This is a genomic window from Plantactinospora sp. B24E8, from assembly GCF_039871735.1.
Classification (GTDB): domain Bacteria; phylum Actinomycetota; class Actinomycetes; order Mycobacteriales; family Micromonosporaceae; genus Plantactinospora.
In genome coordinates this window covers 1-115,343 of the sequence record NZ_JBDPMH010000020.1, presented here as the reverse complement: position 1 = coordinate 115,343, position 115,343 = coordinate 1, and the positions used below count along the sequence as shown (strand labels likewise).

Sequence of the window (115,343 nt, the reverse complement as noted above, 5' to 3'; positions counted from 1 at the left end):
TCAACCAGCTGGAGAACCAGATCACCAAGGGCGCCAAGCTGCTGATCATCGCGTCCATCGACGGCACCGCGCTGACCAGCCAGCTGGAGCAGGCCAAGGCGGCCAACATCCCGGTCATCGCCTACGACCGGCTGATCCGCAACAGCCCCAACGTCGACTACTACGCCACCTTCGACAACTTCAAGGTCGGGGTGCAGCAGGCGACCTCGCTGCTGGTCGGCCTGAAGCTGCTGAAGGAGGACGGCACCCCGGGCGAGGCGAAGGGGCCGTTCAACGTCGAGCTGTTCGCCGGCTCGCCGGACGACAACAACGCCACGTTCTTCTTCAACGGGGCGATGAGCGTGCTGCAGCCGTACATCGACAAGGGCACCCTCAAGGTGGCCAGCGGCCAGACCGACTTCAAGACCGTGGCGATCCTGCGCTGGGACCCGGGTACCGCGCAGAAGCGGATGGAGGACGTGCTCACCTCCACGTACCGCAGTGGGGCGAAGGTCGACGGCGTGCTGTCGCCGTACGACGGCCTGTCGATCGGCATCCTGTCCGCGCTGAAGAGCGCCGGCTACGGGGTGGCCGGGCAGCCGTACCCGGTGGTGACCGGTCAGGACGCGGAGAAGGCGTCGGTGAAGTCGATCATCGCCAACGAGCAGTTCTCCACCATCTACAAGGACACCCGTAAGCTCGCCGAGGTGACCGTGAAGATGGCCGACGCGCTGCTCAAGGGCGGCACGCCCGAGGTCAACAACACCAAGGACTACGACAACGGCAACAAGGTGGTGCCGTCGTACCTGCTCGACCCGGTGATCGTCGACAAGAGCAACTACAAGCAGGCGCTGATCGACAGCGGCTACTACACCCAGGCCGACCTGAGCTGACCCGGCGGTCCCGCCCCGTGGCCGTCGGCCACGGGGCGGGTCCCGTCATGGGCACCCGCGGAAAGCAGTGAGGACCATGAGCGACCACATCCTGCAGATGCGCGGCATCACCAAGTCGTTTCCCGGAGTCAAGGCGTTGCAGGACGTCAACCTGTCGGTGCGCCGGGGACAGATCCACGCCATCTGCGGCGAGAACGGCGCGGGCAAGTCCACGCTGATGAAGGTGCTGTCCGGGGTCTACCGGCACGGGACGTACGAGGGTGAGATCGTCTTCGACGGCGAGCCGTGCCGGTTCTCCGGGATCCGGGACAGCGAGCAGCGCGGCATCGTCATCATCCACCAGGAACTGGCGCTCGCCCCGCAGCTGTCGATCGCGGAGAACATCTTTCTCGGCAACGAGCGGGCCCGGCGGGGCCTGATCGACTGGAACCGGACCAACCACGAGGCCGCGCTGCTGCTCAAGCGAGTCGGCCTGGTCGAGAACCCGACCACCGTCGTCTCCGACGTCGGGGTGGGCAAGCAGCAGCTCGTGGAGATCGCCAAGGCGCTCTCCAAGGAGGTACGGCTGCTGATCCTCGACGAGCCGACGGCCGCGCTCAACGACGAGGACTCGGCGCACCTGCTCGACCTGCTCCGGGGGCTGCGCGACGAGGGCATCACCTGCGTGATCATCTCGCACAAGCTGAACGAGGTGATCTCGATCGCCGACGCGATCACCATCCTCCGGGACGGTCGGACCATCGAAACCCTCGACATGGCCACCGACCAGGTGACCGAGGACCGGATCATCTCCGGCATGGTCGGGCGCGACCTCGACCACCGGTTCCCGCCGCGCGAGCCGAAGATCGGCACGGAGGTGCTGCGGATCGAGGACTGGACCGTCTACTCCCCCGTCCAGCACGACCGGCGGGTGGTCAGCGGCGCCAACCTAACCCTGCGCCGGGGTGAGATCGTCGGGCTGGCCGGGCTGATGGGCGCCGGCCGCACCGAGCTGGCGATGAGTGTCTTCGGGCGGTCGTACGGGCACCGGATCTCCGGGCGGATCGTCAAGGACGGTCAGCCGATCGAGCTGCGCAGCGTCCAGGACGCGATCCGGCACGGCATCGCGTACGCCACCGAGGACCGGAAGCGGTACGGACTGAACCTGATCGAGGACATCAAGCGGAACGTCTCCGCCTCGGGGTTGGGCAAGCTGGCCCGGCGGGGCTGGGTGGACGACAACCGGGAGTACCAGGTCGCCGACGGCTTCCGCCGGGACCTGAACATCAAGGCGCCGAACGTGCTCAGCGTGACCGGCAACCTCTCCGGCGGAAACCAGCAGAAGGTCGTACTGTCCAAGTGGATCTTCACGGATCCGGACGTGCTGATCCTCGACGAGCCGACCCGGGGCATCGACGTCGGTGCCAAGTACGAGATTTACGCGATCATCAACCGGTTGGCCGACGAGGGGAAGGCGATCCTGCTGATCTCCTCCGAGCTGCCCGAACTGCTCGGTCTGTCGGACCGGATCTACACGCTCTCGGCCGGCCGGATCACCGGCGAGGTGCCCCGGGCGGAGGCCACCCAGGAGCGCCTCATGACATACATGACCAAGGGACAGGAGTAGACCGCGATGACCAGCGTCGCACCAACCAACGCCGACCTCGCGGTCGACAGCACCCCGGCCGCGCCGGGCAGCCCCGACGGCGCTCCCCGCCGGTTCACGATCAACCTGCGGCAGAGCGGCATCTACATCGCCTTCGCCTTCATCGTCGTGCTGTTCTCGGTGCTGACCGGTGGCGACATGCTGCAGCCGCAGAACATCAGCAACATCGTGGTGCAGAACTCCTACATCCTGATCCTGGCGATCGGGATGATCATGATCATCATCGCCGGGCACATCGACCTGTCGGTCGGCTCGGTGGTCGCGGTCTGTGGCGCGGTCACCGCCGTACTGACCGTCAACCACGGCGTACCGTGGCCGCTGGCGCTGCTGATCACCCTGGTCGTCGGTGGTCTGATCGGCGCCTGGCAGGGTTTCTGGATCGCCTACTTCGGCATCCCGGCGTTCATCGTCACCCTCGCCGGCATGCTGCTGTTCCGCGCGCTGACCCTGACCACGCTCGGCAACCAGGGCATCGGCCCGTTCCCGGACGAACTGCGGACCCTCTCCAACGGGTTCACCGAGGGCTACCTCGGCAACGTCGGCCTCGGGCCGCTCGGCGGCGCGGACCTGTTCAGCCTGCTGATCGGCCTGGTCGCGGTCGCCGGCATCGCGACCACCCAGTGGCGGTCCCGGGCCGCGCGGATCCGCTACCAGCAGACCGTCGACCCGATGCCGGTCTTCCTGCTCCGGATCATCATGCCGTCGATCGTGCTGCTCTTCGTGGTGGTGCAGTTGGCCCGGTTCCGCAACCTGCCGTGGGTGCTGGTGCTGTTGACCGGACTGGTGATCGGCTACTCGGTGCTGACCAACCGGTCCGTCTTCGGCCGGCAGATCTACGCGGTGGGCGGCAACCTGCACGCCGCCACGCTCTCCGGCGTGAAGGTCAAGTCGGTGATCTTCTGGATCTTCGTCAACATGGGCGTGCTCGCCGCCCTCGCCGGGGTCATCTTCGCCGGCCGGCTCAACCAGGCCAACCCGGTCGCCGGCAACCAGTTCGAACTGGACGCGATCGCGGCGGCGTTCATCGGCGGCGCCGCGGTCCAGGGCGGGGTCGGCCGGATCGTCGGGGCGATCACCGGCGGCCTGATCATGGGTGTGATCAACAATGGGATGTCCCTGCTGAACGCACCCTCGGAGCGGGTCATGCTGGTCAAGGGCCTGGTCCTGCTGGCCGCCGTCGCGTTCGACGTCTGGACCAAGCGCCGCGCCGGCGCCGCCCGCTGACCCCGGTCCACCACCGGGTACGACCACACGGGTCCGGCCGCCCCTCGCCGGTGGCCGGACCCGTCGTCGCGGCAGCGCGTGAGAGCGGCAGCCACTCGCGCACCGGCCCGGCGGGTCGCAGCTCAGGTCAGAAAGTGGCGATCGGGTTGACCGGGCTGCCGGACGTACCGGCGAAGCGGACCGGCGCGACCGCGAGCTGGAAGTCCCACTGGCCGAGCTCGGCAGCCGTCGTCGCGCACCCCTCCAGGTCGCAGTTGTCGAGCAGCCACAGACCCATCGCGACGAGACCCACGGCGTGCACCGGCATCAACACGTCCTCGTACCCCGACGGCTGCACGTCCTGGGGGGTGTCGGCGCCGATCAGCGCGACCTCCCGTTCCTGGAGCCACGGCAGGCAGGACGCGTGCCAGCCGGCCTGCGTGACACCGCCGGCCGCACCGGCCTCGTGGCGGAAGCGGCCATAGCCGGTCCGCAGCAGCACCGCGTCGCCGGACCGGACCCGCACACCCTGGCGCCGCTCGGCCTCCTCGAGATCCTCGGGAAACACGGCCTGCCCCGGCTCCAACCACGGCACCTCGCGGACCCGCGCGATGTCCAGCAGGACCCCACGCGTGACGATCCCGTTCGCCGCCGCCGTGACGGCCGCCCACCCCGATCCCGTCCCGGCGTCGACCAACGAGTGCGACCGCCCGTTGTACATCGTGCCGTCCCAGAAGATGTGGCACGGCGAGTCGACGTGCGTGACCGTGTTGCCGTGGAAGGTGATGCCGAGCCGTTCGGACGAGAAGCCCCAACGCCGGTCGGCATGGAAGGCGGGCGGCATCTGCTCGGCACCCGGCATGTCGGCGGCGCACGGACACGTCGTCGTCGCCCGCTCCATCTCCTCCGGTACGGCAACCTCCCACGCGCACGACACGCTCCTGCCGTGGCGCACAGCCCGGGCCGCCGCCAGCCGGACGTCGTCGGTGATGTGGTTCAGCGTCCCGAGCTGGTCGTCGTCGCCCCACCGTCCCCAGTTCGACAGCGTGCGGAAATACCCGAGCACGTCGTCCTGTGTGGGCATCGGTCGCCCTGCCGTCATCTCCGCATCGACTCCTCCGGTCACGCGCCTCGAGGCACCGCAGGCAGGTTATCCCGGCTCTGCCCGACGTACCGGGACCCGCCGAGCCGGTATGACACCAGATCACGACCTACGGCGCCCGGATCACACGGATTGCGACCAGCCCGACCGGCCCGTTCCTCGACCGCAACGGGGTGCCGTTGACCTCCGGCGACGGCACCGAGATCCTGCCCGGACACGGCGGCGTGCACGGCCCCGGCCACCAGGCGGTCCTCGCCGACGTCGACGGCGACGTCCTCTTCCACCACTACTACGCCGACAACGGCACGGCCCTGCTCGGCATCAACCTGCTCAACTACGACGCCGCCGGCTGGCCGTACGTCCACTGACCGCCGTACGTCCACTGACCGCCGGCCGTGAACCGTCGCCGACGGTACGGGAGTCCGGGCGGCCGCCCGCCCGGACTCCCCCGGTCAACGGTGCGTCCGGTGGGTGACCAGCCGCTGCAGCAGGATGAACGCGAGCAGCAGCACCCCGATCACGATCCGGGTCCACCACGAACTGAGATCGCCCTGGAACGTGATGATCGTCTGGATCAGCCCGTAGACCAGCACCCCGAGCACCGTGCCGAAAAGGTAACCGGAGCCGCCGGTAAGCAGGGTTCCGCCGATCACCACGGCGGCGATCGCGTCGAGTTCCATGCCCTGGGCGTGCAGGCTGTAACCGGAGAGCATGTAGAAACTGAGCAGTACGCCACCGAGCGCCGAGCAGAACCCGCTGATCGTGTAGACCACGATCCGGGTACGACCCACCGGCAGTCCCATCAGCCCGGCCGACTGCGGATTGCCGCCGACGGCGTACACGGTCCGGCCGAACCGGGTGTACGCGAGGACGTACGCGGCGACCAGCACCACCAGCACGGCGACGACCGCGCTGATCGAGACGAAGAACCCGCCGAACGCGAGCCGCTGCTGCGCGACGCCGGTCCAGAACGGGTCGGCGATCGGCACCGACGCGTCGCTGATCAGGAAGCACAGGCCCCGGGCCAGGAACATCCCGGCCAGGGTGGCGATGAACGGCTGCACCTCGAAGAAGTGGATGATGCAGCCCATGCCGAGGCCGATGGTGGTACCGACGAGCAGGACCAGGGGCAGCACCACGGCGGCCGGCCAGCCGGCGTTGAGCAGTTCCGCCGCGATCAGGGTGGTGAGCGCGACGACCGCCCCCACCGACAGGTCGATGCCGCCGGTGAGGATCACGAAGGTCATGCCGACCGCGACCACGAGCAGGAACGCGTTGTCGACGAAGATGTTCAGCACGATCTGGGTGTCGGAGAAGCCCTCGTAGTTGACCACCCCGACGCCGTACATCAGGACCAGCAACCCCAGGGTGGCGAGCACCGGGACGTGCCGCTGGTTCGGTCGGTAGCCGCGGCCACGGACGCCGGTGGCGGTGGCCGCCGGCGGCGTCCGGGTCTCCAGGTCGGTCATCGCGCCTCCTCGCTCTGCACGTGCTCCCGCCGGCTCACACCGGCACCTCTGTCCGCGCCGTGGGCGGGGCCGGATCGGGTACGTCCGGTCCGCGCCGTCGCCGGCCGAGGACCCGGGCCCGGAAGGCGGGTGACTGGGCGAGACAGAGCACCACCACCACGATCGCCTTGAACAGCAGGGTGGTGTTGGTCGGTACGCCGATCGTGTAGATGGTGATGTCCAGCGTCTTGATCACCAGGGCGCCGATCACACTGCCGAGGACGGAGAACCGGCCGCCGGCCAGCGCGGTGCCGCCGATCACCACCGCGAGGATCGCGTCGAGTTCGATGAGGTTGCCGGCGTTGTTGCCGTCCGCGCTGGAGACGTTCGAGCTGACGATCAGGCCGGCCAGACCGGCGCAGAAACCGGCGAAGACGTACACCAGCACGGTGAGCCGGCGGGCGTTGACGCCGGCCAGTCGGCTCGCCGTGGGATTGCCGCCGACCGACTCGATCAGCAGGCCGAGCGCGGTACGCCGGGTGAGCACCAGGGTGCCGGCGACCATCACCGCGACGATGAGGACCGAGACCGGGAAGGTGAGCCAGTAGTCTTTTCCGATCACCTCGTAGGGGCCGGAGTTCACCGTGATGATCTGTCCGTCGGTGACGAGCTGGGCGACCCCGCGACCGGCGACCATGAGGATCAGCGTCGCGATGATCGGCTGGATGCCGACGGCGGCGACGAGCAGTCCGTTTCCGGCGCCGAGCAACAGGGACAGGCCGAGCGCGAGGGCGACCGCGCCGAGCACTCCGCCGAGGCTGTTCTGGTCGCCGAGTCCGACGATCCACCAGCAGGCGACCGCTCCGGAGATGGCGACGACCGAGCCGACCGACAGGTCGATGCCGCCGGTGGCGATGACCAGGGTCATGCCGAGGGCGACCAGGGCGAGCGGGGCGGCGGAGCGCAGGATGTCGATCAGCGAGCCGTAGAGGTGGCCTTCACGTACCTCGATCGACAGGAAGCTGGGCGTGAAGACGAGGTTGCCGACGATGAGCAGCACGAGTACGCCGACCGGCCAGACCAGCCGGTGGCGGAGCAGGGCAGACAGGGTGGCCGGGGATATCATGCCGCACCTCCACTGGCGATGGTCCGCATGATCCGGTCGGCGTCGACGTCCTCGGAGTTCTCCACCTGCTCGACCATCCGCCGGTCGCGAAGTACCGCGATCTTGTGGCTCAGCCGTAGCACCTCCTCGAGTTCGGCGCTGATGAACAGCACCGCCATCCCGCCGTCGGAGAGTTCGACGACAAGCCGCTGGATCTCCGCCTTGGCGCCGACGTCGATTCCCCGGGTCGGCTCGTCCACGATCAGCAACCGGGGCTCGGTGATCAGCCAGCGGGCGAGCAGCACCTTCTGCTGGTTTCCGCCGCTGAGGTGCCCGACCCGGGCCTCCGGGTCCGCCGGTCGGATGTCCAGTGCGCGGACGTACCGGTCGACAAGCTCGTCCTGGCGGCGTCGCGGAATCGGCCGTGACCAGCCGCGGGCCGCCTGGAGGGCGAGGATGATGTTCTCCCGGACGGTCAGCTCCTCGACCAGCCCCTCGGTACGCCGGTTCTCGGAGCAGAAGGCGATCCGGTGTCCCATCGCGTTCCGGGGGTTGCGGAGGCTGACCTCGGCACCGTCGATCCGGAGGCTGCCGTGGTCGGCCCGGTCCGCGCCGAAGAGCAGCCGGGCCACCTCGGTACGCCCCGAGCCGAGCAGGCCGGCGAGGCCCACCACCTCCCCGGCGTGGATGGTGAGGCTGAACGGGGCCACCGCCCCGTCGCGTCCCAGTTCCCGGGCGTCGACGACCGGTTCGCCCCGTTCGACGGTGGCGAGTGGACGTCGGGAGTGTTCGGCCAGTTCGTCCAGGGTGGCGAGCTCCTTGCCGATCATCCGACCGACGAGTTCCAGCGGGGAGAGTTCGGCGACCCGGTACTCGCCGATCAGTCGCCCGTTGCGCAGCACGGTCATCCGGTCGGCGATCTCGTAGACCTGGTCGAGGAAGTGCGAGACGAACAGGATCGCCACCCCCTCGCTCTTGAGTTGGCGCATGACCCGGAACAGCTGGGCGACCTCACCGGCGTCCAGGCTGGACGTCGGCTCGTCGAGGATGAGCACCTTGGCGGAGACGTCCACCGCCCGGGCGATCGCCACCATCTGCTGCACGGCCAGCGAGTACGTGCCGAGCGGCGCGGTGACGTCGATGTCGAGCCCGAGCCGACCGACCAGTTCACTGGAGTGGCGCCGCAGTTCGGCCCAGCGGATGGCGCCGAGGCGCCGGGGTTCGCGGCCGAGTTGGATGTTCTCCGCCACCGAGAGGTTGGGGCAGAGGTTGACCTCCTGGTACACGGTGCTGATGCCGGCCTGTTGGGCCTGCGGCGGGCCGGTGAACCGGACCGGTTCGCCGGCCAGTCGGATGTCGCCCTCGTCGATGTCGTAGACCCCGGTCAACACCTTGATCAGGGTCGACTTCCCGGCGCCGTTCTCGCCCATCAGGGCGTGCACCTCGCCGGGCAGCATCCGGAAGTCCACCCCGGCCAGGGCGACCACGCCGGGGAACCGCTTGCTGATGCCGGTCATCGTGAGGATCGGTGCTGCCTCGGCCATGTCCTCCCCGTCCCGAGCCCGCCGCCCCGGCCTGGTTCGGCCGGGGCGGTCGGTGTCCCGTCGTCGCTGATCGTGCTCAGTACTGGCGCTGCGGGAGCACGGCCTTCGCCTGCTCCTGGGTGAAGGTGGTCTCCTCGGTCACCACCCGGTCCGGGACGGTCTCCCCGGCCACGACCTTCTTGGCGAGGTCCATCAGCTGTGGCCCGAGCAACGGGCTGCACTCGACGATGAAGTTGATTTTGCCGTCGGCGAGGGCCTGCATGCCGTCGCGCACCGCGTCGACGGTGATGATTGTGATGTCGACGCCGGGCTTCTTGCCGGCCGCCTCGATGGCCTCGATCGCGCCCAGGCCCATGTCGTCGTTGTGCGCGTAGAGCACGTCGATGTCGGTGTGCGCCTTGAGGAACGCGTCCATCACCTCCTTGCCCTTCGCCCGGGTGAACTCACCGGTCTGCGAGGCGATGACCTTGAACTTCGGGTCAGCCTTGATCACCTCCGCGAAACCGTCGCGACGGTCGTTGGCCGGGGCGGAACCGGTGCTGCCCTGCAGCTCGACGATGTTCACCTGCTCCGACTTGCCCTGGTACGCCTCGACCAGCCACTGACCGGCCTTCTTGCCCTCCTCGACGAAGTCCGAGCCGAGGAAGGTCTTGTACAGCGACTTGTCCGGCGAGTCGATGGCCCGGTCGGTGAGGATCACCGGAATGCCGGCGTCCTTCGCCTCCTTGAGGACCGTGTCCCAACCGGACTCGACCACGGGCGAGAAGGCGATCACGTCGACCTTCTGCTGGACGAAGCTGCGGATCGCCTTGATCTGGTTCTCCTGCTTCTGCTGGGCGTCGGAGAACTTCAGTTCGATGCCCGCCTCCTCGGCGGCCTTCCGTACCGAGTCGGTGTTCGCGGTACGCCACCCGCTCTCCGCACCCACCTGCGAGAAACCCATGGTGATCCGGCCGTCGTCGGCGCCGCCGGACCCGTTACCGCCACCGCAGGCGGAGAGCGTCGCGGCGACCAGCACGCCGCCGAGCACCGCCACGGACCATCTCTTGAACACTGCGCCCTCCTGTCGTCTGCCGCCGGCAGGGCGGCGGATCGGTCCGCGCCCCCGGCGCGGCTCGCCGGCCTGCCGGCCGGTCGAGGTGAACGATCACATTTCTGATCTTGAGGTGCTGACTGACGATCGACGGTGATGGAGCTGCCACCGGGACAGTCCCGGCGCGGACGACAGATCAGAGCGGAGCCACGTCCACCACGGAGCGGTCGGTGTCCTTCATCACATGCCGCGTGCGAGAATGTTACCGTTCTCTATCTCGGCGTCAAGACCGACTGCGAGAACGTTTCCGGCGCGTTACCCACCGCACCGACGAGCGCTCGACCGAGGCGGTGTCGGCCGAACACCGCTCACGGCCGGTAGAGTGTGATCGGTAACATCAAGATCAGGAGGATCACGTGCGGTTGAATCCCCCGCCCGGAGACGGAGACACCGGACCGGCTGAGGCGGCGCGGATCCGCCAACGCGGCTCGGTCATGCGGGACGTCGCCCGGCTGGCCGGCGTGTCCCACCAGACCGTGTCGCGGGTGCTCAACGACCACCCGAACGTCCGCCAGGAGACCCGGCTACGGGTCCTGGAGGCGATGCGGGCGCTGAACTACCGGCGCAACCTCGCCGCTCGTACGCTGGTCACCCGCCGGTCGCGCACGCTGGGCATCATCGGTTTCGAGACCACGCTGTTCGGGCCCGCCTCGATGCTCTACGGCATCGAGGACGCCGCCCGGCGGGCCGGCTACTTCGTCAGTGTCGCGACGGTGCCGAACCTCGACCGTCAGTCGATACTCGACGCCATCGACCGGCTCTGCCAACAGTCGGTGGAGGGAATCGTCGCGATCGCACCGAAGCCCACGGTCACCAACGCGCTGCTGCAGGTCCCGGCCGGGCTGGCCAGCGTCGGAGTGGGCGGCGCGGTCGACGACGACGCCGTGCCCACCGTACGGATCGACAACGCCGACGGAGCCCGGCTGGCCACCCAGCACCTGCTCGACCTCGGCCACGCCACGGTCCACCACGTGGCCGGTCCGCCGGACTGGCCCGAGGCACACGAACGGATCGAGGGCTGGCGACGTACCCTTTACGCCGCCGGGGCGATCGTGCCCCCCGTCGAGCCGGGCGCGTGGACCGCCCGCTCCGGCTACGAACAGGGCAGGTTGTTGGCCGCCGACCCCTCGGTGACCGCGATCTTCTGTGGCAACGACCAGATCGCGCTCGGGGTGCTGCGTGCCCTGCACGAGGCCGGCCGCCGGGTGCCCGAGCAGGTCAGCGTGGTCGGCTTCGACGACACGCCCGACTCGGAGTACTTCATCCCGCCGCTGACCACGGTCCGGCAGGACTTCGCCGAACTCGGTCGGCGCAGTCTCACGGTGCTGCTCCACCAGATCGACCAGCAGCACGACGCGGCACCGCCCGACCACGTGGTGCTCGCGCCGGAACTGGTGGCCCGGGCCAGTACGGCCAGTCCGGGCCGAGCCCGCCGCCGCACCCGCGCACCGCTGTCGGATTGAGCCGCCCGGTCGACACGGTTCAGCCGGGCGGTGCCGCGACGCTGGCCCGGCGGACCAGGGTCGGCGCGACGGTCCGACGCAGAGTGCCGGGATCACCGGGTCCGAGCTGGGCCAGCAGCAGGTCGAGACTCGCCTCGGCCACCGCGGCGAAGTCGGGGCGCACCGTGGTCAACGGCGGCATAAAGTACGCCGCCTCCGGCACGTCGTCGAAGCCGACCAGGCTGACCTCGTCGGGCACCCGGCGGCCGGACTCACTCAGCGCCCGCAGCACACCGAGCGCGAGGTGGTCGTTCGCGGTGAAGACGGCGGTGACCTCCGGCATCCGGGCCAGCAGCTGACCGCACCGGTAGCCGGAGGCGGCGGACCAGTCCGCCGGCATCACCGGCGGTACCTCGGCACCCGCCGCCAGCAACTCGTCCCGCCAGCCCTCGATCCGGCCCGCGCTGTCGAACCAGTCCGCCGGCCCCGAGACGTGCCACACCGTACGGTGGCCCGCGTCCAGCAGATGCCGGGTCGCCGCCCTGGCACCGGCGATCTGGTCGACGGTGACCAGCGGCACCGGCCGGCACGGATCGCCGTCGACGGTGACCAGGGGCACGTCCTTGGGCAACCGCTCCAGCGCCTCTCCGGCCGACTCGACCGGCGCGATCACCACGATGCCGGCGACCCGGTGGGTCAGGTGCCGCTCGACGACCGCCGAGATGGAACGGTGGTCCAGGTTGCGGACGCTGCCGACACTGACCGCGAAGCCCGCCTCGGCGGCCGCCTGTTCGAAGGCGGCCAGCAGGGACGCCGGGCCGTAGAGGGTGGTGTTCTGCGCCACCACACCGATCACCTGCGAGCGGCCGGTGACCAGGGCACGGGCCGCGCGGTTGGGTCGGTAGCCGAGTTCGGCGATGGCGGCCTGGACCCGCAACCGGGTCTGCTCCCGGACGTTCGGGTGCCCGTTGAGCACTCGCGACACCGTCTGGTGGGATACCCCGGCGAGGCGGGCCACGTCGGTCATCGCGGGATCGCGCATCACCATCTCGCTCCCCCGCCTTCCCGCCGCCTACGTCCGTCTCCCGCCGGCCCTGCCGGGGTCGCGTCCTCTCGGGCGCGACGGCCACGGCGGCACCGCAACGGTGACGGGCGGGTGCGGGGATCTCCGCCAGTGTAGGTGAGTGACTCCCGAGCAACCGGCCCGAGGTGGCCCGGCCACCAACGGTGGCCGGGCCACGGGTGCCGCCGGCCTCGACGTCGGGGCCGACCGGCGTCAGTCCGCCCGACGGCGCAGCCGGACCGCGTTCCAGGAGACCCGGGGAAGCTCCACTGTGGCGGTGCCGGCCTCGACCGGGCCGGCGTCGGCCGGACGCAGGGTGACCCGGTCGGGAGCCTCGGCCGTGTTCGTCGCGGTCAGGTCGTCGTCGGTGAGCGTCCACGCCTCCGCGACGTCCCACTCGCCACCGAACCGGCTCAGGTCGACCGTCAGCCGGACCGGCTGGTGCTGGTCGCGGTTGACCGCGAAGAGGACCACGTCCCGGTTGGCCGGGTCGTGGGTGGCGACCGCGTCCACCACCGGCACCTCGCCGTACCGCTCGGTGACGTAGGTCGGCGAGTCGAGCCGGGTGGCGAGCACGTCGCCCCGGGCCAGCGCGGCGGTCCGGGCGAACGGGTGGAAGATCGTCTGTCGCCAGGCCGGACCACCCGGTTCGGTCCGGATCGGCGCGATCACGTTGACCAGCTGGGCCAGGCAGGCCGCGGTGACCCGGTCGCTGTGCCGGAGCAGGGAGATCAGCAGGTTGCCCACCACCACGGCGTCGGTGACGTTGTACTCGTCCTCGATCACCCGGGGCGCCACCCCCCACTCCGCCGACGTCGGCTGCCCCAGCTGGCCCTGCTGCTCCTGGAAGCGGGTCAGGTACCAGACGTTCCACTCGTCGAACGAGATCATGATCTTTTTCTTGCTGCGCAGCCGGGCGCCCACACTGTCGGCGGTGGCGACGACGCTGTCCACGAAGTGGTCCATGTCCACGGCGCTGGCCAGGAACGAACCCCGGTCGCCGTCACGCTCCTCGTAGTAGGCGTGGCAGGAGATGTAGTCGACAAGGTCGTAGGTGTGCTCCAGGACCGTGGCCTCCCAGGCGCCGAAGGTCGGCATCGACGACCCGGAACTGCCACAGACGACCAGTTCCAGGTCCGGCTCGGCGGCCCGGAGCGCCCGGGCGGTGTTGGCGGCGAGCAGCCCGTACTCCTGGGCCGTCTTGTGGCCGATCTGCCACGGCCCGTCCAGCTCGTTGCCGAGACACCACATCCGGATCCCGTACGGCTCCTTCGCGCCGTTGGCCCGACGCAGGTCGGACAGGTACGTCCCGCCGCCGTGGTTGACGTACTCGTGCACGTCGAGCGCCTCCTGCACGCCCCGGGTGCCGAGGTTGACCGCGTACATGATCTCGAGGTCGGCCCGGGACGCCCAGCGGGCGAACTCGTCGACGCCGACCTCGTTGGTTTCGACGCTGTGCCAGGCCAGGTCCCGGCGGCGCGGCCGGTCCGCGACCGGTCCGATGCCGTCCTCCCACCGGTAGCCGGAGACGAAGTTGCCACCCGGATACCGCACCACGCTCACCCCCAGTTCCCGGACCAGCGCCAGTACGTCGGTGCGGAAGCCGTCCCCGTCGGCCAGCGGGTGTCCCGGCTCGTAGATGCCGGTGTAGACGCACCGTCCCATGTGTTCCACGAACGATCCGAAGGTACGGCGGTTGACCGGGGCCACCACGGTGGCGGGGTCCAGGGCGACAGCGGCGTTGAGCATGAACGATCCTTCCGGGGGTGCTGGTGTCACAGGGGCGGCCACCGGGCGCCCGGGGCGGGGGGGTACGCCACGGCAACCCTCGGGCCGCACCGTGACGGTAACGCCGGCCGGGACCGGCACGTCCGGCGGGCGGTGTCTGTCGACGGATGGGGAAGGGTAGGCGATGCCGGGCACTCGGACAGCCGGGGGGCCGGCGGTACAGCGGGGACGCCGTCCGTTCCCCCGCCGAGCACCGGTCGAGCCGCGGCTGACCGTCGTACGTCCGCTCTTCCCGGCCGGTGCAGGTGTTCAGGCCGACTGCCGGACGACCAGGGTCGGGGCGAAGATGACCGAGCGCGCCGCCCGCTGCGGGTCACGCAGTTGGGCGAGCAGCAACTGCGCCATCTCCCCGGCCATCTCCTCGACCGGCTGGCGGACCGTGGTGAGCTGCGGATGCGACTCCCGGGCGGCGATGCTGTCGTCGAAGCCGACCACCGCGACGTCCTCCGGCACCCGGTGGCCGCGCTCCTGGAGGGCCCGCACCGCACCCTCGGCCATCAGGTCGTTGGCGACGAAGAGGCCGTCGATGTCCGGGTGCCGGTCCACCAGCCGGTGGGTCGCCGCCTCGCCACTGCCCCGGGTGAAGTCGCCCCGGACGAACGGCACCTCGACCCCGAGGCGGGCCGTGACCGCTGCTCGGAAGCCGGCAAGCCGGTCCTGCCCGGCCGGCATGTCCTGCGGACCGCAGACGGTGGCCAGCCGGCGCCGACCCCGGTCGACCAGATGCTCGGCGGCCAGCCGGGCACCGGCCTGCTGGTCGACGTCGACGTAGCTGACCGGCACCGGACGGCCGGGTCGGGCCGACAGGACGGCCGGGATGCCGAGGTCGACCAGGTGTTGGGGCAGTGGGTCGGCGCCGTGACTCGAGATGAGCAGCACCCCGTCGACGTGCCCCTGCCGCAGGTAGCGGGTGACCATGTGGTGGGCCGGCGGGTCCGCCGGAATGATGACGAGGTGGATGCCCCGGGGGCGGAGCACCTCCTGCGCCCCGGCGGTGACCCGACCGATGTACGGATCCGTGAAGATCCGTTGCAGGAACGGCGCCTCGTAGCCGTTGTGCCCGGGCGCCTCCGAGACGATCAGGGCCATCGAGTCGGTCCGTCGGGTGACGAGGGAACGGGCGGCGAGGTTCGGAACGTACCCGGTCTCGGCTATCGCCCGCTCGACCGCGGCCCGGATGCGCGGGTCCACGGTGGGCACCTCGTTGATGACCCGGGAGACGGTGGCCCTGGACACCCCGGCCGCCTCGGCGACCTGCTCGAGCGTGGGGCGTCCCGTCGCGTCCGCCTGGCGGGCCGTCATGGCACAGTTATAGCACCAGCGGTCACCGCGCCCGGCCCCGTCGCCGGGCCCCCTGGGCACCGGCCGGACGCCCCGCCGGCCCGGGTGACCGGGCCGGCGGGAGTGGTGTCGGTCACGGACGGCCGTCGGTCCCGCACTTGATGATCGGCCGGATGCAGTCCCGGACCCGACGGGCCAGTTCCTCCTCCGGCCAGGCGTTGAAGAAGTCGCCGTGCATGGTGAACCCTCCGCCGGAGGCCAGTCGGAAGCGTGACGCCGGGCCGTTGACCGGGTACCGCAGCACCTGGCGCAGCTTCGGCACCGGCACCGGGTGGGTGGCCGGGCAGTCGCCGCCGACCGGGTACGCCATGTGGCTCTTGTGGTCCGGCGAGTCGAGGTCGCGGCCGTTCCAGCACTGTGGGAAGTCGAGGTAGGACTCCAGCATGCTGTCGGCCGGGCAGGTGATGAAGTCCTTCGACGCCCCGACCTCGTTGTGGTGCAGGCACGACCACCGGGAGATGGTGGTCTCGTCCGGTCCGGTGGCACGGGCGTTGCCCGCGACGATCCGCAGGCCCAGCGGGAACGGCTGGATCCGGGCGATCACGTCGTCCCGGACCCCCTCGCCCAGGTAGTAGAAGATCCCGGTGACCGGCTCCACCGGCTGGTTGTCGGCGTAGAGGGTGGGAACCCAGTACGACGACGTGTCGACCACCGGGTTGCAGTTGGTGGCACCGGCGAGCAGGTCACCGACGTTGGTGTACGCGTTGGTCACCCGGCTGCCGAAGAAGCTGTGCATGTGCGAGGCGCCCGGCAGGTTCGGGTAGATGATCGGGTCGTCCGGCAGCCGGTGGCTGAACGGGCAGTCGGCGAGGAACTCGGAGACCCGCACGATCGGCCCGCCCGGCGGCGGGTTGGTCGGCGGCGGGGTGCCCCCGGTGCCGTGCACCTCGAACTCCCAGAGTGAAACGCCGAACTGGGTGGCCCGCTGGGTGGCGTACAGCCGGACGTACCGGCCGGTGCCGGAGACGGCGAGGTCCTGGACGCCGCCGGTCCCGTTCGTGGTGGTGTGGATGGTGGTCCAGGTGTTGCCGTCCGACGACGTCTGGACGGTGAACGTCCGGGCGTACGCGGCCTCCCAGCGCAGCACGACCCGGTTGACCGTGGCGGTGGCGCCGAGGTCGACCCGCAACCACTGCGGGTCGGCGAAGGCGCTGGACCAGCGGGTGCCGGGGTTGCCGTCGACCGCGTTCGCGGCGGGGCTGCCGCCGTTCTCGGCGGAGGAGGCGGTGGCCGGGCGGCCCCGGGAGAGCAGGACGTCGGCGGCGGCGGCCGGTGTGGCGCCGGCCACCAGGTAGCCGCCGAGCAGGGCGAGCAGGGCGACGGCGAGCGAGAGGGTACGCGGCCGTCTGCGGAGGGTGGTCCGGTACATGACGACTCCTACTGGTAGACCCGGACGTGGTCGGCGTGCATCCGGGCGGGGACGGCGTGCTGCCGCCGGGCGGTGGACGACCCGGTCCATCGGTAGTCCCGGGGTGGACGGTGGAGGGGAGAGAGCGACAGAGAGAGCGCTCTCTCATCTTTTTACTTTGACCGACACATGGCCATGTGTCAATGTAGATCCATCCCCCTGCTGATCAACCTGCCCCAGAGCGGTCCGCCGGCTCCCGATCGGCCCGGAACCTCGACGGACATCACCGGATGGCGGAGAACAGCCCAGGGAGCGCTCCCCTAACCCCTCGGGAGGATCCGTGCGATCGCGCCGTCACCGCACCCCGACCCTCATCCTTCTGCTGGCCGTCCTGGTCGCCCTGGCCGGCTGCGGTGGCGGCGGTGGCGGTCCGCCCGCCACGGAGGTCAGCCCGCCGACCGTCGGCACCGGCCCTCCGGGCGCCGGGTCCGGCGCACCCGTCACCGGATCCCGCTCTCCGGCCGCCGGGACCGTGCCGACCGACACCGTCACGGCCTCCGAGGCGCCGAGCGGGTTCGGCGCCACCGACCGGGCCTGGCTGCAGCTGACCATCGCGATGGACGAACGGATCATCCCGGTCTTCGACCACCTACCCGAACGGGTCGACGACCCGCGACTGCGCGCGCTGATTCGCCGGTTCGAGGCATCCCACCACGACACGCTGCCCCGGCTACGTGCCCTGTACGGACAATCCGGCGGCCCCGCGCGGAACCCGCACGAGGGCCATGACATGCCGGGGATGGCGACCCCGGCACAGCTCGCGGCGGCACGCCGGGCCACCGGCCGGGCCGCCGCCGAGCTCTTCGCCGAACTGGTGCGCGCCCACCTGGACCAGTCGGTCCGGCTCGCCCGGGCCGAGCGGGAGCACGGTGTCGAACCGGCCACCCGGGCCGTCGCCGCCGAGATCGAACGAACCCGCGCCGACCAGCGCGCACAACTGGACCGGCTGCTGCCGGCCGCTGGCACCACCACCGGTTGACCCGGCCGGCCGTTCACGTCGACGGCCGGCCGGGTGACTCCGGTCAGGGAACCGGATACTCCGTCAGATGGACCGGCGCACCGGTCCGGGTGGTGTCGGCCGGGTCACCCAGGCCGTTGACCACGTGGTCGATCGTGCCGGCGCTCAGGTTCACCGTCATCACGTGGTGCAACCGGACCCCCGGCGTCACCGGCACCTCGAAGCCGTTCTCGGTGTGGATCGACGGGTTGTTCTGGTTGAAGACGTACACGCCACCGCCGTACAGGGTGTGGTGGCGTACCCGGTCGCCGACCTTGTAGCCGGCGTACCGTTACCTTTCAGTGCACTTTAGTGAGCACACGATTGGTAGTCCGACCTTGCGGTGGGACGGTCCCGGTCTGACCGGCGGGTGCCGTGCCGGGTTCACGCTTCACAGCCGCCCGCCCGCGTACGCGGGGGTCTTCCGGTTGGCTCCACGTGCTGCGGTTGTAGACCTCGACCTTGCCGTTGATGACCACGTCGGTCGGCGAGGCGCCCAGCCCGGCGATCTCGGTGTAGTACCCGACCCTGATCTGCAGGGGCCGCTCGGCGCTCCCGTAGGTGCCGGGCCGGAACAGGAAGGCGTACCGGTTGGTTCCCATCTCGTTGTCGATCTGCGCGGCGTGCGTCGCGTCGAGGGCCGCCCGGATCCGCTCGACGGACGCCGCCGGGTTCGTCAGGGTCAGCGCGGCGACCGTCACCAGCACGAGGCCGAGCGGTGCGGCCCGGTTGACCAGCCGGTGACGGACGGGCCGCCGTCGGGGTGGTTCTCGGTGGGTCGGGCACATCCGGTCCGTCGTCGCGGGCGGGGCGACCGCGGCGGCGGTTCCGTGGAGAAGTGATTCACCAGGGCGTCTCCCTGCTCGTGGCGGTACGGCCCGGGCGGCGGCCGCGGCGGTGAGAGCGCTCTCCCAGTCGGCCGGCCACGGCACGTCGGGCACAGTGGTGGATGGGGATGTTTCTACCCGGTGACCCGACGGTGCGCCATGCCCGAACGGCTCCTGATTCCGGCCCGGCCCGCCCCCGACGGTCCGGACAGGACAGCCTCGGACCGGTCGGCCCGATCCGCTCCGACGTGCCCGTGGGTGCCCCACCGGCGGGGCACCCACGGCCGCGTCAGAGGTCGCCGGTGTAGAGGAGGCGGTTCGGCGAGCCGAGTCCGGGACCGCCGACCGCGCCCGTGGTGGCACTGTCGACGATCGCCGCGTGCACCTGGGCCGGCGACGCTCCCGGATGCGCGGAGAGGTAGAGAGCGGCGGCACCGGCGACGTGCGGCGCCGCCATCGAGGTACCGCTGATGGTGTTCGTCGCCCCGTCGGCGGTGTTCCACGCCGAGCTGATGTCGATCCCGGGGGCGAAGACGTCGACGCACCTGCCGTGGTTGGCCCAGAGCGGCTTGCGGTCGGTACGGTCGGTCGCGGACACCGTCATCGCCTCGGCCACCCGGGCCGGCGACTGCGTGCAGGCGTCGAGCGGGATGAGCCCGAGCAGTCCGTTGCCTGCCGCGATCGAGTAGCTGACCCCGGAGGCGATCGACCGGCGTACGGCGTCGTCGAGGGCGGGGTCGACGCCGCCGCCGAGGCTCATGTTCGCCACCGCCGGCTTGACCGCGTTCCTGGTGACCCAGTCGATCCCGGCGACGACCTGCTCGGTGGTGCCGCTTCCCGCGCAGTCGAGGACCCGTACCGCGATCAGGCGTACCGCCTTCGCCACCCCGTACGCGGATCCGCCGACCGTGCCGGCAACGTGGGTGCCGTGGCCGTTGCAGTCGTCGGCCGTACCACCGTCCACCGCGTCGAAGCCGCTGCTCGCCCGTCCGCCGAAGTCGGCATGACCGGTCCGGATGCCGGTGTCGATGACGTACGCGCGGACGTTCGACGCGGTCCGGTCGTAGGCGTACGTCGAACTGAGCGGCAGGTTCCGCTGGTCGATCCGGTCCAGCCCGTACGACGGCGGGTTGCTCTGGGTCGCGGAGATCCGGTGTACGACGTTGGGTTGCACGTAGGCAACGGACGGGTCGGCGGCGAGCCGGCGCGCCTGTCGGGCCGACATGGTGGCGGAGAAGCCCCGCAGAGCGTGCGAGAACGTGGTGCGCACCACGGCGTCGTGTCGGCCGGCGAGCGCCTTCGCCTTACCGTTCACCGCGGTGGCACCGGCCGTGGTGGTGGTCACCCTCAGCACCACGATGTAGCTGTCGGGCACCACCTCCGCGCCGGGCACAGCGACGATCCGGCCTTCGGGGACGGCCGCCGCGCCGACCGTCGGTGTTCCCACCGTACCGAGCAGCGTGACGACGCCGGCCGTGACGGCCAGTCGCAGGGTTCGAACCATCGGTTTCCTTCCCGGGCTGGTGGCCGAGTACGCCCTGGGACACCTGACGAGGTCAACCCGGCCGGATGATCGATGAGGGAGCACGCTAACAGCCATATACGCCCATGAAAAGCCCCTCATGCGACATTCCCTGGCGAAGTCGGCCGGTTTCCCGGTCGGGCTCCCGGTCGGGCTCCCGGTCGGGCTCCCGGTCGGGCGACGGAGGCCGCGCCGGTTGGCCTTGCCCGTTGGGCAACGGAGGCCGCGGCGGCCGGCCGGAGAAGCGCCGTTGCCTGATCCAGCACCCCCTCCCCTGTGCCGACAATCACCGGACATATTGGTTCGGACACGTCCCGCCGACAGTTCTCCAGTTTCACAGGGGCCTCCGGAAGGCAGGAACAACAATTACGCAGCCCACGACGGAGTGACGGTAGCGAGGTCAGAGATGTGACCGTAAACGCCCGCCCCACCATTTCTCAGCTCGTCGACGACGAACCGGGGTCAACCTTTTCGGGTGAATGAATGACCAGCCCACAGCCCCAGCGAACACTAAAGAAAATTGTGATCTTATTGCGATACATTCGCGTACCGGGGCGCGGTCCGTCCATATAGGATGATCGCGACCGCGCGTTCGGCCCACTCATTCGGCACCCTATCCGTCCGCATGTACATATTCTGCGGACCGGACGTACCCACGTGCTGACCGAGCCCGAAAGACGCATCCCGACAATCGGCATGGAGGAAAAACGTGGCCTGGTTCGTCAACCAGTCGCTCTTCATCATTCTGGCGGCGTTCCTTCTGGGGTTGCTCGTCGGCTGGCTGGTCTGGGGCACCAGAACCCAGTCACCGCCCCCGGCCGACACCGCCAGCCGGCCGGCGACCGGTGAACACGACCTTCCACCGGCTGCCGTCGAGTCGACCGCCCGACCGGCGACCAGGGAACACAGTGTTCCGCCGGTACCCGCCGGAGATCCGATCCGGATGACCACGGACCACGGCGTACCGCCGTCGGGCACGGACCACGGCGTCCCGCCCGCAACAGCCGACCAGGACGTCCCGACGTCATCCACGGACCAGGACGTCCGGACGGTCGCCACCGACCACGAGGCCCGACCGGTGGCCGCGGGGGTGGCCACGATGACCGAACCCGCCGCCGTACCCGACGACGACCTGGAACGGATCGAGGGCATCGGGCCGAAGATGGCCGCCGCGCTGCGGGCCGCCGGCATCCACACCTTCGGGCAGCTCGCCGAGACCGACGACAGCACCCGGCGGGCCGCCATCGAGGCCGCCGGGCTCAGTTTCGCCCCGAGTCTGGTGACCTGGGGCCGGCAGGCCCGCCTGCTCGCCGACGGTGACGAGGACGGCTTCGCCGAACTCACCCTGCGGCTGGTGGCCGGCCGCGACACGGAGGCAACCGGGCACGAGGCGGCCGGGCACGAGACCGAGGCGGGACAGCGTTGATGACCAGGGAGCTGAGGACCACCGCTTCGAGGACCACGCCGCTCACGCCCCCGCCGGCGACAACAGGGGGGACACGCCGGTTCCACCCGCTGGTCGGCCTGGTGGTCGCGCTCCTCGGCCTGGCCGTCCTGCTCACCGCCCAGCAGTTCCCGAACCGACACCGGATGGAGGCGGACCTCACCCAGCGCTCGACACAGGCGCTGCACACCGCCGGCCTCTCCGACGTCCGGGTCAGCTTCACCGGGCGCGACGGACGGCTGCGGGCCACCTCGCCGGGCGAGGCCCGACAGGCGCTCGACATCGTCCGGGCCCTGGAGGGCGTACGCGCGGCCAAGGCCGAGGTGCCACGCGAATCGGAGCCGGCCCCGGTGCCCGTACCGCCATCGGTGTTGCTGACCATGGCCGACGGCACGGTGTCGATCAGCGGCACCGTGCCCGGTGAAGGCTTTCGCACCGCGCTGGTCCGCGCCGCCGCCGACGTGGTCGGGACCGACGACGTCGACGAGCGGCTGACGGTCGACGACGGCGTGACCGACACGGGGCTGTCCAGCCTGCCCGGGGTGCTGGCCGCGCTCGGCCGCGACGCCGACGATGCGACGGTGGCCTTGGACGGCGGGACACTCACCCTGATCGGCACCGCCTCCTCGGAGGTACGGAAGGCCAGGGTGCTCGCGGCCGCCCGAGGCGGCGGCGTCGGGCTGGTCGACCGGCTCGGGGTCGCCGACGTACGCGAACAGATCGCCGGACTGCCGCCGCTCACCTTTGCCCTCGGTGGCGCCTCGCTCACCTCGGCGTCTCGGGCGAGCCTGGTCCGGCTGGGCCGGATCCTGCGGGACAACCCGAGTACCCGGATCCGCATCGAGGGCCACACCGACTCCAGCGGTTCGGCCGCGTCGAACCTGGTGCTCAGCCGGGTACGGGCCAAGGCGGTGCTCACCTTCCTGCTCGACCAGGGCGTCGCCGCCGACCGGTTGACCAGCCGGGGGTACGGCGAGGCCCGACTGAAGGTGCCCGACACCTCCCCCGCCAACCGGGCGGAGAACCGCCGGGTGGAGCTGGTGACCAGTACGTCCACCCCGGCGACGGGCAACAACGGGACATGACGCGGCGGGCCCGACGACCGGGCCCGCGCGGGCGTGCGGGGTGGAGTCCGGCGCTCTGCCCCGCCCCGGAACCGCAACCATCCGGGTCCGAGAGGGATTCATGTTCGGCCACGTACGATGTGCCGATCCCGTCGCCCTCTCGGTCCACACCCGACGATCCGCACAGAGGAGCACCACCATGGCCGAACCCGATCCCGACCTCGCCGCGCAACTGCAGTTCGACGTCCCGCACGCGGCGCGGATCTGGAACTACTGGATGGGCGGGAAGGACAATTTCCACGCCGACCGCACCGCCGGAGACGCCGTCGCCGAGGTGTATCCGGAGATCGTCGTCATGGCCCGCCAGTCCCGACAGTTCCTCATCCGCGCGGTACGGTCCCTGGCCGCCGAGGCGGGGATCCGGCAGTTCCTCGACATCGGAACCGGCCTGCCCACCATGCAGAACACCCACCAGGTCGCCCAGGAGGCCGCGCCGGAGTCCCGGATCGTCTACGTCGACCACGACCCGATGGTGCTGGTGCACGCCCGCGCCCTGCTCGCCGACTCCAGCACCGAGGGCGTGACCAGGTACGTACACGCCGACTACCACGACCCGGCCACGATCCTCGCCGAGGCCGGCGAAACCCTGGACCTCCAAAAACCGGTCGCGGTGATGTTCATGGGTGTGCTCGGCTACGAGCCGGACCTCGCGGTGGTGCGCTCGATCGTGGGCCGGGTGATGGACGCCGTCCCCAGCGGCAGCCACCTGGTGCTCTGGGACGGTACCGACACCAGCCCGTCGGTGGTCGCCGGCGCCGACCGGCTGGCGCAGAGCGGCGGCGTCCCGTACATCCTGCGCAGCCCCGACCAACTGGCCGAGTGCTTCGCGGGCCTGACCCTCCTGGAGCCGGGTCTGGTGCCGATCACCCTGTGGCGGCCGGACGACCCCGACGCCGAGGGAATCGACGCCTACGGCGCCGTGGCCCGCAAGCCCTGACGGCCCACACGGTGCCGGCGAGGAGTGCCGTTCGGCGCTGGCGTCGGCGACGTCCCACGTCAGCGCCCGTCCGGGCGGTCCGGTCCCGGCCCCTCGTCGGGGCGCTGCTGCCGCTCGTCGGAGCACTGCTGCCCGTCGGGGCGTCGCTGGCCGCGTGCGGGCAGGGCCGGCCCGCACCACCGCCCACGACCGGACCACCCGCCGTCGCGGCGGAAACGCTGCCGGCGGTCCGGACGTTCTGCCCCGAGGCGGGTCGGAGTCCCTGCGCCGAACTGGGTGAGCCGACCGGGGGTTCGGTCGGCCGTCCCCTCGACCCGTCGGGCGTGGCGGCAGTCGACAGTTACTACGCCTGCACCACCCACCTGACGTACTCCGCCACCTCGATGGCGTTGCGGCAGTGCCGGCAGCTGCTGGAGGTGGAGATACCCGCGATGCGGGCGGCGGTCGGCTCCCCGGCCCCGGCGCTCGTCGCGGGCGACCTGAATCTGCGCCTCGACGGCACGCAGGGCGTGCGGGACTGCGTCCCCGCCGACCACCGGCACCTCGGGGACGGCAACGTCCAGCATCTGATCACCAACGGCGACGTCGGCCTCGGGCCGGCCCGGCGCTATCCGATGCGGCACACCGACCACCACGGCTGGTACGTCACCGTCCGTCCCTGACCGTGCCGACACCCGGTCAGAACTTGGGGATGACGGCGGCGATCGTGGTGGCCAGCAGCGGGCCGAGGATGACCAGACCGGACTGCAGCTCGCTGACCGAGGTGCGGTTGACCCCGAGGATCTCCTCCAACTTGATCCGGTCCTCGGCGGCGGTGATCAGGTCGGCCTTCGCCACGTGCGCGAGGTCCGAAAACTCGTCCACGTACACCTGGCAGCGGCGACGCAGCAGGGTGGCGGTGGGTACGTGCATCAGCGCGATCAGGATCGTGCCGGCCGCCCCGATCGCGAACGCGGTCGACTGGGGAATCCGCTCCGAGCCGCCCCAGCCCACCGCGGTCGCCCCGACCAGCACCATCATCAGCAGCAGCGAGCCCATCATCTGCAACACGCGGACCAGGATCCGCCGCAGTCGCATCAACGCGGCCAACTGCTCACCCGGGGTGCCGGTAAGCCCTCGCATCGAGACGATCCGCAGTCCCGCGATGGTGGCCCCGGCCGGCAACCCCCCGAGTACGACGAGCGACACGAACGTCATCGAACGCCAGCCGAAGTCACTGCCCAGGATCGCCTGCGTGGTGACCACGGCACCGGCCACCAGCACGAGGAAGGCGGCCAGCGACGGGACGACCCGGGATACCGGCACCGGCTGGATCCGCTGCAGGTCGTGCCAACGCGCCACCCCGGAGCCGATCGTCGATCCGCTGAGCGCGCCGAGCACCCCGGCGGCGGTCGCCCACAACAGCCACTTCGAGTGGTACGGGGGCAGCTGACGGTCCGGGTTCGTGTAGGCGACGCCGAACGCGACCGCCGCGCCGGCCAGCATCATCAGCGTACGCACCACACGCGGCCAGCCGACGAGACCCAGCGGACGCGGTGAGGTCGCCGGCGGAGCGGAGGGCGGAACGGGCGGTGCAGCGGTGTGCGTGGAAGGGGTGGGCGTCGACGCGGCGAGCGGCGTCTCCACGGCGGTCATGGCAGGGAACTTTAGAGTATTTCCCGGATCGGCCACGCTCCCGTGCCGACCCGGCGACACGCCGGGATCGACCTACCGGTCGGCTCCGCGCAGCTCGCGAATCAACGGATCGGCGCCGTCACCGAGGTTGTCGACGAGGGTGGCCGGTGCGCGCATGTGCCACGCGTCGGTGACGAGTTCCCGCAGCCGCGCGACATCGACCCGCGTCAGCCGCAGCATCACCAGCGGCAGGCCGTCGTAGGCCGGTGTGGTGAAGAAGAGGTCCGGCTCACCGAGCAGCAGCGCCTGCTTCTCGGCCTCGTCGCCGACGTACAGCACCGCGATGTCGGTCCGGATCACCCGCGGCCCGTCGGGTCTGCGCTCCGGGTATGACCAGACGAAGCCCTTGTCCGCGACCCGGAAGTCGAAGCCGGCGCTGTCGATCTCGACCACGTGGGGCAGGGCGAGCGCCAGACGACGCACGTCCTCGGCGTCAGCCACCGCACCCACCCCCGGAACCCGACTCGCACATGGGCACAGGCTAGCCCGCCCCACCGACAGCAGAGTGTCCGCCAGGCCCGTCCGACGGCTCAGGGGCGCCGGCCGTCAGCCGGGTGGTGTGCCGGAACCCGACTCCGATCCGGCGAGGTTGGCGCTGTTCACGCGTGTCGAGTACTCCTGATCCGTCCGCCCTGCGGCCAGCCCACGCGGTTATCCGGCACGCGGCAGTAGCCGCGACGCCCCGGCCCGTCCACCGCCGATGCTCGCGTCCGGGAGCGCGCCGGTCCGGACGTACTGGCAGGATCTCCCGGATGGAGACCGTGCTGCCGCCCGGGGTCGCGGCCATCCTCGGCCGGGCCCGCCGGGTCGTCGTCTTCACCGGTGCCGGAATCTCGGCCGAGAGCGGTGTGCCGACATTCCGGGACGATCTGACCGGGTTGTGGGCCCGCTTCGACGCCGAACGGCTCGCCACGCCGGAGGCGTTCCACGCCGATCCGGATCTGGTCTGGGGCTGGTACGAGTGGCGGCGGGCCCGGGTCCGTCGAGCCGGGCCGAATGCCGGCCACCTGGCCGTGGCCACCATCGAAGCCCGTCTCCCCGGCAGCGTTGTGATCACCCAGAATGTCGACGACCTGCACGAACGGGCCGGCTCCCGGGCTCCGGTCCACCTGCACGGCAGTCTCTTCGCGCCGCGCTGTGTGGCGGAGGCCGGGCATCCGGCGGCCCTGCCGGAGGCCGGGGACGGCCAGGACACCGATCCGGGTGACGGTCGCCTGCTGCCGCCACCGCGGTGTGTCCACTGCGGAGCGCTCGTCCGTCCCGGCGTGGTGTGGTTCGGCGAGGCCCTGCCCGAGGCGGCGTTGACCGCGGCGGTCGAGGCGGCCGCCGCCTGCGACGTGCTGCTGACGGTGGGCACCTCCGGCGTCATCCATCCGGCGGCCGAGATCCCCCGGATCGCGGCGCGCCGCGGCGCCACGGTGATCCAGGTCAACCCGGAGCCGACTCCGCTCGATCCCGTCTGCGCCGTCAATCTGCGCGGGTCCGCCGCACAGGTGCTCCCCGCCCTGGTCGACGCCGCCTGGGGAGTCGACGAGCGGAGGTGAGGCGTGCCGGGCGGGGGCCCGTGGACGCTCCCGGTCGGCACGCGCGTCGGTCCACGCGGTGCCGGCGACCCGTACGGACGCGTCACCAAAGCACGTTCTCGACCGGTATGGCCGGTAGATCCGGGTTTTACGCGCTGGAGCCTGGGCAATCGGACGAAATCGACGAGGGGTGGGCGGTCCCTGACGGTGGTCGACCTTCGCGGAAGGAAGTGGCAGATGATCGGGCCGGTCCAATTGATGATCATTGGATTCGACGGGCGACAGATCCCCGCTCCCCTCCTGGAGAAGTTGCACACGTTGCGGGCCGAACCCGCCGTACACATCCTCGACGCCCTCGCCGCGCACAAGAACCGGGACGGCACCATCGAGACGGAGGGGGTCCCGGACCTGCTCCCCGACCCCGCGCACGAGCCCGGCGCCATCCTCGACCGGCTGATGGCCAGAGCGGGAGCCGCCGGGACCATGGGCCAGACCTCGAACACCGGGCCCAGCTACCTGTTCCGCAGCGACGCCCTACCCGATCCTCGGACGGCCGCCAGCGGCACCAGCTCCCTGGCCCTCCTCCTGGAGCACCGGTGGGCCGCCCCGCTGCGCGACGCCGCCACCGAGGTCGACGCCTATCCCATCGACACGGGGTGGCTCGGCCAGAACACGTTGACGGAGGTCGGGCTGTTGCCGGACCGTCAGGGATGGCGCCCCGGTAGCTCGGTCCGGTCTCCGGCGCCCGGCTGAGCGGCGGCGGCCAACCGGGCGAAACCCTCGCGCAGACTGACCCGGGGTGACCAGCCCAGCGCCTCCCGGGTCCGACGCTGGTCGAACCAGTGCGCGGTGGACAACTGCTCGGCAAGGAACCGGGTCATCGGCGGTTCGTCGGTGCGCCGCAACGCCGACCAGAGACGCTCGACGACCACACCGCCGGTCCGGGCCACCGCGACCGGCACCCGCAGCCGTGGTGACGGCGCCCCGGCGGCGGCGCAGATCCGGTCGACCAGTTCGGCCACCGTCCGCGGCTCCCCGTTCGACACCACGAAGGCCTGTCCGTGCACGCCGTCCTCGGCGGCCCGGTCGAGCGCGGCGACCAGGGCGTCGGCGGCGTTGTCGACGTACGTGGTGTCGATCAGGGCGGTGCCCTGGCCGACCAGGGCCAGCCGGCCGGACCGGGCGCGTTCGATGATCCGGGCGACCAGCTGGGTGTCGCCCGGTCCCCAGACGAGATGTGGGCGAACCGCCACGACGGCGAGATCGGGCGAGTCGGCAGCCAACGCGAGCAGTTCGGCCGAGGCCTTGCTGCGGGCGTAGTTGCCCCGGGCCCGGTCCGGGTCGGCCGGGTCGGCACCGACCCCGACCAGGCCGGCACCGTGGTGGGCGACCGACGGGGAGGAGACGTGCACGAACCGCGCCACGCCGGCCCCCCGGGCGGCCTCGAGCAGCACCGCGGTGCCGCCGATGTTGGCCCGCTCGAACAGCTCCCAGGCCCCGGTCATCGACACCTTCGCGGCCAGGTGGACCACCGCGTCGACCCCGCTGACGGCCGCCCGTACGACGGCCGGGTCGGTGATGTCGCCACGCCGTTCGTCAACACCGCCCAGCCCGGCGGACCGGCGTTGCAGGACCCGGACCTCGTCGCCCCGGCGCAGCAGGGCGGTCGCGACGGCGCGGCCGAGCATGCCGCTGGCACCGGTGACCAGGACCCTCACCATCCGCCGATCCTCCCACCGGCGAGTATCCGTTCCGCCCAGCGACTAAGCCGGGAGCGGTCGATCTTGGAGTTGTGCCGGATGTCGGTGGGCAGCGACGGCACGACGAGCACCGCCGCGACCGGTGGCGTGGTCACCGCGCGTACCGCGTCGGCGAGTTCGCGGCTCGCCAGTCCCGGCCGACGTACCGGGGGCCGGGTCTCGGCGACGACCACCACCTGCGCCACACCGCGTGGACCCACCCCGACCGCCGCCGCCCGGGCGATCTGCGGCAACGACTCCACCTGCTGCTCGATCCCCACCGGGGTGAGGACGCCGTCCGCGGTGACGATCACGTGCGCCAGCCGGCCCTGGACCCAGAGCCGGCCGTCCGGGTCGAGGTGTCCGACGTCGCCGGTGCGGTGCCAGCCCGGGTTCCGGGAGCTGGCCCGCTCGGTGAGCCAGAGATTGTCGTACCGGTCCTTGACGTGTGCGGCGCTGACCATGATCTCGCCGGTCCGTCCGGGTTCGGCGCCCGGCTCGGCGGCGGGCTCACCGGTGCCGTCGAGCGGGGCGACCGCCACCCGCACGCCGGGCAGCGGCCGCCCGACGCAGACCCCGTCACCCGGCCCGGCGTCGACGATCTCGTCAAGGGTGATGTCGGTGATCGGCAGTGCCTCGGTCATCCCGTACGGGGTGTGCGGCTGGGCGGCGGGCATCAGCGTCCGCGCCTGGGCGAGCAGCGGGGCGGGCACCGGCGCACCGGCGCTGAACAGCAGCCGGACCCCCGCCAGCGCGGCACGGTGCCGGGGTTCCAGCAGGTCGCCGGTGTCGACCACGTTGCGCAGCGCGGCCGGTGAGGCGAACACCGCGGAGGCGTCGACGGTGGCCGCGGCCTCGGCGAGCGCCGCGGCGGTCAACGTCCGGGGTGCGGTCACGGTCATGTCCGGGATCGCCGAAGGAACGCCGAGGGCCGGTCCGAAGAGCGCGAACGGCGCGAACGCCGCCACGATCCCGCCCTCGGCGGCCAGCCCGAGGCCGGCGAGCGCGTCCCGCATCGCGGCGAGCTGACGGTGGGTGTAGACGGCGCCCTTCGCCGGCCCGGTGGAGCCGGAGGTGAAAAGCACCGCCGCGTCGTCGTCCGGCTTCGGCGCGGATACGGGCACGAGCGACACTGCCCGCTCGTTCGCGCCGAGTCGGGCGAGTCTGCCCAGGGTCAACGCGCCGAGGGCGGCGGCGCCGGGCCCGGCCCCGAGACGGCGTCCCGGCCAGCGCAGGACCCGGGCGACGGCGAGTCCGGGGCCGATCGCGATGAGGTGCGCGGGAGCGGCCCCCCGGAGGGCCCGGTTCATGCCGGCCAGTCCCAGCCCCGGGTCGGCGACCACGATCACCGCGCCGATGCGCAGACAGGCGTAGACGGCGGCGGTCAGGTCGGCGCCGGGCGGCACCAGCAACGCCACCCGGTCGCCGGGGCGTACCCCGGAGGCGGACAGTCCGGCGGCGATCTCCCGGATCCGCCGCCACAGCAGCGACCAGCTCACCCGCCGGCCGCCCCGGGCCAGCTCGACCAGTGCGGTGGAACGGTCGTCGGCGCGCTCCTCCAGCGACGCCCACAGTGGACGCCACAACGGCGGCTCCGGTGCCGACTCCGGCGTCGGGTCCACGGTCGTCACCGGCGCCCACGGCGTGGCCGGGCCGGGATCCGCCGACGGCGCGGACTGCCCCAGGTCGGTCACCCACTGTTCGACGGCGCCGGCGACGTCGGCATCCTCGGCGAGCAGGTGTCCCGCACCCTCGAACCGGTGCAGCCGGGCGTGCGGCAGCCGTTCGCGCAGATCGCGCAGGTGGGCGGCGCCGAAGACCGGGTCGCGTGGCCCCCACAGCAGCAGCGCCGGCACCTCGGCCAACCGGTCCAGGCCCTCCGCGACCGCCACCAGGGTGGACCAGCTCGGGTGCTCCGGGGTGAGCGGGATGTCCGCGACGAAACCGCCGATCGCCGCCCGACGGTCCGGCGACCGGTACGGGGCGAGGTAGCCGTCACGGACCGGCGCCGGCAGCCACGGATTCGCCAACCCGAGCGTGGCCAGCAGGAAAGTCGGAGTCGCCACCGTCACCGCCGGCAGGATTCCGGGCAACCGGGCCAGCCGGATCAGCGCCGGGGCCGGGGAGCCGCTCGGCTGGTGCACCGCCGTGTTCGTCAGCACCACGCCACGGAGCTGGTCGCGGTGCCGCAGCGCCCAGCCGAGCGAGATGGCGCCGCCCCAGTCGTGCCCGACGGTCACGACCGGACCGGTCAGGCCCAGGGCGTCGGTGACCGTACCGAGGTCGGCGATCCGCTGCGCCAGTGGGCGTACGGTGCCGGTGCGCTCGGAGAACCCCATGTCCAGGTGGTCGACGGCGACCACCCGCCAGGGCGGCGCCCCGGGTCGGCCGAACCGGGCCAGCAGGTGTCGCCACAGGTACGACCAGGTGGGATTGCCGTGCACACAGAGCAACGTGCCCGCGTACCGACCGTGGTCACCGGTCTCCGTGCCGGCGCTGTCCAGGACATGCCAGGTACGGCGTACGCCCTGGCTGTCCGGTGCGGTGACCGACCGGGACCAGGCCGGGTCCAGACCGGGCAGCGGGCCCGGTCCCCACTGCTCCGGGCCGCTCACCACACGATCTCCAGGGCGCAGGTGTTGAGGCCGGAGCCGACGCCCATGCACAACACCCGCTCACCCGCGCTGAGCGAGTCGACGCTCTGCGCCAGAGTCAGCGGCAGCGACGCCGGCCCGACGTTGCCGAGCAGCGGGAACGTCACCGGCACCCGGGCCGGGTCGAGACCGAGCCGGTCGACGACACCACTGGTGTGGGCCACCGAGACCTGGTGCATCACGTACAGGTCCATGTCCTGCCAGTCCCATGCGCCGACGTGCGCCCAGGTCGCCTCCGCCAACTCCAGACCGGCGTCGAGCAGGCCCTTCGCGTCGGTACGCATCCTCGTGTTGTCCCCGACGCACAGCTCGTGGTGTTGGGTGGCCGCCCGACCCACGCCGCCGACCAGGCGGTGGCCGTCCGGGTGGGCGTCCGCGGCGGCCAGCACCATGGCCGCCGCGCCTGAGCCGAGGGTCAACGTGGCGAACTGGTCCCGGATGTCCCGCCGGGTCGTCTCCGGACGGCGTAGCCGCTCGATGGTCGCCTCCTGTGCCTGCCGGGAGCTCTCCCCGGCCACGACCAGCGCGTACCGGATCTGCCCGGCGTCGATCATGTTGGCGGCGACCTGCATGCCGTTGACGAACCCGAGGCAGGCGTTGGCGATGTCGAAGTTCAACGCCGTCTGCGGCAGACCCAGCGCGTGGTGGACGGCCACCGCCGTAGACGGTTCCAGATGCGCCCGGGACACCGAGGTGTTGATCAGCAGCCCGACGTCGCGCGGGTCGACGCCCGCCTCCGACAGCGCCTTCGCCCCCGCGGTCGCCGCCGCGTCGACGAAGCTGACGTCGTCCGACCACCAACGCCGTTCCCGGATGCCGGCGATTCGCTGGAGCATGCCCCGGCGCAGCCGCAGCCGTTCGAGGGTTCCGCTCAACTCGTCGTCGATCTGGTCGGAGGTCACCACCACCGGTGCCTCCAGCGCTGTCACCGACAGCACCGCCGTGTTGTCGTAGCGGTACTCAGCGTTACCGTCCGTCATCCAGCCCCCGTCCCTCGCCCACCCCGAAGGCTCGAAGTTATCCACTCCGGCCGTCACCCACCAATGATCATGGAGGTCAGCGGCGAGCATCACGGCACCCCCACATCCGCGACGGACGGCGTCGAGTGGGTCCGCAGGCCCCCGGATGGCCGGTACGAGCAGCCGAAAATCCACGTCCGCCACGTTTGCCCGGCAGCGATCCAGGTACTCGTCGAGGATGTCCGAGGTCGACATCGCCGACTACGGCCTCCTCTCCGACTGCGGCTCCGCCGCGCTGGTCAGCCGGGACGGGTCCATCGACTGGTGGTGTCCGGGCCGGTTCGACGCCCCGTCGGTCTTCGCCCGGCTGCTCGACGCCGACGGCGGGCACTGGTCGCTCGGCCCGGTGAGCCGGTCGGACCGGCGGACCGAGCGGGCGTACCTGGACGACTCACTGGTGCTACGGACCGTGCACCGCGGCGCCGACGGGGTCGTCGCGGTCAGCGAGGGACTCGTCACGGAACCCGGAGCACGTGGACACGGGGCTGCCGGGGCGGGCCCTCCGGCCGATACCATCGCCCGGTGACCGAGCCGACCCCGCCGACCCCGGCCGAGGTGGATTTCGCGCCGCCGTCCCTGGGCATCACCCCGCTGTCCCGGATCCGGCTCGACGAGCTGCTCCAGGAGATGCTGGACCGGGTCGGCGAGGTGCTCACCAGCCGGGAACGACTGCGTGCGCTCCTGGACGCGGTGGTCGGCATCAGCACCGACCTGGACCTGCACAGCACACTGGACCGGATCGTGGTCGCGGCCTGCCGGCTCGCCGGCGCCCGGTACGGCGCACTCGGCATCATCGGACCGGACCGCCAGCTGACCGACTTCATCACGCACGGCGTCGACGCCGAGGCCCGGCGCCGGATCGGCGACCTGCCGCACGGGCGAGGAGTGCTCGGCCTGCTGATCGCCGACCCCCGTCCGGTACGGATGCCCGACATCACCCGGCATCCGCAGTCGTACGGCTTCCCGCCCAACCACCCGCCGATGCACAGCTTCCTCGGCGTGCCGATCCGCATCCGGGACCAGGTGTTCGGCAACCTCTACCTGGCCGAGAAGCAGGGTGCGGCGGAGTTCACCGACGACGACGAGGAGATCGTCGTGGCCCTCGCCGCCGCCGCCGGAGTGATCATCGAGAACGCCCGCCTGTTCGCCGTCGCCCACCGGCGTGAACGGTGGCTGGCCGCCGCCGCCGAGATCACCGGCGTGCTGCTGGGTGAGGTACGCCGCACCGACGCACTGCGGCTGATCGCCCGCCGGGCCCGGGAGGTCGCCGAGGCCGAACTGGCCCTCGTGCTGCTCTACGACGACACGACCGGACAGCTCACGGTCGAGGTCGCGGACGGCCGGGGCGCCGACGACCTGGCCGGTACGGTGCTGGCCGCCGCCGACACCGACCTCGTCGAACCGGTGACCCGACGTCGACAGGCCGTGCTGGAGAGCCTGGCCAAGGCCGCCCCCTGGCCCGCCCCGGTCGGCACCGGTCCGGCGGTGATCTCACCACTGACCGCCGGCGACACCCTGCACGGCGTGCTCGTCATCGCCTACCCGTCCGGACAGCGGATCGGTACCGACGCCGAGGACACCCTGCTGGCGACGTTCGCCGGACAGGCGGCGCTGGCCCTGGAACGGGCCCGGGCGCAGGAGGAACGGGAACTGCTGGTGGTCCTGGAGGACCGTGAGCGGATCGCCCGCGACCTGCACGACGTGGTGATCCAGCGACTGTTCGCGATGGGTCTGCAGCTCCAGACGGTGGCACCACTGGCCGGCCGGCCGGACGTACGGCAGCGGCTCAGCGGCACCGTCGACGACCTCGACTCCACCATCCGGGACATCCGGCGGGCGATCTTCGAGCTGCGTACCCCGATGAGCGCCGCGCTCCGGACCGAGATCCGGGACCTGGTCGCCGGCTTCACCGAGGCGCTCGGGTTCCGGCCAGGGCTGGAGATGTCCGGCCCGGTGGACAGCGCGGTACCCGACCGGTTGCGGCCCGACCTGCTCGCGGTGCTCGGCGAGGCACTGTCGAACGTGGTCCGGCACGCCCGGGCGACCCGGGTCACGGTCTTCGTCGAGGCGCACGACGGCGAGCTGACCGTCCGGGTGGCCGACGACGGGGTGGGCACCGATCCGGCGGGGGCCCGGGGCGGCCTGGTCAACCTGCGGGAACGAGCCGAAACCCACGGCGGCACCTTCGACGTGGGACGGGGTGAGCCGACCGGGACGACGGTCGTCTGGCGGGTGCCACTGCGGGACTGAGTCCGCAGCCGTCCGTCCCGGGGAACGGACGGCTGCGCAACGGACCGGTGCCGGGCGGACGGTGAGGTCGGCCGGGTCAGTGCCGCTCGCCGAGCAGCCGGGTGGCCAGCACCGCCGCCTGGGTACGCCGTTCCAGGCCGAGCTTGGCGAGCAGGCTGGAGACGTAGTTCTTCACGGTCTTCTCGGCCAGGAACATCTTCCCGGCGATCTCACGGTTGGTGAGCCCCTCCGCGACGTACTCCAGGATCCGGCGCTCCTGTTCGGTCAGCGACTGGAACTCGGTGGGCTGCTCGACACCGTTACGGATCCGATCGAGCACCCGGGCGGTGACCGCCGGATCCAACAGCGACTGACCGGCCGCCACCCGGCGGACCGCGTCGACCAGGTCGGTACCGCGGATCTGCTTGAGCACGTATCCGGCCGCCCCGGCCATGATCGCCGCGAACAGCGCCTCGTCGTCCTCGTACGAGGTCAGGACCAGGCCCTTGATCGTGGAATCGACCGCCCGCACGTCCCGGCACACGTCGATGCCGTTGCCGTCCGGCAGGCGGGCGTCCAGGATCGCCACGTCCGGGCGCAGCGCCGGGATCCGCCGCGTCGCCTCCTGGGCGGAGCCGGACTCGCCGACCACCTCGATATCACCGTCGCTCTGCAGCAGCTCGGCCAGGCCGCGCCGGACCACCTCGTGGTCGTCGAGCAGGAACACACGAATCACCCCTCGTTCCTACCCGCCTTCGGCCCGGTCCGACAGGGCCGAAGGTCCCGAGTCGGAAATTCCGGCCTCCGTACGGCAGGCCCACGTCGGTGCCGATGACCTGGAACGGAAACATCGGGGATCCGCCCCGGACGACCACCGGACAAACCTGCGACCGGCCCCCACGGGATCGCCCGACGGAGCACGGATTCGCGTTGCTGGATATCTTTGGTAGCCTCGACGCGGGAGCCCCAGCCATCGGAGGGGGCGCGGCCGTACCGCCTGCAGTGCCTCACCGCCCTGCAGCGCCGTACCGCCTGCGCTTCCGAATTCCTTTTGTTGATCGGCGTATGTCTCCTCGCGGGGCCGGGCATCCCGTCGAGTGACCCGCGCCGGCAAAACGCTGGAGCGTAGATGAACGTCGCACGAACGGCCCGCCGTCTGATACTCGGTACGGTCGCCGTCCTGGTCACCGGGTTCACGATGGTCGTCGTCAACCACGCCGGCCCGGCCTCGGCGCACGGTTCCGTCACCAACCCGCCGTCCCGGAACTACGGGTGCTGGGAACGCTGGGGTGACGACCACCTCAACCCCAACATGGCGCAGACCGACCCGATGTGTGCCCAGGCCTGGCAGGCCAACCCGAACACGATGTGGAACTGGAACGGCCTGTTCCGCGAGAACGTCGGCGGCAACCACCAGGCCGCTGTCCCGGACGGGCAACTGTGCAGTGGCGGTCGCACCCAGGGCGGGCTGTACGCCTCGCTCGACGCGGTCGGCGCCTGGGTCGCCAAGCCGATGCCGAACAACTTCACCCTGACCCTCACCGACGGCGCCCGACACGGCGCCGACTACCTGCTGATCTACATCACCAAGCAGGGCTTCGACCCCACCCGCCAGCCGCTCACCTGGGGCAGCCTGGACCTGGTGCTACGTACCGGCAGCTACCCGACCACCGGTCTGTACGAGGCCCAGGTGAACGCGGGCAACCGCACCGGTCGGCACGTCATCTACACGATCTGGCAGGCGAGCCACCTCGACCAGCCGTACTACCTGTGCAGTGACGTCACCTTCGGCGGTGGCGGCGACCCGACGAACCCGCCGCCCACCACGCCGCCGCCGACGAACCCGCCGCCCACCACCCCGCCGCCCACCACTCCGCCCGCCGGTAACGGTGGCTGCTCCGCGACGTACGCGAAGACGAGCGAGTGGTCCGGAGGCTTCGGCGCCCAGGTCACCGTACGGGCCGGGAACGCCGCCATCTCCGGGTGGCGGGTGAGCTGGAGCTGGCCCAACGGCCAGACCATCACCAGTTCGTGGAACGCGTCGATCACCTCGAGCGGATCGTCGGTCACCGCCGCGAACGCCGGTCACAACGGCAGGCTGAGCGCCAACGCCTCGACCAGCTTCGGCTTCAACGGCTCCTGGAACGGCACGAACGCCGCACCGACGCTTACCTGTACGGCAAGCTGACAGTTGACCCGGACGGGGGTGGCACCCCGGGTGCCACCCCCGTCGACTGTCCCGGAGGACGGGGCCCGGAGACCGGAACCGCGGCCGGGTCTGGAGGCGGTCTCGCCACGGCGGCGCACCGCGGAGGGGGTCCGGAAGCGGCGTCGGCCCCACCGGCCCGAGGCCCAGGTCGTCGCGTCGCCGTTCGGCCGACCGGCGGGTCAGGGCCCGCCCCTGGTCGGCGGTGGCCGCAGTAGGCGGAACTCGTTGCCGTCGGGGCCGGCGAGCACGTGTCAGGCCCAGCCGTCCTCCTCGACGGGGCTGTCCGTCACGCACCGCGCCCCCAGGGACGTCAGCGGGCCACCTCCGCGTCCTGGTCCGGCACCCGCAGGTCGAGATGCATCCGGTTCTTGCGCGCCTTCGGCTCGGGGTCATAAAGGAATAATCGTGAGGACCGCCTGCCGGTAGCCCGCTCTCGATTCCGGTTGGGACGGCTACCGCAGGCGGGCCGAGCTTTTCAGGCTCCGTGCGGTGAGTTCGATGAGCGTTGTTTTTCTTGCAGGGGAGCCTCCCAGGTGGCGGTGATGTCGCGGGCGACATCACGTAGGAGGTCGATGAGCATGTCTGCGAGTGGCGTGAGGCTGGCGTCGGTTTTGGTCACGGCGTAGAGCTGGCGGTAGGGCCTGGGGTGGGCCAGTTCGCGATGGGTGGTGCCAGGTGCATGGGTTAGGGCCAGGCGCGAGACCAGGGCCACTGCGATACCTGTGCCGACGAGGGCCTGGGCGACGTCGTAGGACTCGGTCTCGAACCGCACGGTGGGAGTGAAGCCGGCCTCGCGGGCAGCGTCGTGGAACTGTTCGCGGGCGGCATGGCCGGCCAGGATCGAAACCCACGATTCGTCGCGCAGTTGTTCCAGGTGGAGTTCGGTGTCCGCGGGCTGCCCGGTGGCCAGTGGATGGTCATCGGGGAGAACCACGACCATCGGGTCCAACAGGAGCGAGTGGGCCCGTACGTGTGTGGGCGGCGCGAGCGGCGTGCCCCAGGACGCGACGATGGCCACGTCCAGGCGCCCCGCGCTGATCTCGTCCGCTCCGCGTCCGGACACCACGTCTATGACGGAGACGTCGGCGTCCGGATGGCGGTGTCGCAGAGTCGTCAGGGCCGGTGGCAGCAGGTGCACGGCGGCCGCCTGGAACGTCCCGATCCGCAGACGGAGCGAGAGGTGGCCGAGCAGCGCGGCCAGTTCCGCCTCGGCCCTGTCCGATGCCTCCTCCACAGTTCGACCGTGGGAGGCGAGCAGCGCACCGGCCGCAGTGAGCGTTGCTCCGCGAGGACCACGGATGACCAGGGGCACCTGCCAGTCGCGCTCGGCCTTGGCCACCTGCTGGGTGACCGCCGCGGGCGTGAGTTGGAGTGCGTGAGCCGCCGCCGTCAGGGAGCCGTGCCGCTCGATCAACGCGAGAAGCCGCAACTGTCCCGGATCCACCAGCATTCACTAATCCTAACGCTACACCCTTCTCTTTTAACTTCTCTTAGGGGCACGAGACAGGAAGCCTGGTGGTACACCCATCGGCGCAATCCCGGGAAGGGGTTCCTTTCCATGCCCACGCATGTGCCCGTTTTCATCGCCACCACCTTGCTGCTGGCGATGCTGCCAGGCGCGAGCCAAGCCCTGATGATCCGGCAGGTTCTGGAAGGCGGCCAACGTACGCTCCGAGGCACGCTCGCGGGCAATGCCAGCGGCTTCCTGCTCTGGTCCACGGCCGCCGCGGCCGGGCTGTCCGCCGTCCTGCTGGCCAGCCCCACCGCGTACGCGGTGCTCCGGATCGCAGGCGGCATCGTGCTGATGGTTCTCGGGGTGAAGACGCTACGGACTGCGCTCACCACCGTCTCCACCCGCCCGCCCTACGAGGGCCGGCGCGGTACTGGCTTCGCGGGCGGATACCTCACCGGCCTGATCACCAACCTGGGCAACCCCAAGGCGGGCGTGTTCGCCGTCTCGGTGCTGCCCCAGTTCGTGACCGCGAAAGGCCCGGTGTTCCTGTCAACCGTCGCACTGGGGGCCCTGTGGGCGCTCGTCAGCGCCTCCTGGTACATGTTGCTCACCTGGGCCGTCAGCCGAGGGCGCGCCCTGGTATCGCAGCCGACCGTCCTACGGGGAATCAGCGTGACCACCGGCGTCGTCCTGCTGGGGTTGGGCGCTGCGGTGGCAGCAGGTGTCTGAATGCCGGTACTTCTTCCGGCGCCCGACCGCCCTAAACATTTCCCCGGCTTCGCCGTCCGCTCAGGCCCGGGGCCATGCGGGTATTCTGCCCGACGGCACTGGAGCGAGGAAGCCGATGACGTACGCCATGACACCGGACGGAACCCGCATCGCCTACCAGTTCCAGGGCCAGGGGGCGCCGCTGGTCCTGCTGGCGGGCCAGGCCAACAACCACCACTGGTGGGATGCGGTTCGTGCCGACTTCCATCCCGCTCGCAGCACCCTCACGCTCGACTATCGCGGCACCGGCGACAGCGACAAGCCCGACACCCCCTGCAGCACCGAACTGTTCGCCCAGGACGTCATCGCAGTCCTCGACGAACTCGGCATCGACCGGGCCGATGTCTACGGCACGTCCATGGGCGGACGAGTGGCCCAGCAGATCGCGGCCCGCCACCCCCACCGGGTAGGCGCCCTGGTTCTCGGCTGCACCTCACCCGGCGGCCCGCACAGCGTCGAACGCGGCAACGACGTCCGCCAAGCCCTGACCCAACCTCAGCCTCGAGCCGCGCGACAGGCCCTGCTGGAGCTGATGTACACCCCTCGATGGCTCGCCGCCCATCCCGGCCCGTACCACACCCTCGGCGACCCTCACATGCCTGCCCACGCTCGGCGCCACCACCTCGCGGCCAGCAACCAGCACAACGCCTGGGACCTCCTGCCGGACATCAGCGCCCCCACCCTGGTCGTCCACGGAAGCGACGACCTGCTCAACCCCACCGCCAACGCACCCCTGCTCGCCGACCGCATCCCCGACGCCCGACTGCACCTGGTCCCGAATGGTCGGCACGCCTACTTCGAGGAGTGCCGCGCCCACGCCAGCCCTCTGGTCCTGGACTTCCTCACCACCGCGCACAAGCCGTAAGAACAGCGCAGCCGATACTCGGACTGAACCAGCGCGCTGACCTGCCAAGGCATCACGCGATCAACCGCGTGCCGGCCACCGCCGCAGACATGAAATTAGTTCTTGGTTCGTCACGTTTCCCCTCGGAAAACCGCGGCAACAGCAACTCGACGCCGTCCCCGTCGGCGGGTAGCAGGCGCCGGTAACGCCCCGACGAGAGTGGTTCGGCGACGTACCCGAGTACGACGGACCAGAACACCCCCGACCGGGCCAGGTCGGCACAGTCCAGAACCACCGCCAGGACAACGTCACTCCGCCCGCCGAAACGTGCCGGTCCGCCCGCCATGTCAGCAGGTTACGCGCGACCGTTAAGCGTGCCGTGCGGTCGTCGTCGCTTCCCCGCCGGTCAACCTCGGCACCACGATTGCCGGCGGTGTTTGCGGGTAGCCGTCGCCGGTGACCGGAGCGCGGAGGAAGGGGAACAACGGACGACACGGGTCGAAACAACGCGCCGGCCACGACGAGGAGCGGTTCGACGAGGCGCTGGAACGGCTGAACAAGCGGGGCCGGTGGCGGGTCGGACCCGGCTCCAGCAGCTCCAGGTCAAATCCCTGATCGCCATCCGGGCCGGGGTGGCGGCGGCGCTGGCCTGGGCCGCCGCCCGCTGGTTCACCGACATGCCGAGTCCGATCTTCGCCCCGGCCGCCGCGGTCGCCGTGATCACGTCGTCCCTCGGGCAACGGCTGGCGAACACGATCGAGCTGCTCGCCGGGGTGACGCTGGGCATCTTCGTCTCGGACCTGCTGATCGAGGTCACCGGCGTCGGCGTGTGGCAGACCGGCGTGGTCGTCGCGGCGGCCATCCTGGTGGCGCTGGCGCTCAGCATCTGGCTCATCGGGTCGGTGTGGCGGTGACGCAGGTGAGCACCCGGCCCTGCCCGCGATCCTCGATCGAACTGGTGGTGTCGAACCCCTGGGACCGCAGCAGCCGCTCGGTGGAGGTGAGGTTCGCTGCGGGGTGTACGGACGTGGGCCGCTCGCCGAACACGTAGAGCCGGCCGCCCGGTGCCAGCAGGCTGCGCATCCGGTCGATCTGCCGCGCCCCGGCACCCAGCCAGAACAGGTTGACGTTCACCGCGAAGATCTTGGTGAAGTACCGGTGCGGAAGGTCGACCGACTCGAACTCGGCACACCGGATCTCGGCCCTACCCGACCTGATGTGCCTCGCGTTACGTTCGGTCGCGAGCCGGGTCATCGTCGTCGCGCGGTCGATCGCGACGATCCGGCCGGTGGTGAGCCGGTCGGCGATCAGGGAGACGGCCACTCCGCGGCCGCACCCGATCTCCAACAGGAGGTCGTGGGGCGCGACGGCCATCGTCTGCACCGCCCAACGCTGCCGGTAGGTGGCGATCGGGGCCTGCGCTGGCACCCCCGGAGGCACAACGGGGTCGTCAACGACGAGACCCGGGTCATAAGTCGGCAAAGCACATCCCACAACGTCACTCGCCGGGCCGGGTTCCGCTCACCCATCCATAACACCTCGCGGAGGAGCCGGACGCACCGTGCCCTCCGTCACCAGACGGAGCGGAGGGGAGATACCCGGCCGGCGAGTCGCTACTCGTGGTTCCGGGCCGTTGCGCCGCTGAGCAACCGTACTCGAATCGGACGTTCGGCGCTCCCCTCGCCCTGCGGTCGACACCTCGACCCCGCCCATGCGCCACCATCGACCTGACCGGAGGTCGCGCTCGGGGCGTACCCGGAGATGGCCGGCAACCCGGCCGGTCAGGGCGGATGCCCGTTCGACGGAGCCCGCGCTGACGGATCGTCGCCGTGACCCCGCCCGTTGTCGGAAGCCCGTCCGCCCGCACCCGTGTGAGCCTTACAGTCACATTCTTCGATGTCCCGGATCCCGGCTCGACGGGGAGCCGCCGTGCGCCGCGGACACCATCGGGAGGAGACCTCATGCGCGGACGCAGATGGGCCACGCTCGTAGCGGCGGCCACCCTCGCACTGGGCGGTGTGCTCGGAGCGAGCGCCGCTCCGGCCGCCGCCGACCCGCCGGGCGGCACGCTTCGCGGCGTCTACTACGACGGCCAGTTCTGCAACAGCTACGGCAGCGAGGGCGCCCAGACCGGCCTCTGGAGCTGGTACTACTGCGAGTACCGCCAGTACAGCCCCACCGCCCCCGGCTTCTACTTCCTCTGGACCTTCACCTACTGAGCAGGCCCGGAGCCGTTCGGCCACCGCCGGGTCGACCCGGCGGTGGCCCACCCGAGGTCTCCGGCGACGCAGCCCGCGGCGCATCCGCCACATCCGCTCGCACCGTCCCTGCTGCCCGCCGACTCAGTCGCCGACCCGGGCCACCGGCCGGGCCTCCCCGGCCCGGGTCGGCAACCGGACGACAAAGCTGGCGCCCTGGCCGGGACGCCCCCGGGCCTCGATCGTGCCGCCGTGGCCGGTGACGACCTCGCGGAGCAGCGCCAACCCGAGGCCGGTGTGCCGGCGCCCGCTGCCGACACTGTGGAACGGGTCGAAGATCCGGTCGGTGGGGTCGAACCCGTGTCCGGTGTCGGTGACGACCAGCTCGGCAGCGTCGCCGACCCGACGCACGACCACCTCGATCCGCCCACCTGCGGGCGTGTGGGTCAGGGCGTTGGTCAGCAGTTCGCTGACCACCCGGCGCAGCGCGGAGGCGACACCGAGCACCGGCAACGGCACGTCGGAACGGTCCAGGGTCACCGTCACCCCCTGCTCGCCGGCGCGGTCCGTCTCGGCGAGCACCGCCATCTCGGCGAGCGCGGCCAAATCGACCGGATCGGCCGTGGGCCGGGCGTCCGGCAGTGCCGCCAGCCGCACCGAGAGCAGCAGGTCCTCGACAACCTCACCGAGCCGCCGGGTCGTACCGACCAGCCGGTCCAGCTCGTCGCGGTAGCCGGCCGGCACACCGGTGTTACCGGCCCGGCGGGCGAGCACCTGCGCCCGGGTGTGCACCTGGGCGATGGGCGTACGCAGTTCGTGGCTGACGTCGGCGATGAACCGGCGCTGCCGGGTGAGCGCCTCGGCCAGCGGCGCCACCGCGCGTCGGCCCAGCACCAGTCCACTGGCGACCGCGACCAGCAACCCGGCCGCCTCGGCCATGACGAGGGCGAGGAGCAGGTGCCGCCGGTCGGCGAGCTGGTAGCGGGCGTCGAAGATGGCCTGCACCACGTCGCCGTCCCGGGGCCGGGTCAGGACGAAGTAGACAGTGTTGTTGCGGGCGACCCTGGTCTCCCGGGCGGACCCGGTGGCGACGGTCGCGGCCAGCTCCTCGGTCAGCGGAAAACCCGCCGGCGGGGGGACCCGGCCGGTGACCAGTTCGCCGTCGTGGAGGACGAAGAGCCAGGTACAGCCGGGCGGGCCGGACGGGTCGCTGTGATCGGCGCTGTAGGCCAGCTCACGCGTGATCTGACGTTCCTGACCGCGGACCAGCATCCCGTAGGCGACCACGCCGACCGCGGTCACCAGCACGGTCACCGCGACCGCGACCAGCAGCCCGATCCGCCGACGGGCCCGGGCCACCACCGCCCGTTCGGCGGCGGCCCAGGACGTATCGGTCCGCGATCCCGCCCGCCGGTCCGGTCTCACAATTCACCAAGCCGGTAGCCGAGGCCGTGCACGGTTCGGATCGAGGTCCGGCCGAGCTTGCGACGCAGGTAGTACACGTAGGTGTCGACGAGCGACGGTGCGGCCGCCTCGTCGAAGACCCGACGGCGCAGCTCGGCCCGGGAGTGCACCACCCGGGGGCGGACGGCGAGGACCCGGAGCAGTTCGAACTCCCGAGCCGACAGCGCCACCCTGGACCCGTCGGGCAGCACGACGTCGCGCAGCGCGAGATCGAGCCGACCGAGCCCGATCGGCAGCGCGTCGGCGCCGTCCGAGGCACGTCGACACAGGGCCCGCAGCCGCGCGATCAGCTCGTCCAGGTCGAACGGCTTGATCAGGTAGTCGTCGGCGCCCGCATCCAACCCGGCGACCCGGTCGTCGACCGTACCGAGGGCGGTGAGCATCAGGGCCCGGGCGCCGACCGCCCGGGACCGCAGCCGGGCCAGCAGGTTGAGTCCGTCGATGGCCGGCAGCAGCCGGTCGATCACCATGAGGTCGTACGGCCGGGTGAGCCCGAAGTGCAGGCCCCGCTGCCCGTCCCGGGCCACGTCGACCAGGTAACCCTCGTCGGTCAGCACCTCGCTGAGCATGTCCGCGAGGTCCGCGTCGTCCTCCACCAGGAGTAGTCGAGGCACGACGGGTGACGGCGCGATTGCCTTGAGCACACCTCGAGAATGGCACACTCACCCGCACAGATAGACTGTGATAGATGTCTCTATGTCATGTCAGCACTCCGTTGAACCACTACCATCGGTTCCTTCGTGTCAAGCAGAGCGGGGGTCCTCGCCTCCCGCCGCGCGATCCACCGCAGCACCGGTGTGGTCATCAGCGTCGTGACGAGCGCGACCAGCACCAGGGCCGTGAACAGGGTCGAGTTGACGATCCCCGCCGCCAGGCCGACGTTGATCGCGATGAGCTGCATCAGCCCGCGGGCGTTCATCAGGGCGCCGATCCGCAGGGCCACCCCCTTCGGCTCGCCCCGCACCCGGGCCACCGCGAAGCAGGCGCCGAACTTGCCGACGATGGCCAGAACGACGCAACCCAGCGCGAAGAGCAACACCGACGGATCGCCGAGCAGCCCGAACTCGGTGTGCAGACCCGAGTAGGTGAAGAAGAGCGGTAGGAAGGCGATCTGGCAGACCGGCGTCACGGTGGCGACCATCCCGTCGGTGCGCTCGGTGTGCGGCATGATCGCACCGACCGCGAAGGCGCCGAAGACGGCGTACAGGCCGATCTCGTCGGTGTACCAGGCAACCGCGAAGAGGAGCGCGAACAGGCCGAGCAGCCGGGACTGGTCGCCGAGTCGGTCGCTGCCGACCAGCGCGGCCGCCAGCCGCCGGCCGACGAACCAGAGCAGCAGCCCGAACAGCACCGCCCCGCCGACCGTGACCAGCGCCGGCCCCGGCCGGCCCGAGGCGGTGGCGAGGACCACGGCCAGCAGGATCCAGGCGACGAGGTCGTCGAGCGCGCCGCTGGCCAGGGCGAGCGAGCCGTACCGCGTACCGGCGTGTCCGCCCTCGGTGATGATCCGGGCCAGCATCGGAAAGGCGGTGATGGCCAGCGCGACCCCGACGAAGGCTGCCGTCACGCCGAGGGAGGCGCCGTCGGCCACGACCGGGGCGTGCGCGGCGGTGGCGAGCACCAGCAGCACCCCGAGGCCGAGCGGTACCACGATGCCGGCCAGCGACACCGCTCCGGCGGTGCCGGCCAGCCCGGTCACCCGGTGCGCGGTGAACGCGTACCCGGCCTGGAACATGAAGATGACCAGGCCGACCTGACCGACGATGTAGAGCACCGGATAGAGCGGTTCCGGAAACAACGCGTCCTGGACGTCGGGCGCCAGCAGGCCCAGCAGAGACGGCCCGAGCAGCACCCCGGCCACCATCTCGCTCACCACCGCCGGCTGGCCGACCTTGCCGAGCAGCCACGCCATCAGGCGGCAGAAAAGCAGGATCACCGCGACGGCGAGGAAGAACCGCGGTGCCAGCTCCACCGGACTCATCGCGTCCCGCCTCTGCCGACGGCCGCCACCGGACCAGTCGTGATCACTTCCGTACCTCCTCGAAGTAGGTGGCGCAGAGCCGTTGGCGTCGCGCGTCAACCACCATCCAGGTGCCGAGCACGAGCTGGACGAGGCTGCGCCAGACGTCGGCCCAGCGGTCGCCCAGCCGCATCGCCCACAGCCGGATCCGCCCCGGCGGTCGTACGCCGGCCGGGACGAGGAAACAGGGTCCCCGGTTGGGCAGTGACCGGGTGTGCCGGACGCTGGAGACCGGCGTGTAGCGGCGCAGCACCTCACGGACGACCGCCCGCATCATCACCGGCGCCACCCCGCGTGCCGGGCAGGCCCGGTTGGCGGTGACCCCGAACGGGACGAAGTGCGCGTCGCCCCGCCGCAGCGTCCGCCACCGGGCCGGGTCGAAGGTGTCGTCGGCGGCTGCGCCGGTGCGCTGGAAGGCGAGGTAGTTGAAGAGCAGCACCGACCCGACCGGGATGGTGACCTCGGCGTCGACCTCGATCGGTCCCGTGGTGATCCGGTGCGCGACCCCGAACAGCGGGTGCACCCGCAGCGTCTCGTCGATGACCCGGTCCAGGGCCCGGTCCCCCTCGCCGCCGACGTCGTCGAGGGTGGCCAGCAGTTCGCGCCGCGTCGACGGATGCTGGGCGATGGCGAGCAGCAGGTGCGCCATCGCCTCCGACATCTGGACGACCGCGGTGTTGAAGTACGTCCCCTGCAGGTACCAGACCGTCTCCTCGGCGGTGAACGGCGCTGGCAGGGTCACCGGAGCCGTACCGGCATCGACCCGCGCCCGCAGGTAGCGGCTGAGCCGGTCCCGGCGACCAAGGTGCCGCAGCCCGCAGCACTTGAGGGCGGTGACCACGTCGTCGGCGTTGGCCACGATCAGCGCCCGGGCCTCGGCCGGGCACGGTTCGGCGAAGACGAGTTCGAAGTAGACCTCGGCCCAGACCGGCATCATCAGGTCGCGCAGCCGTACCCGGCTGGGGCGGTCGGACGGCAGCTGGTCGAGCAGCCGGCGGGCCGCCGCCGCAGCCAGCTCGGTCGACCGGCGCGGGGGCACCGCGAGCACCTGTCGGGTCGTCCGGGCGACCGTACGGTAGCGCTCGCCCGGTTCGAGGTGTTCCTGGTGCAGCTGCGGGCCGGGCGCCAGCCAGTACCAGAAGAGGTCGGAGAGCCCGGCGCCCCGGCTGCGTCCGTTCGCCGCCGGATGGGCGTAGACCCGTTCGAAGTGTTCGGGGCCGACCAGCGGGCCCGGGATCGGGATCCCCTCGGTACCGTTCACCCGGGCGAAGATCCATTCCCGGAGCCGGACCACCGTCGGGGGCAGCCAGCGCGGCAGCAGCCACCCCACCACCACGGCGGCGACGGCGACCAGACCCCACGGAAGAACGCTCGGCCCGCTCATCCGGCCACCCCCGTGCGGAGCAGGTCCGGGGTGAGGTCGCCGGGACGGGCCGCGCCGGCGAGGGTCATCGCCCGGGCCAGGTCGGCGCGCAGCCAGTCGAGTACCTGCCGTACCCCGGCCTCGCCCCGGGTGGCGAGCCCCCAGACGACCGGCCGGCCCACCCCGACCGCGACGGCGCCGAGGGCCAGCGCGGTGAACACGTCGGTGCCCCGGCGGACACCACCGTCGAGCAGGACCGGGATCCGCCCCTCGACCGCGTCGACGACCGCTGGCAGCGCGTCGACGCTGGCCGGTACGCCGTCCAGCTGTCGCCCCCCGTGGTTGGAGACCAGGACGGCGTCGACCCCGTGCGCGACGGCCAGCCGGGCGTCGTCCGGGTGCAGGATGCCCTTCAGTACGACCGGCAGCCGGGTGATCCCGCGCAGCCAGTCGATCCGGGTCCAGTCGAGACGGTCGTCCATGACGATGTCCCGGACCCGTCCGGTCTCCGGATCGCGCATGTTCTCGCAGCACAGCCCGGGCGGCAGATCGAGGAACCCGTTGCGCAGGTCGCGCTCGCGCCGGCCGAACACCGGCGAGTCGACGCTGACCACCAGGGCCCGGCAGCCGGCGGCCTCGGCACGGCGGACCACCGACCGGGTGAACCCGAGGTCCGGCTGGGGATAGAGCTGGAACCACAACCGGGCCCGCCGCCCGTCCGCGCCGGTCGCCGCGGCGACCGCCTCGATCGGCGTGGTGGCCGCCATGCTCACCACCATGACCGTGTCGGCGGCGGCGACCGCGCGGGCGCATCCCGCCTCCCCGTCGGGATGCGCCAACCGGTGGAAGGCGGTCGGGGCGACCAGCACCGGCAGGGCGAGGTCGTCGCCGAGCAGCCGGGTCCGCAGGTCGCGTGCGCCTCCGCCGCGCAACACCCGGGGCAGGATCCGGTACGCGTCGAAGGCGGCCTCGTTGGCCCGCAGGGTGCGCTCGTCCCCGGCCCCACCGGCGAAGAAGTCCCAGTGGGCCGGGTCGAGCCGGCGTTGCGCCTCGGCTCGCAGGTCGTTGAGGTTCACCAGGGGGCCCGCGCCGGCCGTGGGTGAATGACGCGGGCCCACCCGGTCCGCCACCGGGGGCACGACTCAGCCCACGGCGCCGTCTAGGCAGCGGTCCAGGAAGGCGACCAGTGGTGTCCGGTGCACGTCCGGCCGGTTCCACCGGTTCTCCAGGTTCTCCGCCAGGTGGTGGGCCGCGACCACCCGGCCGTCGCGGTGGTACCGGACCACCGGGTGCAGGTACGCGGCGTCGTGCGCCTGGCCCGCCACGTCCTGGGCGACCCGGCGCACCGAGACGTCGAACGGGTCGACCCGGTCGTGCTCCGGGCCGTACTCCAGGGTGACGACGAAGGCGTGCTCGACCGGATGGTCCACGGTGGTCAGGCCGATCCCGGTGAGGTAGTCGACCGGCACCTCCTCGTGGTACCGGGCCTCCGACCCGGCCACCGTCAGGACGTCGGCGAGCACCCCGAACTGCTGCCACAGCCCGGAGCTGCGGTTGACCCGTTCGATGATCGCGTCGGCCATCGGCTCGCCGGCGACGTCGACCTTTCCGGCCGGCCACGGCTCGTCGTGGTACCGCCGTTCGAGGATGCGGTGCAGTGCGCGTACCCCGTACCGGAAGCCGTGGATGAAGCCGCTGGTCGAGCGTTTGAAGTCCCGCTGCTGGCTCAGTGTGCCGGCGAAGAAGAGGTCCGGTACGTTAACCGACTCCCACTCGGCCGTCTGGGCGGGGAACCGGTCGTTGATCGCCAGCGCCGGACGGCAGGTCCCGTCGAAGATCGACGCGTCGAACCGGAAGCCGGTGCAGAGCAGCACCCGGTCGTAGTGCAGTTCCCGGACGACCTCGTCGGCCCGGGAGAAGGCGAAGCTCACCCGGTAACCGTCCCCGTCGCGGACGATCTCGCGGACGTGCCCGTCGAGGATCGCGTTCGCCGACTTGAGCTGGTAGGTGTCGAGGAAGTTGTTGTTCACCGCCCGCAGGTGCCCGACGTAGTGGGTCCGCCAGGCCATCCGGACCGATCCGGGCCCCGCGACGTGAATCAGGGTGGTGGTCTCCATCAGGTTGTCGGCGGTCTCGAACGCCGAGTTGCCCTTGCCGATCACGAGGACCCGCTGGTCGAGGAAGTCCCGGGGGTCGACCGACATCTCGGTGTACCGTTCCGCGTGCCCGACGCCGGGAATCGGCGGGACATAGGGCTGCCCGACTCCGGTCGCCACCACCACCCGCCGGGCCCGGTAAACCGTGCCGGTCCCGTCGGTGACCGCGAAGCCGCCGCCCGCCGCCCGACTGACCCGGGTCACCCGGGTGCCGTACCGGACCCGTACCCCGGTCGCGGCGGCGAAGTCGGCCAGGTAGCGGACCATCTCGTCGGCGGGCGGGAAGTACCGCTCGGTGTAGCGGGTGAACCGCAGCGCCGGGTCCTCGCTGAGCAGCGAGTTCCAGTCCAGCCGCAGGTTCAGCTCGGGGTCGTCCGAGCCGGTGTGCGGCTTGTTGATCGAGATCAGTTGCCGGTGTCGGGGAAACCGGGTGAAGAACGCGCCCGGGCCGTCGGCGGACTCCAGTACCAGGTAGTCGCGGCGGCCGTCGCGCTCGAGGAACGCCGCGAACTGCAGGCCGGCCGGGCCCGCCCCGATGACGAGATAGTCGAGCATCTCTGCGTTCACGGAGCAGACCGTACGAGGGGGAACTCAGAGAAAACTCAGGCCGGCCGGGAGGAGTTCGTCGGCCCGGGACCGATGAGTTCCGGCGTGTCGACGGATCCCACCAGTAGTGCCCACAACCGGAAGGGAGCCGCCGTGCGCCAGGATCCCACGCCGCCCGTTCTGGTCGTCGGCCCCACCGTCGGGCGGGCCGACACCCCGGTCCTCCGCGCCCGACTGGCCGACCTGCTGACCCGGCGGCCGGGCGAGGTCCGCGTCGTCGTCTGCGATGTCAGCCGGATCGTCGACCAGAACGTGGCGACCCTCGACACCCTCGCCCGGCTGCGGCTGACCGCACGCCGGCTCGGCGTCGACCTCCAGCTCCGCGGTGCGTCGCTGCGCCTGCGTCAGCTGCTCACGCTCACCGGCCTGGACGCGGTCATCCCGGTGGAGGACGGTTCAGGCGTCGAACCGCATCGGGAGGCCGAACAGCGGGAACAGCCGCTCCACGTCGAGGAAGTTGGTGATCCCGCGGATCCGCCCGGCTGAGATGTCCAGGACGATGAGCGCCCACGGCCCGGTCGGACGGTACTGGCCGAAGGCCGGCACCCCGCTCGCCACCGTGGGCACCAGCCGGGACCCTCGGCATCCGGAGCCGGTGCCGAGCATCCAGTCGCGGATGTCGGCGTGCCCGCGAAGCCAGAGCGGCAGTGGCGGCATGTTCAGCGTGACGTCCTCGTGCAGCAGTGACGTGAGCGCGGCGATGTCGTACCCCTCGAACGCCCTGACGTAGCGGTCCAGCAGCTCCGACTGGTCCGCGTCGAGCGGGCGCGCGGTGTCGCCGCCGAGGTCGGCGGCGGCCAGCGGGACGGCGGCTGGATGGGCGAGGGGCGACCGAAGGGCGGCCACGCGCTGGCCGCCCTGCCCGGTTGCACCCACTACGACATCTTCATGTCGCCGCTGTTCGCCGCGGCCACCCTCGCCTTCCTCGACCAGCCGAGGGGCTGACCGCGGGTGCTCCACCCCCGTACGCGTCAGGCGGTCGGCCCGGTCACCTCGTCCAGCAGGTCGGCGGCGCGGATCACGTCCGCGTCCAGGGGCCGGTCCGGGTCGATCGCCGGTACGACCTCGGCGAGCCGGTCGAACGCGGCGGCGCAGCCGGGCGCGGTCGGGGTGCGGGCGCCGACGTGACCGGCCTGCCGCAGCCCGACCGCCAACGAGCCGCAGAGCAGCCGGAGCAGTCCGGCCTGCTCCACGGCGCGCAGCGCCGCCTGGGTGCCGAACGGCACCACGTCCTGGTTGTGCAGGTTGGTCGGCAGGCTCTGCATGCTCGCCGGGGTGGCGGCCCGGCGCAGTTCCGCCACGATCGCCGTCGTCGCCAGTTGCACACCCTGCAGCCCGTGCTGGCGGCCGGGTCCGGCCGCCAGCATCGGCGGCAGTCCGCCGTTGCGCACCGGGTCGACAAGCAGGTCGAGCTGGCGTTCGACGAGGTTGCCGAGCTGCGCGGTGACCAGCGCCAGCATGTCGGCGGCGAAGGCGGCGGGCTGGCCGAAGAAGTTGCCGCCGTGCAGCACCAGGTCGTCGTCGGGGAAGAACAGCGGATTGTCACTCACCCCGCCCAGGTCCGCCGCGACCACCCCGTCGACGTACCGCAGCGCCTCCTCGGCCGCGCCGAGCAGTTGCGGGGCACAGCGGATGCTGTACGCCTCCTGCAGTGGCCGGTCGCCGGAGGGCACCGCCCCGGCGAGCAGCGCCCGCATCCGGGCGGCGACGTCGGCGGCGGCCGGGTGGCCGTACGCGGTCAGCAGCCGGGGGTGGAGGAACTGGTCGGGGTCGCAGCCGAGCAGGTCGACGAGCAGACAGGTCAGCAACTGGGCCGCCCGGTGCGAGGCCCGGACGGCGTCCCGGGCAAGCGCGGTGGCGGCGGTGGTCAGCGACGTGCCGTTGACCAGCGCCAACGCGTCCCGGCCGTCCAGCACGAGCGGGGTCAGGCCAGCCGCCTCCAGCGCCTGCGCCGCCGGCATCCGCTTCCCGTCCAGCCACGCCCAGCCCCGCCCGCGCAGCGACTGGGTGGCGTACGCGAGCGGGATCAGGTCGCCGCTGGCCCCGACCGAGCCGAGCCGTGGCATCGCCGGTACGAACGACGTCCCGAGCATCGCGGCGAGTCCCTCGACGACCCGTACCGAGACCCCGGACACGCCCTGGGCCAGTGACCAGACCCGGACCAGCATGGTGGCCCGGACCACGGCCGGGTCGAGCTGCACGTCCTGGCCCGCCCCGAGGTGGGCGAGCGTGTTGTCACACTGGTCGGCCTCGTCGTCCCGGCCGGCGTAGCCGACCAGTGCCCCGAACCCGGTGGTGGCGCCGTACACCGGACGGTCGTCGCCGAGCACGGTCCGCAGGTGGTCGCGGGACCGTCGTACCCGGTCACGGACCGGGCCGGTGACCTCGACGCGCAGCGGCAGCGCCGCCCGCCGCAGGTCCTCCGACCGCAGCGGACGGGCCAGGTCGACGGTGTGGACGGCGGCGGTCCCGGTCCGGGAAGTCATCGGGCCGACGGTAGCCACGGATTCTCAGAGCGGTCTGAGTTATCTCTGATGACCGACCGCTACCGTCCGGGCGCATGACGCGCGAACGCCTGACCACGCACGATTACCTGATCATCGGCGCGGGACCGGCGGGCCTGCAACTCGCCGCCCTGCTGGAGTCCGACGGCCACGACTACGTCGTGCTGGAGGCGGGCGACGGGCCGGGCACCTTCTTCAGCACCTACCCACGGCACCGCACGCTGATCTCCATCAACAAGGTCTACACCGGTTCCACCGACGACGAGTTCAACCTGCGGATGGACTGGAACTCGCTGCTCAGCGACGACCCCGACCTGCGGTTCGGCCGGTACAGCCAGCGCTACTTCCCGGCCGCCGACGACCTGCGGCGCTACCTGACCGACTTCGCCGCCGCGACCGGCGTCCGGGTGTCCTACCGGACCCGGGTGGTCCGGCTCGGCCGCGACGCCGAGGGTTTCACCGCCGTCGACGCCGACGGCCGGACCTGGCGCGGCCGCCGCCTGGTGGTCGCGACCGGTGTCTCCCAGCTCCACGTGCCACCGATCCCCGGGATCGAGCACGCCGAACGGTACGACACGGTCAGCGTCGACCCGGCGGACTTCGTCAACCAGCGGGTCATGATCATCGGCAAGGGCAACTCGGCGTTCGAGACCGCCGACAACCTGGTGGAGACCGCCGCCGTGGTGCACGTCGCCGGGCCGCACTCGGTCCGGTTCGCCTGGCAGACGCACTATGTCGGCCACCTGCGGGCGGTGAACAACAACTTCCTCGACACGTACCAGCTCAAGTCGCAGAACGCCGTGCTGGACGGCACCGTCGAACAGATCGAACGCCGTCCCGACGGCGGCTACCGGGTCCGGTTCCGGTACGCCCGGACCGTGGAGGCGATCCGGGAGATCGAGTACGACCGGGTGATCGCCTGCACCGGCTTCCGCTTCGACGCGTCGGTCTTCGACGAAAGCTGCCGGCCGCGTCTGGTCATCAACGACCGGTTCCCGGAACAGAACCCGGCGTACGAGTCGACGACCGTCCCCGACCTGTACTTCGCCGGTACGTTGACCCAGCAGCGTGACTTCAAGAAGTCGACCAGCGGCTTCATCCACGGCTTCCGGTACGGCGTCCGGGCCCTGTACCGGATCCTCAACGCCCGCTACCACGGGGTCGCCTGGCCGGCCACTGCCTTGGAGGCGACCCCGGAGGCGATCGCCGACGCCATCGTCAACCGGGTCAACCGCTCGTCCGCGCTGTGGCAGCAGTTCGGCGTACTCGGTGACGCGGTGACGGTCCGGGGCGGTACCGCGTACCACCACGAGGAGGTTCCGGTGGCGTACCTCGCCGAGCGGGGGCTCGGCGGCGGCTCCGCCCTCGTCACCACCCTGGAGTACGGCGCCAACCACGACACGGTGGACCCGTTCGACATCTCGGTCCCCCGCCCCCGGGAGAACGACGCGCACGCGGCGCACGACGCCAGCTACCTGCACCCGGTCGTCCGCCACTACCGGGACGGAACGGTGGTCGCGGTGCACCACCTGGCGGAGAACCTGGAGAACGAGTGGAACCTGCCGGCCGTCCACCAGCAGCCGTTGGCGGGCTTCGTCAAGGAACGCCTGGGCGATGGCATCGGCTGAACCCGACCGTCCGCCGCGGGCTGACCGTCCACCCCGGACCCGATCCCGCTATCCGCAGGTGGTCCTCGACCTGCTCACCGCCGGCCGGGAGCGTCCGGTCGACCGTCCTGTCTTCGAACACGGTGACCGGACCGTCGGCGCCGACGAGATGCTCGACCTGATCGGCCGGCTCGCCGCCGGGCTGCGGGAGGCGGGAATCGGTCCCGGCGCCGGGCTGGCGCTTGCGCTCGGGGTGACGCCGGAGGCGTTCGCCGCCACCATCGCGGCACAGGTCGTGGGGGCCCGGGTCGCCGGGATCCGGCCGGGGCTCACCCCCGGCCAACTGCGGCACATCCTCGGTCAGCGGATCACGGCGGTGCTCGTCGACCCGTCGACCGCGACCGGCCCGCTGCGGTCGGCGGCCGCGGGCCTGCGACTGTTGGCGGTCGGCCCGGTCGCCGGGGCACCGGACCTGACCGTCGCCTCCGCGCCACCCGCTCCGCCGACGCCGGTCGGACGGCCGGACGACGTCGCCCGGGTGATCTACACCAGTGGCAGCACCGGTGACCCGAAGGGCTGCCTGCAGACGTACGCGGCGCTCGGCCGCGCCTGGACACCGTACCCGGACCGGTGGCCGCCGGCGGTCCGCGACCTCGCCGGCAACCTCGACCGGTATCTGGTCTTCGGTTCGCTCAGCAGTCAGGTGATGCTGGAGTACGGCGTCCTCACCCTGGCCGCCGGCGGCACCATGGTCGTTGCCGAACCACCCCGGGACGGAGAACCGTTCTTTCCCGCCGCGATCGCCCGGCACCGGGCCACCGCCAGCGTCATCACCGTGCCCCGGCTGGCGAAACTGGTGGCCGTCCAGCGCAGCGACCCGGTCGACCTCGGTACGCTGCGCGCCCTGCTGGTTTCGGGTTCCCCGCTCGATCCGGCCCGGCTCGTCGAGGCGATGGCCGTACTCGGGCCGGTCGTCTACCACGGCTACGGCCAGACCGAGACCGGCATGATCTCCATGGTCACCCCGGCGGAACTGACCGCCGCCCTGGCCGGCAGCCCTCCTGGCGGCACCGGCCGCCCGCCGGCCGTGCTCGCCTCGGTGGGTCGCCCGCCGGACGTGCTCGCCTCGGTGGGTCGCCCGCCGGACGCGGTCGAGGTGCAGGTCCGCGACGCCGACGGCCGGCCGGTGCCGGTCGGTGCCGAGGGCGAGCTGTTCGTCCGCACCCCGGCCCAGGCGAGCGGCTACTGGGCCGACCCGGCCGAGACCGCCGAGGTCTTCGTGGACGGGTGGGTCCGCACCCGCGACCTCGCCCGACTCGACCCCGACGGATACCTGCACCTGCTGGGCCGGACCCGGGACGTCATCATCGTCAACGCCAACCTGCAGTACGCGGGCCCGATCGAACGCGCCCTGGCCACCCATCCGGACGTGGCCGAGGCGTACGTGGTGGCCGCCCCGGACGAGGAGACCGGCGAGGCGGTGCACGCCTTCGTCGTACCCGCCCCCGGCCACCGACCGGACCCCGGTGTGTTGCGGGCCCTGGTCCGGGACCGGCTCGGCGAGGCGAGCGTGCCCCGGCTCGTCACCGTCGTCGACGAGGTGCCCGTCTCCCCCGCTGGCAAGCCCGACAAGCGACGCCTCCTGGCCGGCGGGTGAGGTACCCCGGGTCGGCTTCCCGCCACCGTTTCGGTCGTCGGGCCGACAGGCCGACGTCGGCGGGCCGGCGCAATCTGGTCATGCCGGCCATGCCCGGCATTCGGGGCATGGCGGCACACGCCAGGAGGCTGTCATGTCCAAAACCACACGTCGCGCCGTGGTGTCCCTGCTGACGGCGGCCCTCGCCGTACCCCTCTGGGCGGAGACGGCTCCGGCCGCAGCGGCCCTGCCGCCCGGCTTCACCGACCAGGTGGTGTTCTCCGGGCTGGTCGAGCCGACCAAGGTGGCCTTCGCTCAGGACGGCCGGGTCTTCGTCGCGGAGAAGCGCGGCATCGTCAAGGTCTTCGACAGTCTCACCGACCCGACCCCGACCGTCTTCGCCGATCTCCGCCGGCAGGTGTTCGACTACTCCGACCTGGGCATGGTCGGGCTGGCCCTGCCGCCCGGCTTCCCTACCAGCAACCCCTGGGTGTACGTCAGCTACACCTACGACGCCCCGATCGGCGGCACCGCCCCCCGGTACAACGACACCTGCCCGACACCGGACGGTTGTCTGGTCAGCGCCCGGGTGTCCCGGCTCGTGATCAGCAACAGGCAGCTCGTGGAGCGGGTGCTGCTCAACGACTGGTGCCAGCAGAGTGACACCCATTCGATCGGGGACGTCGTCTTCGCCCCGGACGGCACGTTGTTCGTGGGCGGCGGGGACGGCGCCTCCGGTCGGGTCGTCGACTACGGCCAGCTCGGCAGCCGGCCCAACCCGTGCGGCGACCCGCCGGCCCGGGTCGGCGGGCCGATGACCCCGCCGACCGCCGAGGGTGGGGCGCTGCGTGCCCAGGACCTCCGCACCCCGGCGGACCCGACCGGCCTCTCCGGCACCCTGGTGCGGGTGCACGAGACGACCGGCAAGGCGCCCCGGGACAATCCCCTGGTTGCCAGCCCCGACCCCAACACCCGGCGGATCGTCGCCTACGGGCTGCGTAACCCCTTCCGGCTCACCTTCCGGCCCGGTACCACCGAGGTCTGGCTCAGCGACGTCGGCTTCCGTACCTGGGAGGAGATCGACCGGGTCGTCGCCCCGCTCGCCGCGCCGGTACACAACCACGGCTGGCCGTGCTACGAGGGCGTCGGCCAGCAGCCCAACTACCGGGCCGCCGGGCTGAACCTCTGCCAGAGCCTGTACGCGGCACCGGCCGGCACGGTCACCGCCCCGTACTACGCCTACCAGCACAGCCAGGCGGTGGTGCCCGGGGACGGCTGCCACATCCCGGACGGGACGCCGGTCCGGTCGATCTTGTGCTCGGCCCCGGAAACGACATCTACTACGTGGATCTGACCGGCGGCACCGTACGTCGGATCCACTTCGGCTGACGTCGCCGGCTCCTCGGCCTGAGCGCCTGAACGATGGAGGGAGCCCGGTAGCCGGAACACCACGACTGGCGACAGCTGCGGTGCCCACCCGCGCAAGTCGTGATTTCCTCACTACAACCGGGCGCGTCCGGTTTGAACAATCAGCGACGTGACGGCGATTCAGGTGACCAAGCTCAGGAAGAGCCACGGCGGATTCGAAGCGGTGAGGGGCGTCTCGTTCGAGGTCGGCGAGGGCGAGATCTTCGCACTCCTCGGGCGTAACGGTGCCGGCAAGACGACAACCGTCGAAATGCTGGCAGGGTTCCAGCGGCCCGACGGCGGCACGGTCAGGGTGCTCGACCTCGATCCGGTAGCCGACCAGGCTGAGCTGCGCAGGCGCACCGGCGTGATGCTGCAGGAGGCGGGGTTCTTCCAGGAGCTCACCGTCGGTCAGACGGTGGCAATGTGGCGCGATTTCACGGCCGTACCCCGGCCGCTCGAGGAGGCTCTCGACCTGACCGGCCTCACGACGAAGGCGGACACGAAGGTCCGGCAACTCTCCGGCGGCGAAAAGCGCAGACTCGACCTCGCCCTGGCCACCCTCGGCCGGCCGGACGTGCTGTTCCTCGACGAGCCGACCACCGGAATGGACCCCGAGGCCCGTAAGAACACCTGGGACATCGTGCGCGGCCTCGCTGCCGAGGGCACGACTGTCCTGCTCACCACCCACTACCTGGAGGAGGCCCAGCGCCTTGCCTCCCGTCTGGCGATACTGGACGCGGGCGAGGTCGTCGCCTACGGCGGCATGGTGGAGACACTGGCGGGCCGCTCCGGACGCGTCTCCTTCACGCTTCCCGACAGCGTCGCGCCGGACGACCTGCCCGTTCCCGCATCTGTCATCGACGGCCGGGCCGTGTGCCAGGCGGCGGATCCCGACCTCGCCGCACAGACCCTGCTGAGCTGGGCGAGTGAGCGCGGGCTACGGCTCGCCAGTCTGGAGGTCCGCATGGCGACCCTGGAAGACCTTTTCCTCGAGGCCGCAGGGAATGACCGATGACCGGCACGGCCGCCGCCTTCCGGCTCAGCACCCGGCTGTTCTGGCTGGACAGGGGGGTGGTCTTCGGCACGGTGGTGACGCCCGTCGTGCTGTGCGTGGGCATGCCCGTGCTGATGGGTGCCCTCAGGCCGGACGGCGTCGCGGGCGCCGTCCAGACCTTCGTCGGCGGGCTCGCGATCGTGCTGTCGGTCTCCACGTTCATGAGCATCGTCCAGGCCCTCACCGCCCGACGCGACCAACTCCTGCTCAAGCGGCTACGGACGACACTGCTCACCGAACGACAGATCCTGGTCGGCGAGATCAGCGGACAGGTTGTCCAGACGGTGGCACTGGTCGCCGTGTGCACGCTGGCCGTGCACCTCGCCGCGGACGTCCCCCTGCCCCGCAACCCGCTGCTCTACGCGGTGTTCGTGGTCGCCGGTACCACCGTGGTCGCCATACTCGGCGCGGCCTTCACCGCCCTGGTGCCGCGGTTGGAACTCGCCGCTGTCATGTCGATGCCGTTCTTCCTGGTCGCCGGGGTCGGCGCCGGCGCGATGGGACCGTTCATGGAGATGATGCCGACCGCCCTGCGGATGGTCTTCGCGGCGCTGCCCACCGACGCGGTGGTCACGGTGGCACGGACCACGATCGCGTCTGGCACGATCGCCGGCGACCTGCGGGCCGCGCTCGTCCCGGCGATCAAGCTCGTGGTCTGGGGGCTGATCGGGATCTTCGCCCTCGCGCGCTGGTTCCGCTGGGAACCCCGCCGATCATAGTGTCGGTTCATGCACCCTCTCCGTCTGGCCATCGGCGTGGTCACCGTCATCAGCGTCGGGTTCCCCCTGACCCCGCTTGTGCTGGTCGGGCCCATGGGTACACCGTTCCAGGTCGGCGTCATGCTGGCGAGCCTGGTTGTCTTCTACGTCCCGTACCTCAGGCAGATCCGACTTGCCTTCCGCGGGAGCCCGGAGGGCGGGTTCACCGTCGACCTGGCGGTGCTGGTCCTCGCGGCCTACCTGCCGATGCTCTGGCTCGGCGCATTCTGGACGAGCGTGCCGCACATCCTCTCCGCCGTGGTGCTGCTGCGGCTGCGCGCGCCCTGGAAGATGGTGCTCTTCATACCGATCGCGCTGGGCCAGGGAGCACTCGGCTACATCGGGGTGGAGACCAGCCCTCTCAACATCTACAACGGCCTGTACGCGCTGCTCACCGTCATCGTTGCCGGGTCGGTGATCTACGCCGCGGTCAGGCTCGTGACGGTCACCCGGGAGCTACAGCAGGCCAGGGCCGACCTGGCCGAGGCAGCCGTGCTCAAGGAACGGCTGCGCATCTCGCGCGACCTGCACGACGGGCTCGGCCGCAGCCTGACCGCCATCGCGCTCAAGGGCGACCTGTCGCGGCGACTGCTCGACCACGATCCCGAGGAGGCCAGAGTGGAACTCAGTGAGTTGGTCAAGGTGGCCAGGGACGCCGCCCAGGATGTCCGCCAGGTGGCCCGCGGCTACCGTGAGGTGTCGCTGGCCCAGGAGGTACCGCGGGCGGTGTCGCTGCTGACGTCGTCCGGTGTCGCCTGCACCGCCAACGTGGGCGTCGCCGGACTACCGAGGAGCAGCGACGAGGCACTGGCTTGGGCGGTCCGCGAGGGTGTCACCAACGTGCTCCGCCACAGCCGGGCCACCACCTGCTCCATCACCACCTCCGTCCGAGGTGGGCGGGTGCGGCTGGAAATCGTCAACGACGGCGCGCTCGCACCCGACCGGGGTGGGCCGGCGGGTTCGGGCCTCACAGGGCTCTCCGAGCGGGCCGCGACGCTGGGTGGGCAGGTGGAGTTCGCGCGTACGGAAGGCGGCGGGTTCCGGATGTTGATGGATGTGCCGTCCGCATGATCCGGGTCCTGCTCGCCGAGGACATGCACATGATCAGGGCCGCGCTGGTGGCGCTGCTACGGCTGGAGTCCGACATCGAGGTCGTCGCCCAGGTGACCGAGGGCGACCGGATCGTCCCCGAGGCCAGGCGGACCCGCCCCGACGTCGCGATCGTGGACATCGACCTGCCGGTGCTCGACGGCATCACCGCCGCCGCCGAGCTGCGCGCCGAGCTGCCGGAGTGCCGGGTGCTGGTGCTCACCGCGCTGGGCCGTCCCGGCCAGGTACGACGGGCGCTTTCGGCCGGCATCGAGGCGTTTCTGGTCAAGGACGCCCCCGGCGACCATCTCGCCGACGCCGTCCGGCGCACCGCCCAGGGTCTGCGGGTCCTCGACCCCGAGCTGGTCTCCTCGGCGATGGAATACGGCGAGAGCCCGCTCACCCCACGGGAGACCACAATGCTCCGCGAGGCCGCGCAGGGCGCCTCGGCCAAGGAAATCGCTGACCGCCTCCACCTGTCCACGGGCACCGTTCGCAACTACCTGACCGGCGCCATCACCAAGACCGGCGCCCGCAACAAGATCGACGCGATCCGCATCGCCCAGGACGCCGGCTGGTTGTGATCGTCAGGACGGTCGGGAGCCTGCCGGCTTCGACGGGCCTGGGCTAGGTCACCCTGGCTTGCCCCCGACCAGGCCGCACCGTCGCGCGACGTCCAACGCGGTCGACAACTCCCCGCGACGGGCCAGCATCATCGCGACGCGCGCCGCTGTCCGACAGGTGCTCGCCGCGTCCGGTGCCAGATCGAGCATGGCGGCGAGAAGACCGGGTTCACCGACGTGTTCGGCGAAGCGCGCGACGCCCGCGACCACGTAGCGACGGCCCTCGACCGGCACGGCCGCCACCACGTCCGGCACGACCGTACGGGCCTCGGCGTCGAGAGCCGGCAGCAGCGCCTCGCCGTACCGCCAGTAGCCCTCGGACAGTGCGCCGGCCACCAGCCGGGTGAACAGCTCGCGATCCCGCGCCACCAGTCCGGTGTGGATGGCCAGCCGGCCCAGCACGAGACTCAGCCGCGAGTCGGTCCTGCCGGCAACGGCCGCCGTGAAGACCGGGTCGAGCGCGGTGGCGTCGCCGGTCTCGACCAGCGCGGCGCCGAGCCCGGCGTCGACCATCAGCCGCGACGGTCGCCAGTTTCCCACCCGTCCCCGCAGCCGTGGCACGTGCACGTCAACGATCTCGGCACGCAACTCCTCGTCGGCCAGGGGGTACACGAGTGGTACGACCTCCGCGACGACAGCGGCCAACTCCTGCGGGATGACCCCCGGACCGGCCAACGCCTCCAGCACGGCGCGGAGCCGTTCCGGGGTGACCGCCTCCCGTCGGCCGTCGAGCCAGCGCACCACCTCGAGGGCGAGCGGCCCCGGCCCGTATCCCGACACACGACAGTCCCGCATCCGGCCGAGCACGGCGAGCGCGTCGTCGACCCTGTCCAGGGCCAGGAACAGCCGGGCGAACCGGTGCTGGTAGACCATCTGCTGGTCGCGGTCGCGGCCGCCCTTCGGGCATCTCCGGAACGCGGCCACCAGTGCCTTCGCCCGGGCCGCAGAGAGTCCGGGCGTGGCCAGGGTCAGCAGCGCGCGCTGCTGTGACCGTGGGCCAAGCCGGGTCGCCAGGGTGAGCGCGTCGTCGAACCGGTCCGCCGCGACGAACGCGGCGACGAGCCGCTCACCGTCGACCTCCCGGACGGTTTCGCAGCGTCGGTCGGTTTCGGCGAGGCCCAGAGGTCCCCACAGGGCGGCCGCCGCGGCGAGGCTGGGCCGGTCGGTCCCGTCCAGCAGCGCCGACCAGCGGTCGAGGATCTCGGGCTCGCCGGCGTGCGCCTCAGCCAGCGCCGCGAGAACCGCCGATATCCGCGCCTGCCGATGGGACGCCCACATATGCTCCTCGTTCGGCCGGACCACCAGTACGGCCCGGAGCAGGGCGGCCTCCGCCTCGGCGTTGCCGGCCGCGAGGCGGGCGAGCGTCCCGGCGACCGCGTGCCCGGGGCCGTTGTGTCCACTCGCGAACGACCGGTAGGGATGCTCACCATCGAGTGCGGCGGCCACGACCCGTACCGCCTGCTCGCCGGTGAGGATCCGGGGTGCCGCCTCGGCGAACTCCTTCGGTAGAAAACCGTCCAGGCATGCTGTCAGTTCCTCGGCGGCTCCGGCCTGGTCGCCACCGTCGAACCGGGCGACCGCCCACTCCACCCGCTCAGCTGGCTCGAACTTCCACTCGGACGGCGCCGCGCCGGACCGGGCGAGGGCGGAGCGGGCGTGGTCGGCGAGGTCGACGGAGGTATGCAGATCGACTGACACGCGCCCGACCTTATCCGGACCCGCGCTTCCGGCGCCGGTCCGCCCGGGCACCCGCCGGTGCTCAGGTCATCGTCGGCTGGGCGCCCGGTTGGTCGGGCCCGGCGGCAACGCGCCGTCACCGGACCGATGAGCGGGATCCGACCCGACGCGGGCCGCTCGGTGCCGGTGGACCAGCCGGGTCAGGTAGAGCAGCGCGCCGGCCAGTACGCCCATGTCGTCGAGGTAGATCGGATCGGGCAACAGGTCCACCGGCAGCACGGTGTAGATCAACGCCCCGTAGAACGCGACCTTGCCGCCGGCACCCAACTCGCCGAGCAGCTTGCGGGTACGCCACACCCTGACCGCGAGCAAAACGGCCCCGACCAGCGTGGCGACGGCCACGATGCCACCCAGCACCAGGATCACGGTCCACGTCTCCCGAGACATGCCGCAACCGTAACCCGGCGGGCGCTCGCCCGGCCGGCGACACCAACCGTGGTGCCCCGGAAAGCCGGTGTGGGGAACGGGCGTCCCCCACACCCGACCGGTGGCCTACCGGGTGAGGAGCCAGCGGAGGATCGACGGATCCTCGTACGTCGGGCCGACAACCGCGTGGTAGTCCGGCTCGGCGAACGCCTCGTCGGGGAACTCGGTGTAGCGGATCAGCTCGTCGAGCCTGGCGGGGTCGACACCGGCGGCGACGTACGCGGCACGCAGGCTCTGTGCGGTGTCCCGGCCGAACGTGACCGGCAGGATCGGGTCGCTGGTGCCGTGGGTGATCCAGAACGGCGTCTCCGCCCGGGCGATCCGGGCCGCCTGGTCGGGGCTGATCCGGAAACCGGCGTTGATCAACGCCCCCGAGAAGAGGCCGGGATGGTTGGCCATCGCGTCGTACGCGAGGGTCGAGCCCCAGGAGTAGGTCGACACGTAGACACGCTTCCGGTCGACGTGGTAGCGCTTCGTGAACGCGTCGAGGAGCGCCACCAACGCGGCTGACTCGGCCTCGGTGCCGACACGCTGGGTCTGCGGCGAAAGGACGATGACGTTCTCGCGGCCGCCGGTCCAGGTCGGTTGCAGCCAGGCGGTCGCGGTGACGTCGACCGCGACCTGTACGCCCACGTTCTCCCCGTCGTACCCGGAGCCCCAACCCGGCAGTACGACCACCAGCGGGTACGCCCGATTCGGGTTGTACCGGGTCGGCAGGTGGTACGCGTACGGCACGGTCATGCCCGGGTGGTCGTACGTCTCGTGGCGGAACTCGTCCGCCAGAAGGTTGACCGGTTCGGTGGTCAGCGGATAGCGGGCCGGTCCCCCCGCCCCGAGCACCCGACCCCGGCCCGGGCCGCCGCTGGCGTACACGTCCTCGTTCTGGACAACCTCGGTGGGCAGGTTCGGATTGATCTTTTCGTAGCAGCGGGTGGTGCACGTCGAGCGGATGACCGTGTTGCCGCCGGGGTCGCCGGGGTCGAGCTCGACGATGACGTACCGGCCCCGGTGCGATCGTCCGTCGGGGATGATCGTCGGCTCGTCGTTGGTGTAGATCCGGGTAACCGTCCGGTCCGCTCGCTTCGGCAGGTCCTCGGGCGGGTTGAGGCGGAAGTTGTAGATGCTGTCCGAGACGGTGAACGTGTCCCGGTCGAGGGTGCGGGGGTCGACCGGATCCCGGTACTCGATGGCGACCGCCGCGACCTTCTGGCCGAAGGTGTAGACCTTGGTGATCGCGGTGACGCTCTGGATCCCGGTCCGGGCACCCGCGTACGCCGATGGCGCGGCCATCGCCGACGCGGTCAGCGCGACGACGAGTCCGGCAGCGGCCAGAGCGGCGGTGGTACGGCGGATCGCCATGGGTGGCACCTCCACGTCAACTGGTGTCCCAGGATCGGTGACCGCCGATCGGCAGACGGGACGGAACGACCGAGCACGACCGGCGCCGAATCGAGTCAGCGGGTACTCTCGCCAGCCCCGCCGCCGGTGTCAAGGAGTCAGCCCTTCAGGGATCCCTGCAGCAGAGCCTTGATGAACTGGCGCTGGAAGATCAGGAACACGATGAGGGTCGGGGTGAGGATGAGCAGCGAGCCGGCGCACAGCAGCACCAGGTCGGTGCCCCACTGGCCCTGGAACGCGCCGAGAGCGCCGGCCATGGTGCGCTTGGTGGCATCGTCGACGAGCACGATGGCGAGCAGGAACTGGTTCCAGGTCCACAGGAACAGCAGGATCGTCAGGGACGCGATCGCCGGCCGGGCGAGCGGCACCTGGATCCGCCAGAACAGCTGCCAGGTGCTGCTGCCGTCCATCCGCGCCGCCTCGGAGAGTTCGGTCGGGACGTTGCTGAAGTGCGCCCGCATCCAGAACACACCGAACGGCATGTAGAGCGCGATGAGCGGCAGGATGATCGCCCACCGGGTGTTGAGCAGGCCGAAGTCCCGCATCTGGTAGTAGATCGGGGTGATCACCGCCTCGAACGGAAGGGTCAGGCCGAGCAGCAGGAGGCCGAAGGCGAACCTGCCGCCGGGTACCCGCAGGTGACCGAGCCCGAAGCCGGCCATGGTGGCGATCACCACGGAGACCGGTACGACCCCGACCACGATCAGCAGGCTGGAGCGGAGCAACGCGGCCATGTTCGCGGCGGTGAACGCGTCGACGAAATTGCCCCACTGCGGATCCGACGGCCAGGCCAGCCCGGTGGGTACCGTGCCGCGGGGCTGCAACGCGGCCGACAGCATGCTCACGAACGGCAGGAGTGTGACGAGGACCAGCGCGATCAGGAAGACGCGGCCGGTCAGCCGTTCGCTTCGACTCAGGTTCATTCCTTGCCTTCCCGGGTGAGCCGCTGGATCGGCAGTACGCAGGCCAGGACCAGCAGCATGAGGACGACGGCCAGCGCCGAGGCGAGCCCGACCTGACGTTGGGAGAACGCGAGCCGGTAGATCTCCAGCCCCGGCACGGTGGTCTGCAGGCCGGGACCGCCGCTGGTGGAGATGTAGACGATGTCGAAACTGGCCAGGGCCGCGATCACGGTCACGGTGAGACACACCCCGATCTCGTTGCGCAGGCTGGGCAGGGTGACGGCGAAGAACTCGCGTACCGGTCCGGCGCCGTCGATGCGGGCCGCTTCGTACAGCGCGGGATCGATCTTGCTCATGCCGGTGACCAGCAGGATCGTGCAGAGACCGAGCAGGACCCAGGCGCCGATGACGCCGACGGAGGGCAGCGCCGTGTCGAAGTCGCCGAGCCAGGCCCGGGCGAGCCCACCGAGGCCGACCGCGCGCAGCGCCTGGTTGACCAGGCCGTTCGACGACAGCAGCCAGCTCCACGCGATGCCGGCCGCCACCAGCGGGATCACCTGTGGCAGAAACAGGATGGTCCGCACGACGGTGCCGAACGGCCCTGCGGTGATCCGCCGGACCAGGCTGGCGACCAGCAGCCCGAGGGCGACCGGGATGAGACTGAAGAAGATGATCAGGACGAACGCGTTCGAAATAATCTTCAACAGGTCGCTGTCGGTGAACACCGTCAGGTAGTTGTCCAGGCCCGCCCACCGGGCCACGCCGATGCCGTTCCAGTCGTAGAACGAGTACTGGACCGTCAACGCGAGGGGGCGCAGGACAAAAACGGCGTACATGATCATGGCAGGCAGCACCCACAGCCAGCCGGCCCACCGGGCCGTGCGGCCCCACCGACGTCGGTGGGGCCGCACGGATGACGGGCGGTTCGGCGGGGCCGACGACGAGGTCGCCGCCGGCCCGGTCCGGGCGCTGCCGACGGCAGCAGGCGTCATCGGGACAGTTCCTTCTCGTACTCGGCCTGGACCGCCTTCACGTACCCCTCGGGGGTCTGCTGACCGGCGACCAGCTTCTGCATCTCCGGGGTGATCGCCGCGGCGAAGATGCCGCCGGTGGCGTTCGCGGTGAAGTCCACCGCGCCGTTCTCCGCCCCGAGCTGCTGGGACGCCTTCAGCGTCTGGGCCAGCACGCTTCCCTCGGCCACCGTCGGGATGGCCAGGTCGGACGGGCCGCCGGGGTGCGAGCCGCCGACGGTCACGGAGATCTCCCGGGCCTTGGCGTTGGTGTGGACCCAGTTGAGGAAGAAGGCGGCCGCGTCCGGGTGCTTGGCCTTCGCGCCGACGCCGAAGGTGTTGGGCGCGGACATCGCGACGTGGTTGCCGCTGCCGGACTCGGTGGGGAACAGGAAGAAGCCCACCTTGCCGCTCATCGACTTGTCGAGATTGCCCGACTCCCAGTCGCCGTTGAACATGAACAGGCCGTTGCCCTTCTGGAACTCGCCCATCATCGCGGTGTAGTCCAGGGCGTTCGCGTCCTTCGGGAAGTACCCGGCCTGTGCCCACCGTTGGATGACCTGGGTGGCCTTCAGCGCGGCCGGCGTGTCGAAGGTCGCGCCCGGCTTCTGGAAGATCCAGTCGGCGATCTGGGCCGGGTCACCGAACTGGTTCTGCAGCGCCTGGTGGGGGAAGTTGATCCCGGCGGTGTTCTTGTTGAACTGCATGATCGGTTGCACCCCGGCGGTCTTCGCCTTGGCGAGCAGCTGCTCGAACTCGGCGATGGTGGCCGGCGGCGCGGTCATGCCGACCCGCTCGGCGAGGCTCTTGTTGTAGAACACCCCGGTCACGCTGTACCCGAGTCCCATCCCGTACAGCGACCCGGCACCACGTGGCCGGCCCCCCTCCCCGACGCGCAGCTGCACGAGCTGGGAGGCCGGGAACCTGTCCCAGCCGTACGCGGTGAAGTACGGGTCCAGGTTCTTCAGCAGCCCGTCCTTCACCAGGTCGACCATGGTGGGCAGCCGAATGATGTCCGGCGCGTTGTCCGAGGCCAGCACCCGCGGTGCGTTCTCCACGATGACCGTGAACTGGTCCTCCCGGACGTTGAACCGCACGTTCGGGTGCTGCCTGGTGAACTCGTCGGCGAGCGCCTTCGCCAGCGGGAAGCCGGTCTCGGCGTACATCTCCAGGGTGATCGGCTCGGTGCCCAGTTCGGTGCTGATCGGCGCGGTGGAATCAGCCGGGGATTCCTGATCCGATCCGGGCGCACTGCACGCGGTGACCGACACGGCGGCAGTGACCAGCGAAGCGAGCAACACGAGCCTGCGCCGCGTGTACCTCGTCGAAAATCCGTCCACTCCTACGGCTCCTTGACTCGTCCGCGCGTCTCGCCGATCGGCAGTTGTCCCGGCAGGTTTCTCAGACCCGCCGCGACAGCCTGCGGCCGCCACGTGATCCACGTCGCGGGCCAGCCCCTGACCCCGGCGCGCGGTAACCGACCATGGTCACTCCCGCGAGGGGCGTGGCATGCCCTCGGCGGAAGCAGAACGTCCGCTAAACTGATTTAGCAGAGCATGAACGCGGGGCGTGTAGCTGTCAAGAACAAGCCGGCAACGGCCCGGAAACGACCGGTTCACCCGACCGGACCGCGTCGGGCCGTCGCCGGCGCTGGACACCATCAACCCACCCCGCATGATGGGCAGCGGCGGTGTCGGATCACCCGCCCCGATTCGGAGGACTGATGGGCCGCAACAGAGCAACCCTGGCTGACGTCGCGCGGCTCGCCGGGCTGTCCAAGACCGCCGCGTCGATGGTGCTCAACGGGCGGGAGGGCACCCGACTGTCCCCCGAGGCACACCAGCGCGTCTTCGCGGCCGCCGAGGAGCTCGGCTACCGGCCCAACGTCGCCGCGCGCAGCCTGCGTACCCGTAAGACGGCCACCATCGCGTTCGTCTCCGACATCGTCGCCACCACCCGGTTCGCCGGCGGGCTCATCCGCGGCGCCCTGGACGCGGCCCGCGAACGCGACCACGTACTGCTCATCGCCGAGACCCAGGGCGACGCGGCGTTCGAGCAGTACGCCATCGAGGCGATGCTCGACCGCCAGGTGGACGGGGTCATCTACGCGGCGATGGCGACCCGGCGGCTGGCGGTACCGCCCGCCATCCACAGCGGCCCCGTGGTGCTACTCAACGCCACCAGCCCGGAGAACCTGCCCTGCGTACTCCCCGACGACGAACGCGCCGGTCGGACCGTCGCCACCGCCCTCCTCGACAAGGGCCACCGCGACCGGATCGCGCTCATCGGCCGCAACCGCCTCAAGGAGCGTGAAGCCGAGGTCTCCCTCGCCGCGCAGGCCCGCCTGCGGGGAATCCAGGACACCCTCTCGGCCGCCGGTGCCACCCTGTTCGCCGACGTGTTCTGCAGCGACTGGCTGCCCGAACACGGCTACGCCGCCATGCGCGGCCTCCTCACCAGGCCCACCCGCCCGAGTGCCGTCATCTGCATGAACGACCGGCTGGCCTTCGGCGCCTACCAGGCGCTCGGCGAGGCCGGGCTGGCCGTGCCCACCGACATCTCCGTCGTCTCCTTCGACGACGACCCCATCGCCACCTGGCTGCGTCCCGGCCTGGCCACCGCCGCCCTGCCGCACGAGCAGATGGGGCGGCGCGCGGTGGAGATCCTCCTCGACGGCGGAACCACGGAACCGACCCTCGTTCCCATGCCGCTGCGGCGGCGCAGGTCCATCGCCGCACCCGTGGCGTAATCCCCGCGTCGTCACGCGCTGGCCGAGCCTGGCTCCGATGTTGCTAAACCGATTTATCTGATAGCTTGCCCGCCATGCTCCGTCTGCCAGACCACTGGGTGTGGGACAGCTGGTACGTGCAGGACGACGCTGGACTGCGGCACGCGTTCTTCCTGCGCGCCTCCCGCGCCCTGCTCGATCCGCACCGCCGACACCTGCGCGCCGCCATCGGCCACGCCACCTCCACCGACCTGCGCACCTGGCGCCTGGTTGCCGACGCACTCGTCCCCGCCGACACGCCCGCCTGGGACGACCTGGCCACCTGGACCGGGTGCGTCGTACGGGGCCCGGACGGACGGTGGTACCTGTTCTACACCGGGGTCAGTCGCGCCGAGGACGGGCTGGTGCAACGCATCGGCCTGGCCGTCTCCGACGACCTGACCAGCTGGCACCGGCACGGTACCGGTCCGCTGGTGGAGGCCGACCCGACCTGGTACGAGCATCTGGACCGGAACCTGTGGTACGAACAGGCCTGGCGCGACCCCTGGGTCTTCCCCGACCCCGGCGGCACCGGCTGGCACATGCTGGTCACCGCCCGGGCCAACCACGGCACGGCGGCCGGACGTGGCGTCATCGGCCACGCCACCTCCGAGGACCTGCTGAACTGGACCGTCCAGCCGCCGTTGTCCACCCCGGCCGGGTTCGGCCACCTCGAGGTCCCCCAGGTCGCGGTCGTCGACGGTCAGCCCGTCCTGTTGTTCTGCACCAACGCCGCGACCACCCCGGAGCGCGTCGAGCACCGGATCTGGACCGCCACCGGCCCTACCGTCAACGGCCCCTGGGACATCGCGTCGGCGCGGCCCTGGCCGCACCCGCACCTGTACGCCCCCCGGCTGGTCTCCGACACCGACGGCCGATGGGCACTCATCGGCTTCCTCGACGACGTCGACGGCGAGTTCGTCGGCGAACTCAGCGACCCCATCCCCGTCCGGTACCAGCCCGGCACCGGGCTGGTCACCGACGTACCGGGCGAGAACACCTCGCCGACTCCGGCACCGTGACAATCCGTAGCGACCCAACCAGGACCAACGCCACCCGAGCAGAGAGGCACGTCGTGAGCACGGCAGCGGTCACCGTCATCGGTGAGGCCGTCGTCGACCTCGTCGAAGGACCCGACGGCCGATTCACCGCGCACCCCGGCGGCAGCCCGCTCAACGTCGCCGTCGGGCTCGCCCGACTCGGCGTACCGACCAGACTGCTCGCCCGGTTCAGCACCAGCCGGTTCGGCCGCCGGTTGCGCCAGCATGCCGAGGCCAACGGCGTCGACCTGGGACCCTCGGTGACCGTCCCGGAACCGGCCACCCTCGCGGTTGTCACCACGTCCGGCGACGGCACCGCCGGCTACGACTTCTACCTCGACGGGACAGCCGACTGGCAGTGGCAACCGGCCGAGCTGGCCGCCGCCCTCGACCACCAGGGCATCCTCCACGCCGGCTCGCTGTCGGTGTTCCTGGAACCCGGAGCCGAACACATCGACGACACCCTGCGCACCGCCCGCGACCAGGGCATGCTGGTCAGCCTCGACCCGAACATCCGCCCGGGCCTGGTCGGCACCCCGGACCGGGCCCGCGCCCGCGTCGAGCGGCTGGTGGGCCACGCCCACGTGGTGAAGGCCAGCGACGAGGACATCGGCTGGCTCTACCCGGAGGATCAGCTCGAGGACGTGCTCCGCTGGTGGCGTGACCTCGGCGCCGTGCTCGCGATCGCGACGCTCGGCCCCCGGGGCGCGGTCGCCGCGACCGGTGCCGGCCTGCTGCGCCGATCGGCACCGGTCGTGGACGTGGTCGACACCATCGGCGCCGGTGACGCGTTCACCGCCGGCCTGCTCGCCCGGTTGCACCGGTCCCGTTCGGGACCGTCCTGGCCCGACGACGACGTCGCCACCGCCGTACGGTTCGCCGTCGAGGTGGCCGCGATCACCTGTACCCGCGCGGGTGCGGACCCACCGTACCGGCACGAACTGCAACGCCCGACGACCTGACGCTGGCGTCCGGGGACCGCCCAGGGCGCCCCGCACCTCCGCCACCCCGGGAACGACCGGGGACACCGGATCCGATCATGCGTAAGCGAGCAGGAAGTCGACCGTACCGGTGCCACCCGGTTGGCCGGGTGGGGTCTGGAGACCGCGTTCGCTGTTCAGGACGTAGAACCCGCCGCCACCGGTGAGGCGGGGCGTCACCGCCAACATCTGCGACCCCTGTTCGCTCCGGTCGGCCCGACCACGTCATCAATGATTCGGATCCCTGCCGACCACCCGACGTGCCCGGCCACCTCCCGGCGGATGGTCCGTCCAGGACTACGTGTCACTCCGGTCAGGCGACAGTCGCCGCATCGCGCTGGCGGGGGCCCGGCACCACCGCCCCGGCCACCCGTTGTGCCCACTGCTCCCAGTCGTCGAACTCCAGGAACCGGCCCAGCCGCGCGAGCTGCGCCAGCGGGTCCCCGACAAGGTCCTCGTACGTCATCCTCAACAGGTCCCGTGGCCCGGCATCGGTGATGGCCTGCTCGGCCTCACTGGTCAGGAACGCGCACAACCGCCGGTAACGCTGGACGTCCCGGCCACGCTCGCTCAGCGTCTCGGCGGTCAGTCGGCTCGGCAGGTAGCGCACCAGCTCCTCCGGCACCTGCTGATCGGCGCCGGGTTGGAACAGGTCGACCCCGTACCGGCCGAGAACTTCCAGGCCGAGCTGGAGAAGCTGGAAGGAGGGGTGCCGGCTCATCGATCGGGCGGTGTCCTCCCGGTTGCGGGTCAGGTAGACGATCTTCGCGGTGGGGAACCCCTCCAGCAGGTACCGCGCGAAATGACTGGAGCCGCCCGAACGCTCGACCCAGCGCCGCCGGCCGACGAGCGAGGTGAGCAGTTCCAGGAACATCTGGTGGTGCCCGGCCAACGACTGAGCCGGAAAACCGGGCACCAGCCCGGCGAGCCGGTCGAACAGACGGTCCGGCTCGGGCGAGATCTTCGGCAGCGTGGTCGCGAGGATCCGGGGCAGTTCGACGAGGTTGCCGGCCCATCGACCGTCGGCCGGGTAGCACACCTCGACCGGGCCGACGCCGATCCGGAACAGCGTGGCGAGCTCCGGTCTGGGGCTGCTCAGCCGTGACCAGTACTCGGCTCCGCTGAGCACCCCTCTGTCGCCGGACCAGGTCTCCGCCGACGCGAGGAACTCGTGGGCCGAAAGGGTGTCGGACTGCTCGGCGACCAGGTCGGACAGCAGCGTCGACCCGCACCGACCGGTACTGATGATGATCGCCTGGCCGACGGGCGGTTGCTCCATCGAGGTCCTCCTCTGCGCTGTGGATCGATGAGCGGATCAGTGGGCGGTCGCCGGTGCGGACGGCTGATCCTGACCGTCGTGACCGGAGAACCCCGTGATGTTCGGCAGGCCGACCGGGAGGCCGCACTCCTCGCGAAGCCAGGACAGGACGATGTCGCGTACGGCACCCGGCCGGTCGACAAGGAGGGAGTGCCGCTGGCCGGGCACGGTGACGAACCGCGCCCGCGGCAACAGCCGCCGGGCCTCGGGAACCATCCCGACCACGGGCGAGTCGCCGCCGTACACCCACAGCACGGGGCAGTCGATCGCGGCGATGCTCTCCTCCGCCGGCAGCCGGCTGGCCGGCAGGTCGCGTACGAGGCTCGTGGCGGCGAGCACCTCCCGGGCGGTCCTGGCCCGCCGGCTGGCGAGTTCCCCACGTTCGGCCCTGATCTCGGCCAGCGCGTGGTCGAGCGGCAGGTAGGCGGCAGCGTGCTCGAGCTGCTGGGCCACCCGGGCGAACCACGTCGCCGTCGGCGGGGAGGACTCGATCGCGGCGATGGCGGCGACCCGCCCGGGGTGGCGTACGGCGTAGCCGATCGCGATCGTGCCGCCGAAAGAGTTCCCGAACAGGTGGATCGGACCGGTCACGTCGAGCGCGGCCAGCAACGCCGCCAGGTCGTTGACAAAATCGTCGAACGCGTAGCCTGCCGGCGGGCGTTCGGTGTGCCCGTGCCCGCGCAGGTCGTACATGATCACGCGGAGGCGGTTGGCGGCGAGCGGCTGGGCGAGGGTGAGATACCAACTGGCCAGGGTGTCCGTGGTCAGGCCGTGGATCAACACCGCGGTCGGTGCGGCACCGTGCCGACCGGCGTCGGCGTCGGCCGGGGCGAGCTGCTCCACGTGGACGGACAGGCCGTTGGCCCGGACCGTGCTCATGCCGGCACCCCGCTTCGCGTCATCCCGCCAGCGGGCCCGCACACCCCGGGCCTGACGATCCGCTCGTCGCCACCCCCGCTCATGCCGGGGTACCCGCTCTGCCCTGGCTCGGGTCCGCGGTGCCGACACCGATGTCCGCGGTGCTGCTGGCGTCGGTCCGGTCGAGCGCGGCGGCGATGTGCTCGACGAGGTCACCGACCTGCAGTTGCCGGATCGAGTCCAGGTCGAGGCCGGCCACGAGCTGGGCGAGGTTGACCGCGTCGCCGTACCGCCCCTGTAGGCGACCGGCGAGGGAGACCACGTCGATGCTCTCCATCTCCAGGTCGTCCTGGAACCTGGTCGCCATGGTGATCTCCTCGTCGACTCCGGCGTCGTCGCGGATCGCGTGCAGCATCTCGGCAACCTCGGCGAGGATGCGGGCCCGGTCCACAGGCATGTGATGTCCCCTTTCGTGCTCCAGGACGCTACGGACGGCCGGCCCGGTGGGCAGGCTCCGGCCCCCAGGTCCAGCCGACGACGTACCGCCGTGCGGGCAGATCGTCAGGATTGGCGACCACCCGGTGTGCGACCTGGTAGACGCGGTCCCCCACCTGGACGGTCGACACGCTCGGGCTGGCACCCACCACCGCGAACCGGCCTGGGTCCCCGGTGACGCCGGCGCCCTCCGCCCTGGCCGCGGCTCGCTTCGCCACCTGGAAACGGGCGAGCCACGCAGAGACCTCCTCGCCGGTCGCCACCGAGTCGAGCAGCCGCCGTTCCGGTTCGGAGAGCGCGGCCGTGACCGTGCCGTCCGGTTGATCCGCGATCTCGGCGACGTCGATGCCGACGCCGGCGGCACCCGGCGGCGCGTCGGGCGGGCGGGGCTTCGCGATCGCCACGCCGATCTCGGCCGTGTGGGCGAGTGAGACGTCACAGTCGCGGAACCCCCGGCCCGGCCGTAGGCGTACCCGGGGACGGCCGTCCGGCTCGTCGGTGACGGTCAGCTCGATCGGGTAGACGTCGGTGTGGCCGTCCTCCCACTGTCGGAAGCGGACCGCGTCCTTGACCGCGATCCGGCCGAGCAGCCAGTGCTTGCGTGCCTTGGGCGGTTGCCGCTCGTAGTCGAGGTAGCCGCGGCTGCCGAGGATGCCGCGAGCGGCCATGCCACGGGTGATCAGGTCCGTCCAGCAGTCGAAGGCCATGGTCCAGCCCTCCGGTTGGCGCAGCGACATCGGATGGCGCTCGGGAAAGCGCTCCGCCGGGCGGGACGTGGGGTGGCTGTCGAACCGCCGGTCGACGCAGCCCTCGATCTGTGCCCACACCCGACCGTCGACGGAGAGCTGGGTGTCGGCGACGAGTTGCCGGTCGTCGATCGCGCGCACCCGGGCCACGCACTCACACGCCGTACCGGGCGCGGGCGCCGGCCCGAAGAACCGGACATGGCCGAACTCCATCGGCAGTGCGACGGTCCGTACCGGCTGCGTCGTGACGAGCCAGTTGCCGACCATCTGGAGCGCGTTGTCGAGCAGCGCGCCGGGCGGGGCCGGGGCGGTCACCACGCCACGGATGTGCCGGTCGCCGAGGGCGTGCACCCTGGTCACGCCCCGGAACAGGGGACCGTGGAACATCAGGCGTTCGGCGTACATCTCCTCGGCGTGCAGTTGCGGCGGTCGCTCGGTCGCGGGGTCGTACCGCCAGACCGCCGGACGGTCGGCCGGGTAGTCCGGCGCCACCTCCACCGTCGCGTGGGCGTGACCGCTCAGGGACACCTCGAGTCGGCCGGGTCCGACCGGTTGGACGGTGATCTCGACGTCCTGCGGCGGGGCCGCGATCAACCAACGGGTGAACCGCGCGGCGCGTACCCCGATCACCCGGGTACCCGGGGCGGCGTGCTCGGCGGCGTCCATCATGTGCTGTACGACGGTGGTGGCCGGCACCACGGGCCAACGGTCCTCCGCGTCGGGCCAGTCATCGGGTTGCACGAAGAAGCAGTGGTCGCGCAGGTACGGCATGGTGTCGAGGGCGACCCGCAGGACGGTGCGGTACGGACGCGGCGGTGGTGTCCGCGTCGGCTGACCGGTCCCGCCGTCGGTACCCTCGACGACCGGGGTGCCGGAGAGCAGCGCGGCGAGTTCCGCCGCGGCGCTGGAGTCGCCGGCGAGCCGGTGCAGCGTGGCCAGGGCCGGCGATCCCGGCAGCGCCGCAGCGGCCTGCGCCGCCACCGGGTCCGGTCCCGTCGCAGGCGTCTTCACCAGCAGCGGCACCGTCCCCTCCGCGACGGCCGAGCGGGCTCCGTCCCCTCCCCCGGTCGGGCCCGACGTGACGCCGACGCCGCCGTGGTCGTCCGGGCCGCCGCCCGGCGCGTCGTGCACCGAGACGGCGAGCAGACCGTCGGCGCCCTCGCCGAGACGGACCAGCGGACCGCCGAGGTCGAGCCGTACGGTCGGGCCGCGGCGGACGGCCTGGGCCGGGGCGGGCGCCGTGACCCGGGCACCACCCGGAGGCGGCGGGTCGAGGGCGCACAGGTCCGGTGCGGCACCCTCGACCCACAGTGCGGTGGCGACCCGGCGCAGTTGGTCCAGCCCGCTGCGGTGGGTGACGTTGACCGGCATGGCGAGGTGGTCGCGACCTCGCAGGTTGTCGGCGATGACGGAGGCGAGCTGTCCGGCGCCGACCTGTAGGAACACCCGGACGCCGGAGTCGTACATGGCCTGGACGGTCTGCCGGAACCAGACAGGTTCGAGCATGTGCCGGACGAATATCTCCTGTACCCGGGCCGGGTCGGTGGGGAACGGCGCCCGTAGTGTGGTGGACCAGACGGGTACCCGGGTGGGACGGACCTGCCAGCGGCGGAGAGCCGCGCCGATCGACTCCAGTCCGGACGCGAACATCGGCGTGTGGAAGGCGGAGCGGAACGGCAGCTTCCGGCAGAGCAGGCCGTCGTGCCGTAGCGCCTCGACGAGCAGTTCTATCTCGCTCTCGGGTCCGTTGACGATGCACTGGGCGGGCGCGTTGTCATGCGAGAGCGCCACCCCCGGATAGCTGGCGAGTCGCGGGGTGACCTGTTCCGCGGCTCCGCCGATGACGGCGAACGCGCGGCCGGGCACCTCGATCGACGTCGCGCTGAACGCCGCGAGGAACTCGTCGACGGAGGTCGAGCTGATCTGTCCGGTGGTGGCCGCGGCGGTCCATTCGCCGATGCTGTGCCCGGCGACCGCCTGCGGGGTGACCCCGACCCGGTGCAGGGCCTCGTTCAGCAGCCTGCCGACCTCAATCACACCGGCGCCGTGCCGGCCGAGATCGTCGGCGGACCACTGCCGGTCCGGCAGGCCGAAGTGCGCCGCCACGTCCGCGGTACGTGGACTGAACTCCGTCTCGAGCCCGGGATACACGAAGGCGAGCTGCCCCCCGGAGTCGTCGGCGAGCAGTGGGCTCGGGCTGAACCAGATGTCCCGGGCACCGCGCCAGGACTGTCCCCGGGCGACGGCCCGCCGGGCGACGCCGAGCCGTTTGGGATCGGGGCTGACGATGCCGAGCCGGCAGCGTTCGTCGGCCGGCAGCGTTCGTCCACCGGCCGGAGAGGCCTGACGCGCCCGCGCGGCGCCGAGGACGCGTACGTCGTGGTCGTCGGTGTCGAGCAGACGGGCGAGCGCGGCCGGCTCGGAGGCGGCCAGCCACAGCACCTCGTCGGGCTGCTCGACGGTGACCCGCGCCGTGGCCTGACCGACCGCCCCCCGGGTGGCCACCGACCCTGGGGGGAGAACCGGCCGGGTCACCGGGGCGCCCGAGCCGGTGCCAGCCCGCCGGTCGGCGAACGCGTCCGGCGCCTCCTCGAGGACCACGTGGGCGTTGATGCCGCCGAAGCCGAACGCGTTGACGGCGGCGCGGCGTGGTCCGTCGCTCTCCCACGGCTGGGCGGTGGTGATCGGCGCGAACCGGGTACGCCCCAGCTCCGGCCGCGGCGTGTCGCAGTGCAACGTCGGCAACAACACGCCCCGGTGGACGGCCAGGGCCGCCTTGATCAGGCTGGCGACGCCGGCCGCCGGCATGGCGTGGCCGATCATCGATTTCACCGAGCCGATCACCGGTCGTGCCCCGCCCCGGTGCGGACCGAACACCTCGGCGACGGTGACGAGTTCGGCGGCGTCCCCGGTCGGTGTCGCGGTGCCGTGCGCCTCCAGCAGGCCGAGCGCGTCCGGTGCGGTCGGATCCAGCCCGGCCGCCGCCCACGCCTGCCGGACGGCCAGCACCTGACCCGAGCTGGCCGGATTGACCATACTCGCGGCGCGCCCGTCGCTGGACGTCCCGGTGCCCCGGAGCACCGCGTACGTCCGGTCGCCGTCGCGCACCGCGTCGGCCAGACGCTTGAGGACGACGATCCCGGTACCCTCGCCGATGAGCAGCCCGTCCGCCGCGGTGTCGAACGGTCGGATCTCGCCCCGACGGGAGAGCGCGCCGAGCTGGCTGAACACGGACCAGAAGCTGATGTCGTGCACGTGGTGTACGCCACCGGCGAGGACCGCGTCGAGCCGGCCGCTGTTCAGCTCGGAGATCGCCTGGTCCACCGCGATCAGCGACGAGGCGCAGGCGGCATCCAACGTGTACGCGGGCCCGAGCAGGTTCAGCCGGTTGGCCACCCGGGAGGCGGCCAGGTTCGGCACCAGTCCGATCGTCCCCTCCGGCCGGTGTTCGCCGAGCCGCTCGTCGAACCTCGCCCGTACCGCGTCCAGCCGGCTCTCCGGCAGGTCCGGGATCAGCTCCCGGAGCACCTGGATGACCTGGCTGGACATCCGGACCCGCTGCGCGTACCGGGCCTGGGCCGGGCTGAGGATGCCGCCCCGGCCGAGGATCACCCCCACCCGCTCACGGGCGGGCAGCCGGTCCATCCCCCCGGCGTCCTCGATCGCCGCCGCCGCGACGTTCAGCGCGATGAGCTGGTCCGGCTCGATCTCGGCGATGGACGCCGGCATGATGCCGAACCGGAGCGGGTCGAAGGTGGCCAGGTCGTCGACGAATCCGCCGCGGCGGCAGTAGAGCCGGTCCGGCCGGTGCGCCCGCGCCGGGTCGTAGAACTCCGGATCCCAGCGGTGCGGCGGCGTCTCGGTGATGGCGTCGACACCCTCGACCAGGTTGCGCCAGTAGCTGTCCAGGTCGGCCGCGGCCGGCAGCAGCACCGCCATCCCCACGATCGCGACCGGGTCGCCGGGCACGCCGGTCACCAACCCGACGCGGTGTAGACGACGGCGGTAAGCGTCGGGTCGCCCCAGGCCAGCTCGCTCAGCAGGCTCCGCGCGCCGTCCTCCGGGTCGATCAGGCCGATGCCGCGCCGGGCGAGTTCCCGGGCCAGTTCCGGGCTGACCATGCCGCCGTGCCCGTCGACCGGCGCCCACGGCCCCCAGTGCACCGTCAGGCAACGGTTGCCCGTCCGGGCGGCCCACCGGGCGCCGATCGTCTCCAGGGCGTCGTTGGCCGCCGCGTAGTCGCCCTGGCCACGGTTGCCGTGCACCGCCGCGATGCTGCCGTACAGCACCACGAATCTCGGTCGACTGCCGAGGGTGTCCAGCGCGTTCAGCACCGACCGGGCGCCCGCCACCTTCGTGTCGAAGACCCGGGTGAACGACTCGGGGTCCTTGTCGACGATCAGCCTGTCCTCGATCACGCCGGCGGCGTACACCAGTCCGTCGATGCGGCCGTACTCGTTGTGGACGGCGGTGATCAGCCGCTCGGTCGCCTGCGCGTCGCGGACGTCGAGGCTGTGGTAGCGCACGCTGGCGCCCAGTTCACCGAGTTCCCGTACGGTCGCCTCGACCTCCCGGCCGGCGAGGACCGCCTGGGCGGCGCGGGCGATCGCCGCCGGGGAGCCGGTCCGTTGGCGGGCGAGCACCGCCCGGACCGCCGCCGCGTCGGTGGCCGCCGCCAGGGCCGGATCCGGGAGTCCGTCCGGAAACGGGGTACGGCCGGCCAGTTCGATACGGCACCGGGCAGCCGTCGCGAGGGCACGGGCGGCCCAGGAGGTGATGCCCCGGGCGCCGCCGATCAACAGCAGCACCGAGTCGGGGTCGAGCCCGATCGCCCGCGCCTCCGCCACCCCGTCGCCGGCCGGGCCGGCACCACCGGTCGCCAGCGCCCCGAGACTCGCCGGCGCCAGGTCGTACGTGCGCCGCCCGCCGCCGCCCCGGTCCACCACCGGCGTCTCGCCGCCGGCCAGCAGCTCGTCGACAAGCGTCTCACCGAGCCGCTCCACGGGCTCCCTGCCGTCCACGATGACCAGGCGCGCGTCGACGGACGGAAACTCCCGGGCGATGGTGCGGAACAGGCCGCGCAGCCCGTCCGCCTCCGCACCGGTGTTCGGGTCGGCGGCCGCCAGGACGCACCGCACCCCGTCGGTCAGGGCCCTCCTGATCGACGCGAACGCAGCGGGAAGCACCGGCGGCGCCTCCCCGTCGACCAGCGCGTCGAGCAGGATCAGCCCGTCCGCCCCGGCCAGGCCGCCGGGCTCGGCCGCGGTGCCGGTACGTACCTCCGCCCCGTGTCCGCGGAGCAGGTCGACGAGCCGTACGGCGACCGGACCGGTTCCGGTGACCACCAGGGTGGTACCCGCCAGCGCCGTCGCCGGTCGTCTCGGTGCCTCCGGGACCGGGACCACCGTGTAAAGCATCCGCGTCGGCCCGACACCGAGCGACGCGGCGGCATCCACCGGTCCCGGGCCGCCCCTCGTCGTCGCCAGCGCCGGAGAGGGCCGTCGCTGATCGGCGGGCACCGCCACGGCCGGTCCGGTACCCGCCCGTGCCGGTACGACCGACGGGGCCTCGGCGATCGCCGTCCGGGTGGCCGGTACGGAGACCGTGGCGGCCACGGCGTCGTTCATCCGGCTGGTGAGCCAGTCGACCATCGCCCGTACCGTCCGGGCCTTGACCAACCCCTCCAGCTCCGACTCGTCACCCTCCGCCGACAGGCCGAGCCGGGTCGCCACCTCGCCGGCCACCTCCGCCCGCTTGATCGAATCAATGCTGAGGTCCGCCTCCAGATCCAGGTCGAGTTCGATCAGGTCAGCCGGGTAACCGGTCCGCTCGCTGAGCACCACCAGCACCGCGGCCTGGAAGTGGAGCGCGGGTGGTTCCGCCGCGAGCGCGCCGACCGGTACGCCGGCCGTGGCGCTCCGGGTGCCGACGCTGGCGCCGGTTCCTCCTGGGCCGGTTCCTCCTGGGCCGGTGGCGGCTCTGTCGCCGCCGGGCGGCTCGACCGTCGGTGCCGTGATCGGCGTCGGTGCCGTGACCGAGCTCGGCGCCGGGCGCGACGTCGGCCCGGCCGGGAACGGCACGGTCGCGCTGCCCGTGGCCGGCCCCGACGAGATGGACAGCGTCTGATTGGCCGGCAGGACCGGTACGCCGTGGTTCGTCGCCGCCTGCGCCTGTGCCGGCGCTGGCGAGACCCGTGTCGGCGGACCTGCCGTGACGGCGCTGGCGTCGACCGACGGGCCTGCCAGGTGGCGGTTCCCCGGCATCCGTCCGCCGGAATCTCCGCCGCTGGTGCCACCGAGGTAGGCGAGCAGAACGTCGTGCTGAGCGGCGATCAACTCGCGGTTGGTCCGGAGGAACTCGGCGAGCAGTTCGTCCCGCCCGTCCCGCCGGTCCCGGTCATCGGTGCCGGGGTCCGTGGGCCCGACTGTTGCGCTCATGGACAACTCCTTGCTGCGTCGCGGGGGCGTCATGCCGCCGGGGAGACTGCCGCCGTCGCGGTCGCGGACGAGTTGCCCGTCGACGGTCCAGAAGGGACGGCTGCTGGGTTCGGTCGTACCCGCCACGACGGTCTCGCGGCCGTGGAAGAGCCAACCGGTCCGGACCGGTACCCCGGTGCAGGCCAGCTGTGCCACGGCGAGGAGAAAGTCCCGGAGCCCCTCTCCGGTACGCCGGTCGCAGGCCACGGCGAGATGCGGCCGGTCGGCGAGGATGGCCTGGACCAGGCCGGTCAGCACCTGCCCGGGCCCGGCCTCGACGAAGGTCCGGGCGCCGGCCGCGTACATGGCTTCGACCTGCTCGACGAAGCGGACCGGGGCACCGATCTGGGCCGCGAGTTCGTGCCGCAGCCCGTCGGCGTCCGCCGGGTAGGCGGTGGCGGTGCGGTTGGACCAGACCGGGATGGTGGGCGTGCCGATCTGTTGGGCGGCGAGCACCCGCGCGAAGTGGTCCACGGCGGTGGCGACGAGCGGGCTGTGGAAGGCACAGGCGACGTTGAGTTCGCGCGCCGTCAGACCGGCGGCCCGCAGCGCCGAGACCGCCGCCCGCACCGCCGGGGTACGGCCGGAGATCACCTGCTGGGTGGGCGCGTTGCTGTTCGCCAGGACGACCTGGTCGGCGAGACCGGCGCTGTCCAGGACCGCACCGACACGTTCGGCGGTGGCGCCGACCGCGGCCATGGTCCCCGGATCGTCCCGGACGGCGGCGAGGATCGCGTCGGCGCGTTCGCGGCTGAGCCGCAGCAGGGTCGGCGGGTCGTACGCGCCGGCGGCGCAGAGGGCGACGAGCTCGCCGTAGCTGTGTCCGGCGGTGAGGTCGGGGTGGACGTTGAGCCGGCGGAGCAGGTGGTCGACGGCGAGCCCGCCGACGCCGAGCACCGGCTGGGCCACCCGGGTGTCGCGGAGCCGGTCCTGCTGGGCGGCCCTCGTGGCGGTATCGAACGCGCTCGGCGGGAACAGCAGCTCTGTCCACTCCTGACCGAGCTCGAGGTACTGGCGCAGCTCGGGAAAGGTCACGAACAGGTCGGCCAGGGCACCCGGATGTTGACTGCCCTGCCCGGGAAAGAGGAACGCGACCTTCCCGGGGGCGGATCCGGTGGGCCACGGCGGCGGTTGGACGAGTCCCTGTCCGGGGTCGTGCTCGCCGGCGAGCGCGCGGTCCAGCAGCGTTCCGAGTTCGGTGACGTCCCGGGCGACGATCGCGACCTGGACCTCTCCGGAGCGCGGGTCGGCCTGGGCGGCGGTCGTAGCGGCCAGGTCACGTAGTCGCCACGGCCGGTCGTACCGGTCGGTGGTCCGCAGTGTGGCGGCCAGCTTCCGTACGCTCCGGTGCGCCGCGGCCCGGTCGGGGCCCCGGAAGCAGAACAGCTCCGCCGGCCACTCCTGGCGTGCGTGGCGTGGTTCCAGGGTGTGCGGGTGTGCGGCGAGGACCACGTGGTAGTTGGTACCGCCGAAGCCGAAGGCGCTGACCCCGGCGAACCGGTCGCCGGGCGGGACGCTCCACGGGCGGGCCGAGGTGTTGAAGGCGAACGGGCTGCGCTGCGGGTCCCAGGCCGGGTTGGGCCGGGTCAGGTTGATGGTCGGTGGCCGGACGCCGGTGTACAGCGCGAGCGCCGTCTTGATCACGCCGGCGAGTCCGGCGGCGCACTTGGTGTGGCCGATCTGTGATTTGACCGAGCCGAGCACGGTACCGCCCGGCCGGGCACCCGACTCGACGAAGAACCTGGTCAGGGTCTCCAACTCGGTACGGTCCCCGACCACCGTGCCGGTGCCGTGCGCCTCGACCAACCCGACCTGTCGCGGGGAGACGCCGCTGCGCGCGTATGCCCGGTCGAGCGCCCGACGCTGCCCCTCGGCACGTGGCGCGGTCAGGCCCAGGGCGCGCCCGTCACTGGACCCGCCGACCCCCTTGACGACGGCGTAGACGCGGTCGCCGTCACGCTCGGCGTCGGCGAGCCGCTTGAGCACGACACAGGCGACACCCTCGCCGAGGGCGATGCCGTCGCCGGTGCTGTCGAACGGACGGCACCGACCGGTGGGTGACAGCGCGTGCGCCGAGGTGAACATCAGGTAGTCGTTGATGCCGTTGTGCAGGTCGGCGCCGCCGCAGATCATCAGGTCGCTGCCGCCCGCCGCCAGTTCCTTGCACGCCGCGTCCATGGCCGCCAGCGACGAGGCGCACGCCGCGTCCACCGTGAAGTTCGGTCCGCCCAGGTTCAGCCGGTTCGCGACCCGCCCGGCGATCACGTTGGCCAGCATGCCGGGAAACGAGTCCTCGGTGACCCTGGGCAACTGCTCCTCCAACTCGGCGGGGACCTCGCCGAGGTACGCCGGGAGCATGGTGCGCAGCGTCTGTGCGTGTCCCATGTCGCTGCCCGCCTCGGCGCCGAACACGACCCCGCTACGGGAGTGGTCGACACCCGGAAGGTCGTAGCCGTACCCGGCGTCGACGAGGGCCCGGTGCGACGCCTCCAACGCCAGCAGTTGGGTCGGGTCGATGCTCGCCAACGCCGCTGGCGGGATGCCGTACCGGATGGCGTCGAACGGCACCGGCGCGATGAACGCACCCCACTTCGACACGCTGGTCCGGCCCGCCCGGCCCGGCTCCACCTCGGACGCGTAGTAGGTCTCCACCGGCCATCGCTGGGCGGGCACCTCCCGGATGGCATCGTGACCGCCGAGGATCGTCTGCCAGAAGCTGGCCAGGTCCGGCGAGTCCGGGAAGATGCAGGACATGCCGATGATGGCGATGTCCAGCGGGGCCGCCGGCACCGGTTCCGCCGGACCGGTCCGCGGCCCGGGCGTCGCCGCCGGCGCGGTGCCCCGCTCGCCGATCCGCTCGGCGGTTCGCGCGGCGATCCGCTCGGCGTGGAAACGCTGTGCCCCGACGGTCACCCCGGCGTGCAGGTCGGCCACGGTCGTCCGGGCGTCACGCAGCACGGCCACCTGGCCCGCCATGAAGAGCCCTTCGGCGCGCTGGCCCGCCTCGTCCACCGCGACCAACGCGTCCCCGTCGCGCCGTCGGCCCTTGCTGGCGATCCGCAGCCGGCCGACGTTGAGCATCTCCAGCCGGTCCCACACCTGCCGGTCGTCCGCCCCCGCCGCGGCCAACTCCTCCCGCACCCGGTGGAAGTCGTCGACGTACGGGCTGGGCAGACAGCGGGTGACGTGTCCCGGCGCCGTCTCCAGCACCGCCGTGCCGGCGGCCGCGATCGCCTGGCGCTGGAACAGCGGCTGGATCGCCCCGCAGTCGACCGCCTCCCGGGTGAACAGGTAGGCGGTGCCGAGCAACACCCCGACCTGTACGCCACGCCGCGCCAGCGGCCCCGCCAACGCCGCGACCATCGCCGCCGAACGGGCGTCGTGGATGCCACCGGCGAAGAACACCTGCACCTCCCCGGCGGTCCCGGCCGGGGCGCTGTCGAGGAACTCCGCCAGGGTCAGCGCCTGCGCCTCCCAGAGCGGAAAGCTCGTCCGTGGCCCCACGTGCCCACCGCACTCGGCGCCCTCGAACACGAACCGCCGCGACCCGGCGCGGAGGAACTGCCGCAACAGCCCCGGCGACGGCACGTGCAGGAACGTGGTGATGCCCTCGGCCTCCAGTGCCCTGGCCTGCCCGGGCCGGCCGCCCGCGATGATCGCCACCCGGGGCCGGACCTCCCGCACCGCCGCGAGCTGCGCGGCCCGGATCTCCTCCGGGACGAACCCGAGCACCCCCACCCCCCAGGGCCGTTCGCCGAGCGCCCGCTTCGCCTCCCGCAGCATCCGATCGGACTGTTCGCCGCTGGCCAGGGCGAGCGCGACGAACGGCAGCGCGCCGTCAGCGGCGACCGCCGCCGCGAACGCCGCCACGTCGCTGACCCGTGTCATCGGCCCCTGAGCCACCGGGATCCGCACCCCGAGCGCCTGCGCCAACGGCGCACCCGGGGCCAGTAGTTCGCCCGGCGTGTGGTCGGTGACCGCCTCGTCGATCTCCGCACGGATGCCGCGCACCGCGGCGGCCGTACTTCGCCAGCGCTCCCGGAACACCGCCGCCAACCAGCCGTCCTGACCGACCGGGAGCAGTTCGGCGGTGCCATCCGGCCGACCGTCGCGACGTACGCCCCGTACGCCGTCGCGCAGCACCGTCTCCGAGCCGTCCATCCGCGCGATCACGGCCCGCACGTCCTCCGGCAGGTCCGACTCCGGCAGCAACGCCAACTGGTTGTCCAGGACCACACCGGTCGCCCCACCGACCACGCAGGCGGCTGCGGTACGCGGCCCGATCCCGCCGGCCACCCAGATCGGCAGGTCCAGTGCATCGTCGGCCAGCAACTGCTGCAACAGGACGAACGACGTCAGCTCGCCGACCGGTCCGCCCGACTCCGAGCCGCGGGCGACCAACCCGTACGCACCGGCGGCGGCCGCTGCCCGCGCCTCCGTACGGCTGGTCACCTCCGCCAGTACCCGGTACCGCCGGGTGGCCTCCGCCATCGGCCACGCGCCGTCCGGCGGCAGTACCACCAGACCCAGGTTGCCCTTGGCGGCGCGTTCCACATCGGCCACGGTGGCGGCACAACCCGCCGGTACCCGTACCCCGATCGGCGTCGCCGACCACGATGCCGCCCGTTCCAGGGCCCACAACGCCCGGGTGTCCCCCCGAGCGAGATCGAAGACGCCCACTCCGCCACCGCCACCGGCGGCCGCCACGATCCGCGGGCCAGGCTCGATCCCGCCACACGGATTTACCACGATGATCGGATTCGGCCCGGCAGCGGCTGCAGTGCTCATGCGAACTCCCGAGTGGGGACAGGCGCGGTGGGACCTCGTCGCCGCTCCGGTGCGGTGCCACGGGGCGCCGGTCTTGACCCCTGCCAACTTACGCCATTTGGCGACGTTTTTGCAGGTCAAAGGCCAAAGGAAACTAAAGCGAATTGTTTTCCGATCTGCTGTCGGAGTTTCCGATACGCCTTTGAAAAGAGCCTCGAAAAGCGCGGTGTTCAACGGAAACGGAATCGGCCCACGGGGGCCGGATCCCCAGCCGGCGTGGTCGACGCGTCACCCCAGTCCCTCCCGGCATCCCGGGCCCACCTCCGGATGACACCGCGCGACGTTTCACGTTTCCTGCACCTAAATCCCGATACGCGAGCTAACGTCATGATGTAGCCGATTACGACCCACTTCGAGCCTGGAGGGGCCGATAGCGTAGGACACCCCGTCGTGTGCTGTTTCAGGCTGATCCAGTGCGCTCTGTACACCTCGACAGAGCCCACGCGGCCTCGGCGTCCCGGACGACATGACCGATTCCCGGGACCACCTCAACGCCTCCGTCGTGGGCCGACCGCTCCGCGCGTCAGCGGACGCTGCCCATCAGACGGCTCCACCCCCGTCTTCCCCTGCCGACGTTCGTGGCGACAGTCACGCGACGAATCGCAACCAAGAAAGGATCACGCATGGACAGGACCAGGAACATCGCCCGGTCTCTGCTCTCCACCGCCACCATCATGGCAACCTCGCTCGCGCTCGCCGCCATACCGGCGCCCGGCGCTGCCGACAGCGAACCACCGACGGAGAAGCGCCTGCAAGACGACAAGTCACTCGAAGCCGACGCGGCGTCGGCGCTGGCGGCGGCGACCACCAGCCCGGAACTTCTGGCGAAGGCCGCACCGGACGAGTGCTTCGGCGGGAGCAGCCCGCCGATCTCGGCCTGGGCCGGCTGCGAGACCGGGCAGCCGAAGGTGAACCACTCGTACGTGTGGGGCCTGACCGCCTCCGGCGACCACCTGTGGTTCGGGACGGCACCCAACGTCCACTGCCTGACGATCGGGACGAGCCTGGCGGTGACCGAACCGATCGAGAACGACGACTACGTGTGCGAGTACGGCGAGAGCCCACAGCGGTCGGAGAACCCGGCCATCCCGCCAGCCGGAGGCGACTGGCGTCCGCCGAAGGTCTACCTCTACCACAAGCCGACCCGCAACCTGGTGGACAAGACCGCGGCCATCACGAGAAGGTCCGAGGCCGATCGGCAACGGTTCCTCTCGACGGTGGGAATCCGTGCCGCCGGCTCGCACCGGGGTGTCGTACTGCTCGGCGGACCGAGCGTCCTCGGCCTCAACCTGTTCGCGTTCGACGGCGCGTCCGGCGCCTACCTCGGGTCGACGACCCTGACCGGGTACGGCACTGTCCGGCACTTCCTGGTCGCCGACCACACCCTCTACGCCGGCGTCGGCCTGGGAATCGACGGTCAGGCCGGCGGCGCGGTGCTGCGCTGGACCGGCAGCAGGTCCAGGCCGTTCGACTTCAGCCTCGTGGCCAGCCTGCCGCAGCAGGTCGCGGACCTCGTCGTGCACAAGGGTCGGATGTTCGTCACGACCTGGCCCAGCATCGCCGGCAGCGCCGACAGCACGCACACCGCCGGGATCTGGATGAGCCCGTGGCTCGTGAACGGGGGGCGGGGCCTCACCACCACCGACGCCACCGCCTGGAAACAGGTGTGGAACGTGAGCCAGTACGAGCCCGACCCGGTCATCGCCGCCACCTACGGTCTCGGCGGGCTCGCCTCGTACAACGGCAACCTCTACTGGGGCACGATGCACGTGCCGCTGAAGGCCACCCAGGCCCACACGACCCGCTACCCGTCGGAGAGCAGCGAGCAGAACCTCGCCGCCACGAAGAACACGCAGCGGGCGACGAGCATCTTCCGGGCCAGCAGGTTCGACAACGGCAAGGCCAGCGCTGACCTGCTGTACGGCGCGGCGGAACTGCCCGCGTTCGACCCGGAGGCGAACGACGGCGCGGGCGAGTGGAAGCTCACCCCGACCGGATACCAGCCCCGGTACGGCGCGGCGGGATTCGGCAACAGCTACAACAACTACACCTGGGAGATGCTGGTGGCCGGCGGTTCGCTCTACATCGGCGCCATGGACTGGAGCTACCTCGTCAAGGATCTGCCGTCGGAGCTCCGCGGCGGGGTCGAGGACGGGCTCGGCACGGTCGATCCCGCGTCGTACGGCGGCGACCTGTGGGTGTTCGACGGTACCCACGGGCCGGCGAAGTCGGTGAGCACCAACGGGCTCGGCAACTACCTCAACTACGGGTTGCGCACCATGCTGGCCGACGGGCCGGCCGTCTACGTCGGCACGGCGAACCCGATGAACCTGAGGACCGACCGGGAGGACGACGTCCCGGAGGGCGGTTGGGAACTGATCCGGCTGCCCGGGGCCAACGTGCCGTCCGCCGCGCGGAAGAAGGCGGCTCTCGGCACCCGGTAGTGAACCTGCCCAGGACAGCTCCGTGACTGTCCGCCGCAGGTGCCGGTTCGTCGGTCGTTGGGCGGGGGGGGGGGGACGCCCGGCGCGGACCGCCCCCCGCCAAACGACCACCAGTGACAGGTACAGGTCCCACCCGGAACGGAGACGAGACTTCATGAACCGGCGAACCAGGGCCGGCCGCAACACGACGGTGCTCGTGCTGGCGGTCGCGGGCGTCCTCACCGCGATGGGCGGCTGCGACCTGGTGCGGTCACCCGGGCGGGAGGCGGGCACCCCGCCTCCCGCCGCCAGCGCCGCCCCGACCAGGCCGGCGGCGACCGCGTCCGCACCGGAGAACCCGGCCGTCGCCCCGGGGTCGTCCGTCCACCGCGTCACGGTGCACGGGCGGAGCCGCACCTTCCGGCTGTACCGGCCGACCCGGCTGTCGCTGTCGACGCCGGTACCGCTGGTGGTGATGTTGCACGGCGCCCTGGGCAGCGGCCGCCAGGCGGAAACGACGTACGGGTGGAACGCCGTGGCGGACCGCCACGGCTTCGTGGTCGCGTACCCGGACGGGCTGAACCGGTCCTGGGCGGTCAGCCCGGACTGCTGCGGATCGCCGGCCCGGGACGGGGTCGACGACGTCGCGTTCATCGCCGAGACGGTGGCCACCGTCTCCGCCAGGCTGCCGGTCGACCCGGACCGGATCTACGCGACCGGGATATCCAACGGCGGGATGCTCGCCTACCGGTTGGCCTGCGACACCACCACCTTCGCCGCGATCGGGGTGGTGGCCGGTACGCTCCTCGGGCCCTGCCCGACACCGGCGCCGATCTCCCTGCTCCACATCCACGGCACGGCCGACGGGGTGATCCCGTACGACGGTCGCCCGGGGGTGCTGGACAACCGCGGAGCCGGACCGTTACCCGTCAGGATCAACGGCGGCCCGGTGTCCGACCAGATCGACAGGTGGCGGGAACTCGCCCGGTGTCCCACCCCGGAGGTCCGTACCACGGGAGTCGTCACCAGCTCGCTGGCCCGCTGCCCCGACGGGCGCGACGTCGACCTGATCACCGTCGCCGGCGCCGGACACCAGTGGCCGGGCGCGACCCAGCCGATCGCGGAACGCCTGCTCGGCCTGGATCCGCCCTCGACGGCGCTGACCGCCACGGAATCGATCTGGACCTTCTTCGACGCCCATCCACGCGTGGTCTGAGGTCCCGGCGGCATCGCGGAGGTGGGCGTCGCTGGCCGGCGCACGCTCTCCGGCCGGACGGGCGGTCGAGGAGCAGGGCCAGGACAGCTCGGATCACCAGCGGTCGGTGGCCCCGTCCGGAGGTCCGGTCCACTACCGCGGCCACGCGCAGTGGATGTGCGTGGCATGGTCGGCGTCGTCCCCCGGCCCCAGCACCTCCGTCGCCCCGTACGCCCGGCAGGCGTCCTTGAACGCCTGGTTGAACGGGTTGCTCGTGTTCACCGGGGCGCCGTTGACGGTGTCGACATCGAACGCCTTTCCGACGTAGTGCCGGGATGTGGCACCGTGCCTGCTTCCGGCGATCGCGGTCACCCGGAAGTTGAAACCGTTCTGCAGGTGCAGGCTGAGAATGCCTCGCAACATGTCGAGGTCGAGGTTCACACTGGTCCGGCCCACGTGGCTGAAGTCGCTGGTCTGGGCGGGCAGCCCGGCCGCGGTGTCCACGATGTTCTGGCGGGCTGTCGACGCCGGATCGGACTGCCCGCCGACGTGGAAGGTGAGCAGGTCGATGGCGGGAATGTCCCGGATCGCCGCCGCCGGGTTGTACGCCGGCAGGCCGGTGTTGAACACCCCCGACCCGATCGAGACCGACAGGTACGAGGTGCCCAGGCCGTAGCACGGGGACAGGTACCGCTGCGGGGCGGGAAGCGCGAAGCAGCCGCCCCACGGTGTCCCGTCCAGGGTTTGCAACGCCAGGTCGAACCCGATCTCCAACTGCCGCCCGCCGTCGTAGATGCGGCCGTCGATGAGGACCGCCCCGATGCTGTAGCCGTAGTGGTAGGAGGAGAAGTAGAAGGGGGCGGCCGCGGCGATGACGGCACCGTTGTAGCGGGAGCCGCCCGTCCGCTCGATCAGGTACGCCTGGCCGGCGCCCGCGAGGTAGAAGTTGCACACGATCTCGGCCAGGTAGTCGACCCTGGCCAGAGCGGTACCGTTCCGGGTCACCTGACCGGTGATGTACGGCACGCAGGTCGGTGGATTGTTCGGATCGTCCGAACCCTCGACCATCCGGGGCGCCGGGCCGGCTTTCGCTTTGCCCAACGTCATCCCCATGCCCGGCGGCAAGGACGCCTTCCGGCGGCCATCGGCGGTCCGCACAGCGGCATCCGGCGTGCGCCCGGACACGCCCGGCACTGCCTCGATCGGCCGGCCGGGCAGGCTCGGAACGGGCTCCCCCGACATGTCGGCCTGTGCCGGTACCGCCTGTCCCAACATCCCGACCAGCACGAACGCCGAGGCCAGCACCCCGGCCAACCACCGCCGACGGCGGGACCTCAGCGGTCCCAGCCCGGCACGGTCGATCCCGATCCCCGCAGCGGCGGCCGCGGCCGGCCCGGCCGTCGAGATGACCGCCGGTACGCCCCCCGGCAGCGGCAACTCGTCGCGTGTTCTGCCTGTTCCTGTCATGTTCCCCTCCATCGGCAGGGCAGCTGTCCGCCCACGGTGCCAATCCGGACTGAACGGCGACTGGCGAGTGGCTGGACGCGCCCGGGCGGTGAATAGGGCTGGTAGCCGGGAGCCGATCTCCCATATGATCCTGCCCCGGTCGGTCCGCTGCCCGAGCCTCGGACGACGTGGTGTTGTGCGGAGACCGAGCAGGCCCTGCTCGGCACCAACCTGTTCTCGTCACGAACCCTCGAAGGTGCCCGGATGCAGTTCTTCAAGGCCGCGAATCACTCGCGGTTCGGCCCCGTACCCTCGTTCGACCCGGCGCTGGACGACGGTGAGCTGGCCGCGGCCCGGGATGCCGCGAGGTGGGGCGACTGGCAGCCGGCGCGTGACGTCCTCGCCGCCGCGTACGGCGACTGGGAGCGCCGCGCACACCGGGTGAACGTGCTCGGCGAGTTCGCCGCCGGCCACCCGAAATGGCTCGACGCGTGGTCGACAGCGGAACCGACCAACGCCGCCCTGGCGGTGGTCCGGGCCCGCACGGAGATCGCCCGGGCATGGAACGCCCGAGGTGGTGGCTGGGCGAGCCAGACGTCCGACCGGGCCTTCCGCACCTTCGCCCAGATCCTCAACCGGGCGGAGGGACTGCTGGACCGGGCGACGGAGCTCGCCTTCGACGACCCGTCGCCCTGGATCTGGTACCTCTGGCTGTCGATCGGCCGCGAGGAGCCCTGGCCGGTGTTCGACCACCGGTGGAGCGAGTTGGTGGCCAGGGACCCGCACAACTATCTGGGACACGAGGCGAGGTTCCAGCGTACGTGTCGGAAGTGGGCCGGCAGTCACGAGCGGATGTACGAGTTCTGCCGCGCCGCCGCCGAATCGGCGCCACCCGGTTCGCCAGTCGCGGTACTCCCGCTCCAGGCGCACTTCGAGGTCGACCTCTGGGAGCGGGGACGGGGAGAGTCGCGGGCGAAGGGCATGGCGGCCGCCGTCCGGCTCTGGAGGAGCGACCAGGTCCGCGAGGACATCAACATCGCCACCGAGCGCTGGCTCGGCGGCGGTGCGCCGACGCACGCACTCGCGATGAAAACCCGTTCGGTGCTGGCCCGGGCGCTGACGATGGCCGACCGTCACCGGGAGGCGGCGACGCACTTCGCGGCGATCGGCCCCTACGTGAGCGACTACCCCTGGTACTACGAGGATTCCGGCGCCCGCGAGGGTTTCCTGCGGGCCCGCAAGCGGGCCGTGGTCGCGGCGTCCTGACCGCAGACCGGCTGACCCAGTTCGGTTCCGCTGTTCGCCACGGAGGCAAACAATGATCCAGTTTGAGGTCGACGGGGTCCCCGGACTCTTCGTCGAGGCCACCGGGCCGCTACGCGCCGGGCTGATGTTCCGGGTGGGCCGGGCGGACGAGTCACTTCCGCTGGCCGGGGTCACCCACCTGGTGGAACATCTGGCGCTGCACCGGCACGGGCTGCTGGAACACCACGCCAACGCGGACGTGACGGACGCGATCACCCACTTCTACACCACCGGTACGGACGCGGAGGTGGCAACCTTTTTTCACACCCTCTGCTCCTCCCTCGCCGACCTGCCGCTGGAACGGCTGGAGGTGGAGAAGGAGATCCTGCGGACCGAGGCGGCCGGGCGCGCCCGAGGGGTGAACGCAGACCTGCCACTGTGGCGTTACGGCGCCCAGGGATACGGCCAGGTCAGTTACCCCGAGTTCGGACTGCACCGGCTCACCGCCGACGACCTCCGAGACTGGGTCGCCGCGCACTTCACCCGGGACAACGCGGTGCTCTGGGTCACCGGTGCGGCGGTGCCGCCGGCACTGCGGTTGTCCCTCCCGGCCGGGACCCGGCGCCCCGGCCCGGCGCCCAGCTCGGCGCTCGAGACCACGCCTGCCTACTTCCAGGTCCCCGCCGACGGAGTGGTGATGGACTCGGTGGTGAACCAGAACGTGGCCAGCCGCCTCTTCGCCGCCGTCCTGGAGCGCGCCCTCTACCGGAACCTGCGGCTCGAGGCCGGGGTCAGCTACGCGGCCGTGACCGACTACTCACCCCGGGCGGACGGAATGGCGGTGCTCACCGCCTACGTCGACGCGCTGCCGGAAAAGAAGCGTGCCGCCCTCACCGGCTTCGTCGACACGGTCAAGCAGCTCGCCACCGCCGCGATCGACGAGGCGGAGCTCGAATCGGTCCGGGCCAAGGCCCTGGAGGCGCTCGCCCATCCCGACTTCGAGACGGGTCGGCTGCCGGGTGTCGCCGTGGACCTGCTCACCGGGCAGCCACTGTTCACCACGGGGCAGTTGGCCGAGCAGCTGAGGGCGGTGACCGTCGCGGACGTCCTCGCTGTCGCCGAGGCGGCCCACGCCAGCGCGTTGCTACTGGTTCCGTACGGTGTGTCGGCGTACGGCACCGGGTTCACCGCCGCGCCGAGCGCTTCCCTCTCGGCGGTCGCCGGAAAGCGGTACCGCTCCCGCGACGACACCGAATCGACCCTTGTTGTCGGTCCGGACGGGGTTTCGACCATCAGCGAGACCGGAAAGATCGCCACTGTCCGCTTCACGGACTGCGCAGCCCGGCTGTGCTGGCCCGACGGCGGAAGCGTCTTCATCGGCCGGGACGGCATCACGGTCGCGGTCGAGCCCACCCTGCACCGGATCGACGACGCCGCACTGGCCGACCTGACCAGCAATGTGCCGGACACCCTGGTCGTCCCGCTGCCGAAACGGGACCCGGACCAGATTCCCCGGCCCCGGCGGTCCCCGGACGAGACTCCCCGACCCGAGGCGTCGTCGACTCCCGCCCGGAAGCGTGAGTTCATGATCCTGGCCCCGCTCACGGCGGTGCTGGGTTGGGGTTTCATCAGCATGGCCAACGCGTGGACGCCGGAGGACGGTGAACTGGCCGAAAACCTGCTGCTGCTGATGTTGGTGCTCGTGACCATCGGGCTGGTCCGGGTCATCCTGGTCGGTATCCGGCGACTCGGCTCCGGTCACTGGTAGCCGGGCGCGGACGTCCGGCTACCACCAGGCGGTAATCCGGGCCGGAGCGGGCGTGGTCAGGCCCGACCAGATCGGCGCCGACGATGCTCGTCTCCTGCTCGGCCCGGGTCAGCAGCCGACCCGGATCGGCCAATCCGTCACGCGCGTACGGGCGGCCCGTGTGCACGGCGATCGCCGGCACGGAACAACCTCCCAGCAACTCGGTCAGCACCTCCCCGGTCGTCGTCACCAGCGCGGCGACGCAGAAGGTGACGGGCATCGTTGCCTTCAGGCCCACGGACACGGGTCCCCCAACGCTCGGAACCCGGGACACTGTGCCCCCGTCCGGGCACGACTGGGAAAGGAACGACCGAACCCGACCGCTCCCCCGGGGCATACGTCGGCCGGTGCGCAGGTCAGGGCCGTACGTCTGGTCACCGTTGCGGGTCTGAACGGGCGGCCGTCTTCGGTGTACGGTATAGCCCGTACGGTCCAGGTACAGCCGGACCTCGAAGGCCTTTCGTGAATCTTCGCTACGACCTCCTGGGCCCGCTGGTGGTGACACGCGACGACGGTCACGCCGTCGCGTTGGGTTCGGTCAAGCAACGCCTGCTCCTCGCCGCCCTGCTGCTTCGCCCGAACGAGGTCGTCGGCGTGGACGAACTCCGCGCCACCCTCTGGGCCGACGCACCACCGGCGTCGGCTGCCGCGAATCTGCGCACCTATGTACTGGGCCTGCGTCGGCGTCTGAACGACGACGGCGATCCGTCGCGGCTGCCCGCCGCCCCGGGCGGATACCTCCTGCGGGTCGAGCCCGGCGAGCGGGACCTGGACCGCTTCGACGCGGCGGCGTCGCGCGGTCGACGTGCGCTCGCCGCCAACGACCCCACGAACGCGGTCGCCGAACTCGGGACTGCCGTCGGCATCTGGCGTGGGGCACTGCTGGCCGACCTGCCACTGCCGACGCCGCTGGTGCACCTGGCCGGCCAGCTCGAGGAACGGCGGGCGCTCGCCGAGGAGGACTACGCCGACGCGCTGCTGGCCACCGGTGCCCTCCACGCGGCACTGCCCCGTCTGCGGGCGCTACTGGACCGGCATCCACTCCGGCAGCGGGCCTGGGGCCAGTTGATGCTGGCCCTGTACCACACCGGCGACGTGGCGGGCTCGATCGAAGCGTTCCAGCAGGCCCGGCGGGTGCTGGCCGCGGAGACCGGCATGGATCCGGCGCCGCGACTCAGCCGGATCCACGCCGAGATCCTGCGACGTGGTGACGTTCCGCTTCCGCGGCGGGCCCCTGCCGCCGACGGACTGCCGACGCCGGGGCCGTCCGCTCCGGCCGGTGGGGAGGGTGTACCGGGGTTGGCGGTTCGGTACGCCGGAGCCTCCCTGACGACGACGTCGGAAGCCGGTCGGGGCAACCGGCCCGGCCCTGTCGTCCCCCGGCAGCTTCCGCCGGAGACCGCGACGTTTGCCGGACGCGCCGCGCAGCTGCGCCGGCTGTCCGAACTGGCGGACGGCCCGGGGCAGGCAGGGGTGGTCATTTCCGTGATCACGGGCCCGGGCGGGGTCGGCAAGACCGCGTTGGCGTTGCACTGGGCACAAACGGTCGCACACCGCTTCGTCGACGGGCAGCTGTACATCAATCTTCGCGCGTACGATCCGAGCCGGACGGCGATGAGCGCGAACGAGGTGATCCACGGCTTCCTCGACGCGTTCGGCGTCCCACCCGCACGTATCCCGGTCAGCCTCGAAGCAAAGGTGGGCCTCTACCGCAGCCTGCTCGCCAACCGGCGGGTGCTGATCGTGCTCGACAACGCGGGCAGTGCGGAGCAGGTCCGGCCACTGTTGCCGGGCACCTCAGGTGGCGTCGTCGTGGTCACGAGCCGCAACCAACTCTCGGGGCTGGTCGCGGTCGAGGGCGCACACCCGCTACCGATGACCGTGCCCTCCCGCCCCGAGGCACGGGAACTCCTGGAACGCCGGCTGGGAACCGAACGTACGGACCCCGAGCCGGACGCGGTTGACGAGGTGATCGACAGGTGCGGCAGGCTGCCGCTGGCCCTCGCGATCGTCGCGGCCCGGGCCGCCGCCACGCCACGGACCTCCCTTGCCCAACTGGCGGCGGAACTGCACGACTCCCGGGCAGTCCTGAACATGGTCCCCGGCGGCGACGGGATCAGAGATCTCAGAGCAGTCCTCTCCTGGTCGTACCAGGCGCAACAGGGGTCGGTCGCACGACTGTTCCGGCTGCTGGGCCTGCACGTCGGCGTCGAGGTCAGCGTTGCGGCGGCGGCCAGCCTGATCGGCCTGCCGGCCGTCGAGGCACGACGTGCCCTGGCCGAACTGACCAGCGCGAATCTGATTGACGAGCACCGTCCCGGCCGCTACACCCTGCACGATCTCATGCGTGCGTACGCGGCGGAACTCGTCATGGAGACGGAGACCGAAGCGGAGCGCAGGGCCGCGCTGCGTCGGTTGTTCGACCACTACCTCCACTCGTCCCGCCTCGCGGACCGCCAGATCGCACCACAGCTCGACCATCGTCTGGAACCGCCGGCCCCCGGAGTCACCACCGTTGCGAGTCCCGACCACGAACGGGCCGTCGCGTGGTTCACGACCGAACATCAGGCCCTGCTCGCGGCGAGCCTGCGCGCCGCCGAGCTGGGCATGCCGGAGTTCGTCGCGCCGTTGACCGCAGCCCTCGACTCCTACCTGCACATGTCCGGGCGGATCCAGGACTGGGTCAGCATCCGGGAGTCCGCCCTGAGCACCGCGCGAACCTTGGGTGATCTCAGCGGTCAGGCCGCGGCGCACCTGGGTCTGGGCCGCGCCCACAGCAAGCTCGGCAGATTCGACACCGCGGAAGTCCATCTCCGGGAGGCGCTCCACATCTACCGCACGGTCGGGAACAGCACCGCCCTGGCGTACGCACACCTCGCGCTCAGCCACACTCTCGAGCGCAGCGGCCAGATATCCGCTGCGCTGGAGCACGCCCACAGTGCGCTCGACCGGTTCGTGGCCGAGACGCACCGGGCGGGTACGGCCCGTGCCCTCAACGCCGCAGGCTGGTGCCATGCCCTACTCGGCGACCACACCCGTGCCCTTCCCCTGTGCGAGCAGGCACTTGAGCTCTACCAGGAACTACGCATCATCCTCGGCGAGGCGAACACCTGGGACAGCCTCGGATTCATCCACCACCACCTGGGCGACGCGGCACGAGCAACCCACTGCTACGAGCAGGCGTTGCGACTGTCCCGCCGGGCCGACAGCCGCTTCTACGAAGCCGAGACACTGTTCCGGCTGGGCGACGCCTACCAGAGTGACGGAAGGTCCGCGGACGCCCACGACGTCTGGCGACAGGCGTTGGAGATCTTCGAGCTCACCGGCCACCCGGACACCGACAAGCTCCGCGCGAGGCTGTCCGGGGCGACGGAGCTGACGGTGCGCCCCACCTGACCGGTCGCCCCGGGTCTGCCAACCTGTTGCCGGTGCCGGACGCAGTGCCTTTCCGGTACAAATGGACGGGTGCTCATCCGCTTCGACCTTCTCGGTCCGCTGGTGGTCTGCCGCGAGGGCCGACCGGTTCCGCTGGGCTCGGTGAAGCAGCGTCTGCTGCTGGCGGCCCTGCTGATGCGGCCGAATGAAGTCGTCGGCACGGACGAGCTGGCCGCGGTGCTGTGGGCCGACGAGTCACCCCCGTCGGCGGCGGCCAACCTACGCACGTACGTGCGAGGGTTACGGCGGTCGCTCGGTGGCGGCGGGTCGTGGGAGGGGATCTCCGCCGCAGCCGGTGGCTACCGGCTCCGGGTGGGGCCCGACGAGCGGGATGTGGACCGGTTCGACGCGGCTGCGGCCCGCGGCAGAGACGCTCTCGCCGCCGGAGACGCGGTCCGGGCCGAGAGCGAGCTCGCCACCGCCGTCGCCATGTGGCGTGGAGCGGCGCTGTCCGATCTACCGTCGCACCCACTGCTGTCCCGGCGGGTCCGGCAGTTGGAGGAACGGCGGATGGTCGCCGAGGAGGACCTGGCCGAGGCGATGTTGGCGCTCGGCTCGTCGGCCGAGGTGGTCCAGCGGCTACGGGCCCTGCTCGACCGGCATCCGCTGCGGCAACGGGCGTGGGCCCAGCTGATGCTCGGTCTGTACCGCATCGGCGATGTGGCCGCCGCGCTCGACGCGTTCCGGCAGGCGCGGCAGGTGCTCGCCGAGCAGACCGGTCTGGACCCGGCACCGCAGCTGACCCGGTTGCACGACGACATCCTGCACCACCGCCCGAGCCTGGCGGTGCAGGCGGCCACCGGCTCGGGCGGTCCGGCGCCCGACGTCGCACCGCTGGAGCCGCTCGGTGGACGCCCCGAGCAGCTCCCTCTCGCGGTGTCCGGATTCGTGGGCCGCGGCGCCGAGCTGGCCAGCCTTGACACGCTCCTCGGCAGAGAGGGGCAGAGACCGACGACGGTGGCCGTCTCCGCGGTGTCCGGCATGGCCGGGGTCGGTAAGACCGCACTGACCCTGCACTGGGCGCATCGGGTGGCCGGACACTTCCCCGACGGCCAGCTCTACGCGAACCTTCGCGGGTACGACGAGGCCGACGTGGTGTCCCCGGCCGATGCGCTGCTCGGCTTCCTCGAGGCGCTGGGTGTGCCCCACGGCCGGATCCCGGCCAGCACGGAGGCGCGGACCGGGCTCTACCGCAGCCTGCTGGCCTCCCGCCGGATGCTCGTGGTGCTCGACAACGCACGCGACTCCGCCCAGGTACGTCCGCTGCTGCCCGGCGCCGGCAGGTGTGTGGTCGTGGTCACCAGCCGCGATCAGCTCAGCGGTCTGGTCGCCGCGGAATGTGCCGTCCCCCTGACGCTGGACGTCCTCACTCCCGAGGAGTCGATGAGCCTGCTGGCCAGCCGACTCGGCGCCAACCGACTCGGCGCCGAGCCAGCCGCGGCTGCCGGCATCATCGCCGCAACCGGCCGACTTCCACTCGCCCTGTCGATGGCGGCGGCCCGCATCGCGACGCACCCCTCGTTCCCACTCGACGCCTTCGCCGCCGAGCTGCAGGCGGCCGAGGCGAGACTGGACGTCCTGGCGAACGGAGACGCCCGGCGCGTCTTCTCCTGGTCATACCTGGCCCTGAGTCCGGACTCGGCACGACTGTTCAGACTGCTGGGGCTGCACCCCGGACCCGATCTGACGGCCGACACCGCCGCGGCACTCGCCGGAGTCCCCGTACCGGCCGTCGTACCGGCGCTGCGTGAGCTGACCCGGCTCCACCTGCTGACCGAACACGTACCGGGCCGGTACGCCTTCCACGATCTCCTGCGAGGCTACGCCGCCGAACTCGCCGGGTCGTCGGAGCACGCCGAGGAACAGGTGGCGACGAGGCACCGGTTGTACGACCACTACCTGCACAACGCCTATCCGGCCGCCCTGCTGCTCCAGCCGCAGTGGGCGCCCATCGACCCGGTGCCGCCGCTGCCGACGTACGCGGGCCGGCCCGCGACCGACCACGACACCGCGCTCGGCTGGTTCACGGCGGAGCAGCACGTGCTGCTCCGCCTGGTCGTCCAGGCCGCCGAGACAGGATTCGAGGCGTACGCCTGGCAGCTCGCCTGGACGCTGAACACGTTCCTCGCGCCGCGCGGGCTCTGGCAGGAGCAACTCGCCGCCCAGCAGGCCGCGCTCGCGGCCGCCGAGAAGATCGACGACATCGCCGGGCAGGCCGCGACCAACCGGCTGCTGGCCCGCGCGTTCACCCGGCTCGGTCAGCACGACACCGCCGAGGATCGGCTGAAGCGCGCGCTCGAACTACACGAGCGCCTCGGCGATCCGACCGGTCAGGCGCAGACCCTGCACAACTACTGCGAGCTCTGTTACCTGGGCGGCCGGCTGGACGAGGCACTCGCACACGGCCGCGAGGCGCTGCGGCTCTACCGGCTGGTTGGCAACGGCGCCGGGGAGGCACGGACGCTGAACGCGATCGGCTGGTTGCACGCCAGCACGGGCGACTACGCCCAGGCCATCGCGAGCTGCACGGAGGCACTGGCCCGCCAGCAGCGCAGCGGTGACCGTAACGGTCAGGCCGCGACGTTGGACAGTCTCGGCTTCGCGTACCACCGCCTCGGCGAACACGGTCGGGCACTGGGCTGCTACGAAGAGGCGATCCAGCTCTTCCGCGACTCCGCGGACCGGTACCACGAGGCGGAAACCCTCCTCCGGCTCGGCGACACGCGGGAGGCGTTGGCCGACCTCCCCGGGGCGGCGGCCGCCTGGCGGCGAGCGGCGCAGATCTTCGACGAGCTGGGCGATCCGGCGGCCGAGGAGGCCCGGCATCGTCTTGACCGTACGGGTTGATCCCCTGGTCAGCGGGTCGGGCCAGCCGTCGGCGGGCGGGCGGCGGAGCACGGCTGGTCGTGGTCGTCGGACAGACCGGATGACCGCGGGTGGGTGGTTGGCCTGTACGCCGGTTGTGCCTGGGATGTACGCACCCCGCCGTACGGTTTGATCATTCGCTGCAAGACCAGCTCTACCTGGAGGATCCGTACTCATGCGTAAATCCATCGTGGCCGCCGCGACGGCGCTGACCGGCCTCGCCGTGGCCGGAGTCATCGTGCCCGCCGGGCCGGCGGCCGCGGCGCTCAGCGACGTTCCCGCGGACTGCGGTGTCTCCACGGCGGCGTACCGATCGGACGGGCAGCGGCTCAGCTACGTCTACTCTGGCCAGACAACCAGCACCAAGGCCTACGTCAACGACAACCTCGGCTGGGTACCGACGGCGCACCAGCAGATCGGCGGTGCCGGTGACGACACCTTCTTCCGCAGCACCGAGTACGCCGCCCACCCGACCGACGGCTGGCTCTACAAGGTGAGCCGTCAGGGCGAGTTGGTCGACGGCACCTGGCGGATCACCGCGCAGAGCGCCAGCCACCTCAAGGACGGCTTCGCCGGTACCCGCATCCTCGCGACGGCGTCGCCGTACCTCTACCGGGTGGCAGGCACGTCGCTCTACCGCTACACGGAAACCTACGTGGACGACGTGTTCACCCTCACGTCGCCGGTCAGGCTGACCACCTCCGGCTGGGACACGGTCAACACACTGACCTACGAGCGCACCGAGGAAACAGGCACCGCCGCCGTGGACGTGCTGATCGGCACCAAGAGCAACGGCGAACTCAAGGAGTGGCGGATCAACCGGGCCACCCCGACGACCATCACCTCGACGGTGTTGAAGGCCAGCGGCTGGGCGGGCTTCACCAGCCTCAGCACGGGCTACTGCTCCGCGCACCCCGACGGTCGGGCGCTGCTCGGGATCAAGGCCACCGGCGCGGCCTCCGTGCACTTCGACGCCGACGCGACGGACGGGGTCGGCACGGACCTCAAGGGCGGCTCCCTCGGCACGCTCGGCTGGACCGCGAAGGCCTACGGCCAGTAGCCGTAGGTCGTCCGTCCGGGGTCGTCGATCCCCGGACTCGGGTAAAGCGCGGTGCCGACGGTCCCTGCCCGGGATCGTCGGCACCGCACCGTTGTCCCAGACTGCGCCGACAGGTTCCGTCGGTCCAGACGACCCGGACCGGCGCGGTGCCTGTCGCCTGCGTCGAAACTCGCGGCCGCGACGGGCCGACGTTGGTGACCCGACCTCGACCGGTGGCTGTCCGGTGCTCGGGTTGTGATGCCGTCCTTGCGGCTAGTCGAACACCTCGAACCGGTCCAGGAGTAGGCCGGTCTCGTCGGACAGTACGGCGGCCTCCAGTTCGAGCAGCGGTATCGCGCCGTTCCCGCCGTCGGCCTGTTCGACGTATGGTCTGCCCACGTACGGGTTCCTGCTGGTGCCGGTGAGGTCGGGGTGGTGACGCCAGTGTGCGTCGCGATGGCGCCGGGCGATCTCGCCGACGTACCAGACCGCTCCCTGGACGAAGCTGTCGTTCACCGGTTCGCGCAGGTCTTCCCTGACCGGGATCCGGCGTCGTACGACCTGTTCGAGTGCCAGCAACGGCTTCGGGCTGAAGTCCAGATCGCCGACCCGCCCGGTGGCGGCGGCCCACTCGGGGCATCCCTGTTCCCGGCTGGTCAGCCAGTGGGTCAGCCAGGAATCGGCCGAGGCGGCGTCCGAAGTCCCACTGCGCAGTGCCGGCCGATCGGTACGGTGCGCTCCACCGATCGTGAGCAGTACCTCCCCGAGGTAGCCGCCGGCCGCCTCGGCGAGTCCCCCGCGTGGCGGCTGCCCAGCCGGGGTCTCGGCGAGCAGGGCGTGTTCGAGGTCGCGCAGGGACTCGACGGAGTGATCGAGGGCCTCGTCGGGCCCGACCACAGAATCCTGCAGTCCCGCCAGCATCGGCTCCAGCCGCTCGCGCCAGTCGTCGAGCTTTGCTTCGCTCACGTCCCGCAATGAGCCAGCACCTCTCATCGTGGCTGTCGCTCGATCTGGAGGTGATGCTGGGCGAGGCTGTCCTGGACGATCGGGGAAGCGCGCTGGTCCGTCAGCGCTCGACGTCGTCGATGCGACAGATTGCCGACCCGACCGCGACCCGTCAGGTACGCAGAACGCCCGCAGGGCCGCTGTCGGCGCTCGTCGTGGCCGGTGTGTTGTCGGCGCCGCCAGCGCACTCGTGGTGGCCCGGGTCTGGCGCCGGCTCTCGCCCGCGACAACAAGCGGCGTGGTCGGTACACGAAGCCAGCTTCCAGCAGCACCAGGCCCAGAGCCGCCGCAACGTCACGGACCTGGGTGACCACGACCGGACCGAGGTCAACCACACCCTGGTCCGGTTCGTCGACGACTACTTCGGCCCCGGCCGGGGAATCGTCGCCGCCCGGTGCGAGGAGATCATGGCCCTGGTCGGCCCGCTCGCTCCGGCAGGACGAATCAGTCGTACTTTGGGACGATCTGGAGTCGCACCACTATTCGTACGATGGTTCCGTGCCCCCTCGCCTACGCGCCGTGTTGTCCGAGCCGCGCGTACCGCACGCCCCGGGGCCCGCCGGGCGCGACTGGGCGTTGATCGCCGTCCTCGCACCGGCGATCGTGCTGGAGGGGATCGCCCGACCCGACCTGCCGTGGCGCGTGGGCTGCCTCGTCATCGCGCTCGCGCTGCTGCCCACACTGCTGTGGCGGCGGACGAAGCCCCTCGCGGTGGTGGCGATCGCGTTCGGCTTCACGGCGGTCGCCCCGTTCGTGCTGCCCGGCGACGCCTGCCAGATGTACACGACGAGCTTCCTGGTCCTGCTGACCTACGCGCTGTTCCGCTGGGGCTCCGGCCGGGATGCCGTGCTCGGCTCGGTCTTCGTGACGGCCAAGGTGGCCGCCGCCGGCCTGGCCGGCCCGATCAACGGCAGCGAGTTGACCGCCGGTTTCGCGGTGATGTTCGCCGCTGCCACACTCGGCGTCGCGGTCCGCTTCCGCGCCGCCGCCCGGCTGCGCGAACTCGACCGGGTCAAGTCGCTGGAACGCGAGCGGCTCGCCCGCGACCTGCACGACACCGTGGCCCACCACGTCTCGGCGATGGCGATTCGCGCCCAGGCCGGCATCGCCGCCTCGACCAGCCAGCCGGACGCGGCCGTCGAGGCGCTCCGCGTGATCGAGGCCGAGGCGTCCCGCGCGCTCGCCGAGATGCGCGCGATCGTCCGCGTCCTGCGCCGGGACCAGCCCGCCGACCTGGCGCCCCGCCCGCAGGTCGCCGACATCACGCGGCTCGCCGACGGCCACACCGGACCGGCCGTCGACGTGGAGATCCGCGGCGATCTCGAGGACCTCCCGCCCACGGTCAGCGCCACGCTCTACCGCCTGGCCCAGGAGTCGGTCACCAACGCCCGCCGGCACGCCCGGCACGCCACCCGCATCGAGGTCAGCGTCGCGGTCGACGACACCTCCGTACGCCTGCGGGTGAGCGACGACGGCGAGGCCGGCGACGGCCGCCCGGCAGGCTCGCCCGGCTTCGGCCTGATCGGCATGATGGAGCGGGCCGACCTGCTCGGCGGCATCTGCCAGGCCGGCCCCGATGCCGGCCAGGGATGGACCGTGACCGCCGTACTCCCCCGGGCCGGGGTCGACGGGTGACGGTGCGCGTGCTCGTCGCGGACGATCAGGAGATCGTCCGCACCGGGCTCACCATGATCCTGAACGCGCAGCCCGGCATCGAGGTCGTCGGCGAGGCTGGCGACGGCCGTCGGGCGGTCGAGCTCGCCCGGCGGCTCCACCCCGACGTCTGCCTCTTCGACATCCGGATGCCCGGCATGGACGGTATCGAAGCCACCCGGACGCTCGCCGGGCCGTCGGTCGCGGATCCGCTCGCGGTGGTCGTCATCACCACCTTCGACCTCGACGACCACGTGTACGCGGCACTGCGTGCGGGGGCCCGGGGTTTCCTGCTCAAGGACGCCGGCCCGGTGCTGCTCGCCCAGGCCGTGCACGCGGCCGCCAACGGGGACGCGCTGATCGCGCCGAGCGTCACCACCCGGCTGCTGAAGGCGTTCGCCGACGCGGGGCCGGTCGCGCGGCCGAAGCAGCCGATCGAGGCGCTCACCGACCGGGAGGAACAGGTACTGGTCGCGGTCGCCCGGGGCCGTACCAACAAGGAGATCGCCGACGAGCTCTACATCACGCTGAGCACCGTCAAGTCGCACATCACCAGCCTGATGACCAAGCTCGGCGTGCGTAACCGGGTCGAGATCGCGATGTGGGCGTACGAGACGAACCGCACCCGGCCGCGCGGCTGACGGCGCCGGGCGGGCGTCGTCCGCCGGAAGTACGACGACGGCGTACGACCATGGGCCGGCCGGATCGCGGCCCTTCTGTCGATGAACCGGGGCGGGTACGGCGGCCACCATCGACGGCATGACGATCCGCGAGTGGCGGCTGCCGGCCGCGTTGATCCTGCTGGGCCTGGTACCGATGATCGCCGGTGCGGCCCGGCTGACCGAGCTGGGTGCCGGACCGGAGGTCACCCCGGCCAACGCCCGCTTCGTCGCCGAGCCGCTGCCGGTGGTGCTGCACGTCGTCGGCGCGATGGTCTACACGATCCTGGGCGCCTTCCAGTTCGTACCCGGCCTGCGCCGCCGACGCTGGCACCGCCTCGCCGGCCGGGTACTCGTCCCGTGTGGACTGACGGTCGCCCTCTCCGGCCTGTGGATGGCGTTCGCGTACGACCTGCCGGCCCACGACAACAACGTGCTCGCCGGCCTGCGGCTCGTCTTCGGCTCGGCGATGGCCGCCGCGATCCTGCTCGGCCTCGCCGCCGTGCTGCGCCGCGACTTCACCCGGCACCGGGCGTGGATGGTGCGCGGCTACGCGATCGGCCTCGGCGCCGGCACGCAGGCGTTCACGCACGCGCCGTACCTCCTGGCCACCGGCGAACAGCCCGACGGCAACACCCGGGCCGGGCTGGTGCTCGCCGGATGGCTGATCAACCTCGCTGTGGCCGAGTGGTATCTGCGGCGATCACCCAACCGGAAATGATCAACCGGGTCGTTCGGTGTCCCTTGTCACGGTGCTTTCTGACGGTGGCGCCGCGCCTCTCCACCCGGCAGCCGTCCCCGGGGGTCGAAGCGGACCCCCTGGCCACGGGCCTTTGGGGTCGCAGGTGAGTTGGAACAGCTGTGCGCCCGCGACCCGGAGGCGGCGCGGGCCCCCTATGTGCTTCCCAACACCCACGTCCAGCAGCGCCAACAGCGTGTTGCCAAGTGCGCTGTCACGGCCGACGAGCGAGCGCCCTTCCCCAAGTCACTTCTGCCGCCCGGGTCGGCGGACGCGTCCGCCGATCGCAGGCTTCCGCGCTCGCACCGCCGTCGGGAATGCGCCGTCGTCGGGGCCGCCACCGCCGCGCCTGCCGGGGAGCAGGACGCAGAAAAGCCCGCGCGGGGGGCATGGTCAACGGAGCCGCCGGTTGCGAAACTGCTTCAATACTGCGTTGGCGGGGGGCGGTTCGGGCTCCCGACGCATTACGCGACCATGCGTGCCGGCCGGGTGACACCACGTACCTGCTCGGCGGACCCGATCGCTACCCGAGGTTGGCTCGATGGCGACACGACCCGGACGGGGGAGGGAATGTCCAGCACGACGCTGTCCTTGCCGCAGCCGTCCGCCCGGGCGCCGGAGTTCGGCCAGGACGCGCTCATCGTCTGCGAGAACCTGGTGCGGATCTACCAGACCGGTTCGATCGAGGTACAGGCACTGCAGGGACTCGACCTGACCGTGGACAGCGGTGAGATGGTCGCCGTCGTCGGCGCCTCCGGGTCGGGCAAGTCGACGCTGCTGTCCATCCTGGCCGGAGTCGACGCGCCCACCGCCGGGCGGGTCCGGGTCGACCGGTGGAACCTGCTGGCGATGTCCCGCGCGGACCGCGTGGACTACCGGCGGCACACCGTCGGGTTCGTACGGCAGCAGACGGCGAGCAACCTGATCCCGTACCTGACCGCACGGGAGATGGTCGACCTGCCGATGACGGCGGCCCGTACCGCGAAGAAGCAGCGCCGGAAGCGCACAACCGAACTGCTGGGCAGTCTCGGTGTCGCCGACTGCGCCGACCGGCGCCCCGCGCAGCTCTCCGGCGGGCAACAGATGCGGGTCGCGATCGCGGTGGCGCTGGCCAACCAGCCGCAGGTCCTGCTCGCCGACGAGCCGACCGGCGAACTGGACGCCGCCACGTCCGCGGAGGTCTTCGGCGTGCTGCGGGACGTCAACCGACGGTACGGCGTCACCGTTGTCGTGGTGACCCACGATCCGGAGGTCAGCGGCCAGGTCGAACGGACCGTCGCGATCCGGGACGGGCGCACCAGCAGTGAGGTGCTGCGCCGTACCACCACCGACGCGGAGGGCGACACGCACACGATCGCCGAGGAGTACGCCGTGATGGACCGGGCCGGGCGGGTCCAGGTGCCCCGCGACTTCCGCCAGGCGTTGGCGCTGACCCGACGGGTCCGGCTGGCCCTGGAACCCGACCACATCACGATCCGTCCCGACGCGGGCAGCGGCGAATGAGCATCGAGCCGCTGCTGCGCGTGCGCGGCGTGCACCGACGCTTCCACACCGGCCCGACCGTCGTGCACGCCCTGCGCGGCGTGTCGTTCGACGTGGCCGCCGGCTCCATGGTGGCGCTCGTCGGTCGGTCCGGCTCGGGCAAGACCACCCTGCTCAACATCATCGGCGGCCTGGACCGCCCGGACACCGGTACCGTGCACGTCGACGGCACCGACGTCACCGCGCTCGACGAGGACGGTCTGTCCCGGCTGCGGCGCGAGAAGGTGTCGTACGTCTTCCAGAGCTTCGGGCTGATCCCGGTGCTGTCGGCGGCGGAGAACGTCGCCGCCCCGCTGCGGCTGGCCCGCCTCGCGCCGGCCGAGCGCGAGCGGCGGGTCGAACTGCTGCTGGAGCTGGTCGGCCTGGCCGACCACGCCCGGCAGCGGCCGGCCGAGCTGTCCGGCGGCCAGCAGCAGCGGGTGGCGATCGCCCGCGCGTTGGCCGCCTCGCCCCGGCTGCTGGTCGCCGACGAGCCCACCGGGCAACTGGACGCCGAGACGGGTCTGTCGGTGATGGCCCTGCTGCGCGGGGTGGTGGAGTCCGAAGGCGTCACCGCGCTGGTGTCGACCCACGACGCGGTGATGATGGCGTTGGCCGACCGGGTGATCCGCATCCAGGACGGGCAGCTCGACGAACCGGCGGCCGGGCAGCCCGACGAGCACGTGCCGGTCGCCAGGTGACGATGCTGAGACTGGTCAGCCGCCGCGCCCGCGCGCAGTGGCCGTTGCTGGCCGCCCTCCTCGGGGTCGTCACGGTCGGCGCAACCCTGCTGGGCACCTGCACCCTGCTGGGCACCCGCACGGCCGAGCGGGCGCTGGAGGTCGCCATGGCCCGCGCCGCCCCCGGTGCCGTCGAGGTGACCGCGTACACCAGCACCGTCGAAGGCCGGGACGCGTCATCCGTCGTCGCCGACACCCGCACCGTGCTGACCTCCGCGCTCGCGCCGTTCCCGGTGACGACGACCGCGCGGGCGTCGACCGTGCTGCGTGCACTGCCGCCAGCGCTCGCCCCGGGCACCAGCGTCCCGGCCCAGGCGTACCTGTCGGGGCTGGACGACCTGCCGGCCCGAGCCCAGCTCGTCACGGGGCACTGGCCAGCCGACCCCGGCGACGCGGTGGTGCTGGAGTCCACCGCCCAACTGCTCGACCTCACCCCCGGTCGCCGGTTGCGCCTCGGCGCCGAGCTGGCGCACGCGCCCGTCCCGGCCCTCGACGTGACCATCGTCGGTGTCGCACGCCCACTGCCGGGGCGTGGCTGGGACCGCGACCCGCTGGCCGCGGCCGGCTCTGCCACCGGCTACCGGGACGGCCGCTTCGGGCAGCCCGTCAACGCCTACGGCCCGTTCATCCTCGACCTCGCCGACCTGGTCAGCACCGGTGCCACCCTCGACCGGCTGGAGGTCACCGCTCATCCGGACGTGTCCCGCCCCAACCACCGCGACCTCGAGACCGCAGCCGGGGCCGTCCGCGCTGCCGACCGCCGGCTGGCGGGCACCCTCGGCGACCGCGTCCGGCTCGCCCGCGTCTCCTCCGAACTGCCGCTGACCCTGCGGACCGCCGACGACCAGCGGCAGGTCACTGCCGCCGTCGTGCTCGCGATCGCCGTCCTCGGCGGCGTCCTGGCCGCGACCGCGCTCGCCCTCGCCGGCCGGCTGACCGCCGGCATGCGCGCCGACGAGGCCGCCCTGCGGTCCGCCCTCGGCACCAGCCGCGGCCAGCTCGCCGCCACCGCGATACTCGAGGCCGGGGTCGTCGCCGCCCTCGCCGCCGCCCTCGCGATACCGGCCTCGTCGGCCGTGCACGCCGGCCTGACCCGCCTGCCGCCGCTGGACGGCGCCGGCCTGACCGTCCGGCCGGCCGTCACCGGCGCCCAGGTGGTCGCGGTCGCCGGCGGCGCGCTGGTGCTCGCCGTCGTACTCATCGTCCTGGCGGTCCGGCCCGTCCCGGCCGCCGGCGACCGGCGCAACCGGCGCGAACTCCTGGCCCGATCAGGCGCCGACCTGCTGCTCGCGGTTTTCGCCGCCGCCGGGTGGTGGCAGCTGTACGCGCAGCCCACCGCCGCCAGCCCACGCGTCGACACGGTCCGGGTGCTCGCGCCGGCGCTGCTGCTCACCGCAGGCGTCACCCTGGTGCTCCGGGTGGTGCTGCCCGCCCTGCGCGGCGCCGACCGGCTGGCGTACCGCGCCCGCGGGCTGGTGCTTCCGCTGGCGGCCGCCGAGGCCGCCCGCCGGCCCCAGGCGGTCGCCGCCGGGCTGCTCGTCGGGCTGGCCTGCGCGGCCGGGACCTTCGGCGTCGCCTTCGACGCCACGTGGCAACGGTCGCAGCACGACCAGGCCGAACTTTCCGTCGGCACCGACCTGACGCTCACCCTCGGCACGGCGCCGGTCGCCGGGCAGGGCGCGTTGGTCAGCGTGGCCACCTCGGGGGCGGTGAGCCCGGCCGTCGACCGCGGTATCGCCGTCGGGCAGTGGCTCGGCACCGCCGGCGAGGCGCCACGCCTGGTCGCCGTCGACACCACCCGCGCCGACGCGCTGCTGCGCGGGCGGCTGGACGGCGACCGGAGCTGGACGGAGGTGGGAGCCGCGCTCGCCCCACCTGCCCGCGTCACCGGCCTCGCCATTCCGGCCGGTGCCCCGCTCGTCCTGAGCGGAACCGCGCCGGGCGGGCCCTCGCTCGCCGTGACGCCCCGGCTGCTGCTGCAGGACGCCACCGGCCTGCGCACACCCTGCACCGGTCCCCCCGTGCCGCTCGACGGGCGGGAACACCGGCTGCCCGGGTGCGCGACCGCCGACGGACTGCGGCTCGTCGCGGTGTCCCTGCCGGTCGTGGCCGACCCCGGCCGGCCGAATGGCGGGTCCGACGCGGTCGGCGGCCCCATCGCCGTAGCCGTCACCCTCACCGTGCCGCCCGTCGGCTTGGTTGACGGATCGGAGTGGACCGCCACGTCCGCGCCACCGGTCGCGACGAAGTTGCGCGACCCGGCCGTCGTGCTGTCCGCCACGCCGACGGGGACCGAACTGCGGATGGCGGCGACCGTCGACCTCGACGGCGCCCCGGACGCCGCCCGGAACCTCGTCGCCACCGCCTTCCCGGACCCCGGCCCGGTGCCCGTCGCCGTCTCCGCCCGCTTCGCCAGCGAGGTCGGTGCCGACATCGGCAGACAGCTCAGCATCACGGTCGGCACCACCCCCGTCCCGATCGTCGTCACCGAGGTCGTGCCGACCGTCCCGTCCGCCCCCGGCGCCGTGGCCATCCTGGCCGACCTGGACACGTTGTCCCGCGCACGTGCCGTCACCGGCGATCTGACGTTCCCGGTCGACGCCTGGTGGGTCGGCCACCCGGCCGGGCCCGGTGCCGCCGAGCGGGCCACCGCCCTGCACCTGGGCACCGTCACGACGCGCGAGGCGGAGACCGCCCGCCTCACCGGCAGCCCGCTGCGCGCCGGGCTGCCGGCCGCGCTCCGGCTGATCGTCTCGGCCGCGGTCCTGCTGCTGCTCGCCGGCGTCGTCCTGCACGTGACCTGCGACCTGCAGGTCCGCGCCGTCGAGGTGGCACGGCTACGCGGCCTGGGGATGTCCCGGCGCGGCATCCGAACCGTGCTGCTCGGCCAGCACGCCGGCGTTCTGCTGCCGCTGCTGGTGGCGGGCGCGGCCGTCGGCGCGCTCGCCACCCGCGTCGTCGTACCCCTGCTCATCCGTTCCGACACCGGCGGCGCGCCCATCCCGGCCGCCCAGCCACACTGGCCCTGGCCAGCCGAGGCCGCACTGCTCGCCGCGCTGCTGGTCGGGTGCACGCTCGCGGTCGCCGTCGTGGTCACCGTCCAGGTCCGCCGGGCCGACGCCGCGCACCTGCGGGTGGCGCCGTGATCCGATGGCTGACCCGCCGGTGGCCGGCGCCGCACTGGCCCAGCGTCCGCGGCCGTGCCCGCGCCGATGCCGGACCGCTGCTGCTCACCGCCGCCGTCATCGCGGCCGTCGCGCTGCTCGCCGGGGCCGTGCCGGCGCTGCTGCGCGCCGCCGCCGACGACGCCGTCCAGGACACGGTCCGCCGCGCCGGCGACGATCCGGACGTCCTGGTATACGCCGGCTGGGAGCGCGACGACGGCCTTAACGGCGGACGGGTCCGGACACCCCGCCTCGCCGAGGACGTCGACGACTTCCGTGGCCGGGCGGCAGACACGCTCGGGCCCGACCTGGATGCCGCTCTGCTCCCGCCCGTCGCCGTCGTCGACGGCCCGGTCCTCGGCATCACCGACGGCAGCGTGCTGCGTACCTTCCGGTTCACCTACCTGGCCGCCGACACCGGCGGCCCGGACGTGACCTGGATCGCCGGCAGCGCGCCCGGCCCCGCCGGCCCCGACGAGGCCGTCGAGATCCCCTACCACGGACCGCCGTGGCCGGTCCAGGTCGGGCTCTCCGAGGCGGACGCCGCCGCACTCAACCTCGGCCCCGGCGACCGGATCCCCGTCAAGGACGGCCAGGGGCGTGACAAGGACGTACGGATCAGCGGGATCTACCGGCCCACGGACAGCGCCGACCCCGCCTGGAGCCTCGCCCCGGCGCTGCTGCGCCCCGTGCCCGGCGCCGACGGCGTGGGCACCACCCGGTTCGCCGGCCTGCTGTCGCGCGAGTCGCTGCCGGACGCCCGGCTCGCCGTCGACGAGGACCAACTGCGGCGCAGCGTCCGCTTCGCCCCCGACCCCGGCGCGCTCAGCTGGGACACCGCCGCGGCGCTCGCCGGCACGGTGGTCGAGCTCAAGGCCACCTCCGGCTCGTCGAGCGACCGAGACCAGTCCCTGAAGTGGGAATCGCGGCTCGACACCGTCCTGCGCGACGCCCGCACGCAGGTCATCGCCGCTTCCGCACAGGCCGCCGTGCTGCTCGCCGGGGTCCTGACCGCCACGGTACTGGTCCTGCTGCTCGCCGCCGACCTGCTGGTCCGCCGCCGCACCCCGGCGCTGGGCGCCGCCCGGCACCGCGGGGCGGCGCTGCCCGACCTCGGTGCGGAACTGCTGATCGAGTCCGTCGTGCTGACCCTGTCGGCCGCCGCCGCCGGGCTCGCGCTCGCCCGCGCGGCCGCTGCGGGCGTCTCCTGGTCCTGGACCGTTCCCGTGGTCCTGGCCGGTGCCGTCGCCGGACCGGCGTTCGGCACCCTCGCCGCCGCCCGAGCCAGCCGCGATCGACGCCAGCCCGCCAACCGGGCCGCACGACGCTGGATCCGCGGCACCGCCCAGCTGCGCCGTACCGCCCTGGAGGCCGCTGTCCTGATCGCCGCGGTCGCCGCCTTCGTCGCGCTGCACCAGCGTGGGCTCCTGCCCACCGCCCACGACGGCGACACCGACGAGCTGACCGGCGACCTGGTCCTGCCCATGAGCGCCCTCGCTCTGGGCATACTCGTCGGCGCGCTCGTCCTGCTGCGGCTGCTGCCCCTCGGGGTGCGGTTGTGGCTCCGGCAGGCCCTGCGCTCGCGCCGCCCGCTGGCCGTGTTCGGCGCCGCCCGGGCGGCCGCGACAGCCGGGCGGGCGCTGCCCCTGCTGGTGCTGGTCAGCGCGACGGCGCTGGCGTCGTTCGCGCTCATCCTCGGCGCCACCGTCGCCCGGGGTCTGGACGACGGCGCGTGGCGCACCGTCGGTGCCGACGCCCGCCTCGACCTCGGCGCCGAGGCTACGGCCTCCACGCCGGCACTCGCCGAACGCATCGCTGCCGCACCCGGGGTAGGGCAGGTTGTCGTCGCGCAGGTGACCGACTCGGCGCGTATCTTCGCCGACTCGACGGCGCTCGCCCCACGCCTGGTCATCGTGGACGCCGCCGCGTTCCAGCGCCTGCTCGCCGCCACCCCGCTGCCCGACGCGCCGGCGCTGGCCCGGCTCACCGCACCCGGTCCCGGCCCCGGGGACGTCCCGGCGCTGGTCCGGTCGAGCGACGGCAGCCTGCGAACCGGCACCCGGCTGCAGTTGCCCCGCGACGGCGCCCCGGCGATCCGGCTCGCCGCCGTCGGTACCGCTCCCTCCGTCGGCGGCGCCAGCGACATCGTCATCGTGGACGCCGCGGCGCTCGCCGACGCCGGACTGTCCGCCGTGCCGAACACCGTCTGGGTGACCGGCCCCGGCGCGGCGCGGGCCGTGTCGAACAGCGGCGTCGCCGCCGACGTCGTCCTGCGCGCGGACGTCCTGCGGGCGCAGCGGGCGGCCCCGCTGAGCGCGGGGTTGCTACGGCTGGCGTGGGCATCCGCCGCGGTGCTGCTGGCGCTGGGGCTGCTCGGCCTCACGCTCGCCGCCGCCGCGGGTGCGTCGGAGCGGTGGCAGACCCTGACCCGGCTGCGAACCCTCGGTCTGCGGCCACGCGACGCCCGCTGGGTCGCCGCCGGAGAGCTGCTGCCGCCGGTCGTGGTCGCCGCGGTGTGCGGCCCGCTGCTCGGGGCCCTGCTCGCACACCTGACGCTCGGCCCGCTCGACCTGCGGCTGCTCACCGGTCAAGCCGCCGACCCGGCGGCGGTCCTGCCGTGGTGGATGCTCGGCCTGGTGGGCGTGGCACTGCTGGCGGCAGCCGCCACGGTCGTCCCTGTCGAGTCGGCGCTGCAGCGGCGCGACCGGCTGGGCGAGGTGCTCCGGGCGGGCGAGTAACGGCCTGGTGGTACTCACGTACCAGCGGGGTGTCCGGGTATCCCTGATCAGGACCCTGATCGCTGCCGCCGTTCGAGGGCGGCGCGTAGCCGGTCGTCGGTCGGGGCGTGTTCGCGGAGCGCGGCCACCGCCGTGGGGACGTCGCGGATCACCATCGAATACTGGATCGAGCCCACCAGCCGCGCCTGGTTGGGGAAGCCGCCCGCCGCGCTGGCGTTCACCACGGTCGCCCGCGCCGGTCCCGTTCCGGTGGCGACGGCCACGGCGGTGCTGGCCAGCAGCAGGCCCGCAGCGCCCGACAGCTGGGCGAGCCTGGATCGAGTTCGCATCGTCCACTCCACTTCGTACCTGCCGTCGGATGTTCGCGCCCCGACGGGGCGACGCGGCAGGTAACCCACGATCCGTGGTGGCCTCACGGCCGCCTCAGTGCCGCGTCAGCGTCGGATCGGGCCGGGTGCGGTACGCGGCGCCGCGCCACGGAACCGGATCACTTCGACGTCCAGGATCAGGTGGTTCCAGACCGCTCGGGAGGCTCGACACGAGGTTTCCTGGTGACGCGTGGACCACGCCGTCGGTGTGATCCGGGCGGGTCCGGCGTGACGCCGGGCCCGCCCGTTTCCGTCCGGCCTGATTCAGAGGTGTGGGGTCCCGCCCTGCGCTGTGCAGATCCGCACGCCCTCGAACAGGATGTCCGTCGAGTCGGCCAGGATCATCTCGCGAGTGGCACGAGACTGAACCGCTGGTTGGTCTGTCCGTGGCAGTCGTACAGCTGGATCTGCGCCCCGTTGGCCGTACTCCAGACGTCCAGGCACCGCCCGGACTGCACACCAGTGATCGTCCCGTTGGAATTGACGTTCCACTGCTGGTTCGTCTGACCGTGACAGCTGTAGATCTGCACCGCCGCACCGTTGCCCGAACCCGCCGCGTCCAGACACATGTCCCCGTACACCCGCAGTTGCCGGTCCGAGGTGTACGTCCAGGACTGCTGCGTCTGCCGGTTGCAGTCGTAGAGCTGCACCCGGGTGCCATTCGTACGAGAAGCGTTCGGCACGTCGACACACCGACCCGACTGCACCCCGACGATCTCACTGGCAGAACCGGGCGGACCCGTCGGTGGCACGGTAGGCGAAGCGGTGGGAGTCGCCGGCGGTGTCGTCGGGTCCACCGGAGGATTGGTGGGCAGCAACGGGCACGTGCTGCGGTAGGTGACCACGCCGCTGGAGTCCAGCAGCGGGCAGAGGAACTGGCTGTACCGGGTGTCGTTGTCGATGAACATCTTGACGAACGGCAGCATCGTCCGGATCATCACCGGGTTCGACCGCCCGACCATGAACCCGTGATCCGCACCGGCTACCTCCAGGTAGACGCTCTCCGTCGTGCTCGGGAGGCTGTTGTACAGGCCGGTGGCGTAAGACGGGGTGACCACCGTGTCCGCCTGCCCAGAGAAGATCATCGTGGGCACCCGGTCGTTGGCCAGGTTCGACGACGGCGAGTACGGCGCGATGCCGACCGCCGCCTTCAACGACGAGCGCCGGATGGCCGCGCTCAGCGCACCACCGCCGCCCATGGAGTGTCCAGCTACGGCCAACCGGTTCGGGTCCACCCGGTCGCGTACCGAGCTCTGCTGGGTCAGGTAGTCCAGCGCGGCGAGCAGCTGGGTGCCCCGGGCCGTGTCGAAGTCGTTACGACTGTTGGTCTCGATGCCGATCACGACGAAGCCGTGCGATGCCAGCCACGGTCCCATCCAGGCCAGTTCGGCGGAGAACAGGGCAGTGTAACCCGGCGAGATCGCGATGGCCCCGAAGGTGCCCTGGCTGGTGTCGGTCGGGTAGTAGATCCTGCCGCCGTTGAAGCCGTACCCGGTCGGGACGCTGACCGAGGTGTTGGCGAAGGGGCCGGTCTCGGCCGCGACGCTGGCCCGGGTGGGGTCCGGACCCCGCTGGTACGGGTTGTCGGCGGCGGACGCAGACCCGGTCGCCACGGTCACGGTGAACAGCCCGACCGCGGCGGCGATCCCGGCCGTGGCGAGCTTGAACAGCCGACCCCGCAAGCCGGGGGACATTCGGTCAGCATGGGTGTCCCCCGGGGGCGGGGGGTGGGGTGTGTGTCCTCGCACTGTCGGTACCTCCTGGTGGTGGGGTGGGGTGGGGTAAGGGGGGCGGGGGGGGGGGGGGGGGGGGGGGG

The 115,343-nt window shown here is 71.9% G+C and carries 88 protein-coding genes and 3 pseudogenes (1 of these 91 running past the window's edge); 45 read left to right on the top strand and 46 right to left on the bottom strand.

Annotated features, from left to right (window positions below; translation table 11 throughout):
* From chvE to mmsB, 3 genes are all read left to right on the top strand, one after another.
* Positions 1-872, top strand: partial view of a multiple monosaccharide ABC transporter substrate-binding protein gene (gene chvE / locus ABGB21_RS24890; RefSeq protein WP_347654734.1) — the 3' portion only. 256 nt of this gene lie to the left of the window's left edge; only the last 872 of its 1,128 coding nucleotides appear in the window; the start codon falls outside the window, past its left edge; the stop codon is at positions 870-872.
* 76 nt (positions 873-948) lie between these two features.
* Entirely contained in the window at positions 949-2,478 is a 1,530-nt protein-coding gene (mmsA, locus tag ABGB21_RS24885; RefSeq protein ID WP_347679805.1) for a multiple monosaccharide ABC transporter ATP-binding protein, read from the top strand.
* A gap of 6 nt (positions 2,479-2,484) precedes the next feature.
* Complete coding sequence (gene mmsB, locus ABGB21_RS24880) at positions 2,485-3,741, top strand: multiple monosaccharide ABC transporter permease (RefSeq protein WP_347654736.1); 1,257 nt, start codon at positions 2,485-2,487, stop codon at positions 3,739-3,741.
* Between the two features lie 127 nt (positions 3,742-3,868).
* On the opposite strand, the gene ABGB21_RS24875 is transcribed toward mmsB, so the two are convergent.
* Positions 3,869-4,804 carry a cyclase family protein gene (locus ABGB21_RS24875; RefSeq protein ID WP_347679803.1) on the bottom strand — a complete coding sequence of 312 codons (936 nt, stop codon included), beginning with the start codon at positions 4,802-4,804 and terminating at the stop codon, positions 3,869-3,871.
* A gap of 191 nt (positions 4,805-4,995) precedes the next feature.
* On the opposite strand from ABGB21_RS24875, the gene ABGB21_RS24870 reads away from it, so the two are divergent.
* Positions 4,996-5,190, top strand: coding sequence for a hypothetical protein (locus tag ABGB21_RS24870; protein ID WP_347654738.1), 195 nt, complete (start codon positions 4,996-4,998; stop codon positions 5,188-5,190).
* 84 nt (positions 5,191-5,274) lie between these two features.
* Here the strand turns inward: ABGB21_RS24870 and yjfF are convergent, their stop codons facing one another.
* The 4 genes from yjfF to ABGB21_RS24850 all read right to left on the bottom strand — a co-directional run bounded on the left by yjfF (position 5,275) and on the right by ABGB21_RS24850 (position 9,973).
* A complete protein-coding gene (gene yjfF, locus ABGB21_RS24865) occupies positions 5,275-6,291 on the bottom strand; it encodes a galactofuranose ABC transporter, permease protein YjfF (protein WP_347679801.1) in 1,017 nt (338 codons plus the stop codon).
* A gap of 34 nt (positions 6,292-6,325) precedes the next feature.
* On the bottom strand, positions 6,326-7,396 hold the full coding sequence (locus ABGB21_RS24860) for an ABC transporter permease (protein ID WP_347679800.1): 1,071 nt from the start codon (positions 7,394-7,396) through the stop codon (positions 6,326-6,328).
* Positions 7,393-8,919, bottom strand: a complete 1,527-nt coding sequence (locus ABGB21_RS24855) for a sugar ABC transporter ATP-binding protein (RefSeq protein WP_347654741.1) — start codon at positions 8,917-8,919, stop codon at positions 7,393-7,395. Before ABGB21_RS24855 ends, ABGB21_RS24860 begins: the two co-directional genes overlap by 4 nt.
* Positions 8,920-8,995: 76 nt before the next feature.
* Entirely contained in the window at positions 8,996-9,973 is a 978-nt protein-coding gene (locus ABGB21_RS24850; protein ID WP_347654742.1) for an ABC transporter substrate-binding protein, read from the bottom strand.
* Between the two features lie 473 nt (positions 9,974-10,446).
* Between ABGB21_RS24850 and ABGB21_RS24845 the strand changes: the two genes are divergently transcribed.
* The gene (locus ABGB21_RS24845; protein WP_347654802.1) at positions 10,447-11,475 is read left to right on the top strand and encodes a LacI family DNA-binding transcriptional regulator; all 1,029 of its coding nucleotides are present in this window, start codon (positions 10,447-10,449) and stop codon (positions 11,473-11,475) included.
* Positions 11,476-11,494: 19 nt separating this feature from the next.
* Here the strand turns inward: ABGB21_RS24845 and ABGB21_RS24840 are convergent, their stop codons facing one another.
* From ABGB21_RS24840 to ABGB21_RS24825, 4 genes are all read right to left on the bottom strand, one after another.
* A complete protein-coding gene (locus tag ABGB21_RS24840; protein ID WP_347654803.1) occupies positions 11,495-12,496 on the bottom strand; it encodes a LacI family DNA-binding transcriptional regulator in 1,002 nt (333 codons plus the stop codon).
* A 234-nt stretch (positions 12,497-12,730) separates the two neighbouring features.
* Complete coding sequence (locus tag ABGB21_RS24835) at positions 12,731-14,266, bottom strand: alpha-N-arabinofuranosidase (protein ID WP_347654743.1); 1,536 nt, start codon at positions 14,264-14,266, stop codon at positions 12,731-12,733.
* Between the two features lie 288 nt (positions 14,267-14,554).
* Positions 14,555-15,607 carry a LacI family DNA-binding transcriptional regulator gene (locus ABGB21_RS24830; RefSeq protein ID WP_347679798.1) on the bottom strand — a complete coding sequence of 351 codons (1,053 nt, stop codon included), beginning with the start codon at positions 15,605-15,607 and terminating at the stop codon, positions 14,555-14,557.
* A gap of 112 nt (positions 15,608-15,719) precedes the next feature.
* Complete coding sequence (locus ABGB21_RS24825; RefSeq protein ID WP_347679796.1) at positions 15,720-17,015, bottom strand: DUF1996 domain-containing protein; 1,296 nt, start codon at positions 17,013-17,015, stop codon at positions 15,720-15,722.
* A 319-nt stretch (positions 17,016-17,334) separates the two neighbouring features.
* On the opposite strand from ABGB21_RS24825, the gene ABGB21_RS24820 reads away from it, so the two are divergent.
* A complete protein-coding gene (locus tag ABGB21_RS24820) occupies positions 17,335-18,033 on the top strand; it encodes a DUF305 domain-containing protein (RefSeq protein WP_347679794.1) in 699 nt (232 codons plus the stop codon).
* A gap of 43 nt (positions 18,034-18,076) precedes the next feature.
* On the opposite strand, the pseudogene ABGB21_RS24815 reads toward ABGB21_RS24820, so the two are convergent.
* The 3 genes and pseudogenes from ABGB21_RS24815 to ABGB21_RS24805 all read right to left on the bottom strand — a co-directional run.
* Positions 18,077-18,340, bottom strand: a pseudogene (locus tag ABGB21_RS24815) (adenylyl cyclase); the annotation flags it as partial.
* Between the two features lie 10 nt (positions 18,341-18,350).
* On the bottom strand, positions 18,351-18,839 hold the full coding sequence (locus ABGB21_RS24810) for a hypothetical protein (protein WP_347654747.1): 489 nt from the start codon (positions 18,837-18,839) through the stop codon (positions 18,351-18,353).
* A 328-nt stretch (positions 18,840-19,167) separates the two neighbouring features.
* Positions 19,168-20,382: a S8 family serine peptidase gene (locus ABGB21_RS24805; RefSeq protein WP_347654748.1), complete on the bottom strand. Its 1,215-nt coding sequence runs from the start codon at positions 20,380-20,382 to the stop codon at positions 19,168-19,170.
* 727 nt (positions 20,383-21,109) lie between these two features.
* Here ABGB21_RS24805 and ABGB21_RS24800 point away from each other — a divergent pair.
* The 4 genes from ABGB21_RS24800 to ABGB21_RS24785 all read left to right on the top strand — a co-directional run bounded on the left by ABGB21_RS24800 (position 21,110) and on the right by ABGB21_RS24785 (position 24,567).
* A complete protein-coding gene (locus ABGB21_RS24800; protein ID WP_347654749.1) occupies positions 21,110-21,826 on the top strand; it encodes a helix-hairpin-helix domain-containing protein in 717 nt (238 codons plus the stop codon).
* Positions 21,826-22,929 (top strand): OmpA family protein, encoded by a 1,104-nt coding sequence (locus tag ABGB21_RS24795; RefSeq protein ID WP_347654750.1) that lies wholly within the window; start codon positions 21,826-21,828, stop codon positions 22,927-22,929. The genes ABGB21_RS24800 and ABGB21_RS24795 overlap by 1 nt, the downstream gene beginning before the upstream one ends.
* A 178-nt stretch (positions 22,930-23,107) precedes the next feature.
* Positions 23,108-23,905, top strand: a complete 798-nt coding sequence (locus ABGB21_RS24790; protein WP_347679792.1) for an SAM-dependent methyltransferase — start codon at positions 23,108-23,110, stop codon at positions 23,903-23,905.
* 11 nt (positions 23,906-23,916) lie between these two features.
* On the top strand, positions 23,917-24,567 hold the full coding sequence (locus ABGB21_RS24785) for a hypothetical protein (RefSeq protein WP_347654752.1): 651 nt from the start codon (positions 23,917-23,919) through the stop codon (positions 24,565-24,567).
* Positions 24,568-24,583: 16 nt separating this feature from the next.
* On the opposite strand, the gene ABGB21_RS24780 is transcribed toward ABGB21_RS24785, so the two are convergent.
* Positions 24,584-25,540 (bottom strand): hypothetical protein, encoded by a 957-nt coding sequence (locus ABGB21_RS24780; RefSeq protein ID WP_347654753.1) that lies wholly within the window; start codon positions 25,538-25,540, stop codon positions 24,584-24,586.
* A gap of 72 nt (positions 25,541-25,612) precedes the next feature.
* Positions 25,613-26,020, bottom strand: coding sequence for a hypothetical protein (locus ABGB21_RS24775; RefSeq protein ID WP_347654754.1), 408 nt, complete (start codon positions 26,018-26,020; stop codon positions 25,613-25,615).
* A gap of 311 nt (positions 26,021-26,331) precedes the next feature.
* Between ABGB21_RS24775 and ABGB21_RS24770 the strand changes: the two genes are divergently transcribed.
* Both ABGB21_RS24770 and ABGB21_RS24765 read left to right on the top strand, forming a co-directional pair.
* Complete coding sequence (locus ABGB21_RS24770) at positions 26,332-27,123, top strand: NAD-dependent deacylase (RefSeq protein ID WP_347654755.1); 792 nt, start codon at positions 26,332-26,334, stop codon at positions 27,121-27,123.
* Between the two features lie 216 nt (positions 27,124-27,339).
* The gene (locus ABGB21_RS24765) at positions 27,340-27,855 is read left to right on the top strand and encodes a hypothetical protein (protein ID WP_347654756.1); all 516 of its coding nucleotides are present in this window, start codon (positions 27,340-27,342) and stop codon (positions 27,853-27,855) included.
* Here the strand turns inward: ABGB21_RS24765 and ABGB21_RS24760 are convergent.
* From ABGB21_RS24760 to ABGB21_RS24750, 3 genes are read right to left on the bottom strand one after another with little or no spacing between them, the layout of a single operon-like run.
* Complete coding sequence (locus ABGB21_RS24760) at positions 27,807-28,823, bottom strand: NAD-dependent epimerase/dehydratase family protein (RefSeq protein ID WP_347654757.1); 1,017 nt, start codon at positions 28,821-28,823, stop codon at positions 27,807-27,809. The two genes, ABGB21_RS24765 and ABGB21_RS24760, sit on opposite strands and share 49 nt — an antisense overlap.
* Positions 28,817-31,456 carry an alpha/beta fold hydrolase gene (locus ABGB21_RS24755; RefSeq protein WP_347679790.1) on the bottom strand — a complete coding sequence of 880 codons (2,640 nt, stop codon included), beginning with the start codon at positions 31,454-31,456 and terminating at the stop codon, positions 28,817-28,819. Before ABGB21_RS24755 ends, ABGB21_RS24760 begins: the two co-directional genes overlap by 7 nt.
* A complete protein-coding gene (locus ABGB21_RS24750) occupies positions 31,453-32,475 on the bottom strand; it encodes a 3-oxoacyl-ACP synthase III (protein WP_347679788.1) in 1,023 nt (340 codons plus the stop codon). Before ABGB21_RS24750 ends, ABGB21_RS24755 begins: the two co-directional genes overlap by 4 nt.
* 217 nt (positions 32,476-32,692) lie before the next feature.
* Between ABGB21_RS24750 and ABGB21_RS24745 the strand changes: the two are divergent.
* A pseudogene (locus ABGB21_RS24745) lies at positions 32,693-32,995 on the top strand (trehalase-like domain-containing protein); the annotation flags it as partial.
* Between the two features lie 146 nt (positions 32,996-33,141).
* Positions 33,142-34,764, top strand: a complete 1,623-nt coding sequence (locus tag ABGB21_RS24740) for a GAF domain-containing sensor histidine kinase (protein ID WP_347654804.1) — start codon at positions 33,142-33,144, stop codon at positions 34,762-34,764.
* 76 nt (positions 34,765-34,840) lie between these two features.
* Here the strand turns inward: ABGB21_RS24740 and ABGB21_RS24735 are convergent, their stop codons facing one another.
* Positions 34,841-35,479, bottom strand: coding sequence for a response regulator transcription factor (locus tag ABGB21_RS24735; protein WP_347654760.1), 639 nt, complete (start codon positions 35,477-35,479; stop codon positions 34,841-34,843).
* 393 nt (positions 35,480-35,872) lie between these two features.
* On the opposite strand from ABGB21_RS24735, the gene ABGB21_RS24730 reads away from it, so the two are divergent.
* A complete protein-coding gene (locus ABGB21_RS24730) occupies positions 35,873-36,931 on the top strand; it encodes a lytic polysaccharide monooxygenase (RefSeq protein WP_347654761.1) in 1,059 nt (352 codons plus the stop codon).
* A 331-nt stretch (positions 36,932-37,262) separates the two neighbouring features.
* On the opposite strand, the pseudogene ABGB21_RS24725 reads toward ABGB21_RS24730, so the two are convergent.
* Both ABGB21_RS24725 and ABGB21_RS24720 read right to left on the bottom strand, forming a co-directional pair.
* Positions 37,263-37,325 (bottom strand): annotated as a pseudogene (locus ABGB21_RS24725) (VOC family protein); the annotation flags it as partial.
* A 102-nt stretch (positions 37,326-37,427) separates the two neighbouring features.
* Complete coding sequence (locus ABGB21_RS24720) at positions 37,428-38,402, bottom strand: LysR family transcriptional regulator (RefSeq protein ID WP_347654762.1); 975 nt, start codon at positions 38,400-38,402, stop codon at positions 37,428-37,430.
* Positions 38,403-38,510: 108 nt separating this feature from the next.
* Between ABGB21_RS24720 and ABGB21_RS24715 the strand changes: the two genes are divergently transcribed.
* Positions 38,511-39,134, top strand: coding sequence for a LysE family translocator (locus tag ABGB21_RS24715; protein ID WP_347679786.1), 624 nt, complete (start codon positions 38,511-38,513; stop codon positions 39,132-39,134).
* Positions 39,135-39,249: 115 nt separating this feature from the next.
* On the top strand, positions 39,250-40,038 hold the full coding sequence (locus tag ABGB21_RS24710) for an alpha/beta hydrolase (RefSeq protein ID WP_347654764.1): 789 nt from the start codon (positions 39,250-39,252) through the stop codon (positions 40,036-40,038).
* 52 nt (positions 40,039-40,090) lie between these two features.
* Here ABGB21_RS24710 and ABGB21_RS24705 read toward each other — a convergent pair whose 3' ends face one another.
* The gene (locus ABGB21_RS24705; protein ID WP_347679784.1) at positions 40,091-40,363 is read right to left on the bottom strand and encodes a VOC family protein; all 273 of its coding nucleotides are present in this window, start codon (positions 40,361-40,363) and stop codon (positions 40,091-40,093) included.
* A 223-nt stretch (positions 40,364-40,586) separates the two neighbouring features.
* Here ABGB21_RS24705 and ABGB21_RS24700 point away from each other — a divergent pair, with 223 nt between their 5' ends.
* Entirely contained in the window at positions 40,587-40,931 is a 345-nt protein-coding gene (locus ABGB21_RS24700; RefSeq protein ID WP_347679782.1) for an FUSC family protein, read from the top strand.
* Here ABGB21_RS24700 and ABGB21_RS24695 read toward each other — a convergent pair.
* Positions 40,909-41,445 (bottom strand): class I SAM-dependent methyltransferase, encoded by a 537-nt coding sequence (locus ABGB21_RS24695; protein ID WP_347654767.1) that lies wholly within the window; start codon positions 41,443-41,445, stop codon positions 40,909-40,911. The genes ABGB21_RS24700 and ABGB21_RS24695 overlap by 23 nt on opposite strands.
* Positions 41,446-41,978: 533 nt before the next feature.
* Between ABGB21_RS24695 and ABGB21_RS24690 the strand changes: the two genes are divergently transcribed.
* Positions 41,979-42,236: a hypothetical protein gene (locus ABGB21_RS24690; RefSeq protein ID WP_347654768.1), complete on the top strand. Its 258-nt coding sequence runs from the start codon at positions 41,979-41,981 to the stop codon at positions 42,234-42,236.
* Between the two features lie 123 nt (positions 42,237-42,359).
* On the opposite strand, the gene ABGB21_RS24685 is transcribed toward ABGB21_RS24690, so the two are convergent.
* From ABGB21_RS24685 to ABGB21_RS24660, 6 genes are all read right to left on the bottom strand, one after another.
* A complete protein-coding gene (locus ABGB21_RS24685; RefSeq protein ID WP_347679780.1) occupies positions 42,360-43,640 on the bottom strand; it encodes a HAMP domain-containing sensor histidine kinase in 1,281 nt (426 codons plus the stop codon).
* A complete protein-coding gene (locus ABGB21_RS24680; RefSeq protein WP_347654770.1) occupies positions 43,637-44,275 on the bottom strand; it encodes a response regulator transcription factor in 639 nt (212 codons plus the stop codon). Before ABGB21_RS24680 ends, ABGB21_RS24685 begins: the two co-directional genes overlap by 4 nt.
* A gap of 98 nt (positions 44,276-44,373) precedes the next feature.
* Positions 44,374-45,660, bottom strand: a complete 1,287-nt coding sequence (locus ABGB21_RS24675) for a cation:proton antiporter (RefSeq protein ID WP_347679778.1) — start codon at positions 45,658-45,660, stop codon at positions 44,374-44,376.
* 43 nt (positions 45,661-45,703) lie between these two features.
* The gene (locus ABGB21_RS24670; protein ID WP_347679776.1) at positions 45,704-47,083 is read right to left on the bottom strand and encodes a cytochrome P450; all 1,380 of its coding nucleotides are present in this window, start codon (positions 47,081-47,083) and stop codon (positions 45,704-45,706) included.
* Complete coding sequence (locus ABGB21_RS24665; RefSeq protein WP_347679774.1) at positions 47,080-48,138, bottom strand: alpha-hydroxy acid oxidase; 1,059 nt, start codon at positions 48,136-48,138, stop codon at positions 47,080-47,082. The genes ABGB21_RS24670 and ABGB21_RS24665 overlap by 4 nt, the downstream gene beginning before the upstream one ends.
* Before the next feature lie 66 nt (positions 48,139-48,204).
* Positions 48,205-49,785 carry an FAD-dependent oxidoreductase gene (locus tag ABGB21_RS24660; protein WP_347679772.1) on the bottom strand — a complete coding sequence of 527 codons (1,581 nt, stop codon included), beginning with the start codon at positions 49,783-49,785 and terminating at the stop codon, positions 48,205-48,207.
* A gap of 132 nt (positions 49,786-49,917) precedes the next feature.
* Here ABGB21_RS24660 and ABGB21_RS24655 point away from each other — a divergent pair, with 132 nt between their 5' ends.
* Positions 49,918-50,310: an STAS domain-containing protein gene (locus ABGB21_RS24655; RefSeq protein ID WP_347679770.1), complete on the top strand. Its 393-nt coding sequence runs from the start codon at positions 49,918-49,920 to the stop codon at positions 50,308-50,310.
* Here ABGB21_RS24655 and ABGB21_RS24650 read toward each other — a convergent pair.
* Positions 50,221-50,670, bottom strand: coding sequence for a nuclear transport factor 2 family protein (locus ABGB21_RS24650; RefSeq protein WP_347679768.1), 450 nt, complete (start codon positions 50,668-50,670; stop codon positions 50,221-50,223). The genes ABGB21_RS24655 and ABGB21_RS24650 overlap by 90 nt on opposite strands.
* Between ABGB21_RS24650 and ABGB21_RS24645 the strand changes: the two genes are divergently transcribed.
* Positions 50,641-50,769, top strand: coding sequence for a hypothetical protein (locus tag ABGB21_RS24645; protein ID WP_347654777.1), 129 nt, complete (start codon positions 50,641-50,643; stop codon positions 50,767-50,769). The two genes, ABGB21_RS24650 and ABGB21_RS24645, sit on opposite strands and share 30 nt — an antisense overlap.
* A gap of 26 nt (positions 50,770-50,795) precedes the next feature.
* Here the strand turns inward: ABGB21_RS24645 and ABGB21_RS24640 are convergent, their stop codons facing one another.
* Positions 50,796-52,310: an aromatic amino acid ammonia-lyase gene (locus ABGB21_RS24640; protein WP_347654778.1), complete on the bottom strand. Its 1,515-nt coding sequence runs from the start codon at positions 52,308-52,310 to the stop codon at positions 50,796-50,798.
* 74 nt (positions 52,311-52,384) lie between these two features.
* On the opposite strand from ABGB21_RS24640, the gene ABGB21_RS24635 reads away from it, so the two are divergent.
* The 7 genes from ABGB21_RS24635 (at position 52,385) to ABGB21_RS24605 (ending at position 60,466) form a co-directional block, all read left to right on the top strand.
* Positions 52,385-53,956 (top strand): NAD(P)-binding domain-containing protein, encoded by a 1,572-nt coding sequence (locus tag ABGB21_RS24635; protein ID WP_347679766.1) that lies wholly within the window; start codon positions 52,385-52,387, stop codon positions 53,954-53,956.
* Entirely contained in the window at positions 53,943-55,592 is a 1,650-nt protein-coding gene (locus ABGB21_RS24630; RefSeq protein WP_347679764.1) for an AMP-binding protein, read from the top strand. Before ABGB21_RS24635 ends, ABGB21_RS24630 begins: the two co-directional genes overlap by 14 nt.
* A gap of 133 nt (positions 55,593-55,725) precedes the next feature.
* Positions 55,726-56,925 carry a PQQ-dependent sugar dehydrogenase gene (locus ABGB21_RS24625; RefSeq protein WP_347654781.1) on the top strand — a complete coding sequence of 400 codons (1,200 nt, stop codon included), beginning with the start codon at positions 55,726-55,728 and terminating at the stop codon, positions 56,923-56,925.
* A 183-nt stretch (positions 56,926-57,108) separates the two neighbouring features.
* Entirely contained in the window at positions 57,109-57,996 is an 888-nt protein-coding gene (locus ABGB21_RS24620) for an ABC transporter ATP-binding protein (RefSeq protein ID WP_347654782.1), read from the top strand.
* Positions 57,993-58,754 (top strand): ABC transporter permease, encoded by a 762-nt coding sequence (locus tag ABGB21_RS24615; protein ID WP_347654783.1) that lies wholly within the window; start codon positions 57,993-57,995, stop codon positions 58,752-58,754. The genes ABGB21_RS24620 and ABGB21_RS24615 overlap by 4 nt, the downstream gene beginning before the upstream one ends.
* A 9-nt stretch (positions 58,755-58,763) precedes the next feature.
* Positions 58,764-59,864: a sensor histidine kinase gene (locus ABGB21_RS24610; protein WP_347654784.1), complete on the top strand. Its 1,101-nt coding sequence runs from the start codon at positions 58,764-58,766 to the stop codon at positions 59,862-59,864.
* Positions 59,861-60,466 (top strand): response regulator transcription factor, encoded by a 606-nt coding sequence (locus ABGB21_RS24605; protein ID WP_347654785.1) that lies wholly within the window; start codon positions 59,861-59,863, stop codon positions 60,464-60,466. Before ABGB21_RS24610 ends, ABGB21_RS24605 begins: the two co-directional genes overlap by 4 nt.
* A gap of 48 nt (positions 60,467-60,514) precedes the next feature.
* On the opposite strand, the gene ABGB21_RS24600 is transcribed toward ABGB21_RS24605, so the two are convergent.
* The 6 genes from ABGB21_RS24600 to ABGB21_RS24575 form a co-directional block, all read right to left on the bottom strand.
* A complete protein-coding gene (locus ABGB21_RS24600) occupies positions 60,515-62,203 on the bottom strand; it encodes a hypothetical protein (RefSeq protein WP_347654786.1) in 1,689 nt (562 codons plus the stop codon).
* A 66-nt stretch (positions 62,204-62,269) separates the two neighbouring features.
* Positions 62,270-62,629 (bottom strand): YkvA family protein, encoded by a 360-nt coding sequence (locus ABGB21_RS24595; RefSeq protein WP_347654787.1) that lies wholly within the window; start codon positions 62,627-62,629, stop codon positions 62,270-62,272.
* 105 nt (positions 62,630-62,734) lie between these two features.
* Positions 62,735-64,027, bottom strand: a complete 1,293-nt coding sequence (locus ABGB21_RS24590; RefSeq protein WP_347679762.1) for a hypothetical protein — start codon at positions 64,025-64,027, stop codon at positions 62,735-62,737.
* A gap of 137 nt (positions 64,028-64,164) precedes the next feature.
* Positions 64,165-64,989 (bottom strand): carbohydrate ABC transporter permease, encoded by an 825-nt coding sequence (locus ABGB21_RS24585; protein WP_347654789.1) that lies wholly within the window; start codon positions 64,987-64,989, stop codon positions 64,165-64,167.
* A complete protein-coding gene (locus ABGB21_RS24580) occupies positions 64,986-65,810 on the bottom strand; it encodes a sugar ABC transporter permease (RefSeq protein WP_347654790.1) in 825 nt (274 codons plus the stop codon). Before ABGB21_RS24580 ends, ABGB21_RS24585 begins: the two co-directional genes overlap by 4 nt.
* A gap of 146 nt (positions 65,811-65,956) precedes the next feature.
* Positions 65,957-67,279: an extracellular solute-binding protein gene (locus ABGB21_RS24575; protein WP_347679760.1), complete on the bottom strand. Its 1,323-nt coding sequence runs from the start codon at positions 67,277-67,279 to the stop codon at positions 65,957-65,959.
* Positions 67,280-67,701: 422 nt separating this feature from the next.
* On the opposite strand from ABGB21_RS24575, the gene ABGB21_RS24570 reads away from it, so the two are divergent.
* From ABGB21_RS24570 to ABGB21_RS24560, 3 genes are all read left to right on the top strand, one after another.
* Positions 67,702-68,727, top strand: coding sequence for a LacI family DNA-binding transcriptional regulator (locus ABGB21_RS24570; RefSeq protein ID WP_347654792.1), 1,026 nt, complete (start codon positions 67,702-67,704; stop codon positions 68,725-68,727).
* A gap of 74 nt (positions 68,728-68,801) precedes the next feature.
* Positions 68,802-69,767, top strand: coding sequence for a family 43 glycosylhydrolase (locus ABGB21_RS24565; protein ID WP_347654793.1), 966 nt, complete (start codon positions 68,802-68,804; stop codon positions 69,765-69,767).
* A 53-nt stretch (positions 69,768-69,820) separates the two neighbouring features.
* Positions 69,821-70,747 carry a carbohydrate kinase gene (locus ABGB21_RS24560; protein WP_347654794.1) on the top strand — a complete coding sequence of 309 codons (927 nt, stop codon included), beginning with the start codon at positions 69,821-69,823 and terminating at the stop codon, positions 70,745-70,747.
* Between the two features lie 75 nt (positions 70,748-70,822).
* Here ABGB21_RS24560 and ABGB21_RS24555 read toward each other — a convergent pair whose 3' ends face one another.
* The 6 genes from ABGB21_RS24555 to ABGB21_RS24530 form a co-directional block, all read right to left on the bottom strand.
* A complete protein-coding gene (locus tag ABGB21_RS24555) occupies positions 70,823-70,954 on the bottom strand; it encodes a hypothetical protein (protein ID WP_347654795.1) in 132 nt (43 codons plus the stop codon).
* Positions 70,955-71,078: 124 nt separating this feature from the next.
* Positions 71,079-72,044: a hypothetical protein gene (locus ABGB21_RS24550; RefSeq protein WP_347654796.1), complete on the bottom strand. Its 966-nt coding sequence runs from the start codon at positions 72,042-72,044 to the stop codon at positions 71,079-71,081.
* A gap of 36 nt (positions 72,045-72,080) precedes the next feature.
* Positions 72,081-72,962 carry an alpha/beta hydrolase gene (locus ABGB21_RS24545; RefSeq protein WP_347679758.1) on the bottom strand — a complete coding sequence of 294 codons (882 nt, stop codon included), beginning with the start codon at positions 72,960-72,962 and terminating at the stop codon, positions 72,081-72,083.
* 79 nt (positions 72,963-73,041) lie between these two features.
* On the bottom strand, positions 73,042-73,398 hold the full coding sequence (locus ABGB21_RS24540; protein WP_347654798.1) for a phosphopantetheine-binding protein: 357 nt from the start codon (positions 73,396-73,398) through the stop codon (positions 73,042-73,044).
* A 28-nt stretch (positions 73,399-73,426) separates the two neighbouring features.
* Positions 73,427-78,160 (bottom strand): beta-ketoacyl synthase N-terminal-like domain-containing protein, encoded by a 4,734-nt coding sequence (locus ABGB21_RS24535; protein ID WP_347679756.1) that lies wholly within the window; start codon positions 78,158-78,160, stop codon positions 73,427-73,429.
* Entirely contained in the window at positions 78,157-85,446 is a 7,290-nt protein-coding gene (locus ABGB21_RS24530; RefSeq protein WP_347679754.1) for an SDR family oxidoreductase, read from the bottom strand. The genes ABGB21_RS24535 and ABGB21_RS24530 overlap by 4 nt, the downstream gene beginning before the upstream one ends.
* A gap of 662 nt (positions 85,447-86,108) precedes the next feature.
* Here ABGB21_RS24530 and ABGB21_RS24525 point away from each other — a divergent pair.
* Together ABGB21_RS24525 and ABGB21_RS24520 are read left to right on the top strand one after the other, a co-directional pair.
* Complete coding sequence (locus ABGB21_RS24525) at positions 86,109-87,929, top strand: hypothetical protein (protein ID WP_347679752.1); 1,821 nt, start codon at positions 86,109-86,111, stop codon at positions 87,927-87,929.
* A gap of 154 nt (positions 87,930-88,083) precedes the next feature.
* On the top strand, positions 88,084-89,124 hold the full coding sequence (locus ABGB21_RS24520) for a PHB depolymerase family esterase (RefSeq protein WP_347679751.1): 1,041 nt from the start codon (positions 88,084-88,086) through the stop codon (positions 89,122-89,124).
* 132 nt (positions 89,125-89,256) lie between these two features.
* Here ABGB21_RS24520 and ABGB21_RS24515 read toward each other — a convergent pair whose 3' ends face one another.
* On the bottom strand, positions 89,257-90,570 hold the full coding sequence (locus ABGB21_RS24515) for a hypothetical protein (RefSeq protein WP_347679750.1): 1,314 nt from the start codon (positions 90,568-90,570) through the stop codon (positions 89,257-89,259).
* Positions 90,571-90,813: 243 nt separating this feature from the next.
* Between ABGB21_RS24515 and ABGB21_RS24510 the strand changes: the two genes are divergently transcribed.
* The 5 genes from ABGB21_RS24510 (at position 90,814) to ABGB21_RS24490 (ending at position 100,961) form a co-directional block, all read left to right on the top strand.
* Positions 90,814-91,815, top strand: coding sequence for a hypothetical protein (locus ABGB21_RS24510; protein WP_347652218.1), 1,002 nt, complete (start codon positions 90,814-90,816; stop codon positions 91,813-91,815).
* 52 nt (positions 91,816-91,867) lie between these two features.
* On the top strand, positions 91,868-93,562 hold the full coding sequence (locus tag ABGB21_RS24505; protein WP_347652219.1) for an insulinase family protein: 1,695 nt from the start codon (positions 91,868-91,870) through the stop codon (positions 93,560-93,562).
* A gap of 501 nt (positions 93,563-94,063) precedes the next feature.
* Positions 94,064-96,997, top strand: coding sequence for a BTAD domain-containing putative transcriptional regulator (locus ABGB21_RS24500; protein WP_347679748.1), 2,934 nt, complete (start codon positions 94,064-94,066; stop codon positions 96,995-96,997).
* A gap of 69 nt (positions 96,998-97,066) precedes the next feature.
* Positions 97,067-99,883: a BTAD domain-containing putative transcriptional regulator gene (locus ABGB21_RS24495; protein ID WP_347679746.1), complete on the top strand. Its 2,817-nt coding sequence runs from the start codon at positions 97,067-97,069 to the stop codon at positions 99,881-99,883.
* 193 nt (positions 99,884-100,076) lie between these two features.
* A complete protein-coding gene (locus ABGB21_RS24490) occupies positions 100,077-100,961 on the top strand; it encodes a hypothetical protein (protein ID WP_347679744.1) in 885 nt (294 codons plus the stop codon).
* A 252-nt stretch (positions 100,962-101,213) separates the two neighbouring features.
* Here ABGB21_RS24490 and ABGB21_RS24485 read toward each other — a convergent pair whose 3' ends face one another.
* Positions 101,214-101,906 carry a hypothetical protein gene (locus ABGB21_RS24485; protein WP_347679742.1) on the bottom strand — a complete coding sequence of 231 codons (693 nt, stop codon included), beginning with the start codon at positions 101,904-101,906 and terminating at the stop codon, positions 101,214-101,216.
* Between the two features lie 558 nt (positions 101,907-102,464).
* Here ABGB21_RS24485 and ABGB21_RS24480 point away from each other — a divergent pair.
* The 7 genes from ABGB21_RS24480 (at position 102,465) to ABGB21_RS24450 (ending at position 113,159) form a co-directional block, all read left to right on the top strand.
* Positions 102,465-103,580, top strand: a complete 1,116-nt coding sequence (locus tag ABGB21_RS24480) for a sensor histidine kinase (protein ID WP_347652224.1) — start codon at positions 102,465-102,467, stop codon at positions 103,578-103,580.
* The gene (locus ABGB21_RS24475; RefSeq protein ID WP_347652225.1) at positions 103,577-104,239 is read left to right on the top strand and encodes a response regulator transcription factor; all 663 of its coding nucleotides are present in this window, start codon (positions 103,577-103,579) and stop codon (positions 104,237-104,239) included. The genes ABGB21_RS24480 and ABGB21_RS24475 overlap by 4 nt, the downstream gene beginning before the upstream one ends.
* A 118-nt stretch (positions 104,240-104,357) precedes the next feature.
* Positions 104,358-104,978, top strand: a complete 621-nt coding sequence (locus ABGB21_RS24470) for a DUF2306 domain-containing protein (RefSeq protein WP_347679740.1) — start codon at positions 104,358-104,360, stop codon at positions 104,976-104,978.
* A 588-nt stretch (positions 104,979-105,566) separates the two neighbouring features.
* Positions 105,567-106,499, top strand: a complete 933-nt coding sequence (locus tag ABGB21_RS24465) for an ABC transporter ATP-binding protein (protein WP_347652227.1) — start codon at positions 105,567-105,569, stop codon at positions 106,497-106,499.
* Positions 106,496-107,218 carry an ABC transporter ATP-binding protein gene (locus tag ABGB21_RS24460; protein WP_347652228.1) on the top strand — a complete coding sequence of 241 codons (723 nt, stop codon included), beginning with the start codon at positions 106,496-106,498 and terminating at the stop codon, positions 107,216-107,218. The genes ABGB21_RS24465 and ABGB21_RS24460 overlap by 4 nt, the downstream gene beginning before the upstream one ends.
* Positions 107,219-107,220: 2 nt before the next feature.
* The gene (locus ABGB21_RS24455; RefSeq protein ID WP_347679811.1) at positions 107,221-110,403 is read left to right on the top strand and encodes an FtsX-like permease family protein; all 3,183 of its coding nucleotides are present in this window, start codon (positions 107,221-107,223) and stop codon (positions 110,401-110,403) included.
* The gene (locus ABGB21_RS24450; protein ID WP_347679738.1) at positions 110,400-113,159 is read left to right on the top strand and encodes an FtsX-like permease family protein; all 2,760 of its coding nucleotides are present in this window, start codon (positions 110,400-110,402) and stop codon (positions 113,157-113,159) included. The genes ABGB21_RS24455 and ABGB21_RS24450 overlap by 4 nt, the downstream gene beginning before the upstream one ends.
* 47 nt (positions 113,160-113,206) lie before the next feature.
* Here ABGB21_RS24450 and ABGB21_RS24445 read toward each other — a convergent pair whose 3' ends face one another.
* Together ABGB21_RS24445 and ABGB21_RS24440 are read right to left on the bottom strand one after the other, a co-directional pair.
* A complete protein-coding gene (locus ABGB21_RS24445; RefSeq protein ID WP_347679736.1) occupies positions 113,207-113,488 on the bottom strand; it encodes a hypothetical protein in 282 nt (93 codons plus the stop codon).
* Positions 113,489-113,868: 380 nt separating this feature from the next.
* Positions 113,869-115,221, bottom strand: a complete 1,353-nt coding sequence (locus tag ABGB21_RS24440; RefSeq protein ID WP_347652231.1) for a ricin-type beta-trefoil lectin domain protein — start codon at positions 115,219-115,221, stop codon at positions 113,869-113,871.
* Positions 115,222-115,343 lie beyond the last annotated feature (122 nt).

What these genes read in the sequence shown, in the direction of transcription:
- mmsA (WP_347679805.1), top strand. Translation starts at nt 949, where the DNA reads ATGAGCGACCACATCCTGCAGATGCGCGGCATCACCAAGTCGTTTCCC.
- mmsB (WP_347654736.1), top strand. Translation starts at nt 2,485, where the DNA reads ATGACCAGCGTCGCACCAACCAACGCCGACCTCGCGGTCGACAGCACC.
- ABGB21_RS24875 (WP_347679803.1), bottom strand. Translation starts at nt 4,804, where the DNA reads ATGCCCACACAGGACGACGTGCTCGGGTATTTCCGCACGCTGTCGAAC.
- yjfF (WP_347679801.1), bottom strand. Translation starts at nt 6,291, where the DNA reads ATGACCGACCTGGAGACCCGGACGCCGCCGGCGGCCACCGCCACCGGC.
- ABGB21_RS24860 (WP_347679800.1), bottom strand. Translation starts at nt 7,396, where the DNA reads ATGATATCCCCGGCCACCCTGTCTGCCCTGCTCCGCCACCGGCTGGTC.
- ABGB21_RS24855 (WP_347654741.1), bottom strand. Translation starts at nt 8,919, where the DNA reads ATGGCCGAGGCAGCACCGATCCTCACGATGACCGGCATCAGCAAGCGG.
- ABGB21_RS24845 (WP_347654802.1), top strand. Translation starts at nt 10,447, where the DNA reads ATGCGGGACGTCGCCCGGCTGGCCGGCGTGTCCCACCAGACCGTGTCG.
- ABGB21_RS24840 (WP_347654803.1), bottom strand. Translation starts at nt 12,496, where the DNA reads ATGCGCGATCCCGCGATGACCGACGTGGCCCGCCTCGCCGGGGTATCC.
- ABGB21_RS24835 (WP_347654743.1), bottom strand. Translation starts at nt 14,266, where the DNA reads ATGCTCAACGCCGCTGTCGCCCTGGACCCCGCCACCGTGGTGGCCCCG.
- ABGB21_RS24830 (WP_347679798.1), bottom strand. Translation starts at nt 15,607, where the DNA reads ATGACGGCCCGCCAGGCGGACGCGACGGGACGCCCCACGCTCGAGCAG.
- ABGB21_RS24825 (WP_347679796.1), bottom strand. Translation starts at nt 17,015, where the DNA reads ATGTACCGGACCACCCTCCGCAGACGGCCGCGTACCCTCTCGCTCGCC.
- ABGB21_RS24810 (WP_347654747.1), bottom strand. Translation starts at nt 18,839, where the DNA reads ATGTGCCCGACCCACCGAGAACCACCCCGACGGCGGCCCGTCCGTCAC.
- ABGB21_RS24805 (WP_347654748.1), bottom strand. Translation starts at nt 20,382, where the DNA reads ATGGTTCGAACCCTGCGACTGGCCGTCACGGCCGGCGTCGTCACGCTG.
- ABGB21_RS24795 (WP_347654750.1), top strand. Translation starts at nt 21,826, where the DNA reads ATGACCAGGGAGCTGAGGACCACCGCTTCGAGGACCACGCCGCTCACG.
- ABGB21_RS24790 (WP_347679792.1), top strand. Translation starts at nt 23,108, where the DNA reads ATGGCCGAACCCGATCCCGACCTCGCCGCGCAACTGCAGTTCGACGTC.
- ABGB21_RS24780 (WP_347654753.1), bottom strand. Translation starts at nt 25,540, where the DNA reads ATGACCGCCGTGGAGACGCCGCTCGCCGCGTCGACGCCCACCCCTTCC.
- ABGB21_RS24770 (WP_347654755.1), top strand. Translation starts at nt 26,332, where the DNA reads ATGGAGACCGTGCTGCCGCCCGGGGTCGCGGCCATCCTCGGCCGGGCC.
- ABGB21_RS24765 (WP_347654756.1), top strand. Translation starts at nt 27,340, where the DNA reads ATGATCGGGCCGGTCCAATTGATGATCATTGGATTCGACGGGCGACAG.
- ABGB21_RS24760 (WP_347654757.1), bottom strand. Translation starts at nt 28,823, where the DNA reads ATGGTGAGGGTCCTGGTCACCGGTGCCAGCGGCATGCTCGGCCGCGCC.
- ABGB21_RS24750 (WP_347679788.1), bottom strand. Translation starts at nt 32,475, where the DNA reads ATGACGGACGGTAACGCTGAGTACCGCTACGACAACACGGCGGTGCTG.
- ABGB21_RS24740 (WP_347654804.1), top strand. Translation starts at nt 33,142, where the DNA reads ATGCTGGACCGGGTCGGCGAGGTGCTCACCAGCCGGGAACGACTGCGT.
- ABGB21_RS24730 (WP_347654761.1), top strand. Translation starts at nt 35,873, where the DNA reads ATGAACGTCGCACGAACGGCCCGCCGTCTGATACTCGGTACGGTCGCC.
- ABGB21_RS24720 (WP_347654762.1), bottom strand. Translation starts at nt 38,402, where the DNA reads ATGCTGGTGGATCCGGGACAGTTGCGGCTTCTCGCGTTGATCGAGCGG.
- ABGB21_RS24715 (WP_347679786.1), top strand. Translation starts at nt 38,511, where the DNA reads ATGCCCACGCATGTGCCCGTTTTCATCGCCACCACCTTGCTGCTGGCG.
- ABGB21_RS24710 (WP_347654764.1), top strand. Translation starts at nt 39,250, where the DNA reads ATGACGTACGCCATGACACCGGACGGAACCCGCATCGCCTACCAGTTC.
- ABGB21_RS24705 (WP_347679784.1), bottom strand. Translation starts at nt 40,363, where the DNA reads ATGGCGGGCGGACCGGCACGTTTCGGCGGGCGGAGTGACGTTGTCCTG.
- ABGB21_RS24690 (WP_347654768.1), top strand. Translation starts at nt 41,979, where the DNA reads ATGCGCGGACGCAGATGGGCCACGCTCGTAGCGGCGGCCACCCTCGCA.
- ABGB21_RS24675 (WP_347679778.1), bottom strand. Translation starts at nt 45,660, where the DNA reads ATGAGTCCGGTGGAGCTGGCACCGCGGTTCTTCCTCGCCGTCGCGGTG.
- ABGB21_RS24670 (WP_347679776.1), bottom strand. Translation starts at nt 47,083, where the DNA reads ATGAGCGGGCCGAGCGTTCTTCCGTGGGGTCTGGTCGCCGTCGCCGCC.
- ABGB21_RS24645 (WP_347654777.1), top strand. Translation starts at nt 50,641, where the DNA reads ATGGGCGAGGGGCGACCGAAGGGCGGCCACGCGCTGGCCGCCCTGCCC.
- ABGB21_RS24640 (WP_347654778.1), bottom strand. Translation starts at nt 52,310, where the DNA reads ATGACTTCCCGGACCGGGACCGCCGCCGTCCACACCGTCGACCTGGCC.
- ABGB21_RS24635 (WP_347679766.1), top strand. Translation starts at nt 52,385, where the DNA reads ATGACGCGCGAACGCCTGACCACGCACGATTACCTGATCATCGGCGCG.
- ABGB21_RS24630 (WP_347679764.1), top strand. Translation starts at nt 53,943, where the DNA reads ATGGCATCGGCTGAACCCGACCGTCCGCCGCGGGCTGACCGTCCACCC.
- ABGB21_RS24625 (WP_347654781.1), top strand. Translation starts at nt 55,726, where the DNA reads ATGTCCAAAACCACACGTCGCGCCGTGGTGTCCCTGCTGACGGCGGCC.
- ABGB21_RS24615 (WP_347654783.1), top strand. Translation starts at nt 57,993, where the DNA reads ATGACCGGCACGGCCGCCGCCTTCCGGCTCAGCACCCGGCTGTTCTGG.
- ABGB21_RS24610 (WP_347654784.1), top strand. Translation starts at nt 58,764, where the DNA reads ATGCACCCTCTCCGTCTGGCCATCGGCGTGGTCACCGTCATCAGCGTC.
- ABGB21_RS24605 (WP_347654785.1), top strand. Translation starts at nt 59,861, where the DNA reads ATGATCCGGGTCCTGCTCGCCGAGGACATGCACATGATCAGGGCCGCG.
- ABGB21_RS24595 (WP_347654787.1), bottom strand. Translation starts at nt 62,629, where the DNA reads ATGTCTCGGGAGACGTGGACCGTGATCCTGGTGCTGGGTGGCATCGTG.
- ABGB21_RS24590 (WP_347679762.1), bottom strand. Translation starts at nt 64,027, where the DNA reads ATGGCGATCCGCCGTACCACCGCCGCTCTGGCCGCTGCCGGACTCGTC.
- ABGB21_RS24585 (WP_347654789.1), bottom strand. Translation starts at nt 64,989, where the DNA reads ATGAACCTGAGTCGAAGCGAACGGCTGACCGGCCGCGTCTTCCTGATC.
- ABGB21_RS24580 (WP_347654790.1), bottom strand. Translation starts at nt 65,810, where the DNA reads ATGATCATGTACGCCGTTTTTGTCCTGCGCCCCCTCGCGTTGACGGTC.
- ABGB21_RS24570 (WP_347654792.1), top strand. Translation starts at nt 67,702, where the DNA reads ATGGGCCGCAACAGAGCAACCCTGGCTGACGTCGCGCGGCTCGCCGGG.
- ABGB21_RS24565 (WP_347654793.1), top strand. Translation starts at nt 68,802, where the DNA reads ATGCTCCGTCTGCCAGACCACTGGGTGTGGGACAGCTGGTACGTGCAG.
- ABGB21_RS24555 (WP_347654795.1), bottom strand. Translation starts at nt 70,954, where the DNA reads ATGTTGGCGGTGACGCCCCGCCTCACCGGTGGCGGCGGGTTCTACGTC.
- ABGB21_RS24550 (WP_347654796.1), bottom strand. Translation starts at nt 72,044, where the DNA reads ATGGAGCAACCGCCCGTCGGCCAGGCGATCATCATCAGTACCGGTCGG.
- ABGB21_RS24545 (WP_347679758.1), bottom strand. Translation starts at nt 72,962, where the DNA reads ATGAGCACGGTCCGGGCCAACGGCCTGTCCGTCCACGTGGAGCAGCTC.
- ABGB21_RS24540 (WP_347654798.1), bottom strand. Translation starts at nt 73,398, where the DNA reads ATGCCTGTGGACCGGGCCCGCATCCTCGCCGAGGTTGCCGAGATGCTG.
- ABGB21_RS24530 (WP_347679754.1), bottom strand. Translation starts at nt 85,446, where the DNA reads ATGAGCACTGCAGCCGCTGCCGGGCCGAATCCGATCATCGTGGTAAAT.
- ABGB21_RS24525 (WP_347679752.1), top strand. Translation starts at nt 86,109, where the DNA reads ATGGACAGGACCAGGAACATCGCCCGGTCTCTGCTCTCCACCGCCACC.
- ABGB21_RS24520 (WP_347679751.1), top strand. Translation starts at nt 88,084, where the DNA reads ATGAACCGGCGAACCAGGGCCGGCCGCAACACGACGGTGCTCGTGCTG.
- ABGB21_RS24515 (WP_347679750.1), bottom strand. Translation starts at nt 90,570, where the DNA reads ATGACAGGAACAGGCAGAACACGCGACGAGTTGCCGCTGCCGGGGGGC.
- ABGB21_RS24510 (WP_347652218.1), top strand. Translation starts at nt 90,814, where the DNA reads ATGCAGTTCTTCAAGGCCGCGAATCACTCGCGGTTCGGCCCCGTACCC.
- ABGB21_RS24505 (WP_347652219.1), top strand. Translation starts at nt 91,868, where the DNA reads ATGATCCAGTTTGAGGTCGACGGGGTCCCCGGACTCTTCGTCGAGGCC.
- ABGB21_RS24490 (WP_347679744.1), top strand. Translation starts at nt 100,077, where the DNA reads ATGCGTAAATCCATCGTGGCCGCCGCGACGGCGCTGACCGGCCTCGCC.
- ABGB21_RS24470 (WP_347679740.1), top strand. Translation starts at nt 104,358, where the DNA reads ATGACGATCCGCGAGTGGCGGCTGCCGGCCGCGTTGATCCTGCTGGGC.
- ABGB21_RS24465 (WP_347652227.1), top strand. Translation starts at nt 105,567, where the DNA reads ATGTCCAGCACGACGCTGTCCTTGCCGCAGCCGTCCGCCCGGGCGCCG.
- ABGB21_RS24460 (WP_347652228.1), top strand. Translation starts at nt 106,496, where the DNA reads ATGAGCATCGAGCCGCTGCTGCGCGTGCGCGGCGTGCACCGACGCTTC.
- ABGB21_RS24455 (WP_347679811.1), top strand. Translation starts at nt 107,221, where the DNA reads ATGCTGAGACTGGTCAGCCGCCGCGCCCGCGCGCAGTGGCCGTTGCTG.
- ABGB21_RS24445 (WP_347679736.1), bottom strand. Translation starts at nt 113,488, where the DNA reads ATGCGAACTCGATCCAGGCTCGCCCAGCTGTCGGGCGCTGCGGGCCTG.
- ABGB21_RS24440 (WP_347652231.1), bottom strand. Translation starts at nt 115,221, where the DNA reads ATGTCCCCCGGCTTGCGGGGTCGGCTGTTCAAGCTCGCCACGGCCGGG.